The following is a 115,343-nucleotide window of genomic DNA, read 5'->3' as shown; positions in this document are numbered from 1 at the left end:
TTGTGCTTTGTGCTTTGCTCTTTGTTCTTTGGATTTAATTATAAAGCCCGTGGTTTTGACCACGGGCTTTATAATTAAATCCCCCAATACTCCCGATCCTCAGGAACATCGACATCCCGGAATTTATCGGAGAAGTGAATGATCTCACAAAGCATTGGATTTTGACGCCAAAATTTACCTAAACCTTGGTCTCCACTCCAATTTTTAAATAAAGGTCGTAAGGCGGTTGGTATCAACACCGGCGGAGAATTAACCCCTTGAAAAGAGGCCACAATGGCTCTTTCTGGGTTAGTTAAGGAAATAATATTTTTCATGTGAGCATTTGTCAAAAATGGCAAATCGCATAATAAGACTAGTACATCTTTTTCGGTCTCAATCGTTTTAAGCCCCACAGCAAGTGATTCCCCCATGCCTTTTTCCCATCGATCGACTTGCACATAAGATAAGTTTGAAAACTCTTTTTGAAGTTTTTCGATGATTTTAGTCGTTTGTTCCACTTCTGCACCTAAACAGACCAGCACTTCTTTACAAACGCTAAAGGCTAAACGAATGGATCTTTCTAAAAGGCTTTGGCCCTGATAAACCAAAACTTGTTTTGCTTCCCCTAAACGGGAGGATGCTCCGGCAGCTAAAATTAATCCAGTCATGTGATAAATATCAATTTCACTAATTTAATTAAAAATTATTAAAGCTTAGGTGGTAATTTTAGGCGATGCTTTTAGAAACTGAAATCGAATTTATTCAAAATAACCTTCACCGAGATCCTGTTTCGGTGGCCTTGGATGCATCGAAATATCCGCAATTAGACCTTCCTAAATTAGTAGGCCAAATAAAAGCTAGACAAAAACTCAAGGATAAAATGCCCCATTGGGTGGCAAATAATAAGGTTTTTTTTCCTCCCAATTTAGCACTTGAACAATCCTCCTCAGAAGATACGGCCCATTTCAAAGCCACTTTAGTCCAGGGCAAAATTGCGGATTTAACAGGTGGAATGGGATTAGATAGTTTTGCTTTCGCTAAAGCAGGCTGCGAGGTAAGCTACATCGAAAGACAGCCTGAATTAGCGAAAATCGCTGCGTACAATCACGATCAACTTAAAGCTGGAAATATCCAACACCATACGGCAGAAAGTTTAGCCTGGCTTTCTAATCAAGATGGAGAGTTTAATTTCATCTATGTAGATCCTGCAAGAAGAGATGGAGCAGGTAATAAGGTCGTTCTATTACAGGATTGCGAACCGAATGCTTTGGAACTACTATCCTATATCAACGAAAAAACCAGTATACTGATAAAAACGAGTCCTTTATTGGATTTAGATCGAGCCAGTAAAGAACTTCAAGGAGTCAAGAAAATCTATGTTGTTTGTGTCAAAAACGAGGTAAAAGAACTACTCTTCTTGAAAACAGCGCGATCCACAGAAGATCCAATCATTGAGGTAATTGAATTAAGCCATCCGGAACCTTCCATTTTCTTAGGGAAAAAATCGAACGAAACTGCAGCGGAAATCTCCTTTAGTGACCCTTTAAAATACCTATATGAACCTCACGCCGGTGTCCTAAAGGCAGGATTCTTTAAATCTGTAGGAAAAGAGGTAGTTAAAATAGCAGCCAATACTCATTTATATACATCTGAAGAACTACATACTAATTTTGCTGGTCGAACGTTTGAAATTCTGGCAGAAGGGCCTTTAGAAAAAAAATGGATTCAGTCAGTTTTACCAGGAATGAAAGCGAATATTTCCACCCGAAATTTTCCCATTAATGCGGATGAAATCAGAAAGAAATTTCAATTAAAAGATGGGGGTGAATTTACACTTTTTGCTTTTCGTGATCAGTCTACTAAAAACAAGGTTGTCCTAGCTAAAAAAATCTTCTAACTTTAATAAAATTTTGAGCCCATATGAAAAAAATATTCATCCTCATTTTCCTTTTTATCTGCACTTTAAGTGCCTCGGCACAAGTGTTCACTGGGATGTCAGAAATTGACAAATCAAAGAAAGAAGGAGTTTATACATTTGTAAATACGCAGGAAAAGTATGCCAAAGCTAGCTGGAAAGCGTATTTAAGTAAATTTGGCAAGGTGATCGAAGGCAAAAATGGATCCTTTTCTAGTTCCGATTTAAAGATTTCAAGTATTTCGGACAGTCCATTAATCGTCGTTTCTAAGGTTTCAGAAGAAAATAAAAAGGTTAAACTATTTATTTCGATTGCGACAGGATCTGATGACTACATTCAAACTGGACATGCTAAAATTAGCGAGGCTAGCGCCTGGATCGAAGATTTTATAAAAATTGTTGATTTAGAAGAAGGTGTTAGAGTAGAAGAAAATAAGTTAACTGAGTTACTCTCTACTCAAGGAAAAAACAGCAAACAAGCTGAACGTTTGGTTCGTGAATTAGATTCTAATCAACGCCAAATTAATAATTTAGAGGAGCGCTTGAAGGAGGCCAAAATTGAGAAAGAAAAGATTTTGACGAATCAGGTTCAAAATAAATTAGATCAAAAAACCACTGAAAGTGATATAGCCACCCAAAAAATGGCTGTGGACACAGCGAAACAGAAAATCAAATGAGAAAAGGACTAATCGCTGTTTTTACGATTTTGTTTTTTTGCAATTTTGGCAGAGTAGAATATTCAGCTCTTAATCCTAAGGCAAAAATAATACTTGTAGATTCTTCTGCGAAAGCAATGCCAGCGAATTCGCCTAAGTTAAATAAGCAAGATTTAACAGAGCAGGAATCAACGGAAACATCGGAAGAAAGTAGAGGCTGGTCTAAATACATTGCGATCGGGATTAAATCATTTTTTGCCGCATTACTTAAGCTTTTGATAGCCTAATATGCTATCCTACTCCATTTCAACCTCTATTCAAGCCCCTGTCAGCCATGTAAAAGATCTTTTTACAGCTGATTTATTGCTAAAATTATCGCCCCCCTTCCCGCGCGTATCCCTTCAACGATTCGATGGATGCAAAAAGGAGGACCAAGTTATTCTTGAAATAGATATCATAATTTCTAAATTGACCTGGAGTTCTCTCATAACAGAGGATGTCGATACTACAGATGAATGGTATTTTATTGATCAAGGAGTGAAGATGCCTTTTGGATTACAATACTGGCAACACAAGCATCGAGTGAAGAAAATCACGGAACTAAGTTGTGAGATAATCGATGAGATTTCTTTCGACACGGGAAAGCTATTTTTGAATTACCTTCTTTTCCCTTTTCTTTGGGGAATGATTTTCTACCGAATACCATTTTATAAAAAATATTTATCCCTCATCGACCCGCTATGAAATTAACATTAACTAATAAAATTATCATCGGATTTATCCTCGGTCTAGTACTAGGTGAATTCTTTTTCTTGTATTTCGAACCTGAAGTAAGTCAAGATTTAGGAGCTAAAGTCCAAATCGTATCCAAGATTTTCCTCCGCCTGATCAAAATGATCGTAGGGCCCTTAGTATTCTGTACGCTTGTGGTCGGAATTGCTAAACTGGGGGATTTCAATGCAGTAGGACGTATAGGGATAAAAACGATTGGCTATTTCTATTTTGCCACTATTCTTTCTTTAGTTACTGGTTTAGTTGTGGTAAATATAACACAACCGGGTAGCTTACAAAGCTGGCCAAAACCAGCAGCCGGAACAGCAACAGGCATAGACGCCTCTAAAACAAAAACCTTAGAGGACTTTATTTTACACATATTTCCAGATAGCTTTTTTAAGGCTTTGGCAGAAAATGAAATCCTTCAAATTGTTATTTTCTCTCTGTTTTTTGGCGTAGCCCTCGGTTCTATCGGAGAAGTGGGCAAACGCTTGATTCATGTGTTTGAAAACTTAGCAGAGGTCATTTTCAAAATGGTTAATTATGTCATGGAAGTGGCTCCATATGCTGTATTTGCAGCAATGACCACGGTAGTAGCTAATAAAGGTTTGAGTATATTAATCAGCTATGGCTATTTAATGTTATGTTTTATGGGCGGCCTTTTGTTCTTCACCGTTGTAATCTTGTGGATCATTTGCTTAGCGAACGGAATAAAATACTGGAAACTATTAAAAGAATTAAAAGAAGCCTTACTCATTTCATTTTCAACGGCGAGTTCCGAGGCTTCTTTTCCTCAAACGATTGCTGCATTAGAGAAATTTGGCTGTAGCAGACGTATTGTCGGCTTTGTTTTGCCCTTAGGATATAGCTTTAATCTAGATGGTTCGATGTTATATATGACATTTGCCACTGGATTTATTGCGCAAGCTTATGGCGTCCACCTGAGTTTAGAACAACAGATCACCATGCTGTTAACGTTAATGATTACGTCCAAAGGAATAGCCGGAGTACCGCGCGCTTCCCTGGTTATCATAGCGGGAACCTTAACCATGTTTAATCTTCCAGCGGAAGGAATTGCTCTATTACTGGGTGTTGATCCGTTTTTAGATATGGGTAGAACGGTGACGTCGGTCGCTGGGAATGGCGTGGCTACTTGTGTAGTTTCGAAATGGGAAGGAGAATTTAATCCGCCTTTGGCTGATTAAAAGTCATTTGTACCGCTTTTCGAGCGGGGATAATGGAAGCCAAGAAAGTGATGACAATCACTACCAGTGCTGTCATTAAGAAATCAAGCCATTCCATCTGTAATGGATAAGCATCAATTAAAGCGTTCGGGATTCCTAAAGGGATAATTCCGAACGTTTGTTGTATCAAGCCCAAAGCAAAGCCTAATCCCATCCCCACCAGGGCTCCACTAAAACTAATTAATAAACCCACCGAGAGAAAAATACGCAATAATTGCTTTTTAGTAATCCCCATAGCTAATAAGGTTCGCAGGTCTTTTCTCTTTTCAATGACTAAAAGTGATAAGGCATAGAAAAGAGTGAACGAGGCTATCCCCATAATAAATGCCATCAGAATAAATACAAATAGCTTCTCAATCTTGATGGCACGTAATAAAATGGCATGTTGTTGGTCTCGGGTTTGGACTTGAAATGTAGACCCTATAATTTTTTGAATAGCTGCCTGAACCTCCCTATCGTTAGCGCCATCCTGCAACATTATATCCATTCTTGAAACGGAATTTGTATCTGATAAAGTCAAATCCCGCATCCATTTTAAAGGCACGATTATCATTTGGTTATCGAATGTCTGCTCTACTTCTAATACCCCTGATGGGAAAAATGCTTTCTGATTTGCAGCATCTACATTAACCTGAAACTTAGCTAAAGCTTTTTGATTAGGATACCAAGCCTCTATAGGATGATAAATATCTTCAAAATTCATCCCCATAGCCATAAAAACACCAGCCCCAACCATTCCGTAGGGATTTCCATCATATTCCACTAAGTAATCTCCATCCACTACTTGATTTTTTAACCGTTTAGACGAAATAAAGGACGAATCTACACCTTTCAGTGTAACTACTAATTGCTTGCCATTATACCGAATTAGGGCTTGATCTTCGAGTATGGATTGAACGGAGCGCACGCCGGACACAGCTGCTATCTCTTTGATTTTAGACGGACTCACGGAAAATCGAGTTTCTGAACTAGAAATGAGTGTTAAATCTGGGTCAAAGGTTTTGAATAAACCCCTTTGGAAATCTTCTAAACCATTAAATACGGACAATATCAGGACCAAAGCCATCACTTCCACCCCCACTCCTATCATAGATATACGGGAAATCAAGGTGATAAAACTCGCCTTAAATGGGGAAAAAAAATACCTTTTCGCGACAAATAAGGAAATGCCCATTGAATTAATCTATTTCATCTGCCACCCTATTTGGAATTTCATCCTCTGCAGGTGGAATAACTAAACCTTCGAATAAGGCCTCAATTTTAGCTGCATAAGCTGCCGTATCGTCTAAAAAGAATACTAAATTAGGGATGATACGCGCTTGCTTGCGAATACGAATGGCTAAGGCATTACGAATCGCTTTATTTCTATTATCTAATTCGTCCATGACAGACTCCCTGTCATCAATTAATAAGAAGCTTAAATAACAACGAGCCACCGAAAGGTCAGGGCTAATCTTCACCTCTGTGACGGTTACCAGTCCTTTTCCAAAAATCTCTTTAAATTCTTTCTGAAAAATATCACTTAAATCTTTCTGTATTTGACGGCCAAATTTTTGCTGACGCTTCGTTTCCATGCTTGCTCTCTTTATCTAGGTCTTTTTATCTCAAAAAACACCTACAAATTTCATAATAATAATTGGAATCACCGTAATTTAGCGCTTTGTTTAGCCAAATATGTTTCAATTTATCAAATCCAATAGCTTAATTTCTATCCTACTCTTCGTGGTAGCAGGTGGATTTTTTGCATTTCTGCAGACTCAGCAAGGATTTAGTTTTTTCCCATGGGAAATAAAGAACTATTTAATTGGCCAAAAACTAAATCAAGGATTTCGACTCTACAAAGATATTCGAGACAATACGGGTCCATTTGCCACTGCATTTTACCAATTTTTGGATTTTTTATCTATTCCCATATCATCTAACCCCTACATCGCATTTGGCATTATCAGCCTTCAAGCTTATATTTTCCACCAGACTATCAGACAATTTGAATTAATGCCTAAAATGGGTGGAATGGCCTTTGGGATCTATCTTTTGTTATTCCACTTAACCATGGAATTTCATGTACCTGATCCAGCCTTGATAGGCCTAACATTTCTTTTATTAGCTTGGAAAGAAATTATTCAACAGCAAAGAACCTTATTAGTGAATGACCGGGTATTTTTAGTTGGCATTTATCTTGCCACCGCTACCTTGTTTTTCCCTGCCTATTTTTGGTTACTTCCCTGGGCCATTTTAAGTTTATTATTCTATTCTGGTATTTCAATTCGACAAATACTACTCGTTTTAATAGGCTATCTATTCGTGTTAGCCATTACATCCATTGTATTTTCCTTCCGAGGAAACCTTCCCTATTTATGGCAAGTATACCGTAATTCAGCCTTCGAGTTTCAACTAATTTCTCAAAAAGAAGGTCTACAAGTTCTCCTTTTTTATGCTCCAGCCATTGTATTTGGAATCTTCGGCCTATACAAAGTGGTAGGCAATCCCAAGATTCGTGCACACGCCCAAAAAGCACAACAAACAACCTTAATCTGGTTGTTTTTCAGTCTAATTGCCATTACCAATTTTCCCGCATACCATCGAATCAATTTTGTCCTTCTATTGCCTCCATTTGCCTATTTAGGTCTAAATATATTTTATTTACTAAAAAAATACTGGCAAAAAGAACTACTATTTTTAGTTTTATTGGCCTCTGTATTTTTCACTTATAGACAAGATAGTGGGACTATACAAACAACGCATAAAATCCCAATAAGTGGCCAAAAACTGCTGATTTTAGGACCAGAAATCGAAGAATACCTTGGTAATGAAATGGTGGGCCCTTTTGTAAATTGGGATTTAGCAAAACCTCTTTTGAGCAATTTGAATTCCTATAAAAACGTCATTATCGTTCAGGAGTATTTTGTAAAAGATCGACCGACCTATATCTATGATTCAGAGGGTTATTTTAAAAAAATCGAGCAACATCTTCCCTCTATAACGCAAGAATACGTTTTAGTAGGTCCTAAATTATACCGCAAAAAATAGCTTAGCAACAAGAAATCTTGTTGACCCGACCTTGGTGACGACCTCCCTCAAAAGGAGTATCTATAAATACCTGCAAACAAGCCTTAGCTTCGTCTAAAGAAATAAAACGTACAGGCAAACACAAGATGTTTGCGTCGTTATGTTGACGAACTAAACTAGCTACTTCCGTATTCCACGCTAATCCAGCACGAATTCCCGCATGCTTATTCGCTGTGATGGCAACCCCATTCGCACTTCCACACAATAATAAACCAAAACTCACGTCCCCTTTCTCGACAGCTTCGGCTACGGGATGAGCAAAATCTGGATAGTCCACTGAATCCGCTGAATACGTACCACAGTCTTTTACAGAGATCCCTTGAGCCTCTAAAAAGACGATTAGATCATTCTTATAATCAAAACCAGCGTGGTCACCGCCTACTGCAAAACTTAATGGAGCATTCATAAATTTGTGTTTTATTTATTGCAAAGGTAAAAGGAATAGTCCTACATTTAGGAAACAATTTTGAAAATTATGACGGAGAACAGCTGGAAAGAGGAAGAAGAAAAAATCAAACAAGCTTTTGGTGATAAAACCTGGGCTCAGATTAAGTCGGAGGAATCGTGGAGAATATTTAAAATCATGAGTGAGTTCGTGGAGGGCATTGATAAATTATCGAAGATTGGCCCTTGCGTTTCCATTTTTGGCTCAGCTAGAACGAGTCCTGACAATCCCTATTACAAGATAGCAGAAGAAATTGCCGCTAAACTAGTCCGCCATGGATATGGAGTTATTACAGGTGGTGGACCAGGAATTATGGAAGCGGGAAATAAAGGGGCAGCGAGTGAAAGAGGGCGTAGCGTAGGTTTGAACATCGAATTGCCTTTCGAGCAAACACCTAATCCCTATATCGATTCCGATAAAAATATGAACTTCGACTTCTTCTTTGTTCGCAAGGTCATGTTCGTAAAATATTCTCAGGGATTTATCATTATGCCAGGCGGATTTGGTACGCTAGATGAGATGTTTGAGTCCCTTACTTTGATCCAGACACATAAAATAGGTCGTTTCCCGGTGGTTTTAGTCGGAAAAGAATACTGGAGCGGTTTAATCGATTGGATGAAAAAGACGATGGTGGCACAGGGAAATATTCACGAGGAGGATCTTGAATTATTTGCCCTAGTAGACACGCCTACGGAGGCAGTTCGTGTCATTGACGACTTCTATGCGAAGTACTTATTGAAACCTAATTTTTAGAAAAGAAGCGTTTTATATCTTCCAAAGTCAAGGCATTCAAAGTCAATTCCTTTAAGAGCCCCCCTTTTCTGCCTACTTTAACTCCCCATTCCATATCCCTCAAACCTGCGATGGCATGGGCATCTGGATTAATGGAAACATAAACACCTTTGTCCATTGCCTCATAAATGTGGCGCCAATCTAGATCTAAGCGGTAAGGACTAGCGTTTAATTCTATCGATACGCCATTCGCTTTGCAGGCATCTAAAATTTTCGACATTTGAAGTGGAAAACCTGGTCTTACTAACAACAAACGTCCGGTAGGATGACCTAGAATAGACGTAAATGGGTTTTCAATAGCTTTCATGACGCGTGGCATCGCTTTTTCTAGATCCATCATTAAGCCCGCATGCACCGAGGCTACCACATAGTCAAAGGAGGATAAAACGGAGGCGTCATAATCCAAACTACCGTCCGGTAAAATATCCGCTTCTATTCCTTTCAAGATTTGGAAATCAGACCACTGTAAATTCAATTGATCTATTTCAGCGTGTTGTCGAAGCACATCCTCTTCTTTAAGTCCTCCCGCATAAGCCGCATATTTAGAGTGATCCGCTATGCCAAAATAGCTCAAGCCTAAGGCTCGACAAGCTTCAGCCATTTCGCTAAGGCTATTTTTACCATCTGAATAAGTAGAGTGATTATGCAAACAACCGCGTAAATCCTCGTAGTTCACTAGCGCTTTATCCCCCAGATTCGCAGCCCATTCAAATTCCTGCAGTCCTTCTCGCATCTCGGGTTCAATATAAGACAGATTTTGGCTGGCATAAATATGCTTTTCATCGGTCAACTCTTTACCCTCAAAACGCTCATAAAAGTGAACCTGCGTTAAATGCTCCGGGCTTGCAGACAAAGCAAAAATTTTAGAAACAAACTCAGATGAAGAGGCAAAATGAATTTCAACGGGAATCAAATGTCCCTTCGCAAACCCTCGCCAAGTAAATGGTGAGGATTCTTTTAGATCTTCATCTAAAGAATCGATTGATTGTAAATGACTTGAAGCACCAAATAGGTCATCCGTCTCTACTAAAAATACAAGGGATGAAATCACCTCACAATTTCGTCTTAACTCTCCAACAATGGACACTTTTGTAAAAGTGGTGCATAATTCTTGTACGATTTCATCCGCTAAATCTTGCGCCTTGTTTATACGCAATTTGCTGGAATTAGACTTAATGAAGTGTATATTTAAGGTAACACTTTCGACAACGGCTCCGCCAAAACCTTTCAAATTACCTAATCTACCATCTTCACAGGCGGCTAATAAATCATCGATTTCCGTAATCTGTAATTCTTGCCAAATCGTACGTACTTTTTTAGGTCCTAATCCTTTAATCTTCAATAGCAATAATAAACCTGGAGGTGTCTGTTCGATGATTTGTTCCATATCCGAACAGGTACCTGAAGTTGCCACATCTTGCACTATTTTAACCACCACCTTCCCTACACCAGGAATTGCGAGTAATTCATCCTCCGATAAATTAGCTATCAATCCTGGAAATTTATCAAGACCACGCGCAGCAAAGGCTAAATTTTTACTCTTAAATTCATTTAGCCCATGCAGATCCCAAAGCTTTACTAAGAGCTCGAGTACGTCTACGATTTGATCATTTTCCATGGCTACAAATATAAGCTAAAATAAAGTGGCTCCCTCTTTTGCCAGTAACCATTCTTTGCGCCACAGTCCTCCACTATAACCAACTAGTTTACCCGTCGAACCGATTACTCGATGACAAGGATAAAAGAGTAAAATGGGGTTTTGGCCGTTAGCATTACCGATAGCTTGAGCTGCTTTAGGCATTTTGAGGCGTTTAGCTATGTCAAGGTAGCTGACTGTTTGCCCTTTCGGGATATTTTTTAATTCTTGCCAAACACTCTGTTGAAAAGGCGTTCCCACCTTCGGGTCAATGGGAAAAGGTGCTAAATTTCCTGACTCAAAATACGACTTCAATAGGTCTTTAATTTGTTGAGCTTCAGCAGGGTGTTCGATTACTTCTGAAAAAGCTTGCTCTACAAAAGAACAAGATTGCAAACCATCATCTGATAATTGAACATGCAAAATTCCAATGGGACTAGAGAAATAAAAAGTAGAGATAGCCATAAGACATCAATATCAGACAAAAAATGGTAAATTTCCAATAATTAAAAGGCTATTTTAGTAAAATATAAAAAATTATAAAGCTTTGGAAAATCAATCCAAAAATAAAATTCTAAATTATCATCATATCAAGCATTTAAATAATCAATGGCATGAATTTTTCCTTTAAAGGCTACGAAACAGACGGATTTTTCGATGAAATGTTCCAAGCGGATGGCAGTGTGCGCGGCGGATATGAACACTTCAAGGAACGCGCAGAACAACTCACACAAGAAGAGTTTTTGCGCCGTCAGCAATCGGCAGAAAGAGCCTTAATGGCCATGGGAATCACCTTCAATGTGTATTCAGAAAATGAAGGCACCGAGCGCATCATGCCCGTGGACATCATCCCCCGCATAGTCGAAGCGAAAGAATGGGAAAAAATTGAAAAAGGACTTATTCAGCGCATCACGGCATTAAATCTATTCCTAAACGATATTTATTCCGATCAAAAGATCATCCGAGATGGCATCATACCTGCAGAGATTATTCATTCCTCTAAGGACTTTTTAAAAGCCTGCATCGGAATTAAACCTGCCAAAAACATTTATATACACATTACTGGAACCGATTTAATTCGAGGAAGTGACGGGGAATACATGATTTTGGAAGATAACTTACGTTGTCCATCCGGAGTTTCCTACATGATGGAAAATAGGGAATTATTAAAGCAAACTTTTCCCGAAGTGGTCGCCAAAACACAGATTAGATCCATTTCTGATTACCCCAATAAGTTATTAGAAATGTTACGTTTCATTAGCGACCGACCCGATCCGACCGTTGTCGTATTAACTCCAGGTATCTATAATTCAGCCTATTTTGAGCACTCCTATCTCGCTCAACAAATGGGGGTAGAACTAGTAGATGCGCGTGATTTAGTCGTTCATGAAGGCTATGTAAAAATGCGTACCACAAAAGGTTTTCAAATCGTCGATGTTATTTACCGACGAATCGATGATACATTTTTAGACCCTAAAGTCTTCAACCCAGATTCCATGATTGGAATTCCTGGTATTTTTGATGTGTATAAAAAGGGCAAAGTAGCCATCGCGAATGCGCCAGGAACAGGCGTGGCAGACGATAAAGTGATCTATGCCTATGTCCCTCGCATCATTAAATACTATTTAAATGAGGAGCCCATCATTCAAAACGTCAAAACCTACATTTGTTCCGAAGAAGAGGATCGCAACTACGTGTTAGCGAATATCGAGAAACTCGTGGTGAAAGAGGCGAATGAGGCAGGAGGCTATGGTATGTTAATAGGACCAAAGTCTACCAAAGAAGAACAAGAGAAATTCAAAACCTTGATAATTAACAATCCAAGAAATTACATCGCACAGCCGACTATTTCTTTATCGAGGGTACCTTGTTTAATCGAAGATCACGCAGAGGGCCGGCACGTAGATTTACGTCCTTACATTTTATATGGAGATGGAGTGAACGTCATGCCAGGTGGATTGACGCGGGTGGCCTTAAGAAAAGATTCGCTTGTGGTGAATTCTTCGCAAGGGGGTGGGTCGAAGGATACGTGGGTTATGTATTAGGTTTTCGGGGTCTGAATCGTTGAAAGATCAAATGATTCCGCCCCCGAAATCCTACTACATAAAGAAGGGAAATTGACAGGCCAAATAATTTTGCCGCATACACATTACTACATATCTGTGGGGAAAATTGGAATGATTCCGCCCCTCAAACAGTAGACAGTGGTCAGTGGACAGTAGTCAGTAGACATTAGAGTATAGATTAGAGAGTAGAGACACCGAACTGATTACTGTCTAGTAATTACAGACAACTGTCCATTGACACCATACTCATCAAAAAAGGGGCCTTCGCCCCTTTTTTGATTCCACCTTTATACTTTGTGCTTTATGCTCTATGCTTTTAAAAATCAAGTGCTATCCTAGCTCTTGATTTTTAAGCAAATCCTCCATCGTCTCTCTCTTCCGAATCACTCGCGCCACGCCACCATCTACTAAAACTTCGGCAGGAAGAAAACGAGAATTATAATGAGAGGCCATGGTGAAACCATAGGCTCCAGCATTAGCCATCGCTATAATATCACCTTCTTTGACCTCATTTAACAGACGCTCATTTTCTTTGCCTTTAAAGTCAAAAGAGAAAGTGTCTGTCTCACAGATATATCCGCTTACTCGGTAGGCGGATTGTTTAGAGTTGTCCTGATTAGAGGCATTAAAAATATAATGGTAGGCACCATACATCATGGGGCGAATTAGGTGATTTAAACCTGTGTTAATTCCTACAAACGTTTTCACCGGATCCAGTTTTACGACATTGGTTTCCGCTAAAAAAGTTCCAGCTTCACTGACTAAAAACTTGCCTGGTTCTACCCAAAGGCGTAATTCACGACCATATTTAGCACAAAATACGAGAAAGGCGTTGCTCATTATTTGGCCTACTTCTTTCATATTAACCCCTGGGTCTTCTGGAGAATAAGGCACTTTAAATCCACCACCTAAGTCGATGATTTGCAAGTCTTTAAAGTCGTAAGCAAAATCAAAAAGCGCCGAAGCAGCTTGTTCAAAGGTCTTACCGTCTTTTATATCTGAACCGGTATGCTGGTGCAAGCCGATCACTTGCATGTCATATTTCTTAATAATGGCTAGAATCTCCGCTTTTTGATGAATCGAAATACCAAATTTAGATTCCGGATGAGCTGTCATTATTTTCTCATTTCCACCCCCAAAAACGTGTGGCTTAATGCGAATCAAACAAGGCTGTGAGGAGCCATAAGTGGCGCCAAACTTTTCGAGTACCGATAAATTATCTAAGTTAACTATTGCCCCTTTTGAAACGGCATATTCAATTTCTGAAAAATGAACTCCAGATGGCGTAAAAGTGATATTTGAACCTTCATAACCTGCAATCAAACCCATCTCTAATTCCTGTGGAGACACCACATCCATATCCACACCATTCTCCTTCATTAAACGCAAAATGGACAAATTGGTATTGGCCTTTACAGCATATTTAATGGTCAAATCAATTCCCTCAAAAGCGGCTCTTAAAACCGAAATTTTTTCCCTAATTTTGTTAGCATCGTATACATAAAGAGGTGTACCAAATTCTTTGGCCAAATCTGTTAAAGGAATGTTCTGAATTGAATAATATGCCATAAGGAAAATTGTAAGCCACAAAGATACTAATCTAACGAACATGAAAAGAATATTTATCGCCTTATTCCTCTTAGCGCCCGTATTCCTACAAGCCCAAATTAAGAGTGGTCCTATGTTAGGCTATTCCGAAATGAAAGAGGTTTTAGTGTGGGTACAGACAGAAAAATCAGCGGATGTGACTATTCAATATTGGGAAAAGGGGGGAAATACCAAGCATAAAACAGATCCCATTCATACCGAAAAATCCACAGCCTACATCGCTAGAATAATCGCTGATGAGGTTTCAATGGGGAAAAAATACGAGTACGAGGTATATGTGAATGGCAAAAAAATGGCCTTTAATTATAGCTTAGAGTTTCAAACACAAGATCTTTGGCAATATCGCCATGATCCTCCTGCTTTTTCTTTTATTTTCGGGACTTGTAATTATGTCAATGAAGAAGCGACCGATCGCCCAGGAAGAGGCTATGGCGGCGCAGATGAGGTTTATGCTGCCATGCATGCAAAGAATCCTGATTTTATGCTGTGGGGAGGGGATAATTTCTATTACCGCGAGCCAGATTATACACGAACTGGAATGATTCACCGCAATGACCACGCACGCGCTGTAAAATCAATGCAGCCTTTATTAGCGAATGTGCACCAGTATGCGATTTGGGATGATCATGATTATGGCCCCAATGATTCTGACCGTTCTTTCCCACTAAAAAATACGTCATTAGAGATGTTCAAATTGTATTGGGGTAATCCTAATTTTGTATTCCCTAACGAAGGTATTACAGGTAAATTCCAATGGGCTGACGTCGAATTCTTCTTGATGGATGACCGCTGGAACAAGGCTCCTAATGAATTAAATGATCCTAATAAGGACTACTGGGGCGCCAAACAAATGAATTGGCTACTAGATGCTTTAATCTCCTCTAAAGCGAGCTTTAAATTTATCGTGAACGGAGGCCAGGTGATTAGCCCAGCTAAAGTTTTTGAAAATATGGCCAATTACGAGGCCGAGAGAACCTATTTATTGAAAGAATTAAAGAACCGCAAAATACCTGGTGTTCTCTTTTTATCTGGCGATCGCCATATCTCTAACTTGAACAAAATGGAGCGTGAAGGAACCTATCCTTTATATGATTTAACCGTTTCTCCCATGACTGCGGGAAAAGCTGATGCGGTGAAGCAGGATTATAACGCGACATTGGTGGAGGGGACTTTGCTACAAGAAAGAGCTTTCTCTAAAATCGAAGTCACAGGACCATTAAAAGACCGTACCTTAACTATCACTCTTTTCAATGTAAAAGGGGAGACATTATGGACTAAAGAAATTAAATCAAATCTCCTAAAATAAGTATGGAAGTAGTATTAAACCGTTTAGATCAAGATTTTCACTTTGAGGCCAAAGGCTCCTCTCCCATTCCCGTGCACATCGATGCCGCGGAAGGAATCGGTGGTCATAATGCTGGCGCACGCCCCATGGAACTCTTATTAATGGGACTTGGTGGTTGCACCGCCATCGATGTGATCTTAATCTTAAAGAAGCAAAGACAAGTCGTAGACGATTTTCAAATCCGCGTTCAAGGGGATCGCGAAAAAATCGAAGGGACAGAGAAATCTCCATTTCATCAAATAAACATTCAATTTGAATTAAAGGGGGAAATCGATGGTAGTAAAGCCCTCAAAGCTATCCAAATGTCCATGGACAAATATTGTTCTGCCACGGCTCAATTAGAGCCCAGTGCTACCATTACCCATACCTTACTTTTAAACGGAGAAAAATTCGACGCCTAACATGCAAGTATATTTAGATTTATTGACACATATTAAGGAAAATGGCACTTTCAAATCTGATCGTACTGGTACAGGAACGACGAGTGTTTTTGGCTACCAAATGCGCTTCAATTTAGAAGATGGCTTCCCACTAGTAACTACGAAAAAGACACACCTTAAATCCATCATTCATGAATTATTGTGGTTCTTAAAAGGCGAAACTAATATTGGGTATTTAACCGAAAATGGTGTGCGCATTTGGGATGAATGGGCAGATGAAAACGGGGACTTAGGTCCTGTATATGGAAAACAATGGAGAAGTTGGGAAGGTGCTAATGGGGTTGTTATTGACCAAATAAAAGAGGCCGTTCAAACCCTAAAAACTAATCCTGATTCTCGACGCATTATCGTCAGCGCTTGGAATGTAGCAGACTTGCCTAAAATGGCCTTAATGCCCTGCCACGCCTTCTTTCAGTTCTATGTAGCGGATGGAAAACTGTCCTGTCAATTATACCAACGCTCTGCCGACGTATTCTTAGGTGTACCCTTTAATATCGCCTCTTATGCCTTGCTAACGATGATGATCGCTCAGGTATGCGATTTAGGATTGGGTGATTTTGTTTGGACCGGTGGCGACACCCACCTATATAGCAATCACATGGAACAGGTTGAATTACAATTATCCAGAACGCCTCGATCATTGCCTACCATGAAAATAAATCCAAACGTAAAGGATATTTTAGACTTCCAATACGAAGACTTTACGTTAGAAGGATATGATCCTTATCCTGGGATAAAGGCGGCTGTCGCGGTATAAAGCACAGAGCATAAAGCACAAAGAATAAAGGTGGAATCAAAAAAAGCGGCAGTAGCCGCTTTTTTTGATGGGTATATTAAACATTTCATGAATCATCGCCGGAGGCGAAACCACCTTTATGCTTTATGCTCTGTGCTTTACTATTTTACTCCCCCTTCAGCTGCTAAAATCCGACAATCCTTATACTCCTCATCAATGAAGATGAACACGTCGTCTTTAGCTTTCATGAACCACTTTTCAATAGCATTGTTCTTCTTGCGCGATAAGGTGATTTGAGCCAGTTTTTGGTAATCGTCTTTTAGGTTCGCAAAATGAGGAGGATGCTTTGCTTTGTAATATAAAATTCTAACTGCAGAGCGTCCATCATCCGTACGGAATGGAATAGGCGTTGAAATGGTACCTACTTGCATGGAATCAATCGCAAAGAACAAAGCTGGATCCATAGTGCCATCATAGGTTAACCGGTTCGCCCCATTTGATAAATCCATTAAAACGCCGCCAGCATCTTGAGTAGGTTTATCCTCCGAAAATTCTTTAGCAGCTTTTTCAAATGTGGTAGAATCGCGTTGTACAAGAACTCGAATACTATCTAAAAATTTAGTAGGGTCAGTCAGATCTAATTTTTGATAATCCGGTCTTAATAAAATATGGCGAGCATGGTATTCTTGACCTCTGATCTCCAGCAATTGAATTAAGTGAAATCCAAATTCTGATTCGACAACCTCAGACATTTGATTCGGTTTCATACGTAAAGCAGCTGCCTCGAAAGGGGCAACCATTGCTCCACGTTTGGCAAAACCTAAATCACCACCCCGTTTTCCTGAACCTAAATCTTCCGAATGAACTTTAGCTAAATCTTCAAAACTTTCCCCTTTCTCTACACGACGACGGAAGTCCATCAGTTTCGCATACAATTCTTCTTTTTGATTCTTATTAGGCTTAGCGATTCGGATGATATGACTAATCTCCACTTCTGCAGGCAAATAAGGTAAGGAATCCCGAGGTATTTCATTGAAAAAAGCAGCCACTTCCTTAGGCGTGATTTTTACATCATCCGTAATCTTATCCTGCATTTTCCGGCCTGTTAATTGCTCTTTCAAAGATGAACGTAAATCTTCCTTCAAAGTCGCTATTGATTTACCGTAGGCTTCTACAATGTTTTTGGCAGAACCATACTGTCCTTCCATCTGTTCCATCCGGCTAGTTAATTCAGCCTCTATACGCTTGTCTTCTACGATTACAGAGTCAATCTCTGCTTTTGCAAGCATGAGCTTATTTACAACTAAACCCTCTAAAATTTGGCAACGATTAGGTGCGTCGGCCTGGCCACTAGTAATGTATTGCTGGTATTGATTCTCCACCTCAGATTTTAAAATGAAGTAATTGTCCACCTTCACAATGATGCGATCCAATACATTCTTATTTTCCACCTCTTGTGCAAAGGCAGATAAACTCCCTAGAACCAAACACCAACCTAAAACCCAACGATTCAATTTCATATATTTAATTTTTCAGTATTTTTTCTAATTCCTCTGTCTTAATTACCACTGGATATTGTTGTTTTAATTTAGCCACCCATTCCTTCTCTAATTGTTCTTGGTAAGCGCGAATAACTAATCCACGAGCTTCTTCAAAACTACGTAAACGCTCAGGCTCTACTTTCTTCACTTCAACTACGGCAAACTTACCTGCAGTTTCCCATGATTTTAAACCAACAGACCAATCAATTGCATCTATTATTGATGATTCACCTTTCTTAAAATAACCCTCTTTCACTTCAACACTCTTAGGTTTTAGGGCGTTGAATCTTTTTACTAAATCCTCAATGCTTAAAGAATAAAATCTGAATGAGACTCTAGCATTTTTTTCTTTTACCGTCTTTGAAATTATTTTCAAATTAGCTTCATCCTTTTGAATAATTCGTTGTGATGAAATTCCCTTTTTGGTTAAATATTGTACTATTTTATTCGAACGAGTCTCTGATAAACTATCATGTTCGGATCCATCTCTATGACCAGAAATTTCCACAATATAATCTGCATTTTTTGCCATGGTAACATACAATTCATCCAATAAATGAAGAGCTGGTTCCTGTAATTTAGTATCACTTAAAGGAAAAATAATATCTGAAATTTTCTTATTCATTGAATAAGGAGCCTGTTTCATTTGCCCTGAAACATCAGACAAAGTCTTCTTAGAATCAGCAACAATCAATTTAGCTTCAATTCTAGCGGGCATCATAAAACTTAATCGATTTTCACTATAATATTTACTTTGGCCTAATGAATCCAACGATCTGTTAATTACCTCTCGATCGATCATTTTACTATATAAACTACCTATATAGAATTCTGTCATTTGATCCTTAAAAGCAGGGTATTTAACTTCTAAATTCTCTTCTTCAGATTGCAAAGTTTCTCTTGCAATCAATTCATCTAGGTATTTTTGTTCGCCTACCTGTGGAAGATACCCTAATGTTTTTACACTCCTTCTTTTTTGATTTTGAACAAAAGTATAAAAGTCACCTACATTAAATGTCTTATCCAATACGGTGAATAGAATTTCCTTTAAGAAAGGTTCGTCACCTGATCTTTCCACACTAGCACGTTCAAATGCAGCTTTTTTTGTAGCCTCATTTACTACTACCTTGTTTTCAAAACGAACACGTTTAATAAAGGCTTTTTTTATAAGCTCTTGACGATCTGGATCAGTTAATACTTTTTGCTTTATAAATTCATACATTTCCTCGAAAGTTAGCAGAGATTTTTTATCAATTAATTTGAAAATTTGCCAACCTAAATTTGTACGAACAGGTTTAGAAACATCCCCTAATCGCTCTAATCCAAATAACTCATCTTGCAGTTCCTCACTTAAATCGGATGAAAAATACCATCGTCTGATTTCTCCACCTCTACTACGGGAATATGGGTCATCTGAATAATTTTTACAAACTAATTCAAAAGATTCTCCTGCTTTTAAATAAGCTTCGACCTGTTCAATTTTCTTTTTAGCATCAAGTTGAAGACTTGAAGGAGCGTCCACAGCGGCAGAAATAATAATATGGGCTAAACGTATTTTTCCTGAATTAGGTCTTTGATTTAAAATCTTCACAATATGATAGCCACTGGTTGTCCTGAATGGTTTAGAAAACTCTCCTATTCCAATAGAAAAAATAGCATTCTCAAAATCATATGTAGTCTGAAGAGAGGATATATACCCTAAAACCCCTCCTTTAGAAGCTGACATTTCATCTTCAGAGAATCTCGTCGCTAATTGAGCAAAATCTTCTCCTGCCTTTAGTTTTAAATATATATTTTGAATTTTCTGATAGGCTATAATGGTATCAGCTGAACTTGCATTCTCCCCTAATTTGACTAAAATTTGACTTAACTTTTTCTCCTCCTTCATACGCTGATATGCCTCTTTTACTAAATTATCAGCAGTAGGCATATCGATCAAATAAGGAGCTGCTAATTCCTTTCGAAAACTAATATACTCTTCCTTAAATTCCGCTTCATCAGCAATTTTCGCATTCTCTGCGGCGAGAACTTTTAATTGATAATCAATGTAATCAGCTAAAAATGCTGATTGATTATCCTTGGTAACACTATCAGACTCAATTAATGGCTTGTACGTTTTTAAAAACTCATCCGATGAAATGTATTTATTACCTATTTGAATAAGGGAAACATTTTGTGCCAGTGAAACTATAGGCATACAAAACACTAAAACAATAAATAATTTTAATTCTTTCATAACTGATAAATAAGCTTACAAAATTACGAATAATCCCTGACAAACACGGTTAATCTACATTAATTTGAACAGTATACTGATATTCATAAGCGTCGATTGCCTTTCGCCCCCCTATCCATTTTCCTGTTCTGACAGAAGTCTTCACTGAATCATAATCCCACTGAGTCTCAGACACGCCTAATAAATCTTTTACGTCTAATTCACTGATCCAGTCTAAGCCAAATGAACCCGCTTTCATCCCCCATAAAAACCAGGCTACTGGATTTTCTGCTGAGATTAATGCCAAAGGCAAAGCCAATACACCACTGATAGAATTAAATCGATTTACCCATTTTTTCGTGGGTTGATAATCTTCTATTTCAAAGAGAGAAAGCTGAAAACTGGCTTTTTGGCCCGGTTTCAAACGAACAACTACACTCTTTATTGTATCTAATCGAATCACCTGCCCTTTCTTTACCCGTCCTATATAGGAGGAAAAAACCTGAACTAGCATCACTTTCCCGTCTTCTATAATTCCGATAGCTCCCACCACTAGAAGCTCATCCCCTAAAAGTTCCTGAGTCTTTTTTACATTCAAAGATTGTGGTGAAACACGAATTTGTTTTTCCATTTGCCTTGCAGGCGCTGCAGACATAGGTAGAGCGGGCTTGCGGGCACAAGAAAAAAGCCCAACAAGGAAAATAAGCAGTATTAAACGCATGGAGCAGGTTCTTGCTGTGTCAAACAATGAAAACTACCCTGTCCCCAAATAATCTCCCGAGCAGACAAACCGATCACCGGCCGATCCGTAAATAATTGACTTAATATACCTAAGGCAATTTCATCTTGTGGACAATTAAAAGTAGGTACTAAAACACCAGCGTTGCAGATGTAAAAATTAGCATAAGAACCGGGAGCCCTAAATCCATCAATCACCACCGCATCAGGCATCGGAATCTCCACAATTTGTAAGGAAGAACCATCCAAGAGTGTCATTTGCTTTAATTCAGCCAGATTAGCTGCTAGGACGGCATGGTTTTCATCTGATTCGTTTTGCTCCACCATCGCAATAACGGTATTCGCATTCACGAAACGAACCGTATCATCGATATGCCCATCTGTATCATCGCCTGCGATTCCGTCAGACACCCAAAGCACCTGTGAAACTCCATAATAATTAGTTAAATATTCCTCGATTTGAGCTTGATTAAGATGTGGATTGCGATTAGGGTTTAGCAAACAAGAGCGACTTGTCAACACAGTTCCTGCTCCATTAAATTCCACTGATCCCCCTTCCATGATAATTCCTGGTGAAGCGATAGCGAGCTGAAGACGCGATGCAATCGAATGAGGCAAGGCATTATCATCTGAAAATGGCGGATATTTTCCACCCCAAGCGTTGTATTCCCAATCTATCACTAAGCGATCTGAAGTGCCTTCTTTTACTAAAAAAGCGGGGCCATGATCCCGGCACCAGGCATCGTTTGTAGGCTGCACATTGAATTCGATTTTCCCTGGATCAATTCCATATACCGGTAATTGGCCTTCTACAAAAGACTTCAATTCAATCGAATTAACATTAATTCGGACTTGTTCCCCTTGTGAAATCGCCTTAATCAAGGCAAAATATTCCGGATACATTTGACCTAATTTCTCTTTTTGCCACGAGTGGTCATTATGTGGAAACGTGATCCAAGTAGCTACATGAGGATGCCATTCGGCAGGAAAAAAGTATCCTTCTTCTTTAGGAGACATGAGCTTAGGCTTTTATACGTTCTGCGATGATTCGCAGACCTTCTAATGTAATTAATTTGTTTACCTCATCGAAATAGGAGGCTAATGGGGTCAAAATTGAGGATAATCCCCCTGTCGCCACTACCTGTAAATCTCCATTTTTATCCTGTTTCACTCGGCTAATCATCTCCTTCACCATACCCACATAGCCCCATAAAATTCCAGCCTGAATGGCTGAAACCGTATCGGTGCCTAAATTAAATTCGGGCATTTCGAGTGGAACTTCGGGTAATTGAGCTGTTTGGGAAAATAAAGATTTAACCGCGGTCTTTAAACCTGGCGCAATCGAAACGCCTTCCATTTTACCTTCCGCATTCACTAAAGTAAAGGTTAAGGCTGTACCAAAATCCACGATCAGTACGTTTGATTTATAATTTTCATGCGCGTAAACCGCATTTGCCACTAAATCTGAACCGATTTCTTCTGGAACAATTACTTGAATCGCTAATGATTCATATAATTTCGGATTCATCACAGCTGGTGAAAAACCTAGCCATAGCGCCAAACCACGCTGGATTTGTGGTGAAATAGAAGGGACAACGGAAGATATTAAGGCCAAAGAGGGTAATTTATCCCCTAGTTCTTTAGATGCCCATTCCTTCTTAATCCAATTCACAACCCCATTCGCACTCCAGGGCTGATGTGTAGGCGTACGTAAAACCGCCTTCCAGATCTGATCTTCATAAAAACCAAACACGATATCCGTGTTCCCCACATCCACAACTAATAACATCTGTCTCGTTTTGTTTATATATCTTTTTCCAATCCTGCCGAAAGAATCGGGAATCGCAACCAACTCTTCGGATCTAAACTATAATCATCCACGTGGAATCCTGGGGCATAACGCTCCCTTTTCCACTGATTTTTAGCCCAAAGTCGGAAGAATCGACGAACGAATTCTTCAAGCTTTTCTTGGGCAAAAACAGATCCATAGCGTTCATTCACAATCACCAAACATTCGTGCGGCGAGCATAAATCATAAAAAGCTAATCGTTCAATCGTATTCAAAATAGGATAAGGCATCAAATCATCCTCGTCCACCTGTTTTTCCGATAAGGGACGCAATTCAGCACTCGGTTCTAAGCTATTCACTAAATGAAGGCCTTTCGATCCTTGCACTTCTAACCAAAGCAACCAAGTTCTCAAGAAACTTTTGTCAATCCCCGAAATAGGCGATATCGAACCCGAGGTATCTCCATCCATCGTCGCATAACCCACACTCGCCTCAGAACGATTTGATGTAGCTAATAAGAGCGCATTCTTAATATTAGCCAGCATCCAGGCACTCGGGGCACGAACGCGGGCTTGCACGTTTTGAAGTGTAATGTCATCCTGCTTCCAGGTCAAAGGTCGACCGATCGCAGTTTCCACTAAATCACGGTATCCTTGCACAATCGAATCAATTTCAATCACATAATGCGATGAACCTATCCACTCCGCTAATTCACGGGCTGAATCACGAGTACTTTGAGACGAATTAACAGTTCCTTGATAAATCGTCGTTAATAAATCCGCCATCACGCGATCCTGCGTACTTAAAGGGATATAATCTAATTTAGCTTTCAAAGCCTCCCAACCTATTTCAGCTATGGCATTTTGAATGCTAAGCGAACAAAGTGAGGCGATGGCAGACGAATCCGCACCGCCTGAAAGAGATAAAACCCATCCCTGAGAGCGTGATTTGCGCAAATAATCAAATAATCCCAAGGCAACGGCCCTAGAAAATTCCTCCTCTTTTTTCGTGGAGGAAGTTTCCCAAACAGGAATTTCTACAGAACTCACTTTAGGCTCAGCTGAAAGCTGTATTTCAAAAATAACCACATCCTCTTCCTTATCCTCTCGGATAGGCAAGGATAATTCAAGGCCGATTAACGAAACATCTTGATAGGAAAAACGGGCGCTTTGTTGTAAAATTTTGCCTTCATGAGCGATATAAGCATCGCCGTCGAAAATAATGCGACCCGCTTCATTACCTAATAAATTAGCAAAGACATAGGCCCCATCGATGATTTTCGCCCCCTCTATCACTAAAGATTTTCTGATTTCTGATTTACCAAAAGCAAAGTGAGACGCCGTCGGATTACAAATAACCGAAACACCACGACGTGCTAAATCATGAGCAGGCCTCTTCTCCCCTTCCCAGGCATCTTGACATATCTCAATTCCAAGCGTAATTCCTGCGAAATGAATTCGATAATCCCCTAATGGAATTCCTTTATACGTTAGTCTACGACCTTTAGGCCAAGGTTTAAACCAACGCGGCTCATAATGAACTCCATCGTCAGCTAAAAATTGTTTCGGAATCAAAGCCCGAACTTTGCCTCGAGCAAGAATGGCAGACACATTATATAATTCGCCTTCGAAAGGCAAAGCTAAGCCTACAATTACCACTATTTCAGGCGTTGCAGCAGCGATAATTTCAAGTGACTCCCAAGATTTATTTGCCGTAAAAGGCGCTAAAAACTGATCTTCGCAGCCATATCCGGAGATACAGAGTTCTGGCAAACATAATAGTGCAGCGCCTTGCTCATGAGCCTGAAAAATGGCCTGCAAAATTCGCTGGCGATTTCCCTCCCAATCCAATGGCAATTGATTCAGAGCACCTGCTGAAACGACTACTGTTTGTTTCATCTCGGTTTCTTTTTATTTTGATCAGCTCTTATATGCCTGTAACGCGGAGTCCACATCCAAGAAAAGGCCACATTAGGACGATAATAAGACACGCCATGTCGATGTTCTACTTTTACCCGACAGGTTTTATAGGAACAACGCGCGGACCAACAAGCGGATAATAAACACAAGGTGCTTACAAGCCCGATAGCAAGGAATAGCCGATTTTTTGCGGTTGTTGGATTCATGGATTAGTTAAATTACAATTCTAGACTTAATTTTGGGATACAATTTTAAGTCTAAATGCAATCAGATCCCAAAGATATAAAAACCGACGTAAAAAGAACCGAATTTACGTATCCCGTGATGGAATCTTTTTACACGATTCAAGGGGAAGGTAAATACCAAGGACATGCTGCCTATTTTATTCGTTTAGGCGGATGCGATGTAGGTTGCCATTGGTGCGATGTAAAGGAATCTTGGCCTGTAGATACTCACCCTATAAAATCCGTTGCTACTTTACTAGATGAGGCACTTGCACATCCTGGTCGCTTAGTAGTCATTACAGGAGGAGAACCATTAATGCATGATTTAGGTCCTTTAACGGAAGAATTAAGAGAGGCTGGCTTTAGAACCCACATAGAAACTTCCGGTGTTGCGGAAAAAATAACTGGCATTTGGGATTGGATTTGCTTCTCCCCTAAGAAATTCAAGGCACCTAACGAGGACATTTTGGCCCTCACTAATGAATTAAAGGTGGTGGTTAATCACCCATCCGATATTCCTTGGGCACAAGATTGGGCTATTAAATTACCCGCAACAGCAGCCGTATATTTACAACCCGAATGGTCGAAACAAGACCAAATGAACCCACTTATTGTGGATTTCGTAAAAGCAAATCCATCGTGGCAGATTTCAGTTCAGACACATAAATTTTTGCAGATTCCTTAATCTCCTTATTACACATAAAAAAAGCCCCCGATTTTGGAGGCTTTTCTATTTATAATGTAGAAGCTTATCGCTTCGCAATGTCAATAAATGCACGTTCCGGAGAACCTACATAGATTTGACGAGGACGACCGATAGGATCTTTATTAGCCATCATTTCCATGTGTTGAGAAATCCAACCTGGAAGACGTCCAATCGCAAATAGGATCGTAAACATATTCGTAGGAATATTTAATGCCCGGTAGATAATACCTGAGTAGAAATCTACATTCGGATATAATTTACGTGCTACGAAATACTCATCACTTAAAGCCGCAGCCTCTAATTCTTGAGCAATCGCTAAAACTGGATCTTTTACACCTAAAGCAGTCAACACATCGTCCGCAGCAACTTTAATAATACGCGCACGAGGATCAAAGTTTTTATAAACTCGATGACCAAAGCCCATTAAACGGAAGCCCGAAGTCTTATCCTTCGCCATGGCGATGAACTTCGTTGTATCTCCACCCGCCTGCTTGATTTCTTCTAACATTTCGATTACCGCTTGATTAGCTCCACCGTGTAATGGACCAAATAAAGCTAGAATACCACCCGAAATACTAGAGAATATACTTGCGTGAGAGGAACCGATCAAACGAACCGTAGAAGTGGAACAATTTTGCTCGTGATCAGCATGTAGAATTAATAATTTATTCAATGCCTTAGAAACAACCGGGTCTACTTTGTAATCTTCGCCTGGTTTAGCAAACATCATTTTTAAGAAGTTTGAGCAGTAGTCCAAAGATTGATCTGGTGCTACTATTGCTTCTCCGATCGATTTTTTATAATTCCATGCCGCTAAAATAGGCATAGCAGCAATTAAACGTAAGATATTCTCACTTGTTTCGGCAGGATTAAATTGACCTTCCATCAAGCCCACAAGAGCAGATAATTCGCTCATCGGGTGTGTAGAAGACGGGATAACTTGCTCCATTTTCAATAAAGCCTCATTAGTCACCGTGTACTTTTTCACCGCCGCTTCGAAAGCGTCTAATTGAGATTGAGTGGGCAATTCACCATTTAAAAGCAAATATGCCACTTCTAAGAAGCTTGCTTTGTCAGCTAATTCTTCAATACTGTAACCACAGTGTCTCAGAATTCCTTCTTCTCCATCTAAAAATGTAATAGCACTTTTAGTTGCACCCGTATTTTTAAAACCTGGGTCGTAGGTTATGTATCCAGTTAAATCGCGAAGTTTCGCAATGTCGATTGCCTTTTCGTTTTCTGTTCCTACGAAAGTAGGTAATTCGAACGTTTGGCCATCTAGGTTAACAATAGCATTTGGGGACATAGTAGTAGTAAGCTTATAAATTCAAGCTACTAAGATAATACGTAATTCTTAAAGGAGTATTACCTTTACAAATTCAAAACAATTTAATTAAATATAGACAATTTTTTCTTCTAATATTTCAATATAATTCGCATTTCATGCCTCAACTACCGGAATTGATCACAAAATACGCCTTCAGCTCTAAGGAACGCTTTCTTGAATATGTCCAAATTGATACTCAATCCGACCCCCACTCAAGCAGTAGCCCTACAACTGAGAAGCAAAAAGATCTAGGAAAGGTTTTAGTTAAAGAACTGCAGGCTCTAGGGATCGACAATGCACACCTCGATGAACATGGCTATGTATATGCGCACTTAGCGTCCAATGTTTCCTATGAAGTTCCTGGCCTTTGTTTTTGTGCCCACATGGATACCTCTCCAGATTGCTCTGGCTCAGGTGTAAAACCCATCGTCCATCCGTATTATCATGGTCAAGATTTATTTTTACCTGATGACCCTTCCATCGTCATTCGCCTAGCTGAACATCCTGATTTAGCAGAGCAAATAGGAAATGACATCATAACAGCTAGTGGAACTACGCTTTTAGGAGCTGATAATAAGGCGGGTCTTGCAGAGATTATGGATGCGGTGGCTTTTTGGACTACACATCCAGACGTTCCTCATGGACCCATAACGATACTTTTTACGCCAGATGAAGAAGTAGGACGAGGAACAGACCATGTGGATATGCAGAAGATTAAGGCCAAATACGGGTATACCTTAGACGGAGAAAAGCGGGGCCATTTAGAAAACGAGACCTTCTCTGCCGATGGATTTGCCGTTAAAATTCAGGGCGTTTCACAGCACCCGGGTTTTGCCAAAGGCCGAATGGAAAGCGCCCTCAAAATCGCCGCAGAAATCGTCAACACACTACCAAAAGACCGTCTAAGCCCAGAAACAACAGAAGCAAAAGAAGGTTTCATCCACCCCACTGACATTTCAGGCAGCGTGGAAGAAGCTACGATTGAATTCATCCTTCGTGATTTTGAGACCGAAAAACTGAAAGAATACGCCTTTATCATTCAACAAATTACCGAGATGGTCTTGCGCAAATACCCTAATTCCTCCGCTACCTACACCCAAACCGAGCAATACCGCAACATGAATGAAATACTCATCGATCATCCGGAATGCATTGACTTAGCCATGGAAGCGATGAGGTTAGCGGGCTTAAAAGCTGAAACCACGAGCATTCGGGGCGGAACCGATGGATCTCGCCTAACCTTTATGGGATTACCCTGTCCGAACATCTTTGCCGGCGAACATGCTTTCCACAGCAAGCAAGAATGGGTTTCTGTGCAGGATATGCAGAAAGCGACGGAGACGGTTCTTTATCTAGTTGATTTGTTTCAAAACCGCGCAGCGGTTTAGAAACAAATCAACTATCAAAGTTCAAAGAGCAAAGTTCAAAGATGGAATCGCCTGCGGCGATACGTTTTGAAATGATTTTTCACATACGAACAAAAAAAAGGGATCGAATTCGATCCCTTTTTTATACCATTTTTATTCTTTGTGCTTTATGCTCTATGCTTTTTTATTGAAATAAATTCTTGTGTGGAGTTAAGAAAATATTGCGCAGCACGATTTACCTCTGAAATAAATTTCATTAAGGGGTGCAGAAAATATTGCGCAGCACATTTTCCAACCCCTTAAGAAATTTATTCCCACTCAATAGTAGCCGGCGGCTTACTCGAAATATCATACACCACCCGATTCACACCTTTGACCTTATTGATAATCTCATTCGAAATGCGACCCAAAAATTCATAAGGTAAGTGGCACCAATCAGCGGTCATACCGTCCACACTAGACACAGCGCGTAAAGCGACAACTTGCTCATACGTACGCTCATCCCCCATGACACCTACTGATTGAATAGGCAAAAGGATCGCTCCCGCTTGCCAAACCTGATCATACAAACCATCTTCCTTCAAACCGTTGATGAAAATAGCATCGACTTTTTGTAAAATATCCACCTTTGCTGGCGTAATATCACCTAAAATACGAATGCCTAAGCCTGGACCCGGGAAAGGGTGACGGGCTAAAATATCTTTTGGGACACCTAAGGTTTTACCTACTAGACGAACCTCGTCTTTAAACAAAGCCTCTAAAGGCTCCACCACTTTCAGCTTCATGAAATCAGGCAAACCTCCTACATTATGGTGAGATTTAATGGTTGCACTTGGGCCTTTCAACGAAACTGACTCGATTTTGTCAGGGTAAATGGTACCTTGACCTAACCAAGAAACGCCTTCTATTAGATGCGCCTCCTCGTCAAAAACTTCAATAAATGTCTTGCCAATAGCCTTACGCTTTTCTTCTGGATCTGTTAATCCTTTTAAGGCATCGTAGAAACGTTGTTTGGAATTAACTCCTTTCACGTTCAAGCCTAAGGTATTATAAGATGTTAATACTTGCTCAAATTCATCTTTACGCAATAAACCGTTATCGACGAAGATACAGTAGAGGTTTTTGCCGATGGCACGGTGTAATAAAACCGCAGCAACCGAGCTATCTACGCCACCGGAAAGACCTAGAACGACTTTGTCATTCCCTATTTTGGCCTGTAATTCAGCAACCGTTCTATCTACGAAGGAATCCGACGTCCACGTTTGTGCACATCCACAGATATCAACAATAAAATTCTTAATTAATAAACTTCCTTCCGTCGAGTGCGTTACTTCTGGGTGAAATTGAATGCCAAAAATGGGCTTCGATTTATGGGCAAAAGCAGCTACGCGAACCGTTTCGGTCGAACCGATTAATTCATATTCAGCTGGCAATTCCATAATCGTATCGCCGTGTGACATCCAAACTTGACCTGTAGCAGACAATCCCTTTAACAAAGGACTCTCTTTTACGCTGGTCATGTGTGCACGACCGTATTCGCGGTGACCTGAGGCTTGAACGGAGCCTCCGCCTTGATGGGCTAATAATTGTGCTCCATAACAAATACCTAAAATAGGTAATGATCCAAACAAGCTTAAATCCACTCGTGGAGAATCTTCATCACGTACGGAACATGGACTCCCGGAAAGGATGATTCCCTTCACCGATTCGTCGATGACTGGAATGTGATTAAAAGGATGTATTTCGCAATAGACTTGCGCTTCCCTGATGCGACGCGCAATTAATTGAGTCACCTGAGAACCGAAATCAAGAATAAGAATCTTTTCCGCCATGTTTGTTTTTGCTAAAAAATAAACGGTAAATGTCGGAATTTTTTAGCTAATTCTAGCGATAGAGGAGGTAATTTTGGCGCATTTTTCGGTATTGAACTAATCCCGGCTCCCAAGAATCCCGAATTTCTTTCTCCGATTTACCTGCGATAATGGCTAGACGGAGCGAATCTGTTCCCGCTAGCTTATCAAAGAAGGCGGGCGAAGTAAAGAATTTCTCCCCTAAACCAGATTTACTGTAGAAATACAACAGGTATTTTAGGCTGAAACCCAAATTTCTAGCAGGTATAGCAGACAGGTTGTATCCATAACATATTTGCCCTTTTAAAGGAGGATCCATCGCTCCTGATTTAGGAACTGGGGTGAAAGTATAATCCCCCAGACCAGCAATGTTCGTTCCCGCTACTTGGAACTGTAAATCAGTTCCTCTTCCGATACTTACATTCGTGCCTTCGAATAAACAAAGTGAAGGATATAAAGCAATCGATTGATCGTTTGGCAAATTAGGAGAAGGGGCAATAGTTACGTGAACCGGGGATGCATGGGTATAATTTGCGACAGGGATGACGTTAAGTGAGGCTTTGGCCCCATTCGCTAACCAACCTTCCCCATTAATCATACGCGCTAATTCACCCAACGTACAACCGTGTACGACTGGAATCGGATTCAAGCCTACAAAAGACGCTTGTGCCTTTTCGAGCACAGGGCCATCTACATAATGACCATTCGGATTAGGTCGATCTAAAACTAGCAAGGGAACTTTATTCTCCGCACATGCTTCTAACACATAATGCAAGGTCGATGAATAGGTATAAAAACGGGCTCCCACATCTTGAATATCAAAAAGAACTAGATCAATCCCTTGTAAATCCTCTGCTGTGGGTTTCTTGTGTTTGCCATATAAAGAAATGAGCGCTAAACCAGTCTTGCGATCTACCTCGTTATCGATATGCGCGCCCGCATCTGCCGTTCCCCTGAAACCATGCTCAGGTGCAAAAATCTTTTTCACTGAAACGCCTAGCGATAATAAGGTATCTGCTACATGCGTCTTCCCTATGACAGAAGTATGGTTTACGACTAAAGCAATATTTTTTCCTTTTAAAGAAGGTAGATAAGCGTTGAATTGGGCAGCGCCGGGAATAAGCGCTTTTTGAGAGAACACTGTAAAGGCCAAAAGGCTGAACAATAAGACGATAATATTTGATTTACGCAGCATTCGTGTTTTCTTTGCGGTTCAGAATTGAAAATCAAATCTAATGAATTTCCCTCTTTTTGTCGCTAGGCGTATTCGGAAAACTCAGGACACCTCCTTTTCTAAGACGGTGACCTATGTGGGTATCGGGACTATCGCGGTGGGGACGGCCATTATATTAGTGGCTTTTGCGATTTTATTTGGCTTTAAATCGGCCATTCAAGAAAAATTAACGAGCTTTTCTGGGGAGGCGCGCATTTCCCAAATATCAGGTAATCGATCATTAGCAGAAAGTCCTTTAGCGCGTAATCTAGCCTGGGAGGCCGCGACTGCAAAACGTCCGGAGATAGATCATATTCAAGCCCACGTACAGCGCCCGGGAATTATTGTGGGAAAAGACGGTTTAGCTGGGATTGTAGTGAAAGGAATCGGAACGGATTTGCCAGCGAAACAACTACAGCAGAATATAAGCAGCGGATCTAGTAGGATAACTGGCCCACAGGAGATTATTCTAAGTGAGGCTTTGGCCAAACAATTAAAAGTAAAAGCGAACGGTTCTTTGATTCTCTACTTCCTCAGCGCACCCGAAAGACCCCGTAAAGTTAAAGTCGCCGGCATCTATGAAACAGGACTAGAAGAATTAGATAAAATATTTGTCTTAGCAGACCGCGATTGGGTTCAAAAAATGAACGGCTGGACAGCAGATTCGCTAGGTACCTACGAAGTATACTTTAAAAGCAAGGAGAACTTAGAGGCGAAGACACTGGCGCTTGGGAAAACGATGCCACCCGAATGGCGCATTCAACCCGTGACCAAAATCTATCCCGCACTTTTCGATTGGATGACCATGCTCGACCGAAATATAGTCATCTTTATCAGTCTCTTGTTTGTGGTGGCCTGCTTTAATCTGATCGCGACACTTTGGGTTTTGATCATGGAACGCGTTCCCATGGTGGGACTATTAAAATCCATGGGAGCCTCCGCATCTCAGATTCGCCGTATCTTCTGGTGGAATGGACTATTTATTCTGGTGAGAGGATTGCTAGTAGGTAATGTAATCGCCTTTTTATTCTGTTATATCCAGTCGACCTACCACCTAATTCCATTAGACCCCGAAAGTTATTATATGAGCAGCGTTCCCATCCAATGGGATGCAGCAACCTGGGGAATCGTGAATGGGTTTACCATCCTTTTGGTGGGATTAATGATGAGCATTCCTACGCTCTTAATTACAAAAATTGAGCCGAACGAAGCTTTGAACTTTAAGAATTAATGATCCGCCAGCTACTCCTACTTATTTTTCTTAGCATTACTGTTGCGAAAGCGCAAGATAGCCTTCGCTATTCTATTGACTTAAATCGACTGCAAAACGACCGCCTTACCGTGGAAGTGAAATTGCCCGTAGGTGTGAAGGAGTTTTGTTTCCCTAAAATGGTTCCGGGAACGTATGCGATTTATAATTTTGGTCGATACGTCCAAAACCTACAAGCCTATAATGCCTCCGGAAAGCCGATTACGGTCATCCGAAAAGATACCAATTGCTATACTTTTGCGAATGCCTCCTCGCTCACCTATGAAGTAGATGATACGTGGGACAGCCCAGAAATCAAGGGACCTTATGTTTTTGAGCCCGCTGGAACGAATTTTCAGCAAGACACGCTATTTGCGCTGAACACGCACGCACTTTTAGGCTATATTAAGGGAAGGGATCAATTACCCGTTTCACTAGAATTGAAGATTCCTACAGGATTAGTCGCGTCATCTTCCTTGCAAGCGCAAGCAGGAAAATATGTAGCCTCCTCTTACCAAAAGCTAACAGACGCCCCCATCCTCGTAGCCGCTCCTGATACCGTTCATCTTCACCTGGCTAATGCAGAGATCCTGATTTCTGTTTATTCCCCTAATCAGAAAATAAAGGCATCAGAGATTGCGACACAAGTAAGACCCCTATTAAAAGCGCAATTGTACTACCTGGGAGGCCGTTTCCCAGTTAACAAGTATGCCTTTCTGATTGTGATGTCAGACTATCTGAAAAATGGAAGTTACGGGGCTTTAGAACACGCTCAATCGTCATTTTATTATTTGCCGGAAGATTCCATTAGCGTGATGGGGCCTGTGATTAGGGATGTCAGCGCTCACGAGTTCTTCCACATTCAGACCCCTTTGAACTTACATTCAGAAGAAATTGGTCGCTTTGATTTTCAAAACCCTCAGATGTCGAAGCATCTTTGGCTCTACGAAGGTCTTACGGAATATGCTGCACAACACATGCAACTACAGGGTGGTTTAATCAGTTTGACGGAATTTTTAGAGCGAATGACGGAGAAATACCGGACGATGCATTTCAGTTTTGACAATTCGATTCCCTTCACTAAACTCAGTAAAGGCGTATTAAATAAATACAAAGAGGAATATGGGAATGTATACCAAAAAGGAGCCTTAATCGGCCTCTGTCTTGATTTATACTTGCGAAGCGAGACGAATGGAATGTATGGAACGCAACAATTAATCCGGGATTTATCTGCTCGATTTGGCCCTGAAATATCATTCAAAGATGAGGAGCTATTTAAAATTATTGCAGAGACGACAAAAATGAAGGGAATCGATCGATTCTTCGCTAACTACGTCAGTGGAAATAAAGAGTTGCCATTAGCGCAACTTTTGGAAAAAATTGGTTGTGAGTTACGCAGTACGGATGAGAAAAAAGATAAAGTCCGCTTTCTAAATGACCTGAAGCAGGAGCTCAAGGAAATAAAAAATCCAAGCCCCTCCCAATTGAAACTGAGACAGGCTTGGATAGTTAATTAAATACTTTGTGATTCTACTACCGTTATAGCGACCATATTTACAATCTCTCGTACGGAAGCACCTAATTGCAAAACGTGCACCGGTTTGCGCAATCCGAGTAAAATAGGTCCTATATATTCGATATCAGCAGCCTCCTTCAATAAGTTATAGGCAATATTTGCCGAAGATAAATTAGGGAAGATTAGCGTATTCGCCGTATCATTTCCTAAAGTCGCGAAAGGATAATTCTGCTGTCTTAATTCTTTATCAAAGGCTAAATGCGCCTGCATCTCCCCTTCTATGACCCACTCTGGATGTTTCTCTTTCAAAATCGCTGTAGCCGCACGCATCTTCAATGCATCATCTCCATCAGCTGAACCAAAGTTCGAATAGGAGAGCATAGCAATCTTAGGCTTCAAATTAAAGCGTTCTACCGCCTCTGCAGTCAATTCCGTAATCTCTACTAAATCGGCCACTGAAGGTTGGAAATTAATCGTCGTATCCGAGAAGAAAAGAGGCCCTTGTTTACTCAACAAAAGGTACATACCCGCTACCTTGTTCACCCCTGGTTTTTTACCAATGATCAGCAAGGCGGGACGAATCGCATCCGGATAATTCTTCGTTAATCCAGAAATCACGCCATCAGCCCGATTAGTCTCTAACATCATCGCTGCGAAATAATTACTCTTACGCACTTGCTTCTCCGCTTCCCATTTCGTGAACCCACGTCTCTTACGCTTCTCGTAGAATAGCTCCGCAAACTCGGCTAATAGTGCTGCGTTATCTTTATGTTTGAAATCAAAGATCTCAATATCCCCTAAATCAATGTGATGCTCCTCGCAAATCGCATCGATGTTTGCCTTGCGACCTAATAAGATAGGTTTCGCGATTCCCTCGTCTAATACTTCGCGAACGGCCTTTAGCACCTTCAGGTTCTCTGCTTCCGCAAAAACAATCCTTTTCGGATTAGATTTTGCCCGCTTCAAGATGAACTTCATCACCTGATTGTCTAATCCCAAACGTTTAGCCAATTGACTTTCGTAGGCATCCCAGTTTAAGATAGGTTTAGTCGCCACACCAGAATCCATCGCCGCTTTCGCCACTGCCATCGAAATAGTAGTGATTAAGCGAGGATCCACTGGCTTAGGAATTATGTATTCTGGTCCAAAACTCATGGACTTCTCATTATAAGCCAAATTCACGATATCCGGAACCGGTTTTTTAGCTAAGCAGGCCAAAGCCTTTGCCGCCGCTAATTTCATCTCATCATTAATCTCAGACGCTCTCACATCCAAGGCTCCCCGAAAAATAAAGGGGAAGCCTAACACATTATTGACTTGGTTAGGGAAGTCCGAACGACCTGTCGCCATAATCAAATCTTTCCTCACTGCCTTCGCCTCTTCATAACCAATCTCTGGCGTAGGGTTTGCCATCGCAAAGACGATCGGTTTCTTTGCCATCGAAGCGATCATCTCTGGTTTTAGGATGTTCCCCACTGAAAGTCCCAGAAATATATCAGCCCCCTTCATCGCAGCAGCTAAAGAGGTTATTTTCCCAGCCTTTCCAGCTAAAGGAGCTAAATAGCGATTCAAATCAGAGCGATCAGTTGAAACTAATCCGTCCTTATCGAAAATAGTAAAGTTCTCAATGCGTGCACCGAGTTTCAAATACAATTTAATACAAGAAATAGCAGCAGCCCCTGCACCAGAGACAACGAAGCGAGCCTTTTCAATCTTCTTGTCCACAATCTCTAGGGCATTCAATAGAGCAGCTGAAGAAATGATGGCCGTCCCATGCTGATCATCATGCATGATCGGAATTTTCAAGCGTGCTTTTAATTTCTCTTCGATCTCAAAGCATTCTGGGGATTTGATATCCTCTAGATTTATACCGCCAAAAGTCGGTTCTAATCGAGCCACCGTATCCACAAAATCATCTGGATCCGTCACGGCTAATTCGATATCAAAAACGTCGATGTCTGAAAATACTTTGAAAAGTACGCCTTTCCCCTCCATCACGGGTTTACTCGCCTCTGGACCAATGTTTCCTAAACCTAAAACTGCGGTACCATTAGAGATAACACCTACCAGGTTTCCTTTAGCCGTATAATCATAGACCTTCTCTACATTTGCTGCAATTTCTAAACAAGGCTCAGCCACACCCGGCGAATACGCTAAAGATAAATCGCGCTGAGTAGCGGTGGATTTCGTCGGTTTTACTTCAATTTTTCCAGGTTTCCCTCCTGCATGATACTCAAGCGCATCTTGTCTTAAAATGGATGAAATAGACATATATGATTAGTTTGTTGATTCTTCTGTTTGGAATTCTCCCTCATGTTTAGCAAGCCAAACCGTCGCTACCCCATTTCCAATAAAATTCGTAATCGCTCTCGCTTCGGACATAAATCGATCTACTCCTAATAAGAGCGCTAATCCTTCCACTGGAATCACTTGTAAAGCACTTAAAGTAGACGCTAAAACTACAAATCCACTTCCAGTCACTCCTGCTGCTCCTTTAGAAGTCACCATCAAGATGCCCACAATGGTCAGCAGTTGTTCCCAGGACAAATGTACACCATAAACTTGGGCTAAAAACAAGGTAGCCATAGATAAATAAATACTGGTACCATCTAGATTAAAGGAGTAACCAGCCGGTACGACTAAGCCCACCACGGACTTCGAGCAGCCCATTTTCTCCAGTTTATGCATTAAAGAGGGCAGCGCAGCCTCTGAAGAGGAGGTGCCTAAAACGATTAATAACTCCTGTTTTATAAAGCCCAAAAAAGACCAAATTCGCTCTCCACAAGACCGCATAATAAATCCTAGAACCACGAAAACAAAGATTCCCATCGTTACATAGACCGTCAACATTAATTTAGCCAAAGGAACTAAAGAATGTATCCCAAACTTCCCTATCGTAAAAGCCATCCCACCTAAAGCTCCTATTGGCGCTAAATACATAATGATCTTTAATCCCTTAAATACCCAATGTGAGGCTTGTTGCATACCTGAAATCATCTTCGCCTTTCCTCGCACAAAGTTTAAGAAGATTCCAAAAAAGATAGAAAACCCTAATACCTGCACCGTAAAGTTTTCCTTTAAAAAGCCGACCCAGGAGAATCCGGCAGCTTTTTGGGTATACTTAGAAATATCTCCTCCCGCAATATCATCTCGTATTACACCTATTCCAGGTTCAATCAAGGTAGAAACGGCAAGACCTATCAATAAGGCGATAGTAGTCACCACCTCAAAATACAACAGTGCCTTTCCTCCCACACGACCTACCTTCTTCAGGTTACCCATATTCACAATCCCTAAACTAATCGTTAAGAAAATGATAGGATTGATAAAAATCTTCACTAAACTGATAAAGACGCCACTGAACATTTCACTTAGTGTAGGGCCAAAACTCAAATCAGCTCCTAACAGATTATAGGTAAATTTCGATTCTAATACCTTATACAAAGCTAGTTCAGGAGAAAAGTGACCAATGAATACTCCTAGTAAAATGGATAATAAAACCCAAAAAGTTAGGTTCTGGAAAATAGTTACGCTCTTCATTCGTTTATAGTAGGTTCTAAAACAAATGTAAGAATTATTAAGAAAAATCATCGCTTGTGTTTCTGCCTATATTTCCCGAATTTTGTAGGCTCATTAGCTTTCGATAAAAATCAACATGTCAGAAAAAATCAAATGCCTTATTATCGGTTCTGGCCCAGCCGGCTATACCGCAGCTATTTATGCTTCACGTGCAGGCTTACACCCCATCATGTATCAAGGCAGTCAACCAGGTGGACAATTAACGACGACGACAGAAGTTGACAATTTTCCCGGCTACCCACAAGGCACTGATGGACCAGCCATGATGGTGGATTTAGAAAATCAAGCCAAGCGTTTTGGTACAGATGTTCGGTACGGAATGGCCACAAAGGTTGATTTCACCAGCTCCCCTAAGAAGGTTTGGGTTGATGATACAATAGAAATCGAAGCAGATGCAGTCATTATCGCTACAGGCGCTAGTGCGAAATGGTTAGGATTAGAAGGTGAAACAACGTTTAATGGTCTAGGTGTTTCCGCTTGTGCTGTATGTGATGGATTCTTCTATCGTAATCAAACGGTTGCTGTGGTGGGCGCAGGTGATACAGCGGCAGAGGAGGCTAGTTATTTAGCTAATTTGTGTACTAAAGTTCACTTAATCGTACGTCGTGGAGAAATGCGCGCCTCTCTTATTATGCAAGAGCGCGTAAAGAATAATCCGAAGATTGAGATTCATTGGAATTCAGAAACAGAAGAAATTTTAGGGGATGCGAACGGGGTAACCGGAATTCGCATCGTTAATAATATAAGTAAAGCAACAGAAGAAATCGCCTTAACTGGTTTCTTTGTAGCTATAGGCCACCAACCTAATACGTCCATATTTAAGGGACAATTAGAGATGGATAAGCAAGAATATCTAGTTACAGAAAAAGGAAGTTCAAGAACGAATATCGAAGGCGTTTTTGCTTGCGGAGACGTTCAAGATTCCATTTACCGTCAGGCGATTACTGCTGCGGGAACTGGCTGTATAGCGGCATTGGACGCGGAGCGTTGGTTAGCCGCGAACAATTTACATTAATTTAAAAATATGAAAGTTTTAACTTACATTTTTGGCCTTATTTTGTTGTTTTTAAATTTTAATTTGATTGCACAGGAACGTAATCTATTCAAGAAAAATACAAAAATTGAAGTCAAGTCAAACTCTCAACTCTTTCAAGATAAAGACAAGAAAAAAGACGAGTTAGATGAACTTCCACCTCTTTTATTCAGAAATGAAACTGAATCCATCGGAGTTACAGCAGGTTCAGAAATGCAAGAACGCAAATTTGAACCTATCAAAATTGTCAATTCAAGTATCAGTAATTTTGATACTACATCTATTGATGAAGGGGAAAATTTAATTGTAGAAATTGAGGAAGAAGCAGCTCCAGAAGGAACAGAAGACTACGTATCTGTGGCCTCCTATTTCGCAATTTGGAATACTAAATCGATTGATCCTTATGATATTGATGCGAAGGATTTCGATGAGCCAGTAGATATTGAATTATATAATACATCGGCTGGCCATAATTGGGCTGCACCACTGAATTCGATTCGCCAAACCAGTCCTTTTGGGCCTCGCTGGGGAAGATTACATGCAGGTGTAGATTTAGATCTTGAAACAGGTAATCCCGTCTATTCGGCCTTTGATGGTATTGTAAGAGTAAGTAATTATAATCCAGGAGGATATGGTAATTATGTAGTAGTCCGCCATTATAATGGCTTTGAAACTCTTTATGGACACATGTCAGCTCGTGGAGCTGAACCGGGAACGATAGTAAAAGCGGGGGATCAAATTGGTGTGGGTGGTAGTACCGGTCGAAGTAGTGGGCCTCACCTTCACTTCGAAACGAGATATGAGGGTAATCCGATGAACCCTAAAAATGTATATAATTTTAATCCATTTGAGCCTGTTTCAGATCATATTACTATTACATCCAGATCATTTGATACTAGATCTCTGACTTTAAAAAACGAATATGGTTCTGTGGGAGAGAAAGTACGATCTAGAACCAAAGCATGGACTAAAGTTAGAAAAGGGGACTCACTCGGTGCTATTTCTAGACGCACAGGCGTTTCAATTGCTAAATTGAAAAAATTAAACGGTATCAAAGGCTCATCAGTCATTCGTTCTGGCCGCAAAATACGAATTCATTAAACAAATGAAACTAGACATACTTGTCATGGCCGCGCACCCAGACGATGCTGAATTAAGCTGTTCTGGAACTATTTTAAAGCACATTGCTGCCGGTAAAAAAGTAGGTATTGTCGATTTCACCCGAGGTGAACTAGGAACTCGAGGAACACCTGAAATACGATTACAAGAATCAGCTGATGCTACTAAAATCTTAGGACTGCACGCACGAGAAAATCTAGGCATCCGAGATGGCTTTTTCAGAAACGATGAAGAAACGCAATTGAAATTAATTGAAGTCGTTCGTAAATACCAACCTGATATCGTTTTGGCAAATGCCCTAGAAGACCGCCATCCCGACCATGGCAAAGGAGCACAATTAGCGATAGATGCCTGTTTCTTATCCGGATTACGCCAAATCAAAACCGGCGATCTTCCTGCCTGGAGACCATCGCAGGTATACCATTACATTCAAGACCGCTATTTAGAACCTGATTTCGTCATTGATATTTCAGCACATTGGGATCAAAAGGAAGCCGCTATCCGCGCCTTCAAGAGTCAATTCTTCGATCCTAATTCTGCGGAACCAGCCTCTTATATTTCAAGCCCTGACTTCTTACTCTTTATTCAAGCTAGAGCCATGGAAATGGGACACAAGATCGGAGTGAAGTATGGGGAGGGGTTTCAGAAGCAAGGATCGTTGGAGGTGAAGCTACTATAAATTTCAAAGAGCAAAGATCAATGTTCAAAGATGGTATCGCCTGCGGCGATGAATTCAGACTATTTTAATCCTATTTGAACTTTGCTCTTTGAACTTTGCTCTTTGCACTTTGAACTTTTGACTTTGAACTTTGAACTTTGGTCTTTGCTATTTGAAAAGCCGCTTTTAAGGAGCCACCCGATAACACTCCCAATCCCCTTTCGTTCTTTCATTATATACCACGCGGTCGTGCAGGCGTGAAGGTCTGCCCTGCCAAAATTCAAAATAATCCGGAACTAATCGATAGCCACCCCAGTGTTCTGGCTTCGGAATCGTTTTGCCTTCATATTGCGCGGCTAGCTCAGCGTAACGTTTTTCTAATTCTTCGCGGGAAACTCGGGTACTTTGTTCAGAAACCCAAGCACCTAATTGCGATTCGCGCGGGCGAGAATGAAAGTAAGCAGTAGATAATTCGACAGAGAGTTTTTCGACGTGACCTTCGATGCGGATTTGGCGCTCGAGCTCTCCCCAAAAAAAAGTGACAGACGCTTGCGAAGTAAAAGCTAATTCCTGGCCTTTACGGGATTCATAATTAGTGAAAAAGCTGAAACCATGATCGACTGTTTTTAATAAAACGATGCGACCTGAAGGACGTCCTGATGAACTTAATGTGCTTAAAAACATTGCATTAGGCTCTGGAACCTCTGCTGATTGTGCTTCTTTAAACCAAATTGAAAATTGGGCAAAAGGATCTGGATGTACATGTGATTCGTGCAATTCCCCTTTTTGGTAGTTCAGGCGTAGGTCAGCTAAGTTCATAATTTCGAGGATAAATTTGTTATATTTACAAAGGCAATCTCTATCCCCAAATATAGCTGAATTACATGAAAAAATTATTCCTTTTTGACGCGATGGCTTTGATTTATCGCGCGCATTTTGCTTTTGCTAAAACACCCCGAATTTCTTCGAAGGGAATTAATACTTCCGCCGTTTTTGGCTTTGCAAATACGATCTTAGAGGTCATAAATAAGGAAAAACCAGATTATTTAGGGGTAGCTTTTGACACACCTAAACCTACCTTTCGACATGTGGAATACACGCCCTACAAGGCTCAGCGTCAGGAACAACCGGAAGACATTTCCATTGCGATTCCCTATGTGAAGCGTTTAGTAGAGGCGATGGATATCCCTATCTTGATTTTAGATGGCTATGAGGCGGATGACGTGATAGGGACAATTGCGAAAAAGGCGGTGCGGGCGAATCCGGATATCGTGGTCTACATGATGACTCCGGATAAGGATTATGGACAATTAGTCGAGGAGCGAATTAAGATGTACAAACCTGCCTTTATGGGTAAGGGAGTGGAGGTTTTAGGGCCCAAGGAGGTGTGCCAACGTTGGAACATCGAAAACGTGGATCAAGTGATTGATATGCTCGGGTTGATGGGCGATGCGGTGGATAATATTCCGGGCATTCCTGGAGTGGGTGAAAAGACTGCTCAAAAGCTGATCGAGCAATTCGGATCTTTGGAAAACTTATTAGACAATACCGACCAACTGAAAGGCAAATTGCAGGAAAACTTGATCAATTTTAGGGAGCAAGGCATCCTTTCGAAGTATTTGGCCCGTATTTTACTAGAAGTACCTATTGAATACGAGGAAGAGAAACTACTGGCTACTCCGCCTAATCGCGCTTTATTAGAACCATTATTAGAAGAATTAGAATTTAGAACCCTACGCAAACGAATTTTAGGGGAGGACGAACCCGTGGTGGCTAAAGTGAAAGCTTCGCCTAAAGTGGATTCGAACCAAATGGATATGTTCGGATCCCCTATCGCTGCTAGCGCGAATTCGGAACTGGAGGAGGAAGAGGAAGTCACTACGACGAGCTATTCGAATCTAAGTAACACGGCGCATCAATACCATTTAGTGCAAGGGGAGAATGCGATTAAGTCGTTGATTAGCTTTTTGGATCGCCAGGATTCCTTCTGTTTTGACACAGAAACGACGAGTTTGATAGCAATCGAGGCGCAATTAGTGGGCATGTCCTTCTCTTACCGCAAGGGTGAGGCCTTTTATGTGCCTTTCCCAGAAGATCAGGCGGCTTGTCAGGTGCAGGCAGATTTATTTAAGGCTATTTTTGCCAAAGAATCCACCATCAAAATCGCTCAAAACATCAAATACGACATGAGCGTCATGCGTAATTACGGCATTGAAATCAAAGGAGCAACCTATGACACCATGCTGGCGCATTATTTGATTGAACCGGAGAAGCGTCACGGGATGGATGCTTTGGCCCTCGCCTATTTAAGCTACGAACCGATGTCAATCGAAAACTTAATCGGCAAAAAAGGTGCGAAACAAGGTAACATGCGGGAAGTTGAGCTAAACCTCATCAAAGAATACGCCGCGGAAGACGCAGACATCACCCTGCAATTAAAGCCGTTTTTAGATAAACAATTAACGACAAACCCGAAGGCAGTACAATTATTAAATGAGGTAGAAATGCCACTGGCACGTGTTTTATCAGCGATCGAATGCGAAGGAGTGAACTTAGATGTTCCTTTCTTACAGGAGATGTCTAAAACTTTGGAGGCTGATTCCAAAGCCGTCCAAGAAAAGATTTTTGCGACCGCCGGACAAGTATTTAACATCGCCTCACCTAAACAATTAGGGGAGATTTTGTTTGAGAAACTAAAACTAGACCCGAAGGCAAAAAAGACCAAAACCGGACAATACATGACAGGCGAAGAGGTGCTTTCGAAACTGGAATCAGAACACGAAATCGCTTCACTGATTTTAGATTTCCGTGAGTTACAAAAATTAAAATCGACTTACGTGGATGCACTTCCAGCTCTAATATCACCTAAAACAGGCCGAATTCATACGTCCTTCATGCAAGCTGTGACAGCCACTGGCCGTCTTTCTTCGAAGGATCCTAACTTGCAAAACATCCCGATTCGTACGGTAAGGGGCCGCGAAATCCGCAAAGCCTTCATCCCACGCGATGAAAACCACTTGATTTTATCTGCGGATTATTCCCAAATCGAACTCCGCATCATGGCCGCCTTTTCTAAAGACGATTCCATGCTGGATGCCTTCAATAATGGTTTAGACGTGCACAAGGCAACAGCTGCGAAAGTTTTCCATGTTCCTTTAGAGGAAGTTACTTCGGATATGCGTCGCAAGGCGAAGACGGTGAATTTTGGGATTATTTACGGCGTTTCTGCTTTCGGGCTTGCCGCACAATTAGCTATCTCCCGTACAGAGGCGAAGGAAATCATCGATCAATATTTCGTTGAATTCCCTAAGGTGAAGACTTTTATGGACCAAAGCATCGCCGACGCACGCGAAAACGGTTACGTCGAAACTGTTTTGGGTCGCCGCCGCTACCTGCGCGATATCTTATCCGCCAACATGAACGAACGCGGATTTGCAGAACGCAACGCGATTAACGCCCCCATCCAAGGGTCAGCCGCCGATATGATCAAAGTCGCAATGATTCAAATTCAAGATTACCTCGAGAAAGAGAACCTAAAATCGAAGATGATCCTAACCGTTCATGATGAATTGGTATTCGACGCACACAAAGACGAAGTCGACTTATTAAAAGTTCAGATTAATAAAATCATGTGCGAGGCCATGGACCTAGGTGTCGCGATGGAAACCGGCATTGGCGTGGGAGAAAATTGGCTGGAAGCGCATTAAAAATCAGCGAAGCTGATTTTTCAAATTACAAATTTCAAAGACCAAAGTTTAGATAAAGTCAAAAAGTCGCCACTAGCGGCTTAGTCGTCACTTCGTGACTTAGTCAAAAATTAGTATGAACTTTGCTATTTGCTCTTTGAACTTTGCTCTTTGAACTTTGCTCTTTACTATTTGTCCAAAAACCTCTCCGTAATCCCTTGATACGAATCAATTCGTCTGTCTCTAAAGAAAGGCCAAGTTCTGCGGTAGTATTCGCTGGAATCGACATTAACATCGACTAGCGCGATTTCCTCTTGATCGTGAGAGGCTTGGAAAATAACGCGACCGAAGGCATTGGAAACAAAGCTTCCACCCCAAAATTGTTGGCCATTCTCTTCTCCAACCCGATTAACGGATACGACTGGAACGCCGTTTGCAATAGAATGAGAACGTTGGATGGTTTGCCAAGCTTGGTATTGTTCACGGTTAATTTCGCCGTCCTTCTCTTCTAAATCCCAACCAATGGCAGTAGGATACACTAAAACTTCCGCCCCTTTCAAGGCAGTGAGACGAGCAGCTTCGGGATACCATTGATCCCAGCAGATGAGTACCCCGATTTTAGCATACTTCGTATCAAAAACCTGGTAGCCTAAATCTCCGGGCGTAAAATAATATTTTTCATAATAGCCTGGATCATCAGGAATGTGCATTTTACGGTATTTCCCTAGGTATTTCCCGTCGGCATCAATCACCGCGGTTGTGTTATGGTAAAGTCCAGCTGCACGTTTTTCAAAAAGGGAGGCTACGATAACCACGTTTAATTCCGCTGCTAAAGCTCCTAATTCATCCGTAGATGGGCCCGGGATCGCCTCTGCCAAGGCAAAGAAATCCTGTTTTTCCTCAAAACAGAAATAGACCGATTTGAATAATTCTTGCAAGCAAATTACTTGCGCTCCTTTGCTCGCGGCATCGCGGATGGAGGAAATCGTTTTTTGCCAGTTTTCTGAAACAGTTGAGCTACAGGATAGCTGAATTAAAGCGAAGGAAACGTTTTTCATCAATATCTTGGTTATTACCTTGTAAATCTGGGTAAAATTAAGAAAAAACACGTTGCAAGCCTCATTCTTTGATTCTTTTCGGTAAATTGCAATCTAATTTAATTGATTTATTAAGTTTTAATGGAAAATAAAAAGCAAGATACCGCCTCGGCATTGAAGGATATAATTTCACACGCGAAAGAATATGGTTTCGTGTTTCCTTCCTCGGAAATTTATGATGGTTTGCAAGCGGTATATGATTATGGTCAAAACGGAGTTGAGCTGAAGAATAACCTGAAAACGGTTTGGTACAAAGCGATGACCATGTTGAATGATAACGTGGTAGGCTTGGATGCATCGATTTTCATGCACCCATCCACTTGGAAGGCATCAGGTCACGTGGATTCGTTTAATGATCCTATGATTGATAATAAGGATTCTAAAAAGCGTTATCGCGCGGATACCTTGTTAGAGGAAAGAGCTGCACAATTAGAGGACGAGGGAAAAGAGGCAGAGGGAAAGGCTTTATTACAAAAAATGGCGAAATGCTTAGATGCAGGGGATTTAGAGGGGGTTCGCCAGATTATTATTGATGAAAATATCAAGTGCCCCGTGTCGAACACGGCTAATTGGACTGAAGTGCGTCAATTTAATTTGATGTTCTCCACACAAGTAGGTGCTGTTTCAGAGGATGCGAGTTTAATTTATTTACGTCCAGAGACGGCTCAGGGAATTTTTGTTAATTTTTTGAATGTCCAAAAGACAGGCCGCATGAAGGTTCCTTTTGGCATAGCTCAAATAGGAAAAGCCTTCCGTAACGAGATTGTAGCTCGTAATTTCATCTTCCGTATGCGGGAATTCGAACAAATGGAGATGCAATTCTTCGTTCGCCCTGGCACTGAAATGGAATGGTATGCAAAGTGGAAAGAGACGCGAATGAAGTTCCATCAAGCATTAGGTTTACCAGCCACTTCTTTAAAGTTTCACGATCACGAAAAATTAGCGCACTACGCTAATGCGGCAGTGGATATTGAGTATAAATTTCCGTTTGGATTTAAAGAAATGGAAGGAATCCACTCCAGAACGGATTTTGATTTAAAAGCTCATCAAGATTTATCTAGAAAAAAACAACAATATTTTGACCCAGAAATAAACGAAAATTACATACCTTATGTAGTCGAAACGTCCGTAGGGGCTGATCGTTTATTCCTAGCCATACTTTGCAATGCCTATACAGAAGAAACGGTGGGTGAAGGAGAGCAAGAAAAACAACGTGTTTTCTTGAATTTCCACCCGGCTTTAGCTCCTGTAAAAGTAGCCGTTCTTCCTCTAGTGAAGAAGGATGGTTTAGCAGAGAAAGCGCAAGAAATTGTTAATAACATTAAATTTGCCTTTAATACCACGTACGACGATGGAGGCGCCATAGGCAAGCGTTATACTCGTCAAGATTTAATTGGGACGCCGTATTGTGTGGTGGTGGATTACCAAACCATGGAAGACAACACCGTGACCGTTCGCGATCGCAACACGATGACCCAAGAGCGCATTTCTATAGCAGACCTAAAGGAGAAAATTGGCCATGCTGTATCGATGGAGCGTATTTTTGAAAAACTTTTAAGTTAAAACGCAAACAACGACGATTATGATCACCGAAGAGACGAATCCAGAAGAATTGGAAACCACTCCCACTATTCCAGAAGAAACACCCGCAGAAGCAACAGTATCTGAAGCAACGCCAGTTGAAGAAACCGTAGTCGAAGAGACTTTAGTTGAAGAAACTGTAGTCGAAGAGACTTTAGTTGAAGAAACTGTAGTCGAAGAGACTGTAGTTGAAGAGACTGTAGTTGAAGAGACTGTAGTTGAAGAAACTGCAGTTGTAGAAACTGCAGTTGAAGCAGCAGCTCCAGCTGAAGTTGTTTTTCCTGTGGTAGAAGAAAAGGCCGTGGAATTTCCAAGTTTAGACCTTTCAAAAGCGACAAAAGAAAGCATTCTAGCTTTTTATGAGCAATTGAAAGCTATTCTTCAGGCAAGCGCCTCATCTGCGAACTTTAAAAAGGTTGATGAATTAACGAAAGAAGTAAGAACAGCATGGGAAGCAATGAAGCAAGGCGAACGCGCTGAGGCTATAGCTGCTTTTAAAGCTGGTAATGAAGATTCAGAAGAAGGATTCTCTTTTAAGGGGGATGAAATCTCGCAAAAAATCGACGCCATTTCCGCCTTCATTCGAACTGAAAGGTCTGCTTTCTTCTCTAATTTGGAAAAATTAAGAGAGAAGGCACTAGAGGGTAAAACTCGTTTAATAAATGATTTAAGAACATTAGTAGATTCGGATGATAATTCAGATCCCGCTCACGTAAATGCCAGCTTTAAGGCCTTCAAGAAGATTCAAGAAGAGTGGAAAGGTTTAGGAAGTGTGCAAGGTCCGATGAATCAAACGCTTTGGCAGAGTTATCATGCCTTAGTGGATCGTTTCTATAGCAATAGAAGTATTTTCTTCGAATTATTAGAATTAGATCGCAAGAAAAATTTACAAGCGAAAGAGGTCATTGCGGCTAAGCTTGAGGTGATGGCTGCTGCCATTAGCGAAGGAGGAAATGTTCAAAAACTGTTAAAAGAAGCAGAGGAACTTTTCGAGGAATACAAGCACATTGGACCTGCGAATAGAGACGATAATGAGGCGCTGTGGACGCGTGTGAAGAAATCATTGGATATACTTTTTGAACAAAAAAGAGCCCTTAATGATGCCCAAAAGCAAGTATTCACAGAGAATTTAAAAGTAAAGCGTGAAATCGCAGATCTGATGAAGCATTATGCAAGTTTCACTGCAGCTAATATAAGTGAGTGGAATCAGGCATCTAAAGCGGTTTTAGCGCTTCAAGAGCAATGGAATAACTTAAAGGGTGGATTGCCTCGCGATGGGGGAAAAGAGGTGAGTCAGAACTTTTGGTCAGACTTAAAAACCTTCTTCAAACACAAGAGCGAGTTCTTCTCGAAAATCGATGCAGAACGTAAAGCGAACTTAGCTGCAAAGCAAGCCTTAATAGACCAGGTAAATGGTATCGTTGAAACGGGAACCATCACCCCTGAAGTGACTCAAATGGTCATCGAAACGCAGAAAAAGTGGAAAGAGATCGGTCATGTACCAGAGAAACAAAAAGATTCCATCTACGCGAAATTCAAGGCAGCATGTGATGACTACTTTAATTTAACACGCGAGAAAGGTAAGAATGCGAAGGACGTAGAGTTCGAAGCGAATTTAGAGGCTAAGCAAGCGATTCTAACCGAAATGGGAGCCATGTTACAGGATCCTAGTCTTTTAGCTTCTTTAGGCCAAAAGAAAGCAGCATGGGACGCAATCGGCTTCGTACCACGAAGAGATGTAAAAGTAATTCAAGAAAGTTTCCGCAACACGTGGAATGCTTTGATTGATCTAGCACGTACACAACCAAAAGAGCAATTAGCAGCTTGGGGCTTTGAATTAAAATCATTGGCTTCTGAAGCAAATACGGGTGGGGAGGAGAAAAAATCAGCTTCACCTGATGCGCGGAAGAAAATTCAAACTCTTGAAAATGATATCGCCGTGTTAACCAACAACTTAGAATTCTTTGCGAAGTCTAAAAACTCGGATAAACTACGAGAGGAAGTGGAAAAGAAAATTGCTCAAGCGGAAAAAGAACTCGCACAATTGAAAAAAGATTAATTTTTTTCAATCAATCTTTTGCGTTTTAATCCATTTGGCTTACTTTTGTGAACTCAAATGCGCCTCCTTAGCTCAGCTGGTAGAGCAACTGATTTGTAATCAGTAGGTCATTGGTTCGATCCCGATAGGAGGCTCTGGAAAGCTCGACAGCAATGTCGGGCTTTTTTGTTTTGAAACAGTATAATGATTAATACATCAAATGCTGCTTAGATGAATTACGCCAGCCAGCCTGACTCTCATAATTAACGAAATACACTTTCAAATCAGCTTGGCTTTCGTAGCGAACAAAATAGATCTTCTTCTTAGCTTGACTTATATAAGAAGTAAAAAACCACTTGCCATCATTCATTCCTGCTTGACTTTCGTATTTCACTTTAAACACTTTTAAATCTGCCTGACTTTCATAATTAACGACAAAAACTTTAACATCTGCTTGGCTTTCATAATCTACAGAAAAGATTTTTTGACACTTAGCAGAAAAGCTAAATAGTAGAATGGTGATTAATAGAGCTATTTTTTTCATAAAATTTAGAGTTAATAACTACTGCTCCGAAACAGTCATCCAAAAAATCAGGTAAATCAAAACAACTGCACCGAAGCTAATTCCAAACGTTAAACCGCCTATCCCAAGCGATAAAATAATAAATATAGCTCGTAAGACACCTGATGAAATACCCATTGATCGAGCAATTCCACCGATTACTCCGCCTAACCACTTATCATTTGCATTTCTATTCATAATAATCAGTTTTGAGGTAAACCATTCTTTACTGTTTTCTCCATATCAGGATGTAAAATGACTTTTCCAAAAATACCAAGTCCCACAATATTGCTCTTCCCCTCATAGCGAACTTTCGTTATTGAGAAGAGATAATAATCATCAACAATTACATTCTCCTCTACAAACTTATCTGTAAATGCACCTCCAATTGCAGCTCCAAAAGTTGCCCCTAACTGAGCAAACTCGTTGTCATTTTCACTCTTTAATTTATCTATTTCTGAGTTCAATAATTGCCGCATCTTATCTTTCAAAATTAACTTATGTTCGGCAGAAGAAGGGTTAGTTGCAAAGGCTCCAATACACAAAAGAAGTAAAAAAATTAGGTATAAATTTCTAGATGAACCTAGACCACTTGACTCATGTCTTTGCTTTGAAGTTGAATTCATCTGGAGATAAAATTTTAAGGTTTATTGAATTTAAGAACTTCCTAATTATTTCAACTAACAACGTTGAGCTATTTATTTAACGGCAAATATTAAAATAGTACCCCTAAATGCAATAATACAATAAAAAGTGTACTATATTGCACAATATAATCTAAATATGCGTATTTTTGATTAAATTAACATACAAAAGAGCAATATAATGCATCGTAAAAACATCAAAGAAATGCTAAAATTGAGGCGAATAACGCTTCAAACAACTCAAGAAACACTTTCTATTCTTTCCGGAGTTAGCCTTAGAACGGTGAAACAATTTGAAAGTGGGAAAGGGAATCCAACCCTAGATACGCTACAAAAAATCGCGGATGTTTTAGGACTTGAGCTGAAATTAGAAATCAAAACAATTTTTACTGAAGATGAGAAAAGCAACGATTCTATATAAGTCAGAACCCGCTGGAATTCTGAGTCAATTGGATAACGGGAGTTTTCATTTTAGCTATTTAGAGACCTGGCTTGATGATGAAATAAAGCCCGCTATTAGTTTGACCATGCCTAAGAAAAAAAAGGAATTTAAATCCCCTCACCTATTCCCTTTGTTCTTCCATCTTTTACCTGAGGGAGCGAACAAGCAGGCGGTCTGCAAATTCAAGAAGATTGATCCATCGGATCATTTTGGCATACTACTGAATACCGCTCGATTCGACACAATCGGAGCGATCACCTTGGAACAAATAAACGCATAAATGGATCAGCTACATTTTTGTCCCAGCACTCTTTCAGAAGGTCATCAAACCTATAATCGTTCTGCACTTCAAAATCTATTTAATAAACATAAAGTACATCATGTATTACCTTATGATTCCCCTGCAAATTCAGATGGAATTTCAAGCATTCTCTATGAGAACAGAACCATCATGTCTATTTCGGGAGTTCAAGAAAAGTTTTCATTGCTGCTGGAAAAGAATAAACTTCGTTTAGCCAAACTGGGAGAAAGTGGACAGTATTTAATAAAGCCCATTCCTACGCTAGGGAAGAATAGACATCTGATGCCGGCTAACGAACATCTAACGATGCAAATTGCGAAGCAGGTATTTCAGATAGAGACGGCTGAAAATGGTTTGATTTTCTTCCAAAATGGAGAAATGGCCTATTTAACGAAACGGTTCGACAGGGATGAGGCTGGACTGAAACGGGCGAAGGAGGACTTTGCGGTTTTGGCAGAACGAACTCCTCAAACGCACGGAATCAACTATAAATACGAAGGAAATTACCTGGAGTTATTCCAAATCATGCAGCAATATGTGCCTTCATACGCGATAGAAGCACCGAAATTGTTTAGAATTATCCTATTCAATTACCTATTCTCCAATGGAGATGCGCATTTAAAGAATTTCTCCTTGCTTGAAACGGAGGATGGTGACTTTGTTTTGAGCCCAGCCTATGATTTAATGAATACGGAAATGCATCAAGCTGAAATTGATTTCGCACTCAATGGCGGATTATATCCTAAATCACAATACCAAGGTAAATTAATTTTCCAATTCCAGCAGCTAGGTAAAATGGCAAACATCCCCGAAAAAATGATAGAGCGTTTATTAGCCCAAATGCTAACTAATTCAGAAAAGGTGGAGCGATTAATTCGAAGCTCTTTCCTAGATGAAAGTACTCAAAAAAACTACTACCAAGCTTACCAAGGAAGGCTAAAACGATTGAAATACATCTAAAACCTACCACATCTCCTCCACCTGCCGCGCAATCTCAGGTAAATCCTGCATCTTCATACAGTTGAAATGCCCTTTAGGACAAGTCTTAGTACCAAAATTTGAACAAGGCTGACAAGTTAAGTCAGGCACAATGGATTGAAAAACACGAGCAGAAGATTCAGCAGACATAAATGGTTCCACTTGTAAGGCAGGCGATGTCGCTCCCCAGATGGCAATGATATTTTTATCAAAGGCGCAGGCAATATACATAATCCCCGTGTCATGCGAAATCACTAAACGAGCCTTAGAAACGATTAAGGCGGATTCATGCAAGGAATAGGTGCCGCACGTATTTATGATGCGCTCAGGATCAATAGCTGACAAAGCATCCCCATCTGCGACTTCCTCCTTCCCTCCTACTAAAACGATGGGATGGGGAATTTGGGAACATACTACCTTCAATGAATCTAAAGGCAATTTCTTCGTAAAATAGGAGGCGCCTATCACAAGAGCAACATAACCAGCTGGGAAAAAAGTGGGCTCGCTAACACCCGGGGGCACAAAATAATCTAATCCCTTTCCATCGTAAGTGACACCTAATGGGGCCAAGGTATCCACGCTACGCATCGAGATGTGGCGGTCAGGCATCCGATTCACTCCGAATTTGGTTAATAAAAACTTCTCGACACTCAGTTTATTATAAGATAAATAGGGTACACCCAGCACCTTGCGAATCCGCAAACTGCGCAGATTCTTGTGTAAATCGATGATGTAATCGAAAGAATAGGCTTTTAATTCCTGAATAGTAGCGGATAGGTCTTTATCAAAATAATGGAATTGATCCACGTAAGGATTCGCCTCAGTAACAGCCTTCATCGACTTCTTTGTCAAGAAATGAATCTCCACACCAGGTATCTGCTGCTTCGCGCAACGAAGTGCTGGGGAAGCTAAAACGATGTCACCGATGGCCGAAAAACGAATAAAAAGTAGACGCATAATTAAATTCTGAATTTAAAGTTAATTCATCCCGGGAGAATTTCTATTGTAAATGTTTTAATTTAAATTTAGCTATGCAACGTAGAAACTTCATTAAAGGTGGCCTTTTGGCGTCATCCCTTTCCCTAAAATCGTCTTCATCGCCTTTAGCGCCCATCGAGTTTACTCCCATTAGTTTAGAGGAACGCAAGATGCGTGTAATTAAAGCACAAAAACTGATGGCTGAAAAGCAAATTCAAGCTATCATTTTAGACGCAGGAATTAATCTGAATTATTTTACGGGCATTAATTGGCATCCCTCCGAGCGATCGATGTTAGCCATAATTCCAGCAAAGGGCGATATTCAGTTTATTTGCCCGGCTTTTGAGGAAGACCGATTTCTAGAAATGGCTCCCGCTGGGACGAAAGTTCAGATTTGGGAAGAGGATGAAAATCCATTTGCCTTAATAATTTGTGTTTTGCAGGGTATAGGAATTCATGCAGGCCAAATAGGCATAGAGGAATTCTGTCGTTTCTTCATTTTCGATGGGCTACGAAAAGCAGGTGCAAACTATAGCTTCATCAGTGCTGATCCGATTACCATTCCTTGCCGAATCATTAAATCTTCGGCCGAAATTGCGTTAATGCAAAAGGCAAACGATGCCACGGTTAAAGCCATTCAAGCCGGAATCGCTGCTTTAAGCTTAGGCTGCAGTCCCCGTCAAATCTCCCAAAAAATTGCTCAAGCACACGCAGAGCAAGGAACAGTGCATGGATTTGCGTCGGTGACTTTTGGGGTGGCGACTTCTTTTCCACACGGAAGCTCACGCAAACAAATCCTTAAAAACGGCGATGTCGTTATGCTCGATTGCGGTTGTAGTGTGGGAGGATATGAATCTGATATTACACGGACCGTTGTTTTTGGAGAGCCTAGCGCGAAGCAAAAACAGATCTGGGAGCTTGAGAAGAAGGCTCAACAGGCTGGTTTCGAGGCAGCTAAATTAGGTGCTCCGGCAGAGAATGTGGATAATGCCGCTCGTAAAGTATTAGTGGACGCGGGCTTTGGCCCAGATTATAAAATGCCTGGATTACCTCATCGAACGGGTCACGGCATCGGAATGAGTGGCCACGAATGGGGAAATATGGTGCGTGGAAATAAGGCGCCTTTAGAAATAGGAATGTGTTTCAGTATTGAACCTACGATTGCGATTCCAGGGGAATTTGGTGTAAGACTGGAAGATTGTGCTTATATGACGGCAGATGGTCCTAAATGGTTCACCAAACCTAGCCCATCGATATCAGAGCCGTTTTAATGTGAGAGTCTGATTCACGCAAGACGGAATATCGCGTTCATAATGACTAACGTAGAGAAGCGTCATTTCCGAATTTGAAGCCAAATAATCTAGTACCGTCTTCAGGTGCTCGGTTTGTGCGCTGTCCAAACCCTGACAAGGCTCATCTAGAATTAATAATTCCGGATTCTTCACCATAGCTCTGCCTATCAAAACCAGGCGCTGCTCGCCTCCTGAAATTTCTCGAAAAGAGCGATCCGCTAAATGAGAAATTCCCATCACCTTCATCCAGTGATTCACTTGCGCTGTTTGATCTTCTGAAACCCGTTTAAATAAACCTAAGGTGTCAAATAAACCAGAGGCTACCACCGAAAAGCAAGATCCCTCTTCCTTAAAATACAAATGTAATTCCGGACTCAGATACCCGATTTTCTTTTTGATATCCCAAATACTTTCGCCTGTTCCTCGTTTTCGATCAAACAAGGTAATATCCTGCGAATAGGCTTGAGGATTATCTGCCGTAATTAAACTAATCAAAGTCGACTTACCGGCCCCGTTAGGACCTTTAATGACCCAACGCTCCCCCCTCTTTACTAACCAAGTAAACTCTTTTAAAATAGTTTTAGCGCCATATTTAATCTGCACCTTATCCATTTTAACGGCAACCTCGAAAGGGGCCAAAGGGCGCAGTAAAGGCATGGGTTTCTCTAAGGCTGTCTGTCGTACTGGCAATTCAATGATTTGATTAATAAAATCGGGTACATCGCCGGGTGAAGACACCAATATAAAATGGATGCCTTTATCTTGCAGCGCGAGTAATCCTGTAGTTAAAGTCTCTCGACCATTTACATCCAAACCTACATAGGGATTATCTAAAATCAACCAATCAGGCTGGTAGGCTAAGGCTTTCACGATTTGTAGACGCTTATTTTCCCCATTTGAAAGCTGAATCATGGGCCTCTTTACTAAGTCTTCGATCTCGAAAAGCTGAATCCAATTGCCTACGGCCAAATCCTTCAGTTCCTCTTCTACGGTATAGGAATCATCGCAGTCAGACGAATTAAAGCGCTGTTGTAAGTAGAATTCAGATAAATTACTTCGATTCTTGAATTGATGCTGTTGCTCCACAAGCATAACTTGGGCCCGCTTATCCGGATTTCGCGAAGACAAAAAGACTTCTCCTGTTCTGAACAAACGACCCGCTAAAGCTTTTGCTAAAGACGTCTTTCCAGAACCCATAGGTCCTACTATCGCTGTTAACTGCCCTGGCAAAATGGTAAATGAAATGTTCGAAACGACAGACTGAGCGCCTAAAGAAACGGAAACATCAGAAATTTTAGCCGGATAGGATTTCAAGAATTATTACTTATTTTTATCAAAATTAAACCTATTACATGAAAAATAACAACAATCCATCCCGCCGCCAGTTTTTGGCAGCCGGCTCAATGGCCTCGTTAGGCCTTTTGTGGGCTTCAAATTCTTCCTTCAGTTTTGCTAAACCAAACTCTGTTTTTGGTGGAGTACAAGTAGGAGCCATTACTTATTCTTACCGCAGTATGCCGGGAGATATTAAACAAATCATCCAGTATTGCGTAGATTCAGGTGTTTCTGCCATTGAATTAATGGGGGATGCTGTGGAAGATTATGCAGGCCGTCCGGTAAATCCGGTACCCATGCGTTGGACACCAGGTCAGCCGCGTCCTACGTTGACAGATGAGCAACGTGCAGCGATGGCAAAATATCAAAAGGATGTATCTACTTGGAGAGAGTCTGTTTCCATGGACAAATTCAAGGAAGTTCGCAAGATGCTGGATGAGGCAGGAATCTCTGTATATGCTTACAAACCTAATGCCTTTGGAGAGAAAAACTCAGATGCAGAAGTAGAATCAGCATTGCGTGCCGCTAAAGTACTAGGAGCTAAATCTGTGACATTAGAATTACCATCAGCAGCACAAACGCAACGTTTAGGCGCTTTGGGCGAGAAAAACAAAATCTATTTCGGATACCATACGCATACCCAGGTGAAGGATACGGTGTATGATGAGGCTTTGGCCCAAAACAAATACAACTCCATCAACCTAGATTGTGGTCATTACATCGCCGTGGGAGCTCCTCATACAAGCGCCTCTTTACTAGCGTTTATCGAAGCAAAGCACGACCGGATCACCAGCATGCACATCAAAGATCGTACGTCGAAAGAACATGGAGCAGGTAACCTAGTTTGGGGATCTGGCGATACTCCTTTAAAGGAAGTATTAACCTTGCTGAAGAAGAATAAGTACAAATTCCCAGCGACAATCGAGTTAGAATACGAAGTTCCAGCTGGTTCTACTCCAGTAGAAGAAGTGAAGAAATGCGTGGCTTATGCTAAGAATATATTAGCTTAAATTTTACGCTTGCAAAAAAGGCCGCTTCATTATGTGAAGCGGCCCTTTTTTTATTTATACGCATCTATCGTCTCAATGCTTCCATCAGGGCGGTATTTCAGCTCTGTCACTTTGATGTTTCTAAGGTGAGTCCTACCCGAAATCTCCACATCGTGGTAATACAAGTACCACTTTCCATTTTGCTCCACAATCGAGTGATGGTTTGTCCAACCTTTCACTGGTTTTAAAATCACTCCTTGGTAGGTAAAAGGTCCATAAGGACTCGTTCCGGTAGCATAAGCAATATTATGCGTATCCCCTGTCGAATAAGAGAAATAGTATTTACCTTGGTATTGATGAACGAAAGCCGCTTCAAAGAAACGGCGATCATGGTCTTCTGATAATAATACCTTGCCTTGAGCATCTAAAATCTGCACATTCCGAGGTGCTTCCGCCATCGCTTTCATATTTGCATCTAAGCGAGCAACCTTTGCCATCAAAGCAGGTTGACCATTCGCAGGCTGAGACTCATCCGTCGCGCCATAAACACCTGACTTCCAGCGCTGCAATTGACCACCCCAAATACCACCAAAATAGAGGTAATAGGACCCATCCTTATCTTTAAACACGCAAGGATCGATGCTGAAAGAATCCTTCATATAGTCTTTTTCAGCTTTAAAAGGCCCTTCTGGTTTCGGCGAGGACGCCACCCCTATTCTGAAAACTCCCTCCTTATCCTTTGCCGGAAAATATAAATAATAATTACCCTTTGATTCGGCTGCATCTGGCGCCCAAAGCATTTTTGAAGCCCAAGCCACATCTTCTAATTTAAGCGCCACACCATGATCTACCACGGGACTTGCAGGCGTCTTTTGAGATAATACATGGTAATCTCGCATCGCAAAATGACTTCCTAAATCATCCTCCTTTACACCCGCGTCGATGTCATGAGAGGGATAAATGTAAATTTGGCCCTTAAATACGTGTGCTGATGGATCTGCGGTGAACATATGGGAAACCAAAGGTTTCGACTGACCCATTGCCGCTAAACTTAGGAGACTTAATGCAAGTATTTTTTTCATAGTAAATCATTTATGTTTAAAGGCTCGAATTGTTTATTTTTACTTTCATGAAACCGATCGAAACTGCCTTATTATCTTATGGAATGTCAGGACGTGTTTTTCACGCCCCTTTCATTCAATTACATCCCGAGTTCAATTTAGCAGGATCCTGGGAACGCTCCAAGAAAAACATCGAGAATGCCTACCCTGGTGTGCAGTCGTATGATTCTATGGAAGCTGTTTTAGCAGATCCATCGATTGAATTAGTCATCGTCAATACCCCCATTTATTCTCATTTCGAGTATGCCTCAGCTGCCTTAAAAGCGGGTAAGCACATCGTCGTGGAAAAAGCCTTTACCTGTAATGCTTCAGAGGCAGAGCAATTAGTGGCGCTAGCTCAGGAGGTTAATAAACATATTTTTATTTACCAAAACCGTCGTTGGGATTCCGATTTCTTAACCCTCAAAAAGGTACTTGAATCTGGCTCTTTAGGCGATATCGTCGAAGCGGAATTTCACTTTGACCGTTATAATCCACTGATGTCCCCTAAACGACACAAGGAAGATGCCGGTCCGGGAGCTGGAATCGTGACTGATTTAGGTCCACATTTAATCGACCAAGCCTTGCATTTATTTGGCAAACCTACGCACGTGTTTGCAGATTTGCGCAAAACTCGTCCTGGTACAGAGGTGATCGACCTTTTCGAGATATTATTATACTACCCATCCTTGCGCGTTCGACTAAAAAGTGGCTACTATTTTAAAGAACCTATCCCTGCCTTCCAATTACATGGAACAAAAGGAAGCTTTATAAAAACTCGCTCCGATCGCCAAGAGGTAGATTTAGACAAAGGCCATGTGCCCATGGGTGAAAACTGGGGTGTGGATGCCGTTAGTGAAAACGGACTTTTGCATGTAGAAGGCAACAGCCCAGAACGTATTCCAACGGAAAAAGGAAATTATATGGCATTCTATGAAAATGTGTATCAATCTTTGCGGGAAGGGGCACATCCAGCTGTACCAGGCGAGGATGGAATCGCGAGTATGCGCGTTATCGATGCAGCCTACGAAAGTTTAGAAAAACAAGCGGTAATCGCCTATTAAAGATGGAATTATTCAAACAATTTGAGCCAGAATTAAGTAAAAAGATTCAGCAAGCGGGTGTCATTCGTAAATTCAAAACGGACGAATATCTGATGAAAACAGGGCAATCTATTCGCTCTGCGGTGTTAGTCACGAAGGGAATTGTTAAAGTTTTCCGGGAAGATGATGAAGGCAACGAGGTATTTATGTACAACTTACATCCAGGTGAAGCTTGTGCTATTTCGATGACTTGTGCGGCAAGACAATTGTCATCTCAGATCATGGCCAAAGCCTTAGTAGACACCGAAGTCATTGCCATTCCCATCGAATTAATGGACGAATGGGCTGCCAAATACAAGTCTTGGTACCAGTTTGTGCTCGAGACCTACCGCTCCCGATTTGAAGAACTACTAGACACCTTAGATCAAATCGCGTTTAGAAATCTGGATGAACGTCTGCTTTGGTACTTAAAACAACACCAAAAAAGTCTAAAAACGAATATCCTAAAGGCTTCATTTACCGATATTGCTCAAGAACTGAACTCATCGAGAGAAGTGATTTCTCGTTTAATGAAGAAATTAGCGGAGAAGGGGTACATAAATATCAATAAAAATCAGATCGAAATCATCGATTTAAACATGTGATATTTATCACGAAATAATCGAAATGAAAAGGTGAATTTTACATCACCAACTAATTAATATCAAATGGAAATTGTAGGCTATTTCGCATCCTTGCTAATCGGAGTCTCCCTAGGACTTATCGGAGGTGGCGGATCTATCTTAACAGTACCCGTACTAGTCTATCTTTTTGGCGTAAATCCTATTTTAGCTACTGCCTATTCTCTCTTCATAGTAGGTGCTAGTTCTTTAGTAGGTGCATTCCCTAAATACAGACAAGGTTTAATTAATGTAAAAACCGCTGCCATTTTTGGGATTCCATCTATAGCAGCAGTTTATGCCACGCGTAAATTTATTGTACCCTTAATTCCATCGGAGGTTTTCACGCTTGGTGATTTTGTAGTAACAAAATCTATACTAATGATGGTTTTGTTTGGCATCATTATGGTGGCAGCATCCATCTCCATGATAAGGGCAAAAGAAACAAAAAATGTAAATTCAGATTCCAAAGAAGAACAAATTTTTAATTATCCATTGATTCTTTTAGAGGGTGTTGTAGTAGGCACTTTAACTGGTCTAGTGGGCGCAGGAGGAGGATTTTTAATTATTCCCGCTCTTGTTATGCTATCGAAATTATCGATGAAACAGGCAGTAGGCACTTCGCTTTTGATCATCGCAGCAAAATCTTTGATTGGATTTACAGGTGATTTAGGCCATGCGGTGATTGATTGGAACTTATTATTAACGGTTACCAGTTTAGCGATTATCGGCATTTTCATAGGTGACATTTTAAGTAAAAAAATAGACGGAGACAAATTAAAAGTGGGATTTGGCTGGTTCGTTTTAGTGATGGGAATTTACATTCTGATCCAACAAGTAGCCTTCCTCATTAAATAATAATCAACATGAAAGTAGAGCAAATTTATACCGGATGTTTAGCACAAGGTGCTTACTACATTGAAAGCAATGGCGAAGCGGCGATCATCGATCCACTTCGCGAGGTTCAGCCTTACATCGAAAAAGCAGAACGTAATGGCGCTATAATTAAATATGTCTTCGAGACACACTTCCACGCGGACTTCGTTTCAGGTCATATTGATTTGTCTGCCAAAACAGGAGCACCCATCGTTTACGGTCCAAACGCAGCTTGTGGGTTTGATTGTATTTCTGCTACAGATGGCCAAGAGTTTAAATTAGGCCAGGTGACCATCCGCGTAATTCACACGCCTGGTCATACGATGGAATCATCTTGTTTCCTATTAATCGATGAAAATGGAAAAGAGACAAGTTTATTCTCTGGTGACACCCTATTTATTGGGGATGTGGGTCGCCCAGATTTAGCCCAAGAATTAATCGCTGAATTAACACAAGACATATTAGCAGGTCATCTATATGACTCATTACGCAATAAAATCATGCCTTTAGCTGACGATATCATCGTTTATCCGGGTCATGGTGCAGGTTCAGCTTGCGGCAAAAACATGAGCAAGGAAACGACAGATACCTTAGGCAATCAAAAGAAAGTGAACTACGCTTTGAACCCAGCCTTAACCAAGGACGCATTCAAAAAAGAAGTTTTAGATGGATTAGTAGCTCCTCCAGCCTATTTCCCATTGAACGTTTTGATGAACATCAAAGGCTATGATTCGATCGACAAAGTACTAGAAAGAGGCCAACATGCTTTATCTCCGCAAGGATTCGAAGCTGCTGCTACAGAAACGAATGCCTTAATTTTAGATACCCGCGATTCTCAAACTTTCGCAGCAGGCTTCGTCCCTAATTCGATAAACATTGGAATCGACGGATCTTTCGCCCCATGGGTAGGAACTTTGATTCCTGATATCAAACAAGAAATCTTGTTAGTTACTGACGAAGGCCGCGAGGAAGAAGTCATCACCCGTCTAGCGCGTGTAGGATATGATTTCACGATCGGTTATTTGAAAGGTGGATTCGCTTCTTGGAAAGCTTCAGGCTTGGAAATCGACAGCATTGAATCGATTGACGCCGCTGAATTATTGAAGCGTGTCAAGGCAGGAGAAGGCGAAATTTTAGATGTTCGTAAAAGTAGCGAATACCTTTCAGAGCATGTGATTGATGTAGAAAATGCCCCATTGGACTTTATAAATGAAAGTATGTTAAAAATCAACAAGGATAAAACCTACTTCGTGCATTGTGCGAGTGGATACCGTTCCATGATATTTAACTCCACTTTAAGAGCACGCGGTTATGATAATTTAATCGATGTAAATGGCGGTTTTAAAGGGATTAAAGAGTCGGATAAATTTGACTTAACTGAGTATATTTGTCCGTCAACGCTATTATAAAGCATAAAGAATAAAGCACAAAGAATAAAGTAGATTAGAGATAAGAGAGTATAGAGAGGAGATAATGGTAAATGGTGAGTGGTAAATATTTCCTCCGGACTCATTCCCTTCGGACTGACTACTGCCCACTGACTACTGATTACTAACAATTAAATACCTAATAATAAATGATTGATATAACCTCCCCCTGGCCCTGGTATGTCGCTGGCGCCTTAATTGGACTAATTGTCCCTGCCTTATTGATTTTGGGCAACAAACACTTCGGAATTTCGGCTAATTTGCGCCATATGTGCGCGGCATGTTTCCCTAGCGATATCCCCTTTTTCAAATATGATTGGAAAAAGGAGTCTTGGAATTTATTTTTCATAGGTGGTATTTTCATTGGAGGCATCATCGCTGCTCAATTTTTGGGCTCAGACGCTCCGATTATTATTCATCCTGATTTAGCCAAAGAATTAGCAGGATACGGCATAACTGATCTTTCAGGAATGGTTCCCGTTCAACTATTTGAATTACATGATGTGTTCACCTTACGAGGATTTATTATGATGGTAGGCGGTGGATTCCTAGTGGGATTCGGCACGCGCTATGCGGGCGGATGTACTTCTGGGCACGCAATCATGGGGCTAAGTAATTTGCAATGGCCCTCATTAATCGCGACGATCTGCTTTATGGTGGGCGGTTTTGTGATGTCTAATTTTATTTTACCTTACATTTTATCCCTATAATCTGATGAATACGCAACAAAAAGAAACTGATTTTGAAGTACGTTCATTAGACACCATGTGTTTGAATGAATCGAATCTAAATCACCCTTGGTGGTATAATTTTAAATATTTAGCCGTTGGAATCATCTTTGGAGTAGTGTTTGTGAAGGCAGAAATCATCTCCTGGTTCCGCATTCAAGAAATGTTCCGTCTCCAAAGCTTCCATATGTACGGCGTCATCGGTACGGCCGTAGTCGTGGGTGCTATCTCTGTTTTCCTAATTAAAAAATTCAAGGTAAAGACGATTCACGGAGAAGATATTTCCTTCACTGATAAAAAGTTTAATATGGGCCAAATCTACGGAGGCTTACTCTTCGGATTCGGCTGGGCCATCACAGGAGCCTGCCCTGGTCCCCTTTTCGCTCAATTAGGAACGGGAGTTTTAGCCATTTCAGTGGTTATCTTAAGCTCCATTGCAGGTACTTGGGTGTATGGCAAGTTTAGAGATAAATTGCCCCACTAAAATGGTTAATGAGGATGTCTATTAGGTTCGGCATCCTTTTTTATCACTGATGCTTCTCCTCCCAAGCCTTAATCGGCTTGTATGGTCCGTATTTATGCTGCGCTTCTGAGAATGGATCAGAATAAGGTCCGAAAGGGTGATCGAAAGGTTTCTTGGCGATACCAGGCCAGTCTTTGGACAAATCCTTCGAAGGCCTTGGCATTGAATTCACATAAGCTGCTACATCCCAAGCTTCCTCATCCGTTAATTGTGGCTTTTCGTAGGTGGTTCCCTGCGGCATATTGTATTTCACATAGCCCGCAAAATTTGAAATGCGAAATAATCCCGCACCTGTATTATAACTATGTGTCCCCCACAAAGGTGGATAAGTGTAAGATTTTCCATTTTCCGCCAGCAACCCACCGCCATCTGCTTGATGGCAAGATTGGCATTTAGAGACATAGACCTCTGCTCCTTTTTCGGGATCACTAGCACGTTTCATTCCCCTTATTTTAAATATACCAGAACCTTTTGGAGAACGTCCCTTTTCCACATCTTTTCCTAACCACTTAATGTAGGCCAAAATCGCACGCATCTCCCTACTTGTTGAGTCTAATGCCATACCATTTAAACTCCGCTCAAAGCAATCATTCACCCGCTTGATCTGATTTTCCTTTGTCCCTGATCGAGCTCTGAACTTCGGATAAGTGGATTGAACTGCGAAGTAATTATTTCCCCAAGGTTGGGTTCCTGCGTTTAAGTGACAGTTTTGGCAATTCATGCCATTGGACATGGCCTTGACCGAACCTTTTGGCCCTAAATACTCCGAGGTATGCGCTATTAACTCTCTGCCATAAACGACTAATTCCTTCTCCTCTGGAGCTAAATACATCAATCTCCAATCAGATGGAGCCGTCCAAAGATGTGTGAAATTAGAATCTGGAGCGACATAAACTACTGTGGAATCAAGTTGACCAGAGCCTGCATTTTGGTAGGTACGAAAACCTAAAAAGCCCAAAAGGAAGATAAGTAAACCAAACAAAAAAGTTTTAAGAATCTGATTTTGCAATTTATAAGAGTCTAAATCAATACTTTAAATAAGACCATCCAGCTTCCTGCTTCAATACAACTTCTGCAACCCCGGATGGAACCGTTCCGGCTTGAGTTAAAATGGTTGCACGATCAATTTTTCGCTCCCGAATGGTATTTTCACACGCTTTGAACAACACTCCTGAAGCTGCTAATTCAGCAATTTTAGCTTTTTGAGTAGTTTTACCATCCACTAAAATGCTAATTCCTGCGCCATGAGCAACTAGCTCAATTTGAGTCGAAGGTCCTAAAGCTGTTTGAAGGTTTGATATATTCTTCAAAGCACCATGCCACACTAATGTGTCAGAAGTATTTATCTGAACTACTACTTTATGAGATTGAGCGCTAGCAGCAATGGATACGCAGACTAAAATCAGTGTACTAAATAATATCTTTTTCATAGTTTTCATTTATTTCTTTTACAATGATAGCAGAAATTTCCCAATTGACTAGAGACAAATGTCACGATATAGCCTTTTATCTCAGCCTATATTTGCACAGATAAACACAAATACGATGTTAACAATATTGAAGAATTTAGTAGGTTTTGGTCCAAAAGTGGACTTAGGAGAACTAATGGCCAATGGCGCCATTGTTGTCGATGTACGCACGCCAGCAGAGTTCAAAGACGGGCATATAAATGGAGCACTTAATTTGCCCTTGCAAACTTTAAGTTCAAATTTGAACAAATTAAAGAAAGATCAAGTTATCATTACTTGCTGCCGCACAGGAAGCCGAAGCGGAATGGCCAAAAGAATGTTAAAAACTAAGGGATTTGAACAGGTGCACAATGGTGGAGCTTGGACGTCACTTAAAGCATAAAGCACAAAGAATAAAGCATAGAGTTGGAATCGCCATTGGCGATGAATTCATGAAGTGTTTGTAATTTACTCTCTTAAATTTATACTAGCGACTAGCGACTAGCGACTAGCGACTAAGTCCGAAGGACGACTGAAAACTGCACACTGAAAACTGATTACCATGAGCAAATTCGCCGAATTATTAAAATCGCCAGAACCCGTATTAGTTGATTTCTCAGCTGAATGGTGTGGCCCATGCAAGCAATTAAAGCCTATTTTAGAGCAATTGAAGGCTAAAATAGGTGATACTGCCAAAATCATCAAAATCGATGTCGATAAGAATCGTACCTTGGCAGATAAATTTCAAATACGTTCCGTTCCCACGATGATTCTATTTAAGGATGGCAAATCGGTTTGGCGCCAGTCAGGCGTGATTCAAGCGAACGTTTTAGAAGGAATTATTAAACAGCATTCAAAATGAAAAAAGTACTTTATTCTATTTTTTTAGCCGGTCTATTATTTTCCTGTGGGCCAAAAGAGGGACAACAAAACTTAGGCGCATCTGAATTCCAAACAGCCATGGCTGGGGAGTCTGGGGCACAGGTTTTGGACGTCAGAACTATAGATGAATTCCAAAATGGTCACATCGAAGGAGCCATCAATGCAGATGTAAGCTCTCCCGCTTTCCCACAAATCGCAGGTGAATTAGCCAAAGATAAAACCGTATACGTTTACTGCTTATCTGGAGCAAGATCATCTTCTGCTGCAGGAATGCTGAAGGAGATGGGCTTCAAATCCATCATCAATTTAACAGGAGGCATGTTAGCCTGGCAGTCCGCTAATTTACCTGTCGCAACGGGCGAAGCAAAAGCTACTGCATCAGTGGGATTAACAGAGGCTAGTTTCGCAGAAAAAATTAAAGGCAAACCGATGGTCATCATTGACTACAATGCCACTTGGTGTGGTCCTTGTAAGCAGTTAAGCCCTATTTTAAAGGCATGGGTAAAAGCCCAAAATGGGAAAGTCGAACTCATCGAAATCGATGTAGACGATAACCAGGAATTAGCGAAATCAAAGAAAATCGAAGCGATTCCTTACCTAGAAATGTACAAGAACGGGGTGAAGACCTGGTCGAGTGTGGGGTTGATTGGGAAAGAGGAATTAGACAAATCGCTTCGCGACTAAGTCATCGCGCTGCGATTTAGTCGCCTTCGGCTTAGTCGTCCTGCGGACTTAGTCCGGAGTCAAAGTTCAAAGAAATAGGGCTATAAGATTATTACCGCAGGTGATTCAACCTCTGAACTTTGCTCTTTGAACTTTGAAATTTATTTCCCTGCTTCAAAACCTATCGACACCGAATTCACGCAATAACGCAAACCCGTATCGGTAGGACCATCATCGAATACGTGACCTAAGTGGCCTCCACACTTTGCGCATGTAATTTCTACGCGACGCATGCCTAGTGTATTATCTACGGTTTCTTTGATTACTCCTGCTTTCACTTCTTTGTCAAAACTAGGCCATCCGCAATGCGAATCAAACTTCGAATTTGAGCTAAAAAGTGGGGCTCCACAACCTCTGCAGGTATACATCCCTTTTTCGGTGTGCATTAAAAATTTTCCGGTGTAAGGGCGTTCTGTACCTTTTTGGCGTAAAATATAATATTCGTCTTCTGTTAACTTAGCCTTCCATTCGGCCTCTGTTTTAGGCAAATTTTCCATCGTGTTCGTTGCTGTAGTTGCTATCGTTTGTTTGGGCGTTTGTTTGGGTTGCTGCCCACAAGCCTGCAGGCTCATAAACAAGAATACTAATCCTAAAATCTTTTTCATGTGATTTTCTTTTATTTCATAACGCAAGATAGGGCAAAAAGGTTTACGCGCCGCAAGCGGCAGTCGTCCTACGGACTCAGTCGACTTCGTCTTAGTCATCGCTTCGCGATTTAGTCACGACTATGTCGTTTAGTCGTCCTGCGGACTAAGTCAATAGGTTAGTTTTTGACTAAGTCACGACTAAGCCGCTTGCGGCGACCTTTTGACTACCTATGAACTTTGGTCTTTGAAATTATGAATACCGCGGATCCACCCGCCACGCTAACTTCCTTAACTGTTGTACCCGTAGCGTTCTGTGGCCAAAATCATCCATCGAGACCCCTTGCATCCAATAAATCCCACTACCGCGGAAAGAATAGTTTTTTAGGTCTGACGGAAAATGGACGGTATCGAAGAATTCGCCTTGTAAGTCCACAAAATAGCCGAAATACATGCGTTCACCTTGTTTGGTTCGGGTGGATTTGAGGGTGACGAGGTAGCCGATGATATCGCCTTTGGGCAAAACTAAATCCGCATTTAATAAGGTCTCCGGCAGTTCCTCTAACAATAAAAAAGGTGAGCAAAGAGGAAAACCGAGTATTTCCCATTGATCAAAGGCATCTTCCGCCGAATCGTGAATTAAAGCGGGCAGCACGCCCATTTCCGGCGAGAAATCATCGAACATTTCCATCGAGACCACCGTGGATACTTTGCCCTGAAAACGAGCATGCGCTTCCCATAAAAGCGGTTTCTTTTCTTGCCCTAGGTTCCGGAAAGCCCCGATTCGAATCAATAAAATAGATTGCTCTAACCCAATAGAAACCCGGTGCGCAAAATCCTCCCAGGAGCGGAAAGGTCCAGACTGCCTTCGCGCCTCCAGTATTTCCTGTATTACGCGCTTCTCTAAACCCTTGATATGCACCCAGCCGAGGTAAATCCGCGTTCCTTCGATTCGGGTCAAATACTCGCTCTCATTAATCTCTGGAGCCTCTATTTGTGCGCCGCAGCGGCGAGCCTCGTGGACATAAAACTCGGTTCGGTAAAATCCCCCAAAATTATTGATGACCGCCACCATAAACTCGAGTGGGTAATAGGTCTTCAAATAGAGGCTTTGGTAGCTCTCCACGGCAAAAGAAGCGGAATGCGCCTTCGAAAAGGAATAACCCGAAAAGCTTTCCATCTGCCGCCACACCTCCTGAGATACCGCTACCGGGTATCCCTTCGCTGCACAATTCACGAAGAAAGCCTCCCGAATGCGATCGAATTCAGACCGAGATCGGTATTTACCAGACATCCCGCGGCGCAGCACATCAGCCTCCGCTAAGGTCAGACCGGCGAAATAATGCGCCACCTTGATGACATCTTCTTGGTAGACCATCACGCCATAGGTTTCCTTCATCAGCTCCCCCATCAGCGGATGCACGGGTTCATAGGAATCGGGTGCGTGGAAGCGCTCAATATAGGCTTTCATCATCCCCGAGGAGGATACGCCAGGGCGAATGATGGAGGACGCGGCGACTAGGGTGATGTAATCTTGGCAGCGCAGCTTCTTTAACAGCGAACGCATTGCTGGCGATTCAATGTAGAAACAACCCATCGTCTCGTGGCGCATGAGCTGTTTGCGCACGCCTTCGTCCTTCATGAAATCTTGAACGCGGTGGACGTCGATGTCTATCCCGCGGTTTGCTCGGATGATATCGACGGACTCTTTGATGTGGCCGAGGCCTCTTTGGGACAAAATATCAAACTTCGCAAACCCGATTTCTTCTGCCACGTACATGTCGAACTGGCAGATGGGAAAGCCTTTAGGCATTCCTTCTAAGGCCGTATACGCACTTAATGGCTCATCCGAAATCAGGATTCCGCCCGCGTGGATGCTGAGATAATTAGGGAAATCGAGCAACAATTGCCCGTATTTCACGATTAGCGCCTGAATCTCCGAACTCACCTCCCGCATCGCGGTGGCGGGATCGAGCCAGGAGTCTATCTCGGCTTTAGGAAGACCAAAAACCTTCGCTAACTCCCGGTAAATCGACTTATCCCGAAACGTCACATAGGTCGCTAATAGGCAAACGTGCTTTGAACCATAGCGCTTAAAGATATAATCAATGATGTCATCGCGCTCATCCCAGGAAAAATCAATATCAAAATCCGGCGGACTCGTCCGATGCTCATTAATAAAGCGCTCAAAATACAGGTCTAATTCCACCGGATCCACATCCGTAATCCCCAAACAATACGCCACAATCGAATTCGCCCCAGACCCGCGACCCACGTGAAAATACCGCCTAGACCGAGCATAGCGAATAATATCCCAGGTAATCAGGAAATAGGCATTAAAGCTCAGCTCATTGATAATCCGCAATTCCTTTTCCACCCGCGCCTTCGCCTCCCGGTCCCCACGTGGATAACGGAAGCGCAAACCCTCGTAAGCTAGCTTCGTTAAAAGGGCTAAATCGTCCTCTTTGGAAGAACTAAAAAGCGAACGGTTCTTCGACTTTTTAAAATCAAAACTAAACGTGCAATCCGCTAAAATCTTATCCGCCTCCGCTAACAGCTGCGGATAATCCGCACAAGAGGCCTCTAGTTCCGCAGGAGAATAGAATCTTTCATCTACTTGCGCCTGATCCTGCTTCGAGAGTTTACTTAATAGGGTATTTTTATCCACCGCGCGCAGCAAACGGTGCATCGAAAAACCGCGCTGATCGAGAAAGGTAAAGGGCTGACACCAGACGAAATCATGTAGGTCTTTTTCTTTCCAAAGCTGTTTCAAATCACTCGCCCGCACCCCCCAACGTTCCTGCGGACCGGCCAGCGTCTTTATTTTCTTCCGCGTCGTAAACGGATATATGGTCCACACATCGTCTGAAACGGGAGGACGCTCTGGCCAGGGTTCTTTGGACACTAAATACTTCGTCGCAAAATCATTAATCTGTAAAAAACCGCGTTCATTTCTCGCTAAACACACATATCCTGCCGTAAACTCCATCCCCACCACCGGCTTAATCCCCTCCTGCTGGCAAGCCTGCACGAAATCAAACACGCCGGAACTGCGGTGAATATCCGTTAATGCCAAACACGCAATCCCGCGCGCCTTCGCCTCCTGAACTACTTGCTCAGGCGAAAGCGTGCCATAGCGCAAGCTGTAGTAGGAATGGCAATTCAAATACATCTATTCGTCGTTTTTTGAAGGTAAAGCAGCGTGTGACGCAGCAGCAGCGTGTGACGCACCAGGCAATCTATTTCTTCGTTCGGCACTTCCCATCAAGCCACTGGCGCGTAGGATGGAAAACTCGCCATAGCGGTTCTTCAGGGAATCCATCGCCTGATAGAGTGGAACCAGCTTCGCCCCGTCATCAAACAGGTTAAGCTGCTCCTGCCCTTGCAACAGTTTAGAGAAACGCACCCCGATCAGCCGAATCAACAGCCTTCGGTCATACAGCTTCTCGAACAATTCGTAGACCGCCGGAATCAGGCGGTGGTCGCTGGCTGAGGCCGGAATACTAATTTGACGAGTATGGGTGTCAAAATTCGAGTAACGTACTTTCACCGTTATACAGGACGTACACTGCCCCAGCTTCCGCAGATCATAACTCAGCTGTTCGGTCAGCGAGCCTAGAATCCGTCGTAATAAAACCACATCCGTACTATCCTGCTCGAAGGTAATCTCTTTCGATAGGGATTTCTGCTCGGAATAAGGCACCACGGGGCGTAGATCGATGCCGTTTGCTCTTTCCCAAAGCATCGTCCCCGACTTCCCAAAGGTTCGCTCTAATACCTTTAGCGGCATTTGGCTGAGCGTCCCCACGTGGACGATGCCCATATTACGTAGGGTTTGAGAAGTAACGGCACCTATCATCGGTATTTTATTCACCGTCATGGGTGCTAAAAAAGCCTTCTCCTGCCCTGCTGGCACTTGAAACTCGCCGGCGGGCTTGACGTGATTCGTGGCGATTTTGGAAACCGTCTTATTCACTGATAACCCAAAAGACATCTGCAATCCGATCTGATTTTTAATCCGATCCCGCAGATCCTGTGCAAAGGCATAAGACCCAAAAAAGCGCTCCATCCCCGTCATATCTAAATAAAACTCATCAATCGAGGCCTTCTCCACTAAAGGTGCCCGCTCCATAATCAGCGAGGTCACCATCTCCGAATGCTGCACATAGGCCTCGTAATCCCCCTTTAAAACGATCGCATCGGGACACAATTTCAACGCCATCTTCATGGGCATCGCGGAACGTACCCCGAAGGCCCGCGTCTCATAACTACATGCAGCCACCACGCCGCGATCCGACCCTCCACCCACGATGACAGGTTTACCCACAAGTCTTGTATCTCGGAGTCGCTCCACCGAGACAAAGAAACTGTCTAAATCCATGTGCACAATCGCGCGCTCCTGCATAAAATTGGTAGATATTTGGGTATTTTGAATACCTTTCGTAACTTCGAAAAGTATACGAACAAATTTTAGATACGAATTTTATTCATTTTCCTTTAATAAGCAAATCCGATGAGCACTTTTTTTAGTCAGAATTTACGTTTTTTACGCAGCAAGATGTCGGAGAAAACGTCACAGGAAAAACTAGCGGAATTACTGAATATTAAGAAGCCGACTTTGGGCTCCTATGAGTCTGGCAGAGCGGAGCCTAAATATATGGATTTGATCTCCCTAGCGGAGTTTTTCAATGTCGAGGTGGATGAATTGTTGAAGGAAGATTTGTCTACAAGAATCCCCGGCCTAGCCAGCAAACCTAAGCTACGAATCTTAGCCACGACGGTCGATCAAAATAACGAAGAGAATATCGAGATGGTACCCGTGAAAGCTTTGGCAGGATACACCGCCTCGTACGACGACATCGGATTCATTCAAGAATTACCCACCTTCCAGGTCCCCTTCTTGCCTAAGGACAAAAAATACCGCGTTTTCCCCATCAAAGGCGAATCCATGCTACCCTTGCAACCCGGCTCTTTAGTATTCGCTGAATACGTCGAAGACTGGACTCAAATCAAAGACGGCACGATCTGTATCGTGGTCACCCGCGAAGATGGCGTGGTTTTAAAGCAAGTCATTAATCACCTAGCAGAACGCAAAGTATTGATCTTGAACTCGACGAACAAGACTTATGATCCCTATCCGATTTTGGGATCTGAAATTCAGGAAATCTGGAAGTTCGCGGGGTATTTTTGCAATGATTTTCCGGAAAACTAAAGCATAAAGCACAAAGAATAAAGTACAAAGATGGTATCGCCTTCGGCGATTAGTATGTGAACTGTTTTAAAAAATCCGAAGAAAATAGTTCACGAATCCATCCCCGCAGGGGATTCCTACTTTATTCTTTGTGCTTTATGCTCTATGCTCTCCTACCTCTAATCTACTACCATGTACCAAAAAATATCCCACTCCCTCTCCATCTCCGAAAATCAAGTTCGGAAAACCATCGCCCTATTAGACGAAGGTGCCACGATTCCCTTTATTTCCCGTTACCGCAAGGAAGCGACGGGCAGTTTAGATGAGGTGCAAGTCGCGGCGATTCGGGATCTAAGGGATCAATACGTGGAATTAGAGAAGCGCCGCGAGGCTATTTTGAAATCCTTAATGGAACTAGAGAAATTGACGCCGGAATTAGAGAAGGCGGTTCGAGGGGCAGAGACTTTGGCCAAATTAGAGGACATCTACCTTCCCTACAAACCTAAGCGCAAAACACGCGCGATGGCGGCCCGCGAGAAAGGCTTGCAGGAGCTCGCAAACCAATTACGACTACAAGGCCTAAAAGACCCAGAGGTCTTAGCCGCAGAATACTTAGATAATGTAGAAGAGGCGCTAGCAGGAGCGCGAGATATATTAGCAGAGGAAATGATGGAGACGGCAGAGGCGAGAGAGGAATCTAGAAACCTATTTGCCCGTAAAACCACCGTCAAATCAACAGTCGCGAAAGGCAAGCAAGAAGCAGGAATAAAATACAAAGATTACTTCGACTGGTCTGAATCCCTGGCTCAAGCGCCATCGCATCGGGTTTTGGCCCTATTTAGAGGCGAAAATGAGGGAATTTTGAACCTAAACCTAACGGGTCCAGATGAAGAGGTTCTTACTAAATTAGAGCGTCGCTTCCTGATTGGGAACAATGCCTGTGCAAAACAAGTGGGAATGGCGATTCAAGATGGCTATAAGCGCCTGTTGATGCCAGCGATGGAAACCGAGATGCGCGCTGAGGCGAAGAAACGTGCGGACGAAGAGGCCATCCGTGTATTCGCAGAGAATATCAGACAATTGTTATTAGCCGCTCCTTTAGGCCAAAAACGCGTCTTAGCCCTCGACCCTGGCTTCAGAACGGGTTGCAAAGTCGTTTGCCTAGATGAACAAGGCACCTTATTAGCAAACACCGCGGTCTATCCTCATACAGGCCCTGGACAAGCGGCTGAAGCGGCGCAAACGCTACAAGACTGGGTGAAGAAATACAAAGTGCAAGCCATCGCCATTGGAAACGGAACGGCAGGTCGCGAAACGGAATCTTTTGTGCGCGCTTTGAAACTCGAGAACATCACGATCATTATGGTGAACGAAAGTGGGGCGTCCATTTATTCTGCCTCCGAAGCGGCTCGGGAGGAGTTCCCAGACAAGGATTTGACCGTTCGTGGAGCGGTTTCCATCGGTAGACGTTTGATGGATCCTTTGGCAGAACTCGTAAAGATCAATCCTAAATCCATCGGCGTGGGGCAATACCAGCATGATGTAGACCAAAAGAAACTCCAAGCCTCCCTCGATGACACAATCATCTCTTGCGTGAACTCCGTAGGTGTGGAATTAAATACCGCATCTAAGCAAATTCTATCCTATGTCTCCGGATTAGGCCCACAACTTGCCCAAAACATCATCGACTACCGCACTAAGAACGGCCCTTTCATCAAGCGATCTGACCTAAAAAAGGTCACTCGTCTAGGCGAAAAGGCCTTCGAACAAGCGGCTGCTTTCTTACGGATACGCAACGCAAAAAATCCATTAGATTCCAGCGCGGTTCACCCGGAACGCTATGAAATCGTCGAAAAGATGGCGAAAGACCTGGATTGCAAAGTAGCCGACTTATTAGCGAATGAATCCTTACGCAAGCAGATTCGCCTAAGTCAATACGTGAGTACTGAAGTAGGTATGCCTACGCTGACAGATATCATGGAAGAATTAGCGAAACCGGGTCGTGATCCTCGCGAGCAATTCGAGGCTTTTGAATTCACCGAAGGGGTAAACTCGATCAAAGATCTTCGCGTAGGAATGATCCTTCCGGGTATTGTGACGAATATTACAAATTTTGGCGCCTTTGTAGACATTGGCGTACACCAAGACGGTTTAGTTCACGTGAGTCAGCTAGCCGATAAGTTTGTAAAAGACCCGAACGAGGTGGTCAAAGTGGCACAGAAAGTGCAAGTTCGGGTTACTGAGGTGGATGAGGTAAGGAAGCGGATTGCGCTGAGCATGAAGAGCTGATGGTGAATGAACGGTTTTTAAAGGATAAAGCACAAAGAATAAAGTACAAAGATGGTATCGCCTTCAGCGATGAGTATGTGAACTGTTTTAAAAAATATTCTAAGAAAATAGTTCACGAATCCATCCCCGCAGGGGATTCCTACTTTATTCTTTGTGCTTTATGCTTTGTGCTTTAAATTATAATGCACTTACCATTCACCATTCAGATTAGTCTTTCTTCTTACAGCAATTCGGCAACTTCGCATAATCTTTTGCGATCGCTTTCACCTCATCAGCATCATATCCTGATTCCGAAATAACTTTCTTGATTCCAGCTGCATCGATTTTTGCTGCATCAAACTCTACAGTTATAACCTTATCATCTAGATTCAAATCAGATTTAGCCACTCCTTTCGTTAAGGCTAAATTCTTTTCGATACGCTCTTTGCACATTTCGCAAATCGCAGAGGTTTTAATCTTAACCGTTTCTTTAGGGCCTGCTAGCGCTAAAAAAGGCAGAATCAATAAAAATAAGAACTTTTTCATAGGATTATTTTTTAACCAATTTAAGATCCATGGTGCAGGCTGGACACTTACCTTTCTTAGTGTAAGTCTTTTTGCCTTCGCACTTCATTGGACAAGCATATTCTTCTTTTTTACTTTCCTTAGCAGGTTTTTGAGTAGACTGCTGAGATGTGGACGCAAAGGCCCCAAACATTCCCAATACTAGGGTCGAAACTAAGATGTACTTTTTCATATTAATTGATTTTATAACGTATTCCTGAATAAACCATGGTGCCGACAATCGGCCCCCAAACCATCGAAGCATCAAACCCTTTAGCAAATGGGTCTTTAGCTACATATATGGGATTGCTCTGAGTAAAATTAAAAAGATTTTCCGCACCTACATACAATTCCCACTTTTTAAATTGACGGGTCACCTGTGCATAAACCGTAGAAAAAGGAGGTGCAGTTACTTCTTGAATAGCACCCGTATGCAAATGGGATAATTTATGGTCAGGTATCCTTCGAGAACCATTCCATTGCCAGGTTAAATCATATTTCCATATCTCATATGGAGTTGCATAAGATAAATTAACTAAAACGCGATCCTTGTTTAGGTAAGGCTTAGTAAGACGAATTAAACCGCCATCCATTTGCAAGTAATCAGCCTGCACATCTTGGTAACGATAGGCAACTTTCATTTCAAACCGTTTAAATGGACTGTAATTAAACTCCCCCTGAATACTGGTAGAATAGGATACTCCGGGCATTGCATACATCCTTAGCTTGCTACCTGCCTCCATATCCACCATCCACTGCTGGGTAAAATCGGTTTGAAAAGCATCTAACACTAGATTAGCCTTGCGAGATCCAATGTTCATATTCTTCGTCAGCGTGATTCCATAATTCCAGGAAACCTCCAGCGGATTTAAATCCCCTACTAACGTTAATGCTCGATTATTAATCAGGAAACCCATATTTTCTGCCAAAGGATTCACACGGCGCCATCCTTTTCCCGCAGATAATCGAACAATCCAATCCGGCGCCACATCCCATTTTACATGCAAGCGTGGTACCCATTGGGTGCCTAGTTGGTTGTGAAAGTCGACTCTTTGGCCTACAACTACCGTCAACTTATTCGGAATCGTCCACGTATATTCTCCATAAATTCCTGGTACAATTTCCGTTCGAGCATAAGCAGAATCAATATAAGATTCTTGATAGGAATCCATCAAAAAACTAGCACCGGTCTTCCAGGTATGATTTGTATTACCGATGATGGATTGAAATATGAAATTACCATACACACTTTGTTCCCGCCCTCGGTAATTTTTCATGGCAAAATAGGAATCATTTGAATGATTCGCGGTACTTAAAATTAAAGCCAAACCCTGATAAGGCTTCTCAGGATACAAGCGAGCGATTTTTGCAAATGTCTCCAAGCGCTCGGTTTTACTACCAAAACCGTAGATTTTATACCGATCAGAATTCGATTCAATCCCGTTTTGGCCGCCTAAACGATCTTCAAGTAGGTAGTTAGCACCCCATTGAATCATCCAGCGATCCGTCGCATATTTCCAACGATTTAATACATTCACCAAATTGAATAAAGGTAAATCTAAAAATCCATCCTTATTACCATCTATACGAGAGACCTGCTGGGAATAATGCGTAAATAGACCAGTGGATAAGCGGGAATTAAATCGATGTGCTCCCTGTTGATTAATCTCAAATCGACCTTGGGAATTCGTATAGGTATTTAAATAATAGACCTCAGAAGTATCTGGCTTTGCCAGCTCTACATTAATGGCCCCTGCCATCGATTCATACCCATTAACGACAGAGATGGTGCCTTTCGCTAAATCAATCGATTTTATCCAGGTTCCTGGCAAATAATTTAAGCCGTAGGTAGATTTCAAACCTCTAATCGACGGGATATTTTCTACGTTTGTTTGAACATAATTTCCGGCTAATCCCAATAATTGAATCTGCTTTGAACCCGTCACCGCATCCGCATAACTAACGGAAACGGATGCATTTGTTTCAAAACTCTCGGATAAGTTACAGCATGCAGCCTTTCCCAAGGTTTTGATGGTCATGATCTCGGTGGCGAGAATGGCGTTATCGTCTTTTTGACCCGGATTCGCGATCACCCGAAATTCTTTTAATTCCGTATCGCGTTCAATACTATCCTTTTTGATGACCTTTTGGGCTTGCAAAAGCGTAGAAAAACTCAGTAAAAAAAGTAATTTATACATGATTATTTGATTTAAATGATAGAAATAGTTGTTACCCTATTTCCTCAAATCAAATATGTTTGCAATTGAGCTAAGCGAACTTGCCGAGATAACGGTGGAGCGTTCGCACGAAAGGAGGTAAAAGAATCAAGTTCTTGATAAAAATCTCGAGGCGATGGAATCTCGATGAGCCCCGATGCAGAAACAAAAGCCAAATTAATGGATTGACCACCCTTCGTAAGATCGAAGTTAAATTTCACCTGGTATTTCCCTAGCAAACAGCATTTAGCCCGAGAAATATGTGCTTGAGATGAATTTTTGCAGCAAGATTCTGCTTTCGAGAAGCTGGTTTTCTTAGCCCCGGTAAAAACACAAGTCGCTTCTGTCCATGATATTCCTAGGCTACCGAAAAGAATCCAGGCGGCAAGAAAAATTGACAGAAAAGATCTAGTGAATAATTTCATCCAACAAAATTAACTTAAAATTCTTAATTTGCTTTATGCTTCAGCGGTTTATCTTGTCCTTATTGCTTTTTGCCTCATCCGCGACTCAGGCGCAAACCTACCGCTATTTGATTCTTTTTAAGGACAAGGCCTCTTCTACGTATTCTTTGAACAATCCTGAGGCTTTTTTAAGTTCCAAAAGCTTGGAACGCCGTAGAAAAAACCGCGTGATCCTCTCTTCGCAAGACTTACCCGTCAGCAAAAACTACCTCGATCAACTAAAAACCACAGGGGCTCGCATTTTGTTTCCTCTAAAATGGATCAATGGCGCACTCATTGCCCAAAAACCAAGCGACTTAAAGAAAACCCTTGCCCTCAGCTGTGTTAAGGGACTTTATTGGAATTTTCCCGCAGATTCAAGCCAAGCAAATCAGATTCAATCTGGGATCCTGTCGAACTCCATAAGCCCGGATTATGGAAATTCATCCACCCAAATTAACCAACTGGGCATAGACCAGATGCACGCAAAAAATATCCTGGGTCAAGGATCCCTCATCACGCTTCTAGACGATGGATTCAAACTAGCTAACTCAGTTTCTTATCTTCAAAACACCTTCACAGAAAAACGGGTTATCGCTACCTTAACTACGGATCCCACTGTTTCCTCTGTTTACACCAGCGGAGGACATGGAACAAACGTCCTTTCCACCATCGCCGGTTTCGAATCAGGAAAACTCATAGGAACTGCCTACAAAGCCTCCTTTGCCCTCGCCCAAACCGAAGAAAGTGGACATGAATTAATCGTAGAAGAAGCCAATTGGCTACGTGGAGCCGAATGGGCAGATAGCTTGGGGACAGATATTATTTCGTCCTCTTTGGGCTATTCTACCTTTGATAATCCCTTGCATAATCATAGCTATGCGGATATGAATGGCAAATCAACCTTAGTTTCGAAAGCCGCCGGATGGGCAGCCAGCAAAGGAATTTTAGTTACCATCAGTGCGGGAAATGAAGGCGCCAATAGCTGGAAATACATCACAGCACCAGCTGACGCCGACTCCATTTTAACGGTAGGTTCAGTTACTGCTTTAGGAAGTAAATCATCTTTCAGTTCAATTGGACCCAGTTTCGATGGTAGGGTGAAACCAGATGTGGTGGCAATGGGATCTTCTACTGTTGTAGGATACCTAGATGGAGCAATCGGCGTTTCTAATGGGACCTCCTTTTCAGCCCCGCTTATTGCAGGATTAGCGGCAGGGCTACAGCAGACATTTCCTAGGCATACCGCGCAACAAATTAGAAATGCCTTACTTAAATCAGGGACTCAATTTGCGAAAACGGATATGCTTTTAGGCTTTGGGATACCTAATTATGACAAAGCTATAGCTGCCATGGAACTCATTTTAGAAAATGAGCCAGATGCGTCCAAACTCCTCATTTACCCTAATCCAGTTAGTCTAGGATCTGCCATTCATATATCAATGCCCTATTCTGTAGCAGAGGTGGAATTACTAAATAGTGCAGGAGCTGTGGTTCATACTTTCAGATTAAATCAATCAGAATCAACAATTTATTTAGGACCCTTCGTTTCTGGAAAATATTATTTTAGATTTACCACGGAATCAACCTCCATCACCAAATCTGTCCTATTACTATGAAAACTCGATTTCTATCTCTCGATATCCTAAGAGGAATTACTTTAGCAGGAATGATCCTAGTAAACAATAGTGGAAATGGGGATTTTACTTATGGCCCTTTAATGCATGCTAACTGGAATGGATTTACGCCTACAGACCTCGTTTTCCCTAGTTTTTTGTTCATGGTGGGCGTGGCGATGCGCTTTTCATTCAAGGCTTTTAATTACGAATTAACCCCCTCTGTTCGCAACAAGATCTTAAAGCGGACATTATATCTTTTCTTGATCAACTACTTTGTTTTCTATTTCCCATTCATAGATTTTTCGTTCGAAAAGTTACGTTTTCTAAACGTATTACCTAGAATAGCTTTATCCTATTGTGCCGTTGCTTTTATCACATTACAAGTTCCTAAAAAATGGCTCACCTGGATCAATGCTGGAATTTTACTGTCATTTTGGGGGATTTTATATGCTTTTGGAGATGCTGGATCCTGGATGGATATCAGCACGAATGCGGTACGAAAATTAGACCTCTTTTTATTCGGAGAAGCGCATTTACACCATGGAAATGTTGTGAATGGTATCCGGATCGCCTTTGATCCAGAGGGATTTTTAAGCACCTTACCAGCCATTTCTACCTGTCTTTTTGGCTATCAAGTCAGTTTGTATTTAGAGAATCAGGCCAAAGAAAATAAGTCAGCACTACTCTGTCTACTAGGCTGGGGAAGTGCCTTGATTATCATTGCACTCATTTGGGATCAAGCTTTTCCAGTTAACAAAAAATTATGGACCAGCTCATTCGTGCTGCTTTGCGCAGGAATTGACTTCATTTTAATTGGCTTATTAAACTGGTGGATTGAGACCAAAGAAGGGCATTTTGGCAATACCTTCTTCCTTGTTTTGGGAACGAATTCCATCCTTGCTTATGGTATATCAGAGATCATTGCTATTCAATTAGGTAAATTCCAAATACAAGATATGTCAGCCAGCGATTGGCTATACTGGCACCTATTCGAGCCTATTTTTGGCAAATACAACGGCTCACTAGCCTATGCGATTGCGTTTGTGATGGTATGTTGGGGGGTGTGTTGGGTTTTCTGGAAGAAGAAGTGGTTTTTAAAAGTATAAATTTTGCAAAGCAAAACTTATACTTTTAAAAACCACTTCTTCTTAGTCGGCGCTTTGCGCCTTAGTCGCAGCAAGCTGCTTAGTCAACTTCGTCTTAGTCAATAGGTCGGCAGGACGACTAAGCCACTTAGTGGCGACTAAGTCCCCAGGACGACTATCGCTGCGAAGCAGCGAAAAGCAACGCAGCCCCAAAAACCCCTGCCGAATCCCCCAATTTAGGCTTCACAATCGGAGTTAGGACCTCTCTTGAATTAAAGATGTATTTCTTGATGCGTTCGATTCCTTCGGTATAAAGTAAATCGATATTGCCCACGCCACCGCCGATGACGATGACCTGTGGATCTAAAACATTAATTAAAGTAGAAACGGCTCTACCGAAGTTCTCTAACATTCGCTCAATAGTGGCAGAAGCATGGGCATCTGTTCCAGCTAGGTGAGCTTGTAGTATTTGTGGCATTCTGAGTTTTTGACCACTTTGGGACAAATAAAAACCCTCTAAAGCTGGACCCGAAATCACGTGTTCCACACATCCCGACTTTCCACAATAACAAGGCGTTCCGTCTTCCTCTAAGATATTATGGCCCCATTCTCCACCAATTCCGTGTAATCCGTTAATCACCTGACCGTGAACGACTAAACCGCCACCCACGCCAGTACCCATAATGATCCCAAAAACGACCTCCGCATTCGGGTTGATATCTTTAACTGCACCTAAATGAGTTTCTGCCAAAGCAAAGCAATTAGCATCATTTGCTAAGCGCACCTCTGCACCAATAGCTTTTGCTAAATCCGCTGCCATAGGCCGACCGTTCATCGAGGTCGTATTGCAGTTTTTCATGGTTTGGGTGGCTGGATTCAAGACACCTGGGGTGGCAAAACCAACATGTGTGGGCGAAACGCCAATCTGATCAGACACTTGCGAAACTAAGCGAGCGACTTGCGAAATAATATGTTCGTAGCCCTTAGAGGCCTCTGTGTCAATGCGCTCACGCGCAATGATGTGAGTTAGGTCATCAGCAGCTAAAACAGCGCATTCGATCTTAGTTCCACCTAAATCGATGCCCCATAAATAAGATTGTTTCATAGGTTTAGCGACGGTTATCGTTATTTTCAAAGATACTCAAATAACTTAAATAGCGACTATGCGCAATTTCGCCTGCCTCAAATGCTTTTAAAACTGCACAGGATGGCTCCGAAATATGTAGGCAATTATTGAATTTACATTCGCCGATTAAGGCACGCATTTCGGGAAAATAATGGGATAATTCCTCTTTTTCGATTTCCATCACCCCTAATTCGTTGATCCCTGGACTATCGATTAAATAGGTTTCAGGTCCTAATTCCCACATCGTGGAATAGGTGGTGGTATGCACCCCTTTTTGGGCAAAATCAGATATTTCTTTTGTTCTAATGTTCAAATGAGGCGAAACCAAATTCAATAGACTGGATTTCCCTACGCCTGAATGACCGGCCAAAAGCGAAACCTTTCCAGCAAACATGGCTCTAAACTCGTCTACGCCTTGACTACGTGGAATGGAGGTAAATAATATGCCATAACCTAATTCTTGATAGAGAGCTGCGTAACCGAATATTTGGTCCTCCTCCTCCTCATTCAATAAGTCCATCTTATTGAAAACAATGGTCACGGGAATACGAAATGCTTCGGCCGTCACTAAAAAGCGATCTAAAAAGCCCAAAGAAGTTTTAGGGGATTTTAAAGTCATCACGAAAATGCCTTGATCCACATTCGCTGCCATCAACTGACCTTGACCTGTTTTATGGACTGATTTGCGTATGATATAATTCGTGCGCGGAATAATCTCCTCGATCACCACTGTTTCATTCGCCTCGTCCTCCATGGCATAAATAACACGATCACCTACGGTTACTGGATTAGATGTCTTCGGACCTTTCAATTTGAATTTTCCTTTCAAACGACCTTTAAACACCTTTCCTGACTCGGAACGAATTTCGTACCAAGAACCGGTTGAACGCATAACTAAGCCCTTATTTCCTTCCATTACTTGCTAAATTACGCACAAATTCCATGATTCTTTCTGTCGCTCCCGCTTGCAATTGTACAAAGGCGCGAGATTGAACTTGCTTATTCACGAATACTTGGTCATCCTCATAAATCACGCGCATCGACTGATCTAATTCCTGTGAACTAGCGATAGGAAAGGCAATACCTAATTCAATGAGCTCTCTGGCCTCTCGGAATTTTAGGTAGTTTTTATTGCCAAAAAACACCGCGGGACCAAATACGGCTGCCTCCAAAGTATTATGTAAACCATCGCCAAAAGCTCCACCAATGTAGGCAAAGGAGGCGCCCTTATATAAATTTGCTAAACGACCTACTTCATTTACAAAAAGAACCTCCGCATTTTCTACCGCAGGCCCTAACGAATACATCACGTTCAAATCAATCTGTTCCTCCCAAGATTTTAACTCTACCGCATGAATTTCATGGGGTGCTATCACCCACTTAAAGGGATATTTCTTTGAATTAATTATTGGGATTAAACAGTCCATATCAGCTTGCCAAGCAGATCCAACTACCATAAACTCGGAGTTAGCAATGAATTCTGTCATTAAATTCCATGAAACAGGATTTCGCAAGTTGTCTAACACACGATCAAATCGCGTATCACCGGCCACCGTCACATTCGATTTCTGAAGCAAATCTGCTGAAGCCTGATCTTGCACAAATAAATGATCAAAACAAGTTAATAATTGAAGAAAAAATCCGCCATACCATTTGAAAAATACTTGTTTGGGACTAAATATCGCGGAAACTAAAATGGTCGGAACCGATCGCTTTTTTAAACCAGTTAAATAATAATGCCAAAATTCATACTTCACAAATACCGCCATCGTAGGCTTAACAAGATCTAGAAAACGAGCACTATTGAAATAACCGTCCAAAGGCAAATAACTCACATAATCAGCTCCAGCATAATTCTTTCGAACCTCATAACCTGACGGTGAGAAGAAAGTAACTAACACAAAATGGGATGGATTTTCCTTTTTAAATGACTCAATGATGGGTCTACCTTGCTCAAATTCTCCCATCGATGCGGTATGAAACCAAGCTACAGGTTTAGTATTTGATTTGAAATGCTTATCTAGTCCTCGCCAAACGTGTATTTGACCCTCATTCATCAACTTTGCTTTCACTTGAAACAAAGCAGCTAAACGAATGAGCCCTCGATATAAAAACAAGACAAAAGAATAGAGGCAAACCCTCATTTTTTACTAAATTTGATGTTGAATTGATAAAATTACGAAAAAGGCAGGTGAATATGAATTGGATACCCTTGACTGATGAGAAACAACTGGCAGAAATTGTGAATATTTCGCAAGAAAAACCGGTGGTCATTTTCAAACATAGTACGCGTTGCTCCATCTCTTCTACGGCCTTAAATCGTTTTGAAAGAGCTTGGGATTCGGATGCTACACCAGCCTATTATTTGGATTTAATTGCCTACAGACCCATTTCAGGCCAAATAGCTAGTCAATTCGACATAGAACATCAGTCCCCACAAGTACTGGTAATTGATAAGGGTACATGCCCCTATTCTGCCACTCATTGGGATATTTCAGTTGAAGAAATCAAACCTTTTATCCATGTCTAGATTTTTTTTATTTTGGGTGATTTTAGTGGTTCCGTTTTGTATGATGGGCCAAAGAAAATCAGCAGCACCCCAGAAAAAGGAAAATAGTGCGTCCTCTTCGTCTTGGGGAATCGGGGTGAATATGAATACCAATTCCGGCATTTTGGGCGGATTTAGTTTCATTAAAACCCTGCCAAATCACTCCTTCGTAAACGTGGATCTATCGAATACAAAAGATTACCGTGAATTTAATTCTCCCTTTTCCTATAATGGGAGAACTTACGTTGAAGGAAAATTGAATTATCTACTCAATTTTAGACCTGAATACGGCCGCCAATGGGTCTTATTAAAACAGGCGAGTGAAGGTGGTACAAGTTTGAATGGCCGAATTGCGACAGGTCCTACCATCGGAATTCAAAAGCCCTATTATGTGGACATCGTTTACACAGAAGCTGGAAAGTCCATTTCTACGAGTGTTCCGATGGCGAAAGCTTTGGATAATAGCTATACTAAATCTATTGTCAGCGGAGAAGGCAGTTTCTTTTCTGGTTTATCTGAAGCCAAATTTATCCCTGGATGGCATGTAAAAACCGCTTTAGAGTTTAAATTTGAAACACTAAAGCAAAACTACTTGGCCATCGAAACAGGTTTCATTGTGGATTATTTTAGCCAACCAGTAGAGATTTTAAACTTAACAAACCCTAGATCTGTTTATACGACAGGTTATGTGACCTTTTTCTTTGGAAAAAGTAAATAAAAAAATATGATTGAATTACCTCAAGTAAGTCCTGCCGCTAATTCCCGCAAACCAGATTGGTTACGCGTTAAATTACCGATTGGCGAGAAATATACGAACGTCCGCAAAATCGTAGACGAATATAAGTTACACACGATTTGTCAATCTGGCAATTGCCCCAATATGGGGGAATGCTGGGGAGAAGGGACAGCCACATTCATGATTTTAGGGAATGTATGCACACGTTCTTGCACTTTTTGTGCCGTAGCCACAGGACGTCCTGCTGAATACGACGAAGACGAGCCGCGCCGCGTAGCAGAAGCGATTCAACTGATGAAAGTAAAACATGCGGTAATCACCTCGGTGAATCGCGATGAATTAAAAGATAGAGGTGCGGAAATTTGGTACCAAACCGTTCGCGCGGTAAAAGAAACCACCCCCTTAACAACCATCGAAACCTTGATTCCTGACGTAAAAAATAATTGGGATGCTTTGATTCGAATGATTGAGGGTGGCCAAGAAGTCGTTTCGCATAACATGGAAACAGTCGAACGTTTATATCGCTATGTTCGCCCTCAAGCAAAATATGCACGGAGTTTGGAGCAAATTAAACGGACGAAAGAGTTTGGGAAACGCAATAAATCTGGGATTATGTTGGGTTTAGGCGAGACGCAGGATGAAGTATTAAAAGCAATGGACGACCTAATTGAAAATGGATTAGATGTATTGACTTTAGGGCAATACTTGCAGCCTACGAAGATGCACCACGAAGTGATCGAATGGATTCATCCAGATACGTTTGCGATGTACAAGGAGGAAGGTTTAAAACGTGGGCTTGCCTATGTGGAATCTGGAGCCCTAGTGCGTTCAAGTTACCACGCGGAAAAGCATATTTAATTTATGAATTTAGCCCAAACCACCGATCGCGCATACGATTACATCCTAGCGGGCGGGGGAATGGCAGGTTTATCTTTGGCCTATTATTTATCTAAAAGTAGTCTTAGTTCGCGGCGTATTTTGATCATCGACCGCGGTATTCGCCACGAACAAACCTTTTGCTATTGGAGTGCAGAACAAGGCGAATTCGATTTTCTAGCAGAGAAATCCTGGGATTCACTCTATTTTCATAGTTCCCGACCCTCATCGATTCAGTTAACTATTGAACCTTTTAAATATCATAAAATCAATAGTATCGCCTGGTTTTCGCATATCGAAGCGGAATTAAGCAAACACCCGAACATTCATTTCTTAGCGGCTGAAATCAATTCTATAGGCTTTCAAGGCCTAGGTACTATAGTCCAAACATCGGAAGGCGAATACTATGCCTCGGAAAAAATCTTCGATAGCTTTAGCCCCTTCCCTTGCGATAATGCTTACCCTAAACATCTCAAACAACATTTTTTAGGCTGGGAGGTGGAATGTAACTTCAATAACTTCGAGGTAGACGCAGCACATCTATTTGACTTTCGCGTGGCATTTGGCACCGAGTGTGAATTTATGTATGTCTTACCCACCAGTCCTCGAAAGGCACTTTTCGAATATACCTTTTTCTCTGGAACATTACGCGAACCCGAATTCTACCGGGATAAGATAAAATCGTATTTATTTGCCTATTATGGACTAACAGGAGATGATTACCTGATAAAAGAGGAGGAAAGCGGGGTAATTCCGATGCGCAATAATCCGAACGCGGTGGAGAATCTGTATCAAAAACTGTTAAAAATTGGAACCAGTGGCGGCTTTGTAAAATCCACAACAGGATACAGTTTTCACCGTACTCAAAAATTCTGCCAAGACTTAGTAGCAGCCCTCGAAAAAGGTCCCTCATCACAGCTCATTATTCCACATCGCCCTTGGAAAATTTGGTTAGATGAAGTCTTCTTGCACGTATTGATTGATCAAAAAATAGCAGGCTCTAAAGTATTCGAATGCCTATTTTATAAAAATAAACCAGCCTTACTATTAAAATTTCTACAAGAAGAAACCACCTGGAAGGAAGACCTTCGATTAATGTGGTCTGTACCCACTTTTCCTTTCGTTAGAGCCGCATTAAAAACTATTTACCGGTCAAAAATTAACTAAGTTGAATTTTTTGGTTCCTACTATTTGAGTAAATTTGCAATTCTTTAAACTAAAAATTCGCCCATGGCTTATCTATTTACCTCTGAGTCGGTTTCTGAAGGACACCCTGATAAAGTAGCTGATCAAATTTCTGATGCGTTAATTGACCATTTCATGGCTTTTGACCCCACCTCTAAAGTGGCATGCGAAACGCTTGTAACTACTGGTCAAGTAATTTTAGCTGGCGAAGTAAATACAACGACCTATTTAGATGTACAAGCCATCACACGTGAAGTAATTCGCAAGATTGGTTATACAAAATCAGAATACATGTTTGAGGCGAACTCTTGTGGTATTTTATCTGCGATTCACGAGCAATCTGCTGACATTAACCAAGGAGTGGATCGCAAGAACCCGGAGGAGCAAGGTGCAGGTGACCAAGGAATGATGTTCGGTTTCGCTACGAAAGAGACTGACAACTACATGCCTTTGGCCTTAGACTTAGCCCACAAAATCTTACAAGAACTTTCAGCTATCCGTAACAACGAACCATCGTTAATCGGGTACCTTCGTCCTGACGCAAAATCTCAGGTGACGATCGAATACAGTGACAACCACGTGCCACAACGCATCGACACGATCGTTGTTTCGACGCAGCACGATGATTTCGCGCCAGAAGCAGAGATGCTAGCAAAAATCAACAAGGACATCATTGAGATCGTTATCCCTCGCGTTAAGGCTAAATTAAAGCCTGAATTGCAAGCTTTATTCAACGATGCCATCACTTACCACATCAACCCTACAGGTAAATTCGTGATCGGTGGTCCACACGGAGATACCGGTTTAACTGGCCGCAAGATTATCGTAGATACCTACGGTGGTAAAGGTGCTCACGGTGGTGGTGCATTCTCAGGTAAGGATCCTTCCAAAGTAGACCGTTCAGCTGCCTATGCAACACGTCATATCGCGAAAAACTTAGTAGCTGCTGGATTATGTGACCAAGTATTAGTTCAAGTTTCTTACGCGATCGGTGTAGCAAAACCTTGCGGTTTATTCATCGATACCTACGGAACAGCGAAAGTGGATATGACAGACGGAGAAATCGCACGTAAAGTAGAAGCGATCTTCGATATGCGTCCTTATTTCATCGAACAACGTTTGAAATTGCGTAACCCGATCTATTCTGAGACAGCAGCTTATGGTCACATGGGTCGTAAGAACGAAATCGTTACAAAGAAATTCACAGGTCCTAATGGCCAAATAGTAAGTAAAGAAGTGGAATTATTCACTTGGGAGAAATTAGACTACGTAGATACAGTGAAAACTGCTTTCGGGATTTAATTATACTTACACTGATATAAAAAGAGGCGACCTTCGGTCGCCTCTTTTGGTTAACAATATTTTTTTTCTACATTTCCTCGCTAGCCAGATCTTCGGCTCGAAGCGCCTTCACGGCATTAGTTTTTGATTTAAATCGTTTAATCTGTTCTGCAATCGCATGTAGCGCTAAGTCTAATGCTTCTTCAAATGATTTTGCTGTTTCTTTCACAAATAACACCGCACCAGGTACCGTGATCTTAATTTCTAACATTTTCTCTTTTACCTTTCCTAAACTTGTCGAAACTTTAAGAAACACCTCACCTCCGGTTATTCGGTCATAAAAAGTGTCTAATTTGTTTAACTTTTCTTGAATGCTTTCTACCAATTTGCGGTCCGCAGTAAAGTGGATCGCGTGAACTTGCACTTTCATAAGCTTAAAATTTAATGGTGAAAAACGCTTTGGGAATCTTAGCAAAGCTGACAGAAAAAAGAACGTTTTAGATTCATTATAAACGTATCGTATTTTTTAGGTGATGTCAAGTTTTTAACAGAATTTATTTGGGCAGAGCCCAAATAAATTCTGTTAAAAAAGTCGCAGCTTCGCTGCTTAGTCGACTTCGTCTTAGTCGCGACTATGTCGCTTAGTCAGTAAACGGTAGTCAGTCCGGGGGAAATGAGTCCGTAGGTAAGGAGGCAACCACTAAACCATCGCCACCGGCGATTCCTACTCTGATCTTTGAACTTTGCTATTCTACCTCCGGACTCCCTCCCTCCGGACTAAAATATTTCAATCGCACCAACCTCACCACCACCCCATTCTTCCTTAAAAAATCATGCCAAAAGTGCTGAATAGCCGACAAGTGATCATTCGGGGATTTAACTTCCACGAAGGCATATTCATCTCCTCTTTGGATAAATAAATCCGGAAAACCTTTTACATGCGTACCTAAATGAGTCCACATATACTGGGAAATGGCCGCCAAACCTTCCGTGGGTAATGCAGTCAGAAACCTTTCCATCAACTCAAAATCCAGCGAATACCAATCCACCAAAGGATTCATAGAACCTTGGTTTTCCGAGGCACGCGAACGTAAAACGTCTAACAAAGCAACACGGTCCGAAAGTAAATGCAAGGGTAATTCCCCTGCAAAACTTTCCTTTGCGTAATGACTAGGGGCCCATTGAAAAGGGTGATGAAAACCATCCTTACGATCCGTAAAAATCAAATCCCAAGCGAATAAACCTAGAAAATTGCGCCAAATCTGGTTCTCCGTAAAGGCAGCATAATAACCTTGTGATTCAAAATATGCCGCCACACCCGCTTCGACTTGACCGATATACTCGGGTGATATTTCAATAATTTCAGCTTGCTTAAGCGAAGAAGTGACTTGTTTGATGGATTTTTTGGAGGCTTGTTTGGCTAAAAAATCTTCGAAAAAATGAATCTCCGTGGGCGAAACACAGATTTCTAATCCCACTCGAGCCCAAGCCACTGCTTCTTCCAATTCACCTAGTTTCTGCAAAATCCGAACGCGGCGCTCTAAAGAGGCACCAGACATTGAAACCTCATATACTTCCAAGGCTTCTAAATAGGCTTTATTTCGCTCTAAAGAGCGCCCTAACGAAAAACAGGCGGACTCAAAAGACCGAATCGATGGGTCTAAAAGGGACGTCGATAAAGGTAATATATGTACACGCCAAGAAGCCAAGATTTCATCCACACTTACTGTCGTGTTATAAAACCACTCCCGCCACATGGAGATGGACCACTTTTGTTCCGCCTCTTCCCGCGTTTGGAAATAAGGCTTTAAATCGTCCTCCTGCACCTCCACGAAGGCACGATGACCCAGATCTCGTACCACAAAATCGGTTAAATCGCGGGACCGTGTGCCGAAAAACAAGAATTGAATAAAAGTGAAAACCTCTAATCGCAAAGGCGCGACTACTCCAGCAGAAAATTCAGCGATTAAATCAACCGAGGAAACCAAGGCTGCCACTTCGTCTTTGGAAGCGGAGCTAGGCACTTTGATTCCTTGTTTTTTGGCCAAAACAACACATTCCTGCTTCGTAAAAATCGATTCGACTCCTTCAGAAATATCCATTAAAAAACCAGCGGAGCGCAAAACTTGTAGCGGTCGTGCTACATCCCCTATCTCCGGATAGCTTAATTTCTCCACTCGAAAAAAAGACGACCGACGGGAGGCTAAGCGCAAATATAGGCATTGCGCAGCAAAAGATAAGTCAGAAAAATCTTGTAAAAATACTATTTCCGATTCCTGTAAAAGGGGCAAATAATGCCGATCTAGGTAGCGAAGAATATAGCTAAAATGATCCCAATAATAGGTAGCAGACAATTCTATTTCGCTTTTTTCGCTCATTGCGCAATATTGTTTATCTTTGTTTACCTTTTTAGGGGATTATCATTTTATTCATAAATCAAAACAAAAATATGCAAACTGTTGCTAATTTCAATTTTGCTGGTAAAAAAGCGCTAGTACGTGTTGATTTCAATGTTCCGTTAAATGAACGTTTCGAAATTACAGATGATACCCGAATTAAGGCGACGATTCCTACGATTCAAAAGATATTGAAAGACGGTGGATCGGTTGTATTAATGTCTCACCTAGGTCGCCCTAAAGATGGTCCTACTGAAAAATATTCATTACAGCATTTAGTTACTCCCTTATCATTGGTTTTTGGCGTAAAAGTGAAGTTTGTATCAGATTGCATCTCAGATGAAGCAGTCGAAATAGCGAACGGTTTACAAGCGGGGGAAATCTTGCTTTTAGAAAACCTTCGTTTTTATAAAGAAGAAGAAAAAGGGGATGTTGATTTTGCCAAAAAATTAGCCTGTTTAGGCAATGTTTGGGTAAATGATGCCTTCGGGACTGCACACCGTGCACACGCTTCTACAGCGGTGATTGGACAATTTTTCACGGATAAAGTGAGTGGCTATGTGATGCAAGCGGAATTAGATAACGCACAAAAGATTCTTGAATACTCCGAACGTCCGTTTACGGCGATCATGGGTGGATCGAAAATCTCGGATAAAATCTTAATTATTGAGCGTCTTTTAGACAAAGTAGATAATTTAATCATCGGTGGTGGAATGACATATACCTTCTCTCTTGCTGAAGGTGGTAAGATAGGCAATTCTATCTGTGAGCCAGATAAAGTTGCTTTAGCGAAGGAGTTAATCGAAAAAGCGAAGGCCAAAGGCGTGAACTTAATCATGCCTTTAGACAATGTTTGTGCGGATGATTTCAATAATAATGCTAACCGTCAAACGGTAGAGCGCGGTGAGATTCCAGATGGTTGGGAAGGACTAGACATCGGACCTAAATCCATCGCCTTGTTCGAAGAGACAATTGCAAAATCAAAAACAATCCTTTGGAACGGACCAATGGGCGTTTTCGAATTCCCTAACTTCGCCATCGGCACGAATACTATAGCTGATGCTGTGGTAAAAGCAACAGAAGAAAATGGCGCTTTCTCCTTAATTGGAGGTGGAGATTCTGCATCTGCTGTGAATAATGCAGGATATGGTGATCGCGTAAGCTACGTCTCTACGGGTGGTGGCGCTTTATTAGAATATATGGAAGGTAAAACTTTACCAGGGGTTGCGGCTTTAGAGGCTTAGGAACCAAAATTTAGATAAAATTGCCGAAGGCGAGGAATGTTTCCTCGCCTTTTTGTATTTTAGTCTTTTGACACAGATTGCCTCCATGATTCAACATAAAAAACCAACCCATCTCCGTTCAAGCTACCTTAGTTTAGATAGTCGTCAAATTTATGAGCCGTCTAAAACGGCCTTTTTTGCGGTGAATGGACTGAACCACGATGGCCATCAATATGTGGAATCTTTGTATGCTAAAGGCGTTAGGGAATTTATCGTCGAAGAATCAGCTTGGCACGGAATGTTAGCTGAAAAAGCAGTCAGTTGGGAGCAGACTAATATTTATGTGGTCGAAAACAGTATCGCTACCCTACAATCAATCGCCCAAAACCACCGGGAACAATTCCATTTCCCTGTAATCGCTATTACCGGATCCAATGGCAAAACCATCTGTAAAGAATGGCTAGCTATCCTGTGTAATGGAAATTTTTCCGTTGTGAAAAGTCCGAAAAGTTATAATTCGCAAATCGGTGTTCCGCTTTCTTTATGGGGCATGCAGGAGAAACACAATTTGGGGATTTTTGAGGCGGGTATTTCACAAAAGGGAGAGATGGAAAAAATTGAAGCAATGCTTCAACCCGATTATGGAATTTTTACGCATTTTGGAGAGGCCCATGGCTCTAATTTTAGCTCAGACGAGGAAAAGCTTAGAGAAAAATTAATTCTTTTCAAAAAGGCCAAAAAACTCGTTTATCGTGTCAAAGACCTACAAAATGACCCCATTCAACGGATAATGCAGGAGATCAATTCCTCTTGCGAATTATTCGGTTGGAATACGATTAGTCCAGAGAAAGGATTGTTTACTTTTTGGCAAACAAAAGGTAATTCCTCACAAATAAAAGTAATTAAAGCAGCTCAAAGCGAAGCATTTATCGATAGTCAACTCGATTTTACCGATGAAGCATCCCTAGAAAACGCTACGAATTGCATCATTATGGCCTCCCTATTAGGGCTTAGCCGAGATGAATTAGGAGTTAAGACTAAAGTACTCAAGCCAGTATCCATGCGCCTTGAAATGAAAGAAGGATTGCGTGGAAATAACCTGATTGACGATTCTTACAACAATGATTTAGATGGCCTACGTCTAGCTTTACCTCTTTTACAGAAAAAAGGACAAAAGAAAAGCGTTCTGATATTGAGTGATTTCTTAGAAACGGGATTAGCAGAAAAGGATTTATATTCCACAATTGCTGCCTTAATTCATCATCAAAAAATTGATCGAATCATTGGAATAGGAGAACAAATCATCCGAAACAAAATCGCATTTGACCAAATAGATGTCTTCCATAGCACCGAAGATTTGATTGCATCTGGACTTTTAAATTCCATAAGCAATAGTCAAATTTTACTTAAAGGAGCTCGAAAATACAATTTTGAGAAACTAGTCCACACCCTAGAAAATAAGACCCATAGAACGCAATTAGAAGTTAATTTAGATGCTATTCAGCACAATTTAGCCTACTTTAAAAAGGAAATCGGCCCCAAAACAAAATTGATGGTCATGGTCAAAGCTTTTGCTTATGGTACAGGATCCATTGAAATAGCTACGCTATTGCAAAATAGTGGTGTTGATTACCTTACCGTAGCCTACACAGATGAAGGCGTATACTTACGGAAACACGGCATTTACGTCCCTATTATGGTCATGAATCCTAACATCGAAGAATTTGATAAGCTAACAGAAAATGGATTAGAACCGGAGATTTACAGCTTTGAACTGCTAAAAGCGATCGATGAATACGGAACCCAACAAAGCAAAAACATCAAAATCCATATCAAATTAGATACGGGGATGAAAAGATTAGGATTTGAACCCTCAGAAATCCCTGAATTAGCTGAGAATTTGGCTCAAATGCCTCATTTATGGGTAGCAAGCATTTTGAGTCATTTAGCCGCTGCAGATAGCCCACAACATGCCTTATTTACTGAAGAACAAATACAACTATTCAATGAAGCTGCGAATCAAATTGAAGACAGCTTAGGCTATCAAACCATTAAACATATTGCAAACTCCGCAGCGATCCAAAATTACCCTTCAGCACGTCTAGATATGGTGCGTTTAGGCATCAGTTTATACGGAATTACCGGTAATCCCAACGTAAAAAATAAGATTGAAAACGTTTTAACTCTAAAAACCTCCATTTCCCAGATCAAAAACATAGCCGCAGAGGTAACAATTGGCTATGGAAGAAAAGGAAAACTTGCTCAATCTGGCCGAATTGCAACACTCGCCATTGGCTATGCAGACGGCTATTCTAGAGCCCTTGGAATGGGCAAAGGAAGCTTCGAAATCAAAGGTCATTTATGTCCCACGGTAGGCACCATTTGCATGGATATGTGCATGGTTGATATCAGTGAATTTCCAGACATTTCTCTAGGCGACATCGCCATCGCCTTTGGCGGAAAAATACAATTATACGATTTAGCTAAACAAGCTGAAACCATCCCTTACGAACTGATGACAAATATCAGCGAACGCGTTAAGAGGGTGTATGTAACTCAGTAGACAGTGGTCAGTGGACAGTGGTTAGTAGACAGTCCAGAGGGAATGAGTCCGAAGGAGTATGTCCATTCACCATTTACCATTTACCATCGCTTCCCTCATTAATATTATATTTAGCAATAACGCTATATATAATATCACTAATTGTCATAATTGCTAAATAATACTTGTCTATATTGCTAATTAATTAGCTCTGCTGCTATATAACTTATCAATAACCTGATTTGGAGATATCCATTCAATATATTAACTTAGCTAAATATCAAACAATAGCATGGCTGTCGAGAACATAGCAAAAGCTTTAGGGGATGAATCCAGACGGAAAATCATCGAACTATTAAAGGAAGGAGAGCTTCCGGCTACGGCTATATTTGATCAATTTGACTACGCCGCCCCTACTATTTCCAGGCATTTGTCCGTTTTAAAAGATGCGGGTTTAGTAAGTACGCGTAGAAATGGCGTCTTCATTTACTATCAATTAGAGAAGGATGCTCTGCGTCAATTAGACGAATGGCTCTCCCCTTTTCTACCTAAACCGAAGGCAATACCTAAAGAAAAATCGGATCCGACTCCTAAAATACCGAAAGAAAATCCTTTCGATAAATTCCAGTCTGAATTCTAATTTATAAAAATAATACAATTTAAAATGAAGCGATTTGTGTTCATTATTCGAGGTCCAGTGGCAGGAATTTCTGGCGAATCTAGCTTAGCATCAGAGGCGGAATTAGACCAAATTCGCAACTGGTTAAAGGGCTTAAAATCGACCTATTCTGACATGCTTTTTCAAAAATTTTCAGGCGAATTAAAAGCATTAAATCTGAGTGGAAAATTAGACCATCGACTAATTCAGCAAATTGATGGTGGAGAAATTTCCCAGATCGTCACTCTGATTTTACCGAGCCTAGAGGTGGCCGAAGAAATTGCAGCTAGCTTTCCCTTCCCTAATGAGTTTTATAGCCTCGAATTGAGAGAGATGGCATAAACGATATATAATACTACGAAAAAAGGCTCATACTTAACGTATGAGCCTTTTTTATTTATTCGCGACGAGAATCGCGTATTTTTCGTCTCCTTATAGATTGATATCGCCTACCATATTCTCAGGCTTTACCCAAGCATCAAACTCTTCCGCTGTTACATAACCTAAAGAAATCGCTGTTTCTTTCAACGTAGAGCCATTTTTGTGTGCGGTTTGTGCTATTTCGGCTGCTTTATAGTAACCGATTTTGGTATTTAAGGCTGTAACAAGCATAAGTGAGTTATTTACATGCTTAGCAATGTTATCGTGCAAAGGCTCGATGCCCACCGCGCACTTATCATTAAATGCTACACATACATCTCCTATTAAACGAGCAGAATGCAAGAAGTTATAAATCATCACAGGCTTAAATACATTTAGCTCGAAATGGCCATTTGACCCACCAATTCCGATGGCTACGTCATTGCCCATTACTTGTGCTGCGACCATGGTCATTGCCTCACATTGCGTCGGATTAACTTTACCAGGCATGATCGAAGATCCGGGCTCATTATCTGGAATATGAATCTCTCCAATGCCAGAACGAGGACCGGAAGAAAGCATACGTACATCATTTCCTATCTTCATTAAGCTTACAGCCACTGTTTTTAAAGCTCCGTGAGCTTCTACGATAGCATCGTGTGCCGCTAGAGCTTCAAACTTATTTTCTGCCGTCACAAACGGCAATCCAGTCAATGTAGCAATATGCTTTGCTACATTTTCAGAATACCCTTTAGGCGTATTGATACCCGTTCCTACGGCCGTCCCTCCTAAAGCAAGTTCAGAAAGATGCGCCAAACTATTATTGATTGCTCGTAAACCGTGATCTAACTGAGATACATAACCAGAAAATTCTTGTCCTAATGTCAAAGGAGTCGCATCCATAAAGTGCGTGCGACCGATTTTAACAACATTTTTAAATGCTTTAGCCTTCGCCGCTAACGTATCTCTCAATTTAGTAATACCAGGAATGGTAACTTCCATCAGCGACTGATATGCAGCTATGTGCATAGCCGTGGGAAACGTATCGTTCGATGATTGAGACTTATTTACATCATCATTCGGATGCACAAATTTTTGCTCATCCAGTAAATTTCCGCCTTGCAGCACGTGAGCGCGATAGGCAATCACCTCATTGCAATTCATATTAGATTGAGTTCCTGAACCAGTTTGCCAAACCACTAAAGGAAATTGGTCTGCCCATTGTCCACCTAAAATTTCATCACAAACCTGACCTATTAAGTTCTTTTTAGCCTCATCTAAGACACCTGCCTCAAAATTCGTAATCGCCGCTGCCTTCTTTAAATAAGCGAAGGCCCGAATGATTTCCTTCGGCATCTTGTTAATATCTTGAGCAATGGGAAAGTTCTCGATCGAACGTTGCGTTTGAGCACCCCAATAAACATGAGCAGGCACTTGCACCTTACCCATTGTATCTTTTTCAATTCTATACTCCATAAGATGTTTTGTATTAAATTTGTCTTAGTCTACAAAAATACCACCAAAATCCATAATATGCTTACAATTTACGGAATTCCTGCCTGCAATACGATGAAAAAGGCCTTTGACTATTTGAACGAAAAAGGGATTCCTTTTGAGTTCCACGATTACAAGAAAAAAGGCATCAGTGCAGATCTATTGCGCATTTTTATCAATCAATTAGGTGAAGAAATCGTCCTAAACAAACAAGGAAGCACGTATCGTCAACTGAGTGATACAGAAAAAGCAAACTTAGATGTATTCACTTACCTACAAGAAAAAACATCTGCCATTAAGCGACCTATATTAGTCCAAAATGACAGATGCTTCGCTGGGTTCAAACCAGAAAAATTAGATGTTTGGCTAACTATATAATTACCCTTTATAGAACATCCATTTAGCCATCTCTTTCAACGTAATTTTCTTTCCATACATCAAGATTCCTACGCGGTAAATACGGGCTGAAATCCAACTGCAGCACAAGAAACCTAGTACCAGAAGAATCATAGAGGTAGCTAATTCCCACGTAGGTACACCATAAGGCAAGCGAACCATCATGTTGATGGGGGAAGTAAATGGAATCATCGAAGCCCAAAAAGCCATCGTGCTGTCTGGATCTTGCATCGTAAATTGTGCCATAATGAAAGCCAAAATAATAGGTAGCATCACAATAAAAGTAAACTGCTGAGCTTCAGCAGTACTCTCCACGGCACTACCAATGGCCGCAAAAAGAGAACTATACAGCAAATAACCAAATAAGAAATAGAACAAAAATCCGCCTAAAACCAATGGAATATTGGTGCTTTCAATCACCTTTGTCACTTCATCCATCGGAGATGCTTCCATCGTTTTCGCGACTTCAGGATCGACTTTTTTGACCTGCTCCACCTTCTGTTGCATCGGACTTGCTCCATAGAATGTAGAGGCCACTTGAGTCAGCCCAATCGTTAGCACAATCCACAGCAAGAACTGTGTTAAACCTACCATTCCTACGCCCAAAATCTTGCCCAACATCAATTGATATGGCTTGATGGATGAAATGATCACCTCAATAATTCGACTACTTTTCTCTTCAATAACGCCTGCCATTACCTGCGAGCCATATAATAACAAAGTGATATATAAGAGCATCCCCATCACTCCGGCTAGGATCATCGCGCCACCAGAGGAAGAACTTGTCTCATCCCCCGTTGAAGAAACGGAGATGGTTTCACTTATAATCTCGACTTGTGTTTTTTCGTATACTTCTGAAGCGATGCCTGCATTCTGCATTAGAGTGGCACGTACTTTTTTCTCTATGACTCGCTCAATGGACGACTTTAGGGGCATACTTAAATTCTTCTCCGAATAAATCTTTAGCTCTTTTGAATCACTTAATATGTTTTTAGGTAAGTGAACAAAAGCCACATAACCCTCTTTTGAAAAAGACGCCTTAAGCTCTGCAGCAGGCTTATTTACGAGCTTGAAATCCACCTCTTTGTCCACTAAATCTTTGGCCTGAAACAAACCACTCTCATCTAAAATCTCGATTCGTTTCACCTCTTTGTCTTGCATAGCTAACCAAATAGGTATGGCATAAATCGCTGTAATCAATATAGGCCCTAACAGAGAGGCAATCCAGAAAGATTTCTTTTGAATTCGGGTCAAATACTCCCGTTGAATCACTAATAATATCTTGTTCATCGCTTATTTCGTTTCTTCTACTACTTGAATAAATATGTCATTAAAAGAGGGGATCACTTCCTTAAACTCGAATAGATCAACCTGCTTGATCAAGGCAGAAATAGCTTGGTTTGTCCCATCCGATTTAGCTAATTTGATTACGGCTGAATGCTGCTCCGCATCCACTGAAACTACTTCAAAAGCTGGCGAATTAGTTAGTTCCCCTGAAAACTTCACCGCATATTCATCTTTCTTGAAACGACTGCGCACCTCTTCCTTCTCTCCCGTTAAAACCACTTTTGACTGATTTATCAAGGCGATACTGTCACACAGTTCCTCTACTGATTCCATTCGGTGAGTAGAGAATAAAATGCTAGTGCCACGTTCTTTTAATCCCAAAATCTCATCCTTCAACATATTCGCATTAATCGGATCGAATCCAGAAAATGGCTCGTCCAAAATCAATAATTTAGGCTCATGTACTACCGTAGCGATGAACTGGGTCTTTTGTTGCATCCCTTTAGACAAATCATCCACTTCCTTATACCACCAGTCTTTAATGTCTAACCGAATAAACCAATCTTTCAATCGACTCTGGGCTTCAGCTTTAGAAAGCCCCTTTAGCTGCGCTAAATACATCAATTGATCACCTACTTTCATCTTCTTATATAGACCACGCTCTTCAGGCAAGTAACCTATTTGCTCCACGTGTTTCGGATGTAAGACCTCCCCGTCAAAGATAACTTGCCCTTCGTCGGGTGCGGTTATTTGAGTAATGATTCGAATAAGTGAAGTTTTGCCGGCACCATTAGGGCCTAGAAGACCAAATATTTGGCCCTTAGGAATCTCTAAACTAACCCCAGCTAGGGCTGTGTGATCCGCATAACGCTTCACCACCTGTTGAATAGATAGTATCATAGATTGAAAATGTTGAGACGAATTTAAACAAAAAATGCGTTCAAAAACCTAGTAAAATGATGAACGCAAAATACAACGGATGAATGAATTTAGGCAATGATTTTGGAAACAAAATCCCAGATGACTACACCCATACTCACCGATACATTTAAGGAATGTTTTGTACCAAATTGAGGAATTTCTAAGCTAAAATCAGCCTCATGAATCCAGGCATCATTTACGCCAAAAACTTCATTACCGAATACAAAAGCATATTTCTGATCCTTTATCGGCTCAAATTTTTCTAAAGAAACAGAGCCTTGTACTTGCTCCACGCAAACAATTTGATATCCGGCCTCTCTTAATGCTTTGCGGCTATCTGTTGCATCCGCAAAATAGACCCAATCTACGGACTCATCCGCGCCTAAAGCTGTTTTCGATATCTCTCTATGTGGAGGTTGCGCGGTGATTCCGCATAAATGAATGGATGAACAGCGAAAAGCATCCCCCGTCCGAAAAGCGGAGCCTATGTTATTCATGCTTCTTATGTCATCTAAAACGATCACATAAGGGAATTTTTCTGTGGTTTTATAAGTGGATACATCGAGCCTATTGAGCTCATCCATCGATAATTTCATAGACATATTTAGGCAATCCAAGAGAAAGGATAAGCCAATTCAGGCACCTTTACTCGATCTGCTAATTTTTCTAAACGCGCCGGTAAATTAGCTACATAATCACGTGCCTTTTCTGCCGATTCGTTTAATCCAGTCATATTTTCAATATTCCAATCAGCGATTAATCCTTTCATTATCGTCACGTAATCGGTTGTGGTATAAACCCCTAAACGCTGGGCTGCATCGGAAAAATGCTCGAATAAGGAGCTTTTAGCCCCATTAATCTCCCGCAAGAAATGCGCAGGCATCACAATTTTCTTTTTCATCATGTCTGCAAAAGCAAGCATCATTTCGTTCGGATCTAAAGTGAAAATTTCAGAAACAAAAGAACGATATGCCTTGTGGTGACGTAATTCATCCGCCGCTATTTGTGCACACATACGTGACAACAAAGAGTTGCCGTGTTGCTTAGCTAAAGAAGCCGTGCGACGGTGAGAAATGTTTGTAGCTAATTCTTGGAATGAAGTATAAACGAAGTTACGGTACGGATCCGCTGTAGTGCCTATATCAAAACCATCTGCAATGAGGTACTGGGTAGAGACGGCTACGGCTTTCATATCCACTTTGCCTGAAAGATATAAATACGTATTTAATAGGTTCCCGTGGCGATTTTCTTCTGCAGTCCACGTCCGAATCCAACGAGACCAGCCATCTGTTTGATCTACCTGATTCACGGTCTCCATTCCTAATAACCAAGATTCATACGTAGGCAAAGCCTCTTCTGTAATCGTGTCGCCTATTAGAACAGCCCAGTAATCATAAGGTAATTCGTTCGCTGCTTCTTGCAAAGCTTTCACATCCGCAAAGAATGAATCCTTTGTCGAATCAGGTAACATATCAGCAGGCTGCCAATTGGTATCGATTGGGACTAAATAGTCCTTCACGTAAGTATCCATATTTTTAGCGAGCTCCGTCATGACCTCGAATCGAGTGTGAATTAGTGACATATTTTTTTTATTAAATTATTAACTAGTGAAGGTACACAAAAAACCCTATTTAATTTCCCAAATACGCAATTCCTTTATCCTGAGTTCTCCACTTAAGGAAACTAATCGAACAGATTCTTTTTTAGTAGGAAAGCGCAAAGAGCTGATAGCTACCGTGCCATCTTGAGCCAATAATTCTAAAGTAGAGCGGTCTACCACTAACTGCATTACCTTATCTCCACCAGGAATAAATGGTGCCGATTGAATCATATCAAAGCCTGGGGCTGGAATTTGACCACTTAAACGACGATCAATAAACCAATCTTGACTCTTTTCATCAAATCCAATTCGGGTCAATTCCGGATTATCTTTCGCCCCATCACCTAGCTCAATTCCCCATTGTTTAGCGCTAGTTGAAGCCACTTTCAATTCAATAAGGTAGGTTTTATTTTGCAAAAACTTCATGCCTGATAAGTCCTTAGAACCCTTTAATACTAGATTATGAGCTTCATAATCTGGCTTGGCTTTTGTCAAATCAGGCTTCAATACTTGTTTTAGTCGCAAACCCTGAGACGTTCGAACAAGGGATAAAGTTCTGGCTAAGGACATTTGGCCTTTATAAGGAAATGTAGGCTGCTCCTTTGCATAAGACCAACTCAGCATCCATCCTAACCAAAATGACTCCTTATTTACCGTATTATAAAAAGGGATAGCCGCATAGAAGTCGCGTCCATAATCCACATAATTCACTTGCTCTTTAGGCGCATCATTTGTGAAGGTTTTTCCATCAAAATCCCCAACGAAATACTGCATTCCTACCGATTTTTTATAGGGCCCTTGACTCGATACAGCAAATACCCATTTCGTCTCCTTAGAACCTTCTACAGGTAATTCTAGTAAAGAAGGGCATTCCCAAATCATATCCACATCGCCTTGATGGCCAAACTCGCTTAAATAATTCCAATGCAATAAATCTTTAGAACCATAAAATTGCACCGTAAATTCCCATGGCTTTACCACTGACATCACATATTGATGAGATGGTTCATGCCAAATAATATTAGGGTCTCTAAAATCCTTTAATTGAATGGAAAGCACAGGATTTTGCTCGTATTTTTTCCAGGTTAGGCCTTCATCATTTGAAAAGGCTAGGTGCTGCTCTTGCAGGGTATTGGGGTAATCTGCGGTATAAATAGCAATCAACAACGATTTTTTAGGGTCCCCTAAACCAGATACATGGTCTTTATCATATACGACACATCCAGAAAAAATATACTCTTTCCCATGAGGAATGGCTAAAGGTAATTCCTCCCAATGCAATAAATCTTTACTTTTCGCGTGTCCCCAGCTCATATTTCCCCATTCATTCCCTTTCGGGTTATGTTGGAAAAATAGGTGGTAATATCCATTGATATAGATTAATCCATTGGGGTCATTCGTCCAGTTTATCTTCGGACTAAAATGAATAGCTGGTCGCCATTGCTCCGTAGATTTTTGGGAAAAAGAATTATACGCTAGAAGCGTTAAAATGAATAAAATCGATTTTATTTTCATCAATTTGGAGATAATACGCGTTTTTAAAATGGGGACTAAACCAGTCGCCTAGATTGTAATATATGCCTCCAGTCGCTAGAGGATAAGCAATTGGATGATGCCGATGGCCAAAGACAAAAGCTTCAATTTCAGGCTTTGAAGTAGCCGTTTCATTCACATAGGACACAATATAATCCGTCTTTGGATCAAATGCTTGCACCCCTTTCGATAGCGTACCTTCTTTTCTAGTAGATGACCAAAAATTTGCTAAACTTATTCCCACATTTGGATGTAAGAATCCAAACAACCACTGAGCCAAGGGATTCGTAAAAACCTTCTTTAACATCTTATAACCCGTATCTCCTGGACCTAAACCATCGCCATGGCCAATGTGAAGCAAAAAGGTCTTAGCTGCCGTTTTAATAGACAAATCGCAAGGTTCCCGGTAAATTGTAGCACCTACTTCTTTTTCTAAATAATCCCACATCCAAAGATCATGATTACCCACAAATATATGAATGGCAATGCCTTGATCTGCTAGTGCAGCTAGCTTCCCTAAAAAGCGGACAAAACCACGCGGAACGGCGGTCTTATATTCAAACCAAAAATCAAATAAATCCCCTAACAAAAACAAATCCTGGGCATCTGACTGAACTTGATCTAACCAGATAACTAAAGCTTTCTCTCGTTCCCTTGAAGCTATTTCATCCGGAAATCCCAAATGAAAATCGGACCCGAAATACACTTTTTTCCCAGATTTAAGATCTATATGAATCATAAAAAAAGAGGTGCCCTGTAAGGCACCCCATTAATTAACTATCTGTAGCTTTAGGCTTTCTAGCTCTTGGCTTCGCAGCCACTTCTTTAGAGGCTGCGGGCTTTTTAGCCGGCGCCTTTTTTGTTGGCGTCTTTTTTACTGGGGTCTTTTTAACTACCTCAGCCTTCTTAGGCGCATTTTTCTTTTCCTCTGCTAAATCGCGCTCATCTTTTGCATCTTTACGCTTCTTCTCTGTCTCGCCTTTGATAAACTCTTGGTAAGAGGTTAATTGTTCGAATGGACGTGGGCCTACTAAAGCCTCTAGATCACTTTGAAACAATACCTCTTTTTCCAATAATTGCTCGGCTAAAATTGTCAATTTATCTTTCTTCGATGTTAACAATTTCTTCGTACGCTCGTAAGCTTCTTTGATGATTTTACGAACTTCTTCATCAATTTCACGTGCTGTCGTTTCAGAATACGGCTTATTAAACTGGTATTCTGAACCTTTCGAATCGTAGTAAGATATGTTACCTAATTTCTCATTCATACCATAAATGGTCACCATAGAATAGGCTAATTTAGTAATACGTTCTAAATCGTTCTGAGCACCGGTAGAAATCTTACCAAACACAATTTCTTCTGCTGCACGACCTCCTAAGGTCACACACATTTCATCCATTAATTGCTCTGTGCGATACAAAAACTGTTCCTTAGGCAAATATTGTGCATAGCCTAAAGCCGCTACACCACGAGGTACAATTGAAACCTTCACTAACGGATTCGCATGCTCTAAAAACCAACCCGCAATAGCGTGCCCCGCTTCATGGAAAGCAACAATTTTCTTCTCTTCAGGAGAAATCAATTTGTTTTTCTTCTCTAAACCACCAATCACGCGATCCATCGCCTCTTGGAAGTCATCCATATCAACTGCTGTTTTAGAACGACGAGCAGCGATTAAGGCAGCCTCATTACAAACGTTTGCGATTTCAGCACCAGCAAATCCAGGAGTTTGAGCTGCAAGCTCTTTAGGATCCGTATCAGCTGCTAATTTCAATGGCTTTAAATGGACTTTAAAGATGGCTTCACGTCCAATAATATCGGGTTTATCAATCGAAATTTGACGATCAAAACGACCTGGACGCAGCAAAGCAGGATCCAATACATCCGGACGGTTTGTTGCCGCCATAATGATAATACCCGAATCCGTTGCAAAACCATCCATTTCCACTAAAAGGGAATTTAGCGTATTTTCACGCTCATCGTTGCCACCAGGCATTGAACCGCGACCACGGGAACGACCTACTGCATCAATTTCATCAATAAAGATAATACAAGGCGATTTTTCTTTCGCTTGCTTAAATAAATCACGCACACGTGCTGCTCCTACACCCACAAACATTTCAACGAAGTCAGAACCAGAAAGCGAGAAAAATGGCACACCAGCTTCGCCAGCAACCGCTTTTGCTAATAAGGTTTTACCCGTACCAGGAGCGCCTACTAATAGCGCACCTTTCGGGATTTTACCTCCTAAATCGGTGAATTTTTTAGGGAATTTTAAGAACTCAACAATCTCTTGAATCTCTTCTTTAGCCTCATCTAATCCCGCTACATCATCAAAAGTAATCTTTACCTTCGATTCACCCTCGATTAAAGTGGCACGTGAACGACCAATATTGAATATCTGACCGCCACCGCCAGCTCCACCACCCATGCGGAAGAACAAGAAGTAGAAACTTAATCCCATCAAAATGAAGAAACCCCAAGTACCTAACCAGTCCAGTGGACCCGTTCTAGTCTCCGGAGAAGCCATCACTTGCTCATTGCGCGGGAACATTTTCTGGCGATCTTCTAAAAAACGCTCAAAGCTCTCTTTTGAATTAATTTCGAATTCAAAGTGAGGAACCTGCGCCGTAGGAGCTAATTTCTGAGTCGTATTTTTCTTGAAATATTTCGGAATATAAGCCGACTTAAGACTTACTTCGACTATTTTATCATTCACAATAATAACCTTCTCCACCTCTTTTTGAATCAACATAGATTCAAACTGTTTTATGGTAATGGGCTGCAATGTGGTCTCTTTCGAGAAGAAAAACATACTAATAACGGCGATCACTAAACCTACTACCATCCAACTTTGGAATCCACCTACTGGTTTCTTAGGCATTCTTGGTTGTAAGCCAGAGCGCTTCGCATTTTTGAAATTGTTACCTTGTTTGGCCATTTTATATTTTTATTGTTGGGCATTAAACACCTAGAATGGTGCAAAGGTTCTATAAATCTAAAAATAAAATTAATCTGGGAAAACCGTGAATTTTGCATCTCCCCACAACTCTTCTAACTTAAAGAAAGCACGTTTATCTTTCAAAAATACATGAACTATAACGTCATAATAATCCATCAAAATCCACTCGCGGTTTGCTTTTCCTTCCACTGCACGAACGTGAATTTTACCTGATTCCCAAACTTCTTTATCCACTGAATCAGCAATCGCATCAATTTGCGTATCTGAAGTACCTGAACAAATCACGAAAAAGTCCGTAAAAGCGTTATCCACTTTACGTAAATCCAACACCGTAATTTCCTGTGCTTTTTTATCCTGCATGCCTTTTACCACCCAGCTCACCATTTCTTCTGACGCATCGACTTGCTTAGCGACTTTCTTAAGAGTTTTACTCATAAATGTTTTTTCTGTATTAATTTGTATAACAAGAAACCTATAACGAATAAAAATCTAAATTTGTTCTTGTAACCCTAAAATTACAAATAATAATTGAACAATTACCACGCCCCCACCCGCTTCATAGGCAAAAAGAGTAAATATGTAGACATTTGTTCATCGACAAATTCTATGGCCTTTCAAGAGGCTTTAAACGAAGATTTACCGGAAGGATTTGCTTGGATAGCGGGGCATCAAACGGCTGGTCGAGGTCAACGAGGGAATACCTGGGATACGGAACCAAACTTAAACCTCACCTTGTCTATTTTATTGCGACCTCCACACCACTTAGTAGAGAAGCAATTCTATCTCAGCAAAGCCATAGCAAACGGAATTTTATCCGGATTGGAATCCTGGTCGCGCGCAACGCAAGGCGAAAGTTTTAATTTTGAAATCAAATGGCCTAATGACATCTATTTGGATGGCATAAAAATGGGTGGAATCTTAATTGAAAATAATTTTCAAGCGGGTAAGTGGAGCTTCTCCATCATCGGAATTGGACTAAATATCAACCAAACTCAATTTGAAAATATGAGAGGTCACTCTCTTCGATCCTATTTGGACCTAAAGCAAGCCATCTCTCTGCCCGAAATCTATGACTATATCTCACTAGGAATAGAAGAATCATACTCCCTGTTTAATGAAGAGCAATTTAAGCGTATCGACGAAATTTATCATGAAAAACTATTTAGACGCTTGCAGTGGACTCTATACGAAGCTTCAAATGAAAAATTTGAAGGAAAAATTTTAGGTGTAAATGAGCAAGGATTATTAGAAATTGAAAAAAAATTCACGGTAGAATCCTATGATTTGAAGGAAATAAGTTTTATTTTCCCTTCATAAATACCTCTACACTGGATTATTATGATATCACATTACCAAAGCAATTTGGAGAATTTCCTTCATTGGGCTGAACAAACTCCAACGCAACTTTATTTAAGACAACCTCTAGGAAATCAATTCATTGACTACTCTTATTCCGATGCTGCTGTAGAGGTAAGAAAAATGGCACGATACATTCAAGATTACCTGAAAAAGGGTTCGAAAAATGTAGGTATTTTATCCAAAAACTCTGCCCATTGGATCATGGCAGATTTGGCGATTTCGGCAGCAGGAGCTATTTCGGTCCCTTTCTATGCGACCCTTACTAAAGAGCAACTAAACCAGGTATTAGTTCATTCCGAGTGCCGAATTTTAATTGTTGGCAAATTAGACAATTGGGACAAAATCAAAGACGGAATTCCTACGAATATCTTACTGATTCATACCCCAGAAAGTACAGAAAAAACAGGGATTCAGTGGTCAGATATTCTTAAAACCACCTCTGAAATTTCGACAATTCCTCAGCCAAAACCCAGCGATATTGCCACTATCGTCTATACGTCAGGAACCACTGGTATGCCTAAAGGAGTTATGATCAATTACGGGGGAATTGAAACCGGAATTAATATGGCTCGAGAAATCGCCTTACTAGACTTAGCGGACACTCGATTTATCTCTTATTTACCTTTGTGCCATATTGCAGAACGAAATTTCGTCGAATTTTCAGCGACAGCTGCGGGTGGAACTATATATTTTGTGGAGAACTTAGACACTTTCTCTACGAATCTAGCTAGCGCTAGACCAACGCATTTCTTAGCTGTGCCGCGTATTTGGGCTAAATTTCAGGAGGGAATTTTACAAAAAATTGGGGGCCAAAAGAAACTGAATCTTCTACTCAGCATTCCAATTGTCAAAAATATCATTCAGAAAAAGATTCAAAAAGGGCTCGGACTTGATTGTGCAAAACTAACCGTTACGGGTGCTGCACCCATATCGGAAGAGCTGATGGTTTGGTTTCAAAAACTAGGCATCTTTATCCAGGAGGCATACGGAATGACAGAAAATATGGGCTTAACCACACTTATGCCACGCAATCAAATCAAACTCGGAACAGTAGGCCGAATTCATCCTGATTGCGAAACTCGTATTGATCCAATTTCGCAGGAGATTCAAATGAGAGCTCCATATAATACCATAGGTTATTTCAAGGAGCCTTCCTTAACACAGGAATTGTACACAGAGGACGGATGGTTGAAAACAGGGGATCAAGGCGAATTGAGTCATGATGGATTTATCTCCATCATAGGCCGCGTTAAAGATAATTTTAAAACAGCTAAAGGACATTATGTAGCCCCAGCGCCAATCGAAAACAAATTAAACACCCATGAATACATTGAACAGGTCTGCGTTGTGGGTATTAATCTACCGCAGCCGATTGTACTCGTTGTCCTTAGCGCTCTGGGGAAATCGAAAGATCGATCTGATATTTTAAGCGCCTTACAACTCCTTCGAGATAAAGTCAATCCTGCATTAAGAAATTATGAACATTTAAAGAAAATGGTGATCGTTAAGGAAGATTGGAACGTAGAAAATGAATGTTTGACGCCTACTATGAAGATTAAACGGCCGAGCATAGAAAAAAAATACCAAGCAAATTTCGAACCTTGGTATGCTAGTCAGGAGACGATTGTTTATGAATAAATCACTGTAAATGACTAAATTGCGGGGTGAAGTCAATCCGCCTCCTTTTAATTCTAATTCTCTACTTGTTTCTCACAGGAACAGTGAAGGCGCAATACATTACAGTCGATAGTGTCATTTTTAAAGGAAACGATAAAACGAGAGACAATATCCTTCTGAGAGAATTGGACTTTCTACCTGGCGACTCTATTTTAATTTCTGAATTAGATAGTCGACTGGAATTCAATCGACGAAAACTGAACAATACCAATTTATTTATTTGGGTAAAGGGGGATTATCACCAAAGTCAAACAGATCATATTAAAATTACCTACGAGTTCTTAGAACAGTGGTATTTATTAGCCTACCCTATCTTTCAATTAGCTGACCGAAATCTAAATGATTGGTGGTCTAGAGGCCGATCCTTAGAGCGTACTATTTATGGAGCTCATTTTATTCACAACAACTTCAGAGGAAGAAACGAAAGACTCAGCTTTAAAGCGGAGACAGGCTTTACGCAGCGGCTAGAATTAGGTTATTCTAACCCCTACATTGATATAAAAAAGACGCTCGGCTTAGGAGCCGCACTCAGCTATACTACTAATAAAAATCTTGCTGCCAGGACCATAAATGACACTTTACAGATTTTAAGTAGCGATAAAATTCTACGTGAACGCTGGAGCGGGGCTTTAAGCTTTCGCAAACGTCTCAAGTTTTACGATTTTCACTTTGCCGAGATTCGGTATAGCCATTCGGTAGTAGCAGACACCATCAGACAAGTAAATCCGAATTATTATTATAAAGGTTCGAATGAGCAAAACTTCTTGCAATTAACTTATGCTTATTCATACGATTTTAGAGATTTCGCTCCTTATCCCCTGAGAGGAAAGAAGATCGACTTAGGTTATAATTTTTATGGCATACTAGCACAAGATGCCTTGAACTATTGGGATGTGAAAGCTTCGATTGCTTATTTTTTCGATTTGGGCTCTAATTTTTTCATCACCACCCAATGGAAGGCCAAATTAACTCAAGAAAATAAAAATATTCCCTACGCGAACCTGCAAGCGCTTGGATATGGAAATGATAATGTGCGTGGTTATGAATTAAACGTCATTGATGGCACTAATTATTTACTTTCTAAAAACACCTTTAAGTACCAGTTATTTAATAAAATCATTCCGATTAAATTCATTCCGTATAAGCAATTTAACCAAATGCCGATAGCGGTTTATCCAACCGTATTTTTTGATTTTGCTTATGTGCACCAGCCTAATCCAGAATTATCCGCTACGCGCTTTGCTAATCGATGGATTTATGGCATGGGGCTGGGTTTTGATATTGTGACCTATTATAATTTTGTTTGTAAACTAGGTGTACCCATAGTTAATGGTGGGAAATCAGGTCTAGTAGTTAGTATTGGAAGGGAATTTTAGACAAAAAAAAGCCGATCAAAGACCGGCTCATTTTAAAAATACCTAACCACTAATAATCTTATATATTTTTAAGGCTTAAGCCCTTTAAATCGAATAATTTTTCCAAAAATAACAATTTTTATTATCATTGACGAAAATGATTTATTTTTGAGTATTAAAAAAAATAAGTCCAAACTATCTTAAAATGAAGAACCCATTAAATAAACAAATTGTTTCATTAATGACCCTTTTAATTTTTTTTACTGCAATGATTTGTTTAGAATCATGTAGCCAGGAAAAGAAAAGCGATAATTCCGAAAGCGCTCAAATGGTCGCCATCACGGCTGCTTGGGAAGATAGTGGAGAATGGGTGCAGAAACTAACTTTAAGCCCTAGTAAAATCATCAGAAATACAATCTGGGGACAAGACTTTAATTCCATTACAGACTCGCTAGACTTAGCTGAAACACAACCTGATGAAGGTAAGTCGTATACGCTGTATTTTGATGAATCCGATTTGAATTTTAGCGATATCACTTACGTCCCAAATGAACAAAATAAATTGCAAGCCATCATGTATGATATTTTTGTGGATTCAAGTGAAGACGTACAACCACTTATTGAAAAATGGAAAAGCTATCTGGATGCTAAATTTGGGGTATCCGAGGTAAATGGAAAAAAAATCCTTTGGACTAAAAATAAAAATACCCGAATCGAATTAGAGAACGTAAGTACTCCTAAGGATCCGGGCATTAAGATCAGCTTTCAATCGGCAGACTAAAAACAGCTATTATATTTTATAAATCCAACCGCGCGTATCAGCGATTTCGCCTAATCGAATTTGGCTAATTTCGTTAAATACTTTGGCAGAAAAATCATTCTCTTTGCGAGCAGGTAGCTCATAGTCTGTTCCCTCAAAACCAATCGTCTGAATAGGAGCAATAACAGCAGCAGTTCCAGCGCCAAAGGCCTCGGTAACTTGACCAGAGCTTATTCCTTCCACTAATTCCTTCACTGACAAAAGACGCTCCTGCACTTCAACGCCCCAATCTTTGGCAATTTGAATCACCGATTTTCTCGTTACACCATCTAAAATGGTATCACCCGTAGGCGCTGTAACAAGGACTCCATTTATAATGAACAATAGATTCATTGTGCCCGCTTCCTCGACGTATTGGTGAGTCGCCGCATCTGTCCAAATAATTTGGTCATAACCAGCTTTAGTCGCCTGAACGGTTGGATATAGAGATCCTCCATAATTCCCTGCGTTCTTTGCAAAACCTACTCCCCCTTTTGCTGCACGAATAAATTCTGTTTCTACTCGAACACGCAAGGGCTTTGTATAATAAGAGCCCACTGGGCAATTGAAAATAATAAACTTATAGGTAGTAGAAGGCGAAACCCCTACATACTCATCTGTGGCAAACATGAAGGGTCGAATGTACAGCGAGCTTCCCTCCTTTTCCGGAACCCAAGCATTATCTAATTGGATTAATTGCTTTAAACCTCCTAAGAAAATTTCTTCTGGAACTTCTGGCATGCACATACGAAGCGCTGACTTATTAAAACGCTTCATATTCTCTTCTGGACGAAATACCAATACCTCCCCTTTTTTAGAACGATACGCTTTCATTCCCTCAAAAATCGACTGACCATAATGAATGGACATCATCGCTGGTTGATAAGACAAAGGGCCATAAGGTTGGATTTGGACAGATTTCCATACTCCGTCTGCATATTCAGCGACGAGCATGTGATCAGCAAAACTGCGGCCGAAAGCCAAATTGTCAAAATCTACCTCGCTTAAGCGAGATTTAGACGTTTTTTGAAAGGTAATTTGCATAAAGTTTTGTTTCTATTTGCCGGAATTCCAAGGTATCTCAGGGATGTCCAATGATTGGTGTAAATAACGGCACAACATAAATAAGTAATCTGATAATCTATTAACATAAGCGATTGCCGTCGCGTAATCTTCTTTTTCTTCCACTTGAACCCAGCGAATTAAGCTGCGCTCTGCACGTCGACAAACGGTCCGAGCTATTTGAGCTGCGGCAATGGTAGGATGTCCACCAGGCAAAATAAAGAAGCGCATAGGCGCTAACTTAGCATCAATTTCATCAATCATCTCCTCAATCGCAACTATATCTTGCAGAGAAATCAATTTCATATTCCCTAAATATTCCTTCGAATCACTCGCCACATGAGCGCCTAAAACGAATAGACTCGACTGAATTGGTTGCAAATTAGACGCTAACTCCTTGTCTAGCTGACAGATCAAAGCACCCAGGTGACAATTTAATTCGTCGATATCACCGATAGCATCCATTCGAACATCGGATTTAGACAATCCTTTTCCATCCGCTAATCGAGTAAATCCACCATCACCATTCTTTGTATAGATTGCCATTATATTAGGTTTATCTACAAAAATAATAGAAATAAAGATTAGGTCGGTATGAATTTCAAAACTAATTTTGCAGACATTTTAATCAACTATGTCGATAGACTATTTTGCATCTCGAGTTTGGCGAATTTTTTCCATGGTGGCGTTCGGAATCTCCTTGTTATTCATTTACCGAGGCCTTCCTGATCCTACTGCTGTGCATTTTGGTGAAACAGGACGAGGGGATGGATTTCTGCCAAAAGAAGAAATATTTTACCTAGTGGCCGGAATTATTACTTTATTGAATGTTTTTGCCCTATTATTGATCAAATCCATCGAGAAAATTCCAACAGAAAAATGGTCTCAAATCGTGGCTGTTTTTGCTGAAAAAGGCAACGAGACAATTAAAAGCACCTTTGTAAACTGGTTACACTTCTTTCCTGCCATCATTAATACCTATTTAATCCTTGTGATGAGAGCATTATTAATGTTAAATGACGAAAGAACGAATCAAACAGATTACAGCTATATACCAGCCTTGGGCGTGGTATTCTTATTGATTTGGCTGATATATTTACCCATTCGATTATTCACAAGCCCTAAATTCGAAGAGGAACTATGAGTATTCAAATGCCGAATATTCCCATTCAGGCCTTTGATTATCCATTACCTGAATCGAAAATCGCCCAATTCCCTATAGCTAACCGCCACGATTCTAAACTATTGGTCTTTACTGATGGGGCTATTCAGCATGAAGCATTTCGGAATTTAGCAGATCAATTACCTGAGAATGCTTTATTAATTTTCAATAATACCAAAGTTATTCCTGCCCGCATTCCTCTAATCAAAGAGAATGGGGTAGCGATCGAACTATTTTTATTGCATCCTACGTCCGACTCAGCTCCTACTGAACAATTAATGGACAGTAAAGGAGAAATTACCTGGGAATGCCTAGTGGGGAATAAAAAGCGCTGGAAGGACGGCGATGTGCTAAAAAAAGGTGATTTACGCTTTTCCTGGTTAAATCGAGAGGAGAATCAGATTCGAATTAATTGGGATACAGACCAAAGTTTTGCCCAAATATTAGACGAAATCGGCAAAATACCCTTACCTCCTTATATGGAGCGCGAGGCAGAGCTTACTGATTCCGATCGTTACCAAACTTTGTTTTCAGAAAAACTGGGTGCCGTAGCCGCTCCCACGGCAAGCTTACATTTCTCCGATGAGGTATTAGCCGATTTAGACCTTCGCTTAATTCAGAAAACGTATCTAACCTTGCACGTCGGGGCCGGGACTTTCTTACCTGTAAAAGAAGATGACGTTAAAAACCACCCGATGCATCGGGAACAATTAGTCTTTACCCCTGCCTTAATTGAAACCTTATTAGCACACAAAGGACCCTATATTCCCGTCGGAACGACTTCTCTACGTGCTGTAGAAAGTTTATATTGGAGTGGGGTTTGGCTAATAGAAAAAAAAACTTTGGAAAATGAAACTTTAATCATTCCCAAAGAATACGCGTATGAAGTGAGGGATAAAAGCATCTCCATCAAAGATTCATTAGAAGCTGTTCTTGCTTATCTAAAGGCTAATAAATTAGAGCATTGGCTAGCAGAAACGGAAATATTAATTATGCCGGGCTATAAGCTACATTTCTGCGATGCGCTTATCACTAATTTTCACCAACCAAAATCAACTCTATTAGTGTTGATCGCCGCCTTAATTGGCGATGATTGGAAGAAGGTTTATGAGGCAGCTTTGGAAAACGAATACCGCTTCCTTAGTTATGGGGATTCCTCCTTATTATATAAAAAGAAGAATATTTAGCGGAACTTACTATTTTTGCAAAAAACAGATGATGATAAATTTCATAGAAGAATTACGTTGGAGAGGGATGTTACACGATATGATTCCTGGTTTAGAGGATCAGTTAGCCAAAGAAATGACGGTGGCTTATATCGGTTTTGACCCTACTGCACCGAGTCTTCACATTGGAAATTTAGCTGCCATAATGCTTTTAAAGCACTTTCAGTTGTCTGGTCATAAGCCCATCGCTTTAGTGGGTGGCGCTACCGGAATGATAGGTGATCCATCTGGAAAATCAGCTGAACGCGATTTTCTTTCGGAAGATACGCTTCGAGCAAATCAAATCGGCATTCAATCACAATTAGAGAAATTCTTGGAATTTCACGGCGGGGCTAATTCGGCTGAGCTGGTTAATAATTATGATTGGTTCAAAGAATTCAGCTTCCTAGGTTTCCTACGCGAAGCAGGTAAATTCTTAACCGTTAATTATATGATGTCTAAGGATTCGGTCAAAAAGCGTTTGGAAACCGGCATCTCTTTTACTGAATTCTCCTATCAATTATTACAAGGCTACGATTTTTACCATTTATATAAGAACAAAAATGTGCGTCTTCAAATGGGTGGATCTGATCAGTGGGGAAATATTACCACGGGTACAGAGATCATTCGCCGCAAAGAAGGACACGATGAGGATTCCACAGAACGCGCAGCCTTCGCTTTAACTACTCCTTTGGTTACTAAGGCAGATGGATCCAAATTTGGCAAATCGGAATCGGGAAATGTTTGGTTAGATCCTACTAGAACCTCTCCTTTCGCCTTCTATCAGTTTTGGTTAAATGCAGCGGATGCAGACGTACCTCGTTTAATCCGCGTATTTACGTTATTTTCAAAGGAACAAATCGAAGAAATGGAACGTGCTCACTCAGAAGCACCACACCTTCGCATCCTTCAAAAAGCCGTAGCTGAAGAAGTAACAACGCGCGTACACGGAGCAGACCTTTGTGCCTTAGTTATCGAAGCATCTGCTTTACTCTTTTCTAAAGATGCTATTGAACTTCTAACGAATGCCTCTGATGCACTTATTGCACAATTACCCGTGCATGAAGTTTCCGCTACTTTATTAGCAGAATGCCAAAACCTCACCGACCTAATCAGCGTCGGAACTGAAAATCTAATTTGTTCATCTAAAGGAGAAGCCAGAAAAGCCATCCAAGGAAATGCCATCAGTGTAAATAAGGTCAAAATCACTGACCCTGCCAGCCCACTAAATTTCGATAAAATCAAGGGCAAATTCCTTTTGATAGGAAACGGAAAGCAGAAAAATTATATTTTATCCTTCGAATAGTCTAGGATTCGTATCCCAAACAAAAAAAACACAAAATAATTAGAGTGCAGTTTGTAGATTATAAAATAATCCTACATCTTTGCACTCCCAATCGCTAGGAACAAACGGTTTCTAGGGCAAGACTGAAAGAAAAGACGGTGATTAAATTCACGACAAGGCGGGTTGCTTTGTTGGTCTATTTTGGAGGTACAAGAGTTCTTTGACGTGTTGATAGAAATAAAGAAGAGATACTGTGTTTAAATC

General features: G+C 41.1%; 107 protein-coding genes and 1 tRNA gene. 57 read left to right on the top strand and 51 right to left on the bottom strand.

The annotated features are described in order from the left end of the window. Window positions 1-74 precede the first annotated feature (74 nt). Window positions 75-647 (bottom strand): nucleotidyltransferase family protein, encoded by a 573-nt coding sequence (locus tag ACST14_RS00540; protein ID WP_459459497.1) that lies wholly within the window; start codon window positions 645-647, stop codon window positions 75-77. 65 nt (window positions 648-712) lie between these two features. Between ACST14_RS00540 and ACST14_RS00535 the strand changes: the two genes are divergently transcribed. The 5 genes from ACST14_RS00535 to ACST14_RS00515 are packed head-to-tail and all read left to right on the top strand — an operon-like array spanning window position 713 to window position 4,529. Further along, window positions 713-1,876 carry a class I SAM-dependent methyltransferase gene (locus ACST14_RS00535; RefSeq protein WP_459459495.1) on the top strand — a complete coding sequence of 388 codons (1,164 nt, stop codon included), beginning with the start codon at window positions 713-715 and terminating at the stop codon, window positions 1,874-1,876. A gap of 23 nt (window positions 1,877-1,899) precedes the next feature. Continuing rightward, a complete protein-coding gene (locus ACST14_RS00530) occupies window positions 1,900-2,571 on the top strand; it encodes a zinc ribbon domain-containing protein (RefSeq protein WP_459459493.1) in 672 nt (223 codons plus the stop codon). Further along, window positions 2,568-2,837 carry a hypothetical protein gene (locus ACST14_RS00525; RefSeq protein WP_459459491.1) on the top strand — a complete coding sequence of 90 codons (270 nt, stop codon included), beginning with the start codon at window positions 2,568-2,570 and terminating at the stop codon, window positions 2,835-2,837. The genes ACST14_RS00530 and ACST14_RS00525 overlap by 4 nt, the downstream gene beginning before the upstream one ends. Window position 2,838: 1 nt before the next feature. Continuing rightward, on the top strand, window positions 2,839-3,294 hold the full coding sequence (locus ACST14_RS00520; protein WP_459459489.1) for a hypothetical protein: 456 nt from the start codon (window positions 2,839-2,841) through the stop codon (window positions 3,292-3,294). Continuing rightward, on the top strand, window positions 3,291-4,529 hold the full coding sequence (locus ACST14_RS00515; RefSeq protein ID WP_459459487.1) for a dicarboxylate/amino acid:cation symporter: 1,239 nt from the start codon (window positions 3,291-3,293) through the stop codon (window positions 4,527-4,529). The genes ACST14_RS00520 and ACST14_RS00515 overlap by 4 nt, the downstream gene beginning before the upstream one ends. On the opposite strand, the gene ACST14_RS00510 is transcribed toward ACST14_RS00515, so the two are convergent. Beyond that, window positions 4,507-5,742, bottom strand: a complete 1,236-nt coding sequence (locus tag ACST14_RS00510) for an ABC transporter permease (protein WP_459459485.1) — start codon at window positions 5,740-5,742, stop codon at window positions 4,507-4,509. The genes ACST14_RS00515 and ACST14_RS00510 overlap by 23 nt on opposite strands. Before the next feature lie 4 nt (window positions 5,743-5,746). Further along, window positions 5,747-6,142 carry a 30S ribosome-binding factor RbfA gene (rbfA, locus tag ACST14_RS00505; RefSeq protein ID WP_459459483.1) on the bottom strand — a complete coding sequence of 132 codons (396 nt, stop codon included), beginning with the start codon at window positions 6,140-6,142 and terminating at the stop codon, window positions 5,747-5,749. Window positions 6,143-6,242: 100 nt separating this feature from the next. Between rbfA and ACST14_RS00500 the strand changes: the two genes are divergently transcribed. Further along, window positions 6,243-7,598, top strand: coding sequence for a DUF6427 family protein (locus ACST14_RS00500; protein WP_459459481.1), 1,356 nt, complete (start codon window positions 6,243-6,245; stop codon window positions 7,596-7,598). Between the two features lies 1 nt (window position 7,599). On the opposite strand, the gene rpiB is transcribed toward ACST14_RS00500, so the two are convergent. Continuing rightward, complete coding sequence (rpiB, locus tag ACST14_RS00495; RefSeq protein WP_459459479.1) at window positions 7,600-8,043, bottom strand: ribose 5-phosphate isomerase B; 444 nt, start codon at window positions 8,041-8,043, stop codon at window positions 7,600-7,602. Between the two features lie 69 nt (window positions 8,044-8,112). Between rpiB and ACST14_RS00490 the strand changes: the two genes are divergently transcribed. Beyond that, window positions 8,113-8,835 (top strand): LOG family protein, encoded by a 723-nt coding sequence (locus ACST14_RS00490; RefSeq protein WP_459459477.1) that lies wholly within the window; start codon window positions 8,113-8,115, stop codon window positions 8,833-8,835. Here ACST14_RS00490 and ACST14_RS00485 read toward each other — a convergent pair. Beyond that, a complete protein-coding gene (locus ACST14_RS00485) occupies window positions 8,825-10,492 on the bottom strand; it encodes a PHP domain-containing protein (protein ID WP_459459475.1) in 1,668 nt (555 codons plus the stop codon). The two genes, ACST14_RS00490 and ACST14_RS00485, sit on opposite strands and share 11 nt — an antisense overlap. Window positions 10,493-10,507: 15 nt before the next feature. After that, a complete protein-coding gene (locus ACST14_RS00480; protein WP_459459473.1) occupies window positions 10,508-10,975 on the bottom strand; it encodes a methylated-DNA--[protein]-cysteine S-methyltransferase in 468 nt (155 codons plus the stop codon). Window positions 10,976-11,124: 149 nt separating this feature from the next. Here ACST14_RS00480 and ACST14_RS00475 point away from each other — a divergent pair, with 149 nt between their 5' ends. Then, window positions 11,125-12,555, top strand: coding sequence for a circularly permuted type 2 ATP-grasp protein (locus ACST14_RS00475; protein WP_459459471.1), 1,431 nt, complete (start codon window positions 11,125-11,127; stop codon window positions 12,553-12,555). Between the two features lie 351 nt (window positions 12,556-12,906). On the opposite strand, the gene lysA is transcribed toward ACST14_RS00475, so the two are convergent. Next, window positions 12,907-14,145 (bottom strand): diaminopimelate decarboxylase, encoded by a 1,239-nt coding sequence (gene lysA / locus ACST14_RS00470; protein ID WP_459459469.1) that lies wholly within the window; start codon window positions 14,143-14,145, stop codon window positions 12,907-12,909. A 40-nt stretch (window positions 14,146-14,185) separates the two neighbouring features. On the opposite strand from lysA, the gene ACST14_RS00465 reads away from it, so the two are divergent. The 3 genes from ACST14_RS00465 to ACST14_RS00455 are packed head-to-tail and all read left to right on the top strand — an operon-like array spanning window position 14,186 to window position 16,726. Beyond that, window positions 14,186-15,490, top strand: a complete 1,305-nt coding sequence (locus ACST14_RS00465; protein WP_459459467.1) for an alkaline phosphatase D family protein — start codon at window positions 14,186-14,188, stop codon at window positions 15,488-15,490. Between the two features lie 2 nt (window positions 15,491-15,492). Next, window positions 15,493-15,930, top strand: a complete 438-nt coding sequence (locus ACST14_RS00460) for an OsmC family protein (RefSeq protein WP_459459465.1) — start codon at window positions 15,493-15,495, stop codon at window positions 15,928-15,930. A gap of 1 nt (window position 15,931) precedes the next feature. After that, a complete protein-coding gene (locus tag ACST14_RS00455; protein ID WP_459459463.1) occupies window positions 15,932-16,726 on the top strand; it encodes a thymidylate synthase in 795 nt (264 codons plus the stop codon). Between the two features lie 140 nt (window positions 16,727-16,866). Here ACST14_RS00455 and ACST14_RS00450 read toward each other — a convergent pair whose 3' ends face one another. Genes ACST14_RS00450 through nadE form a run of 6 tightly spaced genes read right to left on the bottom strand, consistent with a single transcriptional unit; the run spans window position 16,867 to window position 24,886 of the window. Further along, window positions 16,867-18,225, bottom strand: coding sequence for a peptidylprolyl isomerase (locus ACST14_RS00450; RefSeq protein ID WP_459459461.1), 1,359 nt, complete (start codon window positions 18,223-18,225; stop codon window positions 16,867-16,869). A gap of 4 nt (window positions 18,226-18,229) precedes the next feature. Continuing rightward, a complete protein-coding gene (locus ACST14_RS00445; protein ID WP_459459459.1) occupies window positions 18,230-20,482 on the bottom strand; it encodes a peptidylprolyl isomerase in 2,253 nt (750 codons plus the stop codon). 49 nt (window positions 20,483-20,531) lie between these two features. Beyond that, on the bottom strand, window positions 20,532-21,182 hold the full coding sequence (locus ACST14_RS00440) for a hypothetical protein (protein ID WP_459459457.1): 651 nt from the start codon (window positions 21,180-21,182) through the stop codon (window positions 20,532-20,534). Then, window positions 21,173-22,216, bottom strand: coding sequence for an agmatine deiminase family protein (locus ACST14_RS00435; protein ID WP_459459455.1), 1,044 nt, complete (start codon window positions 22,214-22,216; stop codon window positions 21,173-21,175). The genes ACST14_RS00440 and ACST14_RS00435 overlap by 10 nt, the downstream gene beginning before the upstream one ends. Before the next feature lie 4 nt (window positions 22,217-22,220). Then, a complete protein-coding gene (locus ACST14_RS00430; protein WP_459459453.1) occupies window positions 22,221-22,988 on the bottom strand; it encodes a type III pantothenate kinase in 768 nt (255 codons plus the stop codon). A gap of 14 nt (window positions 22,989-23,002) precedes the next feature. Further along, window positions 23,003-24,886, bottom strand: a complete 1,884-nt coding sequence (nadE, locus tag ACST14_RS00425) for an NAD(+) synthase (protein ID WP_459459451.1) — start codon at window positions 24,884-24,886, stop codon at window positions 23,003-23,005. Between the two features lie 282 nt (window positions 24,887-25,168). Here nadE and ACST14_RS00420 point away from each other — a divergent pair, with 282 nt between their 5' ends. Next, on the top strand, window positions 25,169-25,816 hold the full coding sequence (locus tag ACST14_RS00420; protein WP_459459450.1) for a 7-carboxy-7-deazaguanine synthase QueE: 648 nt from the start codon (window positions 25,169-25,171) through the stop codon (window positions 25,814-25,816). A gap of 64 nt (window positions 25,817-25,880) precedes the next feature. On the opposite strand, the gene ACST14_RS00415 is transcribed toward ACST14_RS00420, so the two are convergent. After that, window positions 25,881-27,143, bottom strand: a complete 1,263-nt coding sequence (locus ACST14_RS00415) for a citrate synthase (protein WP_459459448.1) — start codon at window positions 27,141-27,143, stop codon at window positions 25,881-25,883. A gap of 137 nt (window positions 27,144-27,280) precedes the next feature. Between ACST14_RS00415 and pepT the strand changes: the two genes are divergently transcribed. After that, window positions 27,281-28,552, top strand: coding sequence for a peptidase T (gene pepT / locus ACST14_RS00410; protein ID WP_459459446.1), 1,272 nt, complete (start codon window positions 27,281-27,283; stop codon window positions 28,550-28,552). A gap of 287 nt (window positions 28,553-28,839) precedes the next feature. Here the strand turns inward: pepT and guaA are convergent, their stop codons facing one another. Together guaA and ACST14_RS00400 are read right to left on the bottom strand one after the other, a co-directional pair. After that, a complete protein-coding gene (gene guaA, locus ACST14_RS00405; protein ID WP_459459444.1) occupies window positions 28,840-30,363 on the bottom strand; it encodes a glutamine-hydrolyzing GMP synthase in 1,524 nt (507 codons plus the stop codon). Between the two features lie 52 nt (window positions 30,364-30,415). Continuing rightward, entirely contained in the window at window positions 30,416-31,576 is a 1,161-nt protein-coding gene (locus ACST14_RS00400) for an exo-beta-N-acetylmuramidase NamZ family protein (RefSeq protein ID WP_459459442.1), read from the bottom strand. Window positions 31,577-31,616: 40 nt separating this feature from the next. Between ACST14_RS00400 and ACST14_RS00395 the strand changes: the two genes are divergently transcribed. Both ACST14_RS00395 and ACST14_RS00390 read left to right on the top strand, forming a co-directional pair. Continuing rightward, window positions 31,617-32,825: an ABC transporter permease gene (locus ACST14_RS00395; protein ID WP_459459441.1), complete on the top strand. Its 1,209-nt coding sequence runs from the start codon at window positions 31,617-31,619 to the stop codon at window positions 32,823-32,825. Next, window positions 32,825-34,360, top strand: a complete 1,536-nt coding sequence (locus tag ACST14_RS00390; protein ID WP_459459439.1) for a M61 family metallopeptidase — start codon at window positions 32,825-32,827, stop codon at window positions 34,358-34,360. The genes ACST14_RS00395 and ACST14_RS00390 overlap by 1 nt, the downstream gene beginning before the upstream one ends. Here the strand turns inward: ACST14_RS00390 and ACST14_RS00385 are convergent. Beyond that, window positions 34,357-36,630, bottom strand: a complete 2,274-nt coding sequence (locus tag ACST14_RS00385) for an NADP-dependent malic enzyme (protein ID WP_459459437.1) — start codon at window positions 36,628-36,630, stop codon at window positions 34,357-34,359. The two genes, ACST14_RS00390 and ACST14_RS00385, sit on opposite strands and share 4 nt — an antisense overlap. 6 nt (window positions 36,631-36,636) lie before the next feature. Further along, window positions 36,637-37,899 (bottom strand): cation:dicarboxylate symporter family transporter, encoded by a 1,263-nt coding sequence (locus ACST14_RS00380; protein WP_459459435.1) that lies wholly within the window; start codon window positions 37,897-37,899, stop codon window positions 36,637-36,639. A gap of 115 nt (window positions 37,900-38,014) precedes the next feature. On the opposite strand from ACST14_RS00380, the gene trxB reads away from it, so the two are divergent. From trxB to bshB1, 3 genes are read left to right on the top strand one after another with little or no spacing between them, the layout of a single operon-like run. Then, the gene (trxB, locus tag ACST14_RS00375) at window positions 38,015-38,953 is read left to right on the top strand and encodes a thioredoxin-disulfide reductase (protein WP_459459433.1); all 939 of its coding nucleotides are present in this window, start codon (window positions 38,015-38,017) and stop codon (window positions 38,951-38,953) included. A gap of 9 nt (window positions 38,954-38,962) precedes the next feature. Next, window positions 38,963-40,072 carry a peptidoglycan DD-metalloendopeptidase family protein gene (locus tag ACST14_RS00370; RefSeq protein WP_459459431.1) on the top strand — a complete coding sequence of 370 codons (1,110 nt, stop codon included), beginning with the start codon at window positions 38,963-38,965 and terminating at the stop codon, window positions 40,070-40,072. Window positions 40,073-40,076: 4 nt separating this feature from the next. Beyond that, on the top strand, window positions 40,077-40,769 hold the full coding sequence (gene bshB1 / locus ACST14_RS00365; protein ID WP_459459429.1) for a bacillithiol biosynthesis deacetylase BshB1: 693 nt from the start codon (window positions 40,077-40,079) through the stop codon (window positions 40,767-40,769). A gap of 165 nt (window positions 40,770-40,934) precedes the next feature. Here the strand turns inward: bshB1 and pdxH are convergent, their stop codons facing one another. Then, window positions 40,935-41,567 carry a pyridoxamine 5'-phosphate oxidase gene (gene pdxH, locus ACST14_RS00360; protein WP_459459427.1) on the bottom strand — a complete coding sequence of 211 codons (633 nt, stop codon included), beginning with the start codon at window positions 41,565-41,567 and terminating at the stop codon, window positions 40,935-40,937. Window positions 41,568-41,632: 65 nt separating this feature from the next. Between pdxH and polA the strand changes: the two genes are divergently transcribed. Beyond that, window positions 41,633-44,455, top strand: coding sequence for a DNA polymerase I (polA, locus tag ACST14_RS00355; protein WP_459459425.1), 2,823 nt, complete (start codon window positions 41,633-41,635; stop codon window positions 44,453-44,455). 167 nt (window positions 44,456-44,622) lie between these two features. Here polA and ACST14_RS00350 read toward each other — a convergent pair whose 3' ends face one another. Further along, on the bottom strand, window positions 44,623-45,495 hold the full coding sequence (locus tag ACST14_RS00350; protein WP_459459423.1) for a carbon-nitrogen hydrolase: 873 nt from the start codon (window positions 45,493-45,495) through the stop codon (window positions 44,623-44,625). Between the two features lie 117 nt (window positions 45,496-45,612). Between ACST14_RS00350 and ACST14_RS00345 the strand changes: the two genes are divergently transcribed. The 3 genes from ACST14_RS00345 to ACST14_RS00335 all read left to right on the top strand — a co-directional run bounded on the left by ACST14_RS00345 (window position 45,613) and on the right by ACST14_RS00335 (window position 49,305). Continuing rightward, entirely contained in the window at window positions 45,613-47,094 is a 1,482-nt protein-coding gene (locus ACST14_RS00345; RefSeq protein WP_459459421.1) for a glycine--tRNA ligase, read from the top strand. 19 nt (window positions 47,095-47,113) lie between these two features. After that, entirely contained in the window at window positions 47,114-49,171 is a 2,058-nt protein-coding gene (locus tag ACST14_RS00340) for a DUF349 domain-containing protein (RefSeq protein ID WP_459459419.1), read from the top strand. A 61-nt stretch (window positions 49,172-49,232) separates the two neighbouring features. Next, a tRNA-Thr gene (locus tag ACST14_RS00335) sits at window positions 49,233-49,305 on the top strand. A 53-nt stretch (window positions 49,306-49,358) separates the two neighbouring features. On the opposite strand, the gene ACST14_RS00330 is transcribed toward ACST14_RS00335, so the two are convergent. Genes ACST14_RS00330 through ACST14_RS00320 form a run of 3 tightly spaced genes read right to left on the bottom strand, consistent with a single transcriptional unit; the run spans window position 49,359 to window position 50,338 of the window. Then, entirely contained in the window at window positions 49,359-49,694 is a 336-nt protein-coding gene (locus ACST14_RS00330; protein ID WP_459459417.1) for a DUF6150 family protein, read from the bottom strand. A gap of 18 nt (window positions 49,695-49,712) precedes the next feature. After that, window positions 49,713-49,910 (bottom strand): PspC domain-containing protein, encoded by a 198-nt coding sequence (locus ACST14_RS00325; protein ID WP_459459415.1) that lies wholly within the window; start codon window positions 49,908-49,910, stop codon window positions 49,713-49,715. 5 nt (window positions 49,911-49,915) lie between these two features. Continuing rightward, window positions 49,916-50,338, bottom strand: coding sequence for a hypothetical protein (locus ACST14_RS00320; RefSeq protein ID WP_459459413.1), 423 nt, complete (start codon window positions 50,336-50,338; stop codon window positions 49,916-49,918). 199 nt (window positions 50,339-50,537) lie between these two features. On the opposite strand from ACST14_RS00320, the gene ACST14_RS00315 reads away from it, so the two are divergent. From ACST14_RS00315 to ACST14_RS00305, 3 genes are read left to right on the top strand one after another with little or no spacing between them, the layout of a single operon-like run. Beyond that, on the top strand, window positions 50,538-50,777 hold the full coding sequence (locus ACST14_RS00315) for a helix-turn-helix domain-containing protein (RefSeq protein ID WP_459459411.1): 240 nt from the start codon (window positions 50,538-50,540) through the stop codon (window positions 50,775-50,777). Further along, window positions 50,752-51,078: a HipA N-terminal domain-containing protein gene (locus ACST14_RS00310; RefSeq protein ID WP_459459409.1), complete on the top strand. Its 327-nt coding sequence runs from the start codon at window positions 50,752-50,754 to the stop codon at window positions 51,076-51,078. Before ACST14_RS00315 ends, ACST14_RS00310 begins: the two co-directional genes overlap by 26 nt. After that, window positions 51,079-52,059, top strand: a complete 981-nt coding sequence (locus tag ACST14_RS00305) for a type II toxin-antitoxin system HipA family toxin (RefSeq protein WP_459459407.1) — start codon at window positions 51,079-51,081, stop codon at window positions 52,057-52,059. It begins immediately after the preceding gene. A 3-nt stretch (window positions 52,060-52,062) separates the two neighbouring features. Here ACST14_RS00305 and ACST14_RS00300 read toward each other — a convergent pair whose 3' ends face one another. After that, a complete protein-coding gene (locus ACST14_RS00300; RefSeq protein WP_459459405.1) occupies window positions 52,063-53,034 on the bottom strand; it encodes a glycosyltransferase family 9 protein in 972 nt (323 codons plus the stop codon). A gap of 74 nt (window positions 53,035-53,108) precedes the next feature. Here ACST14_RS00300 and ACST14_RS00295 point away from each other — a divergent pair, with 74 nt between their 5' ends. Continuing rightward, on the top strand, window positions 53,109-54,326 hold the full coding sequence (locus ACST14_RS00295) for a M24 family metallopeptidase (protein WP_459459403.1): 1,218 nt from the start codon (window positions 53,109-53,111) through the stop codon (window positions 54,324-54,326). Here ACST14_RS00295 and ACST14_RS00290 read toward each other — a convergent pair. Continuing rightward, complete coding sequence (locus tag ACST14_RS00290; RefSeq protein ID WP_459459401.1) at window positions 54,312-55,661, bottom strand: ATP-binding cassette domain-containing protein; 1,350 nt, start codon at window positions 55,659-55,661, stop codon at window positions 54,312-54,314. The two genes, ACST14_RS00295 and ACST14_RS00290, sit on opposite strands and share 15 nt — an antisense overlap. Window positions 55,662-55,699: 38 nt before the next feature. Between ACST14_RS00290 and ACST14_RS00285 the strand changes: the two genes are divergently transcribed. Further along, on the top strand, window positions 55,700-56,692 hold the full coding sequence (locus ACST14_RS00285; RefSeq protein ID WP_459459399.1) for a sugar phosphate isomerase/epimerase family protein: 993 nt from the start codon (window positions 55,700-55,702) through the stop codon (window positions 56,690-56,692). 50 nt (window positions 56,693-56,742) lie between these two features. Here the strand turns inward: ACST14_RS00285 and ACST14_RS00280 are convergent, their stop codons facing one another. After that, window positions 56,743-57,753, bottom strand: coding sequence for a glycoside hydrolase family 43 protein (locus ACST14_RS00280; protein WP_459459397.1), 1,011 nt, complete (start codon window positions 57,751-57,753; stop codon window positions 56,743-56,745). Window positions 57,754-57,800: 47 nt separating this feature from the next. On the opposite strand from ACST14_RS00280, the gene ACST14_RS00275 reads away from it, so the two are divergent. The 6 genes from ACST14_RS00275 (at window position 57,801) to ACST14_RS00250 (ending at window position 62,988) form a co-directional block, all read left to right on the top strand. After that, window positions 57,801-58,835, top strand: a complete 1,035-nt coding sequence (locus tag ACST14_RS00275) for a Gfo/Idh/MocA family oxidoreductase (protein WP_459459395.1) — start codon at window positions 57,801-57,803, stop codon at window positions 58,833-58,835. 2 nt (window positions 58,836-58,837) lie between these two features. Next, window positions 58,838-59,458: a Crp/Fnr family transcriptional regulator gene (locus ACST14_RS00270; RefSeq protein WP_459459393.1), complete on the top strand. Its 621-nt coding sequence runs from the start codon at window positions 58,838-58,840 to the stop codon at window positions 59,456-59,458. A 63-nt stretch (window positions 59,459-59,521) separates the two neighbouring features. Then, window positions 59,522-60,331 (top strand): sulfite exporter TauE/SafE family protein, encoded by an 810-nt coding sequence (locus tag ACST14_RS00265; RefSeq protein ID WP_459459391.1) that lies wholly within the window; start codon window positions 59,522-59,524, stop codon window positions 60,329-60,331. An 8-nt stretch (window positions 60,332-60,339) separates the two neighbouring features. Beyond that, window positions 60,340-61,758: an MBL fold metallo-hydrolase gene (locus ACST14_RS00260; protein WP_459459389.1), complete on the top strand. Its 1,419-nt coding sequence runs from the start codon at window positions 60,340-60,342 to the stop codon at window positions 61,756-61,758. Between the two features lie 167 nt (window positions 61,759-61,925). Further along, the gene (locus tag ACST14_RS00255; RefSeq protein ID WP_459459387.1) at window positions 61,926-62,486 is read left to right on the top strand and encodes a YeeE/YedE family protein; all 561 of its coding nucleotides are present in this window, start codon (window positions 61,926-61,928) and stop codon (window positions 62,484-62,486) included. Window positions 62,487-62,541: 55 nt separating this feature from the next. After that, window positions 62,542-62,988 carry a DUF6691 family protein gene (locus tag ACST14_RS00250; protein ID WP_459461229.1) on the top strand — a complete coding sequence of 149 codons (447 nt, stop codon included), beginning with the start codon at window positions 62,542-62,544 and terminating at the stop codon, window positions 62,986-62,988. A 43-nt stretch (window positions 62,989-63,031) separates the two neighbouring features. Here ACST14_RS00250 and ACST14_RS00245 read toward each other — a convergent pair whose 3' ends face one another. Both ACST14_RS00245 and ACST14_RS00240 read right to left on the bottom strand, forming a co-directional pair. Then, a complete protein-coding gene (locus ACST14_RS00245; protein WP_459459385.1) occupies window positions 63,032-64,009 on the bottom strand; it encodes a c-type cytochrome in 978 nt (325 codons plus the stop codon). A gap of 43 nt (window positions 64,010-64,052) precedes the next feature. Next, window positions 64,053-64,457, bottom strand: coding sequence for a DsrE family protein (locus ACST14_RS00240; RefSeq protein ID WP_459459383.1), 405 nt, complete (start codon window positions 64,455-64,457; stop codon window positions 64,053-64,055). 115 nt (window positions 64,458-64,572) lie between these two features. Between ACST14_RS00240 and ACST14_RS00235 the strand changes: the two genes are divergently transcribed. The 3 genes from ACST14_RS00235 to ACST14_RS00225 all read left to right on the top strand — a co-directional run bounded on the left by ACST14_RS00235 (window position 64,573) and on the right by ACST14_RS00225 (window position 66,041). Further along, on the top strand, window positions 64,573-64,878 hold the full coding sequence (locus ACST14_RS00235; protein ID WP_459459381.1) for a rhodanese-like domain-containing protein: 306 nt from the start codon (window positions 64,573-64,575) through the stop codon (window positions 64,876-64,878). Between the two features lie 159 nt (window positions 64,879-65,037). Further along, window positions 65,038-65,337, top strand: a complete 300-nt coding sequence (gene trxA / locus ACST14_RS00230; RefSeq protein WP_459459379.1) for a thioredoxin — start codon at window positions 65,038-65,040, stop codon at window positions 65,335-65,337. Next, a complete protein-coding gene (locus ACST14_RS00225; protein ID WP_459459377.1) occupies window positions 65,334-66,041 on the top strand; it encodes a thioredoxin domain-containing protein in 708 nt (235 codons plus the stop codon). Before trxA ends, ACST14_RS00225 begins: the two co-directional genes overlap by 4 nt. 140 nt (window positions 66,042-66,181) lie before the next feature. Here the strand turns inward: ACST14_RS00225 and msrB are convergent, their stop codons facing one another. The 3 genes from msrB to dinB form a co-directional block, all read right to left on the bottom strand. Further along, window positions 66,182-66,784 carry a peptide-methionine (R)-S-oxide reductase MsrB gene (gene msrB / locus ACST14_RS00220; protein WP_459459375.1) on the bottom strand — a complete coding sequence of 201 codons (603 nt, stop codon included), beginning with the start codon at window positions 66,782-66,784 and terminating at the stop codon, window positions 66,182-66,184. 133 nt (window positions 66,785-66,917) lie between these two features. Next, window positions 66,918-69,836: a DNA polymerase III subunit alpha gene (locus tag ACST14_RS00215; protein ID WP_459459373.1), complete on the bottom strand. Its 2,919-nt coding sequence runs from the start codon at window positions 69,834-69,836 to the stop codon at window positions 66,918-66,920. Next, window positions 69,837-71,069, bottom strand: coding sequence for a DNA polymerase IV (gene dinB, locus ACST14_RS00210; protein ID WP_459459371.1), 1,233 nt, complete (start codon window positions 71,067-71,069; stop codon window positions 69,837-69,839). A gap of 108 nt (window positions 71,070-71,177) precedes the next feature. Here dinB and ACST14_RS00205 point away from each other — a divergent pair, with 108 nt between their 5' ends. Together ACST14_RS00205 and ACST14_RS00200 are read left to right on the top strand one after the other, a co-directional pair. Beyond that, window positions 71,178-71,876, top strand: a complete 699-nt coding sequence (locus tag ACST14_RS00205; protein ID WP_459459369.1) for an XRE family transcriptional regulator — start codon at window positions 71,178-71,180, stop codon at window positions 71,874-71,876. 171 nt (window positions 71,877-72,047) lie between these two features. Then, entirely contained in the window at window positions 72,048-74,144 is a 2,097-nt protein-coding gene (locus ACST14_RS00200; protein ID WP_459459367.1) for a Tex family protein, read from the top strand. A 207-nt stretch (window positions 74,145-74,351) separates the two neighbouring features. On the opposite strand, the gene ACST14_RS00195 is transcribed toward ACST14_RS00200, so the two are convergent. From ACST14_RS00195 to ACST14_RS00180, 4 genes are read right to left on the bottom strand one after another with little or no spacing between them, the layout of a single operon-like run. Beyond that, window positions 74,352-74,669 (bottom strand): heavy-metal-associated domain-containing protein, encoded by a 318-nt coding sequence (locus ACST14_RS00195; RefSeq protein WP_459459365.1) that lies wholly within the window; start codon window positions 74,667-74,669, stop codon window positions 74,352-74,354. 4 nt (window positions 74,670-74,673) lie between these two features. Beyond that, window positions 74,674-74,880, bottom strand: a complete 207-nt coding sequence (locus ACST14_RS00190) for a heavy metal-binding domain-containing protein (protein WP_459459363.1) — start codon at window positions 74,878-74,880, stop codon at window positions 74,674-74,676. A 1-nt stretch (window position 74,881) separates the two neighbouring features. Continuing rightward, the gene (locus tag ACST14_RS00185) at window positions 74,882-76,885 is read right to left on the bottom strand and encodes a TonB-dependent receptor plug domain-containing protein (RefSeq protein WP_459459361.1); all 2,004 of its coding nucleotides are present in this window, start codon (window positions 76,883-76,885) and stop codon (window positions 74,882-74,884) included. 44 nt (window positions 76,886-76,929) lie between these two features. Further along, on the bottom strand, window positions 76,930-77,328 hold the full coding sequence (locus tag ACST14_RS00180) for a hypothetical protein (RefSeq protein WP_459459359.1): 399 nt from the start codon (window positions 77,326-77,328) through the stop codon (window positions 76,930-76,932). A 35-nt stretch (window positions 77,329-77,363) separates the two neighbouring features. On the opposite strand from ACST14_RS00180, the gene ACST14_RS00175 reads away from it, so the two are divergent. Both ACST14_RS00175 and ACST14_RS00170 read left to right on the top strand, forming a co-directional pair. Then, window positions 77,364-78,965: a S8 family peptidase gene (locus ACST14_RS00175; protein ID WP_459459357.1), complete on the top strand. Its 1,602-nt coding sequence runs from the start codon at window positions 77,364-77,366 to the stop codon at window positions 78,963-78,965. Continuing rightward, on the top strand, window positions 78,962-80,071 hold the full coding sequence (locus tag ACST14_RS00170) for an acyltransferase family protein (protein ID WP_459459355.1): 1,110 nt from the start codon (window positions 78,962-78,964) through the stop codon (window positions 80,069-80,071). Before ACST14_RS00175 ends, ACST14_RS00170 begins: the two co-directional genes overlap by 4 nt. A 154-nt stretch (window positions 80,072-80,225) precedes the next feature. Here ACST14_RS00170 and ACST14_RS00165 read toward each other — a convergent pair whose 3' ends face one another. From ACST14_RS00165 to ACST14_RS00155, 3 genes are read right to left on the bottom strand one after another with little or no spacing between them, the layout of a single operon-like run. After that, on the bottom strand, window positions 80,226-81,155 hold the full coding sequence (locus ACST14_RS00165) for an ROK family protein (protein ID WP_459459353.1): 930 nt from the start codon (window positions 81,153-81,155) through the stop codon (window positions 80,226-80,228). A 4-nt stretch (window positions 81,156-81,159) separates the two neighbouring features. Then, a complete protein-coding gene (gene rsgA / locus ACST14_RS00160; RefSeq protein WP_459459351.1) occupies window positions 81,160-82,092 on the bottom strand; it encodes a ribosome small subunit-dependent GTPase A in 933 nt (310 codons plus the stop codon). After that, on the bottom strand, window positions 82,079-83,320 hold the full coding sequence (locus ACST14_RS00155; protein WP_459459349.1) for a 3-deoxy-D-manno-octulosonic acid transferase: 1,242 nt from the start codon (window positions 83,318-83,320) through the stop codon (window positions 82,079-82,081). Before ACST14_RS00155 ends, rsgA begins: the two co-directional genes overlap by 14 nt. Window positions 83,321-83,373: 53 nt before the next feature. On the opposite strand from ACST14_RS00155, the gene ytxJ reads away from it, so the two are divergent. The 5 genes from ytxJ to metK all read left to right on the top strand — a co-directional run bounded on the left by ytxJ (window position 83,374) and on the right by metK (window position 87,823). Next, on the top strand, window positions 83,374-83,706 hold the full coding sequence (gene ytxJ / locus ACST14_RS00150; protein ID WP_459459347.1) for a bacillithiol system redox-active protein YtxJ: 333 nt from the start codon (window positions 83,374-83,376) through the stop codon (window positions 83,704-83,706). After that, complete coding sequence (locus tag ACST14_RS00145) at window positions 83,699-84,442, top strand: hypothetical protein (RefSeq protein ID WP_459459346.1); 744 nt, start codon at window positions 83,699-83,701, stop codon at window positions 84,440-84,442. The genes ytxJ and ACST14_RS00145 overlap by 8 nt, the downstream gene beginning before the upstream one ends. A gap of 6 nt (window positions 84,443-84,448) precedes the next feature. Continuing rightward, window positions 84,449-85,318 (top strand): lipoyl synthase, encoded by an 870-nt coding sequence (gene lipA / locus ACST14_RS00140; RefSeq protein ID WP_459459344.1) that lies wholly within the window; start codon window positions 84,449-84,451, stop codon window positions 85,316-85,318. A 3-nt stretch (window positions 85,319-85,321) separates the two neighbouring features. After that, the gene (locus ACST14_RS00135; protein WP_459459342.1) at window positions 85,322-86,503 is read left to right on the top strand and encodes a lycopene cyclase family protein; all 1,182 of its coding nucleotides are present in this window, start codon (window positions 85,322-85,324) and stop codon (window positions 86,501-86,503) included. 63 nt (window positions 86,504-86,566) lie between these two features. Continuing rightward, complete coding sequence (gene metK, locus ACST14_RS00130) at window positions 86,567-87,823, top strand: methionine adenosyltransferase (RefSeq protein ID WP_459459340.1); 1,257 nt, start codon at window positions 86,567-86,569, stop codon at window positions 87,821-87,823. Between the two features lie 67 nt (window positions 87,824-87,890). Here the strand turns inward: metK and ACST14_RS00125 are convergent, their stop codons facing one another. Together ACST14_RS00125 and ACST14_RS00120 are read right to left on the bottom strand one after the other, a co-directional pair. Next, the gene (locus ACST14_RS00125; RefSeq protein WP_459459338.1) at window positions 87,891-88,232 is read right to left on the bottom strand and encodes an HPF/RaiA family ribosome-associated protein; all 342 of its coding nucleotides are present in this window, start codon (window positions 88,230-88,232) and stop codon (window positions 87,891-87,893) included. 316 nt (window positions 88,233-88,548) lie between these two features. Beyond that, complete coding sequence (locus ACST14_RS00120) at window positions 88,549-90,180, bottom strand: VRR-NUC domain-containing protein (protein ID WP_459459336.1); 1,632 nt, start codon at window positions 90,178-90,180, stop codon at window positions 88,549-88,551. A gap of 71 nt (window positions 90,181-90,251) precedes the next feature. Here ACST14_RS00120 and ACST14_RS00115 point away from each other — a divergent pair, with 71 nt between their 5' ends. The 4 genes from ACST14_RS00115 (at window position 90,252) to ACST14_RS00100 (ending at window position 94,963) form a co-directional block, all read left to right on the top strand. Beyond that, complete coding sequence (locus ACST14_RS00115) at window positions 90,252-91,442, top strand: phosphoglycerate kinase (protein ID WP_459459334.1); 1,191 nt, start codon at window positions 90,252-90,254, stop codon at window positions 91,440-91,442. Window positions 91,443-91,527: 85 nt separating this feature from the next. Beyond that, a complete protein-coding gene (locus ACST14_RS00110; protein WP_459459332.1) occupies window positions 91,528-93,984 on the top strand; it encodes a bifunctional UDP-N-acetylmuramoyl-tripeptide:D-alanyl-D-alanine ligase/alanine racemase in 2,457 nt (818 codons plus the stop codon). A gap of 271 nt (window positions 93,985-94,255) precedes the next feature. Next, a complete protein-coding gene (locus ACST14_RS00105) occupies window positions 94,256-94,603 on the top strand; it encodes an ArsR/SmtB family transcription factor (protein ID WP_459459330.1) in 348 nt (115 codons plus the stop codon). A gap of 24 nt (window positions 94,604-94,627) precedes the next feature. Continuing rightward, window positions 94,628-94,963: a hypothetical protein gene (locus tag ACST14_RS00100; protein ID WP_459459328.1), complete on the top strand. Its 336-nt coding sequence runs from the start codon at window positions 94,628-94,630 to the stop codon at window positions 94,961-94,963. Between the two features lie 90 nt (window positions 94,964-95,053). Here ACST14_RS00100 and fumC read toward each other — a convergent pair whose 3' ends face one another. Continuing rightward, on the bottom strand, window positions 95,054-96,457 hold the full coding sequence (gene fumC / locus ACST14_RS00095; protein ID WP_459459326.1) for a class II fumarate hydratase: 1,404 nt from the start codon (window positions 96,455-96,457) through the stop codon (window positions 95,054-95,056). Window positions 96,458-96,514: 57 nt separating this feature from the next. On the opposite strand from fumC, the gene ACST14_RS00090 reads away from it, so the two are divergent. Further along, on the top strand, window positions 96,515-96,853 hold the full coding sequence (locus tag ACST14_RS00090) for a Spx/MgsR family RNA polymerase-binding regulatory protein (RefSeq protein ID WP_459459324.1): 339 nt from the start codon (window positions 96,515-96,517) through the stop codon (window positions 96,851-96,853). On the opposite strand, the gene ACST14_RS00085 is transcribed toward ACST14_RS00090, so the two are convergent. From ACST14_RS00085 to rsfS, 8 genes are all read right to left on the bottom strand, one after another. Beyond that, window positions 96,854-98,161 (bottom strand): ABC transporter permease, encoded by a 1,308-nt coding sequence (locus ACST14_RS00085; RefSeq protein WP_459459322.1) that lies wholly within the window; start codon window positions 98,159-98,161, stop codon window positions 96,854-96,856. Window positions 98,162-98,164: 3 nt separating this feature from the next. Then, window positions 98,165-99,058, bottom strand: a complete 894-nt coding sequence (locus ACST14_RS00080; protein WP_459459320.1) for an ABC transporter ATP-binding protein — start codon at window positions 99,056-99,058, stop codon at window positions 98,165-98,167. A gap of 89 nt (window positions 99,059-99,147) precedes the next feature. Beyond that, window positions 99,148-99,675: a TrmH family RNA methyltransferase gene (locus tag ACST14_RS00075; RefSeq protein WP_459459318.1), complete on the bottom strand. Its 528-nt coding sequence runs from the start codon at window positions 99,673-99,675 to the stop codon at window positions 99,148-99,150. An 8-nt stretch (window positions 99,676-99,683) separates the two neighbouring features. After that, complete coding sequence (locus ACST14_RS00070) at window positions 99,684-100,661, bottom strand: acyl-ACP desaturase (protein ID WP_459459316.1); 978 nt, start codon at window positions 100,659-100,661, stop codon at window positions 99,684-99,686. Window positions 100,662-100,706: 45 nt separating this feature from the next. After that, window positions 100,707-102,194 carry a glycoside hydrolase family 32 protein gene (locus tag ACST14_RS00065; protein WP_459459314.1) on the bottom strand — a complete coding sequence of 496 codons (1,488 nt, stop codon included), beginning with the start codon at window positions 102,192-102,194 and terminating at the stop codon, window positions 100,707-100,709. Continuing rightward, window positions 102,148-102,951: a UDP-2,3-diacylglucosamine diphosphatase gene (locus tag ACST14_RS00060; RefSeq protein ID WP_459459312.1), complete on the bottom strand. Its 804-nt coding sequence runs from the start codon at window positions 102,949-102,951 to the stop codon at window positions 102,148-102,150. Before ACST14_RS00060 ends, ACST14_RS00065 begins: the two co-directional genes overlap by 47 nt. 34 nt (window positions 102,952-102,985) lie before the next feature. After that, window positions 102,986-105,154, bottom strand: a complete 2,169-nt coding sequence (gene ftsH / locus ACST14_RS00055) for an ATP-dependent zinc metalloprotease FtsH (protein WP_459459310.1) — start codon at window positions 105,152-105,154, stop codon at window positions 102,986-102,988. 69 nt (window positions 105,155-105,223) lie between these two features. Then, window positions 105,224-105,610 carry a ribosome silencing factor gene (rsfS, locus tag ACST14_RS00050; RefSeq protein WP_459459309.1) on the bottom strand — a complete coding sequence of 129 codons (387 nt, stop codon included), beginning with the start codon at window positions 105,608-105,610 and terminating at the stop codon, window positions 105,224-105,226. 93 nt (window positions 105,611-105,703) lie between these two features. Between rsfS and ACST14_RS00045 the strand changes: the two genes are divergently transcribed. From ACST14_RS00045 to ACST14_RS00030, 4 genes are all read left to right on the top strand, one after another. Beyond that, window positions 105,704-106,492 (top strand): biotin--[acetyl-CoA-carboxylase] ligase, encoded by a 789-nt coding sequence (locus ACST14_RS00045; RefSeq protein WP_459459307.1) that lies wholly within the window; start codon window positions 105,704-105,706, stop codon window positions 106,490-106,492. Between the two features lie 21 nt (window positions 106,493-106,513). Then, window positions 106,514-108,172, top strand: a complete 1,659-nt coding sequence (locus ACST14_RS00040; RefSeq protein WP_459459305.1) for an AMP-binding protein — start codon at window positions 106,514-106,516, stop codon at window positions 108,170-108,172. Window positions 108,173-108,198: 26 nt separating this feature from the next. Further along, window positions 108,199-109,587 carry a BamA/TamA family outer membrane protein gene (locus ACST14_RS00035; RefSeq protein WP_459459303.1) on the top strand — a complete coding sequence of 463 codons (1,389 nt, stop codon included), beginning with the start codon at window positions 108,199-108,201 and terminating at the stop codon, window positions 109,585-109,587. 184 nt (window positions 109,588-109,771) lie between these two features. Next, complete coding sequence (locus tag ACST14_RS00030; RefSeq protein ID WP_459459301.1) at window positions 109,772-110,347, top strand: hypothetical protein; 576 nt, start codon at window positions 109,772-109,774, stop codon at window positions 110,345-110,347. A 9-nt stretch (window positions 110,348-110,356) separates the two neighbouring features. Here ACST14_RS00030 and ACST14_RS00025 read toward each other — a convergent pair whose 3' ends face one another. Both ACST14_RS00025 and ACST14_RS00020 read right to left on the bottom strand, forming a co-directional pair. Further along, on the bottom strand, window positions 110,357-111,409 hold the full coding sequence (locus ACST14_RS00025; protein WP_459459299.1) for a branched-chain amino acid aminotransferase: 1,053 nt from the start codon (window positions 111,407-111,409) through the stop codon (window positions 110,357-110,359). Between the two features lie 12 nt (window positions 111,410-111,421). Next, window positions 111,422-111,973 (bottom strand): cob(I)yrinic acid a,c-diamide adenosyltransferase, encoded by a 552-nt coding sequence (locus ACST14_RS00020; RefSeq protein WP_459459298.1) that lies wholly within the window; start codon window positions 111,971-111,973, stop codon window positions 111,422-111,424. 88 nt (window positions 111,974-112,061) lie between these two features. On the opposite strand from ACST14_RS00020, the gene ACST14_RS00015 reads away from it, so the two are divergent. From ACST14_RS00015 to tyrS, 3 genes are read left to right on the top strand one after another with little or no spacing between them, the layout of a single operon-like run. Further along, window positions 112,062-112,571: a hypothetical protein gene (locus ACST14_RS00015; protein ID WP_459459296.1), complete on the top strand. Its 510-nt coding sequence runs from the start codon at window positions 112,062-112,064 to the stop codon at window positions 112,569-112,571. Next, window positions 112,568-113,776: an S-adenosylmethionine:tRNA ribosyltransferase-isomerase gene (locus tag ACST14_RS00010; RefSeq protein WP_459459294.1), complete on the top strand. Its 1,209-nt coding sequence runs from the start codon at window positions 112,568-112,570 to the stop codon at window positions 113,774-113,776. Before ACST14_RS00015 ends, ACST14_RS00010 begins: the two co-directional genes overlap by 4 nt. Window positions 113,777-113,810: 34 nt before the next feature. Beyond that, window positions 113,811-115,100, top strand: a complete 1,290-nt coding sequence (gene tyrS, locus ACST14_RS00005) for a tyrosine--tRNA ligase (protein ID WP_459461226.1) — start codon at window positions 113,811-113,813, stop codon at window positions 115,098-115,100. The last annotated feature ends 243 nt before the right edge of the window (window positions 115,101-115,343 follow it).

Source organism: Aquirufa sp. A-Brett2-15D, assembly GCF_054558735.1.
Note: the sequence above shows the minus strand (reverse complement) of the source record. Positions and strands in the feature narration are given on the sequence as shown.

Coding starts and splice junctions, on each gene's coding strand:
- ACST14_RS00540 (WP_459459497.1), bottom strand. CDS start 647: ATGACTGGATTAATTTTAGCTGCCGGAGCATCCTCCCGTTTAGGGGAA.
- ACST14_RS00535 (WP_459459495.1), top strand. CDS start 713: ATGCTTTTAGAAACTGAAATCGAATTTATTCAAAATAACCTTCACCGA.
- ACST14_RS00530 (WP_459459493.1), top strand. CDS start 1,900: ATGAAAAAAATATTCATCCTCATTTTCCTTTTTATCTGCACTTTAAGT.
- ACST14_RS00525 (WP_459459491.1), top strand. CDS start 2,568: ATGAGAAAAGGACTAATCGCTGTTTTTACGATTTTGTTTTTTTGCAAT.
- ACST14_RS00520 (WP_459459489.1), top strand. CDS start 2,839: ATGCTATCCTACTCCATTTCAACCTCTATTCAAGCCCCTGTCAGCCAT.
- ACST14_RS00515 (WP_459459487.1), top strand. CDS start 3,291: ATGAAATTAACATTAACTAATAAAATTATCATCGGATTTATCCTCGGT.
- ACST14_RS00510 (WP_459459485.1), bottom strand. CDS start 5,742: ATGGGCATTTCCTTATTTGTCGCGAAAAGGTATTTTTTTTCCCCATTT.
- rbfA (WP_459459483.1), bottom strand. CDS start 6,142: ATGGAAACGAAGCGTCAGCAAAAATTTGGCCGTCAAATACAGAAAGAT.
- ACST14_RS00500 (WP_459459481.1), top strand. CDS start 6,243: ATGTTTCAATTTATCAAATCCAATAGCTTAATTTCTATCCTACTCTTC.
- rpiB (WP_459459479.1), bottom strand. CDS start 8,043: ATGAATGCTCCATTAAGTTTTGCAGTAGGCGGTGACCACGCTGGTTTT.
- ACST14_RS00490 (WP_459459477.1), top strand. CDS start 8,113: ATGACGGAGAACAGCTGGAAAGAGGAAGAAGAAAAAATCAAACAAGCT.
- ACST14_RS00485 (WP_459459475.1), bottom strand. CDS start 10,492: ATGGAAAATGATCAAATCGTAGACGTACTCGAGCTCTTAGTAAAGCTT.
- ACST14_RS00480 (WP_459459473.1), bottom strand. CDS start 10,975: ATGGCTATCTCTACTTTTTATTTCTCTAGTCCCATTGGAATTTTGCAT.
- ACST14_RS00475 (WP_459459471.1), top strand. CDS start 11,125: ATGAATTTTTCCTTTAAAGGCTACGAAACAGACGGATTTTTCGATGAA.
- lysA (WP_459459469.1), bottom strand. CDS start 14,145: ATGGCATATTATTCAATTCAGAACATTCCTTTAACAGATTTGGCCAAA.
- ACST14_RS00465 (WP_459459467.1), top strand. CDS start 14,186: ATGAAAAGAATATTTATCGCCTTATTCCTCTTAGCGCCCGTATTCCTA.
- ACST14_RS00460 (WP_459459465.1), top strand. CDS start 15,493: ATGGAAGTAGTATTAAACCGTTTAGATCAAGATTTTCACTTTGAGGCC.
- ACST14_RS00455 (WP_459459463.1), top strand. CDS start 15,932: ATGCAAGTATATTTAGATTTATTGACACATATTAAGGAAAATGGCACT.
- ACST14_RS00450 (WP_459459461.1), bottom strand. CDS start 18,225: ATGAAATTGAATCGTTGGGTTTTAGGTTGGTGTTTGGTTCTAGGGAGT.
- ACST14_RS00445 (WP_459459459.1), bottom strand. CDS start 20,482: ATGAAAGAATTAAAATTATTTATTGTTTTAGTGTTTTGTATGCCTATA.
- ACST14_RS00440 (WP_459459457.1), bottom strand. CDS start 21,182: ATGCGTTTAATACTGCTTATTTTCCTTGTTGGGCTTTTTTCTTGTGCC.
- ACST14_RS00435 (WP_459459455.1), bottom strand. CDS start 22,216: ATGTCTCCTAAAGAAGAAGGATACTTTTTTCCTGCCGAATGGCATCCT.
- ACST14_RS00430 (WP_459459453.1), bottom strand. CDS start 22,988: ATGTTATTAGTTGTGGATGTGGGGAACACGGATATCGTGTTTGGTTTT.
- nadE (WP_459459451.1), bottom strand. CDS start 24,886: ATGAAACAAACAGTAGTCGTTTCAGCAGGTGCTCTGAATCAATTGCCA.
- ACST14_RS00420 (WP_459459450.1), top strand. CDS start 25,169: ATGCAATCAGATCCCAAAGATATAAAAACCGACGTAAAAAGAACCGAA.
- ACST14_RS00415 (WP_459459448.1), bottom strand. CDS start 27,143: ATGTCCCCAAATGCTATTGTTAACCTAGATGGCCAAACGTTCGAATTA.
- pepT (WP_459459446.1), top strand. CDS start 27,281: ATGCCTCAACTACCGGAATTGATCACAAAATACGCCTTCAGCTCTAAG.
- guaA (WP_459459444.1), bottom strand. CDS start 30,363: ATGGCGGAAAAGATTCTTATTCTTGATTTCGGTTCTCAGGTGACTCAA.
- ACST14_RS00400 (WP_459459442.1), bottom strand. CDS start 31,576: ATGCTGCGTAAATCAAATATTATCGTCTTATTGTTCAGCCTTTTGGCC.
- ACST14_RS00395 (WP_459459441.1), top strand. CDS start 31,617: ATGAATTTCCCTCTTTTTGTCGCTAGGCGTATTCGGAAAACTCAGGAC.
- ACST14_RS00390 (WP_459459439.1), top strand. CDS start 32,825: ATGATCCGCCAGCTACTCCTACTTATTTTTCTTAGCATTACTGTTGCG.
- ACST14_RS00385 (WP_459459437.1), bottom strand. CDS start 36,630: ATGTCTATTTCATCCATTTTAAGACAAGATGCGCTTGAGTATCATGCA.
- ACST14_RS00380 (WP_459459435.1), bottom strand. CDS start 37,899: ATGAAGAGCGTAACTATTTTCCAGAACCTAACTTTTTGGGTTTTATTA.
- trxB (WP_459459433.1), top strand. CDS start 38,015: ATGTCAGAAAAAATCAAATGCCTTATTATCGGTTCTGGCCCAGCCGGC.
- ACST14_RS00370 (WP_459459431.1), top strand. CDS start 38,963: ATGAAAGTTTTAACTTACATTTTTGGCCTTATTTTGTTGTTTTTAAAT.
- bshB1 (WP_459459429.1), top strand. CDS start 40,077: ATGAAACTAGACATACTTGTCATGGCCGCGCACCCAGACGATGCTGAA.
- pdxH (WP_459459427.1), bottom strand. CDS start 41,567: ATGAACTTAGCTGACCTACGCCTGAACTACCAAAAAGGGGAATTGCAC.
- polA (WP_459459425.1), top strand. CDS start 41,633: ATGAAAAAATTATTCCTTTTTGACGCGATGGCTTTGATTTATCGCGCG.
- ACST14_RS00345 (WP_459459421.1), top strand. CDS start 45,613: ATGGAAAATAAAAAGCAAGATACCGCCTCGGCATTGAAGGATATAATT.
- ACST14_RS00340 (WP_459459419.1), top strand. CDS start 47,114: ATGATCACCGAAGAGACGAATCCAGAAGAATTGGAAACCACTCCCACT.
- ACST14_RS00330 (WP_459459417.1), bottom strand. CDS start 49,694: ATGAAAAAAATAGCTCTATTAATCACCATTCTACTATTTAGCTTTTCT.
- ACST14_RS00325 (WP_459459415.1), bottom strand. CDS start 49,910: ATGAATAGAAATGCAAATGATAAGTGGTTAGGCGGAGTAATCGGTGGA.
- ACST14_RS00320 (WP_459459413.1), bottom strand. CDS start 50,338: ATGAATTCAACTTCAAAGCAAAGACATGAGTCAAGTGGTCTAGGTTCA.
- ACST14_RS00315 (WP_459459411.1), top strand. CDS start 50,538: ATGCATCGTAAAAACATCAAAGAAATGCTAAAATTGAGGCGAATAACG.
- ACST14_RS00310 (WP_459459409.1), top strand. CDS start 50,752: ATGAGAAAAGCAACGATTCTATATAAGTCAGAACCCGCTGGAATTCTG.
- ACST14_RS00305 (WP_459459407.1), top strand. CDS start 51,079: ATGGATCAGCTACATTTTTGTCCCAGCACTCTTTCAGAAGGTCATCAA.
- ACST14_RS00300 (WP_459459405.1), bottom strand. CDS start 53,034: ATGCGTCTACTTTTTATTCGTTTTTCGGCCATCGGTGACATCGTTTTA.
- ACST14_RS00295 (WP_459459403.1), top strand. CDS start 53,109: ATGCAACGTAGAAACTTCATTAAAGGTGGCCTTTTGGCGTCATCCCTT.
- ACST14_RS00285 (WP_459459399.1), top strand. CDS start 55,700: ATGAAAAATAACAACAATCCATCCCGCCGCCAGTTTTTGGCAGCCGGC.
- ACST14_RS00280 (WP_459459397.1), bottom strand. CDS start 57,753: ATGAAAAAAATACTTGCATTAAGTCTCCTAAGTTTAGCGGCAATGGGT.
- ACST14_RS00275 (WP_459459395.1), top strand. CDS start 57,801: ATGAAACCGATCGAAACTGCCTTATTATCTTATGGAATGTCAGGACGT.
- ACST14_RS00270 (WP_459459393.1), top strand. CDS start 58,838: ATGGAATTATTCAAACAATTTGAGCCAGAATTAAGTAAAAAGATTCAG.
- ACST14_RS00265 (WP_459459391.1), top strand. CDS start 59,522: ATGGAAATTGTAGGCTATTTCGCATCCTTGCTAATCGGAGTCTCCCTA.
- ACST14_RS00260 (WP_459459389.1), top strand. CDS start 60,340: ATGAAAGTAGAGCAAATTTATACCGGATGTTTAGCACAAGGTGCTTAC.
- ACST14_RS00255 (WP_459459387.1), top strand. CDS start 61,926: ATGATTGATATAACCTCCCCCTGGCCCTGGTATGTCGCTGGCGCCTTA.
- ACST14_RS00250 (WP_459461229.1), top strand. CDS start 62,542: ATGTGTTTGAATGAATCGAATCTAAATCACCCTTGGTGGTATAATTTT.
- ACST14_RS00240 (WP_459459383.1), bottom strand. CDS start 64,457: ATGAAAAAGATATTATTTAGTACACTGATTTTAGTCTGCGTATCCATT.
- ACST14_RS00235 (WP_459459381.1), top strand. CDS start 64,573: ATGTTAACAATATTGAAGAATTTAGTAGGTTTTGGTCCAAAAGTGGAC.
- trxA (WP_459459379.1), top strand. CDS start 65,038: ATGAGCAAATTCGCCGAATTATTAAAATCGCCAGAACCCGTATTAGTT.
- ACST14_RS00225 (WP_459459377.1), top strand. CDS start 65,334: ATGAAAAAAGTACTTTATTCTATTTTTTTAGCCGGTCTATTATTTTCC.
- msrB (WP_459459375.1), bottom strand. CDS start 66,784: ATGACTAAGACGAAGTCGACTGAGTCCGTAGGACGACTGCCGCTTGCG.
- ACST14_RS00215 (WP_459459373.1), bottom strand. CDS start 69,836: ATGTATTTGAATTGCCATTCCTACTACAGCTTGCGCTATGGCACGCTT.
- dinB (WP_459459371.1), bottom strand. CDS start 71,069: ATGCAGGAGCGCGCGATTGTGCACATGGATTTAGACAGTTTCTTTGTC.
- ACST14_RS00205 (WP_459459369.1), top strand. CDS start 71,178: ATGAGCACTTTTTTTAGTCAGAATTTACGTTTTTTACGCAGCAAGATG.
- ACST14_RS00200 (WP_459459367.1), top strand. CDS start 72,048: ATGTACCAAAAAATATCCCACTCCCTCTCCATCTCCGAAAATCAAGTT.
- ACST14_RS00195 (WP_459459365.1), bottom strand. CDS start 74,669: ATGAAAAAGTTCTTATTTTTATTGATTCTGCCTTTTTTAGCGCTAGCA.
- ACST14_RS00190 (WP_459459363.1), bottom strand. CDS start 74,880: ATGAAAAAGTACATCTTAGTTTCGACCCTAGTATTGGGAATGTTTGGG.
- ACST14_RS00185 (WP_459459361.1), bottom strand. CDS start 76,885: ATGTATAAATTACTTTTTTTACTGAGTTTTTCTACGCTTTTGCAAGCC.
- ACST14_RS00180 (WP_459459359.1), bottom strand. CDS start 77,328: ATGAAATTATTCACTAGATCTTTTCTGTCAATTTTTCTTGCCGCCTGG.
- ACST14_RS00175 (WP_459459357.1), top strand. CDS start 77,364: ATGCTTCAGCGGTTTATCTTGTCCTTATTGCTTTTTGCCTCATCCGCG.
- ACST14_RS00170 (WP_459459355.1), top strand. CDS start 78,962: ATGAAAACTCGATTTCTATCTCTCGATATCCTAAGAGGAATTACTTTA.
- ACST14_RS00165 (WP_459459353.1), bottom strand. CDS start 81,155: ATGAAACAATCTTATTTATGGGGCATCGATTTAGGTGGAACTAAGATC.
- rsgA (WP_459459351.1), bottom strand. CDS start 82,092: ATGGAAGGAAATAAGGGCTTAGTTATGCGTTCAACCGGTTCTTGGTAC.
- ACST14_RS00155 (WP_459459349.1), bottom strand. CDS start 83,320: ATGAGGGTTTGCCTCTATTCTTTTGTCTTGTTTTTATATCGAGGGCTC.
- ytxJ (WP_459459347.1), top strand. CDS start 83,374: ATGAATTGGATACCCTTGACTGATGAGAAACAACTGGCAGAAATTGTG.
- ACST14_RS00145 (WP_459459346.1), top strand. CDS start 83,699: ATGTCTAGATTTTTTTTATTTTGGGTGATTTTAGTGGTTCCGTTTTGT.
- lipA (WP_459459344.1), top strand. CDS start 84,449: ATGATTGAATTACCTCAAGTAAGTCCTGCCGCTAATTCCCGCAAACCA.
- ACST14_RS00135 (WP_459459342.1), top strand. CDS start 85,322: ATGAATTTAGCCCAAACCACCGATCGCGCATACGATTACATCCTAGCG.
- metK (WP_459459340.1), top strand. CDS start 86,567: ATGGCTTATCTATTTACCTCTGAGTCGGTTTCTGAAGGACACCCTGAT.
- ACST14_RS00125 (WP_459459338.1), bottom strand. CDS start 88,232: ATGAAAGTGCAAGTTCACGCGATCCACTTTACTGCGGACCGCAAATTG.
- ACST14_RS00120 (WP_459459336.1), bottom strand. CDS start 90,180: ATGAGCGAAAAAAGCGAAATAGAATTGTCTGCTACCTATTATTGGGAT.
- ACST14_RS00115 (WP_459459334.1), top strand. CDS start 90,252: ATGCAAACTGTTGCTAATTTCAATTTTGCTGGTAAAAAAGCGCTAGTA.
- ACST14_RS00110 (WP_459459332.1), top strand. CDS start 91,528: ATGATTCAACATAAAAAACCAACCCATCTCCGTTCAAGCTACCTTAGT.
- ACST14_RS00105 (WP_459459330.1), top strand. CDS start 94,256: ATGGCTGTCGAGAACATAGCAAAAGCTTTAGGGGATGAATCCAGACGG.
- ACST14_RS00100 (WP_459459328.1), top strand. CDS start 94,628: ATGAAGCGATTTGTGTTCATTATTCGAGGTCCAGTGGCAGGAATTTCT.
- fumC (WP_459459326.1), bottom strand. CDS start 96,457: ATGGAGTATAGAATTGAAAAAGATACAATGGGTAAGGTGCAAGTGCCT.
- ACST14_RS00090 (WP_459459324.1), top strand. CDS start 96,515: ATGCTTACAATTTACGGAATTCCTGCCTGCAATACGATGAAAAAGGCC.
- ACST14_RS00085 (WP_459459322.1), bottom strand. CDS start 98,161: ATGAACAAGATATTATTAGTGATTCAACGGGAGTATTTGACCCGAATT.
- ACST14_RS00080 (WP_459459320.1), bottom strand. CDS start 99,058: ATGATACTATCTATTCAACAGGTGGTGAAGCGTTATGCGGATCACACA.
- ACST14_RS00075 (WP_459459318.1), bottom strand. CDS start 99,675: ATGAAATTATCGATGGATGAGCTCAATAGGCTCGATGTATCCACTTAT.
- ACST14_RS00070 (WP_459459316.1), bottom strand. CDS start 100,661: ATGTCACTAATTCACACTCGATTCGAGGTCATGACGGAGCTCGCTAAA.
- ACST14_RS00065 (WP_459459314.1), bottom strand. CDS start 102,194: ATGAAAATAAAATCGATTTTATTCATTTTAACGCTTCTAGCGTATAAT.
- ACST14_RS00060 (WP_459459312.1), bottom strand. CDS start 102,951: ATGATTCATATAGATCTTAAATCTGGGAAAAAAGTGTATTTCGGGTCC.
- ftsH (WP_459459310.1), bottom strand. CDS start 105,154: ATGGCCAAACAAGGTAACAATTTCAAAAATGCGAAGCGCTCTGGCTTA.
- rsfS (WP_459459309.1), bottom strand. CDS start 105,610: ATGAGTAAAACTCTTAAGAAAGTCGCTAAGCAAGTCGATGCGTCAGAA.
- ACST14_RS00040 (WP_459459305.1), top strand. CDS start 106,514: ATGATATCACATTACCAAAGCAATTTGGAGAATTTCCTTCATTGGGCT.
- ACST14_RS00030 (WP_459459301.1), top strand. CDS start 109,772: ATGAAGAACCCATTAAATAAACAAATTGTTTCATTAATGACCCTTTTA.
- ACST14_RS00025 (WP_459459299.1), bottom strand. CDS start 111,409: ATGCAAATTACCTTTCAAAAAACGTCTAAATCTCGCTTAAGCGAGGTA.
- ACST14_RS00020 (WP_459459298.1), bottom strand. CDS start 111,973: ATGGCAATCTATACAAAGAATGGTGATGGTGGATTTACTCGATTAGCG.
- ACST14_RS00015 (WP_459459296.1), top strand. CDS start 112,062: ATGTCGATAGACTATTTTGCATCTCGAGTTTGGCGAATTTTTTCCATG.
- ACST14_RS00010 (WP_459459294.1), top strand. CDS start 112,568: ATGAGTATTCAAATGCCGAATATTCCCATTCAGGCCTTTGATTATCCA.